Here is a 112,645-nt window from a genome sequence, read left to right as displayed (position 1 = left end):
GGTTCCGCGGCCGGTGCTGGGACCGGGTCCGCGGCCCGTGCCGCCTCCGGTTCCGCGGCCGGTGGCGCGTCCGCCGAGGTCGTCTCGTGAACCGGGCGGCCGTCGTCTGCGGCCTCGGCGGCGCGCTGCCCGAGACCGTGGTCTCCAACGCGGACCTGGCCCGGGAACTCGCCACCTCGGACGAGTGGATCACCTCCCGTACCGGCATTCGGAACCGTCGCGTCATCGCCCCCGGCCAGGCCACCTCCGATCTGGCGGTGGCGGCGGGCCGCAGGGCACTGGAGTCCGCCGGCGCCGCGCCGGACGACGTGGATCTCGTCGTCCTCGCCACCAGCACCCCCGACCATCCGTGCCCGGCCACCGCGCCGGCGGTCGCGCAGCGCCTCGGCATGACGGGCATCGCCGCCTTCGACGTGGCAGCGGTGTGCGCGGGCTTCGTCTACGCCCTGTCGGCCGCCGCCGCCATGCTCACCGCCGGAACCGCAGGCAAGGCACTGGTCATCGGGGCCGACACCTTCTCCACCATCCTCAACCCCGCCGACCGCACCACGCGGGCCATCTTCGGCGACGGGGCCGGCGCCGTGGTGCTGCGGCTCGGCGACACCGCGGAGCCGGGCGCCCTGCTCGGGTTCGACCTGGGCAGCGACGGGGCCGGCGCCGACCTCATCACCGTGCGGGCCGGTGGCTCACGCCAGCGGTCGACGGGCGGGGACGCGTCCCCGGAGGACCACTGGTTCTCGATGCAGGGCCGTCCCGTCTTCACCGAGGCCGTCCTCAGCATGAGCAAGTCGGCGCGACAGCTGATCGACCGGATCGGCTGGTCCGACCGCGGCCCCGACCGGGTGGTGGCCCATCAGGCCAACGTGCGCATCCTGCGGGCGGTCGGTGAACAGCTCGGCCTGGCGGACGAGCAGATCGTGGTCAATCTCGACCAGGTCGGCAACACGGTCGCGGCCTCCATTCCGCTGGCCCTGGCCGACGCGCAGATCCAGGGGGCCCTCGTCCCCGGCCAGCGGGTGCTGCTCACCGGTTTCGGGGGCGGCCTCACCTGGGGCTCAGCAGCCCTGACCTGGCCCGCCCTGCGCCTCGCCCCCACACCCGCGCCCGTCTGAGCGCTGTCCCAGACGCCCCGTACGAACGTCCGAGCGCTGCCCCCACGGACGTCCCAGCCCTGTCCCACACGGACACCCGACGAAAGGATCACCATGACCACCCCCACGATCACCGAGCAGATCAAGGACCGTCTCGCGGCCATACTCAGCGAGAAGTTCGGGCTGCCGGAGGAGGAGACGCGCTCCGGCGCGACCTTCGAGCAGCTCGACATCGACTCGCTCATCACCGTCGAACTGGCCCTCATCCTCCGCAAGGAGATCGACGTGGTGATCGAGGAAGGCGAGCTCAAGTCCTCCTTCACCCTCGACGACGCCGCCGCCCTCATCGAGAGCAAGGGCCCCAAGCTGTGACGGACACCCGCCGCGGCGCCGATGTCTCGGTCACCGGGATCGGCCTGGTCACTCCGGCCGGCATCGGCGTGGAGGAGAACTGGGCCCGCGTCGTCGCGGGCAGCTCCGCAGCGGCCACCGACCTGGCACTGCAGGGCCTGCCCACGGACTTCTCGTGCCGGGTGCCCGGGTTCGACGCCGACGCGCTGCTCGGGCGGCGGCACGCCTGGAAGCTGGACCGCTTTGTCCAGCTCGCCGTGGTCGCCGCCCGTCAGGCGGTCGCCGACGCCGGGCTCGACCCGGCCCGGTGGGACGGCACGCGGGTCGGGGTGGTGCTCGGCAACTCGCTCGGCGGGACCACGACGTTCGAGAAGCAACACGACACGTACTACAACGGCGCACCCGACGAGGTCTCGCCGCTGATGATCCCCATGGGCATGGTCAACATGGTGGCCGGGTACGTCGCCATGGACCAGCGCGTGCACGGGCCCAGCCTGGTGACGGCCACGGCCTGCGCCTCGGGGGCGTCGGCCGTCGGGACCGCCCGCCAGTGGCTCGCGAGCGGGCTGTGCGACATCGTCCTGGCCGGAGGAACCGAGTCCGCGATCAGCCCGGCCACCGTCACGGGGCTGGCCCGGATGGGCGCACTCTCGGCCCGCAAGGACGACCCGGCCACCGCTTCCCGGCCGTTCGCCGCCGACCGGGACGGCTTCGTCCCCGGCGAGGGCGCCGCGGTCCTCGTCCTGGAACGGGAACGGGACGCCGCCGCCCGCGGCCGGTCGGCGTACGCCCGTGTCATCGGGTTCGGCGCCTCCTCGGACGCCTACCACGCGACCGCCCCCGACCCCGAGGGCGCCGGGCTCGCCCGGGCCGTGCGGACCGCGCTCGCCGACGCCGGCGTGGGCGCCGACGAGGTCGATCACGTCAACGCGCACGGCACCTCGACTCCCATGAACGACCTGACGGAGGCGCGCGCGCTGCGCACGGTCCTCGGCTCCCGGGCCGCGGTCACCTCGACCAAGGGCGTCACCGGCCACACCCTGGCCGCCGCCGGGGCCATCGAGGCCGCCTACACGGCGCTCGCGCTGAGCCGTGGCACGGTGCCGCCCACCGCCAACGTCCGTGATCTGGACCCCGCGATCGACGTGGACGTGGTCACCGGCGAGGCCCGCAAGGCCCCGCTGCGGGTGGCCATGAGCACCTCGCTCGGCTTCGGCGGCCACAACGCCGCCCTCGTGCTCGCCACGGCATGACCCCGAGGCCGACGGCGAGCACCCCGAGGCCGACGGCGAGCACCCAGAGGCCGAGGGCGGGCACCCCGAGGCCGAGGGCGAGCACCAGGCGGCCGAGGGCGAGCACTCCGCACCACCGACCCACACAAGGAGCACACGTGAGGACGCGCCACCTGGGCCACGCCGGCCCGGTCGTCGGGGCCATCGGTCTCGGCTGCATGGGCATGAGCTGGGGCTACGCCGAGTCCCAGCGCGACGACGAACAAGCGATCGCCGTCATCCGGCAGGCGCTGGACGCCGGCGTCACCCATCTCGACACCGCGGACGCCTACGGAGAGGGCCACAACGAGCGCCTGGTCGGCCGTGCCCTGGCCGGCCGCAGGGATGACGCGGTCGTGGCCACGAAGGTGGGCATCGTCGTCGACGACCTGCGCACCCGCACCCTCAGCCGGAACGGCTCACCGGCCCACATCCGCGCCTCGGTCGAGGCGAGCCTGCGCCGCCTGGGCACCGACACCATCGACCTGTACTACCTGCACCGCGTGGACCCGGCAGTCCCCCTGGAGGCCTCCTGGAGCTGCATGGCCGAACTGGTGGCCGAGGGCAAGGTACGGCGGCTCGGTCTGTCGGAGGTGACACCGGAGCAGGCGGAGCGGGCCCACCGCATCCACCCGGTGTCGGCGGTGCAGTCCGAGCTGTCGCTGTGGACCCGAGACGCGCTCGCCCCGGACACCGACATGGTCCGCTGGTGCGCCGACCACGGTGCCGCCTTCGTGCCGTTCGCCCCGCTCGGGCGGGGCTTCCTGACCGGCGCGTTCGACCGGCCCGCCTTCGAGAGCGGCGACTTCCGCGCGACCAACCCGCGCTTCGCGGACGAGGCGTTCACCGCCAACCTGCGCATCGTGGAGGCCGTACGCACCGTGGCGCGGCGGCACGACGCCACGCCGGCCCAGGTCGCCATCGCCTGGACCCTGGCCCAGGGCGAGCACGTCGTCCCGATCCCCGGCACCAAGAACCCGCGCTACCTCGCGGAGAACATCGGGGCGGCCGCCCTGCGGCTGACCCCGAGCGACCTCGCGGAGCTGGACGCGGTGCCGTCGCCCGTCGGCAGCCGTTACTGAGCCCGTCCCCCCTCACCTGCGAAGGACAGCCCCATGCCACCGAACCCTCCGGAATCGGTCGCGGTCGTCGGGCTCGGTGCCGTCGGCACCGAACTGGCCCGACGCCTGACCGCCGCCGGACTGTCCACCGTCGGTGTCGACCACGACCCCGACGCCGCGGCGGCGGCCCGGCGGGCGGTCGGCGGCGCCCACTTCACCGTCAGCGGTGAGCTCTCCGCGATCGCCCCGGCGGACCTGGTCGTCGAGGCGGTTCCGGAGCCGGAACCCGGCAAGCAGCGGATTCTGCGGGACATCGCCCGGTACCGGCAGCCCGACGCCCCGGTCGTGACGACGGCGCTCACCACTCCCGCCGCCGAGCTCGCGGCCGCGGCGCGGGGCGACCTGCTGGCCCTGCGGTTCGTCCGCGCCGACCGGCTCGACGCCGTCGAACTGGCCCGGGCACCGCACACCGGCGACGCCGCCGCGCAGCGGGTGACCGACGTGCTGACGCGGGCGGGGACCACCCCGCTCGCCGTACCGGACCTGCCGGGATCACTCGCCCCCGCCCTGGTCTTCGGCCTGCTCAACCAGGCGGCCCGCACCCACGCCGAGGGCTACGCGGACCGGGACTCCCTCGAGACGGCACTCCGGCTCGGCTGCGGCTGGAGCGACGGGCCGCTGGCCGTCCTCGACGCCATCGGTGACCGCACCGCCCGGGACATCCTCGACGGCCTGTACAGCAGGCTCGGGCCCCGCTACGCGCCGGCGCCCTCGCACCCGCCGGCCCACGTGCGGGCTCCGGCCGCCACGGGCGGCCCCACCGGCTCCGCCGCCGGAAGCCCGGCGCCGGAGCGGGCCGACGACGTCACCACCGTGGCCGTGGTCGGCTCGGGCACCATGGCGACCGGCATCGCCGAGACCGTACTGCGCGCCGGATACCGCACCGTCCTGGTGGCCCGCACCCGGCAGAAGGCGGCCGCCGTGACGGAGCGGATCGCGTTCGCACTGCGCGGCGGCGGTCTGACGGACGACGAGGTGGCGGCGGCGCTCGGACGCTGGACCGCCACCGACGACCTCGCCCTGACCGCCGGGGCCGATCTGGTGATCGAGGCCGTCGTCGAGGACGCGGCGGTGAAGCAGGACCTGTTCCGTCGGCTGGGCCGGCTGTGCCGCGAGGACTGCGTGCTGGCCACCACCACGTCCAGCCTTCCGGTCGAGGACTGCGCCACGGCGTCCGGCCGCCCGCGGGACGTTCTGGGCCTGCACTTCTTCAACCCGCCGTCCACGATGCGCCTGGTGGAACTCATCCGGGCCGGCGGCACCGGTGACGCGGCCGTGGCGCGGGCCCGCGGTGTGGTGCACCGCCTGGGGAAGGTCGCGGTCGAGTGCGCCGACCGCACCGGGTTCCTCGTCAACGCGCTGCTCTTCCCGTACCTGAACGACGCGCTGCGCCTGCTGGAGCACCCGGAGATCGACGCCCGGCTCCTGGACACGGCGTCGAAGTCCGTCGGCGGCCAGCCGCTGGGTCCCACGCGTCTGCTCGACACCATCGGTGTCGATGTGGCCCTGGGCATCCAGCGCCGTCTGCACCAGGACGCGCAGGCACCGGAGCTGGCGCCCGTGGGGCTCTTCGAAGAGCTCGTCGCCCACGGCCACCTCGGCCGCAAGACCCCGGGGCGTGGCGTACGCGCCTATCTGACCGCCCGCGCCCGGCGCGCCGCGGCCTGAACTCCCGCTTCACCACGGCCGGTCGTCCGCCCCGCAAGCGAACGACCGCCCCATCCCGCACCCGAGGAAGGACCTCGCATGTCCCTGTTCACCTACCTGACCAGCCGTCGGCGCAGGGCCGCCCAGGTGGCCGTCGCGGCCGCCCTGTCGCTGGCCGCCGGCGGCCTCGCCACCGCCTACGCCACCGCCGCGCCGGACGCCGGACGGGACGCCTCCGCCCCGCGGGCCGCGGCCTCCCCGGGGCCGATCACCAGTGAGCCCCTCGCCGAGGGCGACACGGACCGCCCCTTCACCGTCAACGCCGACGGTCCGCGCAAGCTCGTCTACCGCAAGGCCACCATCCCGCCGGGCGCGAGCACCGGCTGGCACTACCACGAGGGCGAGGAGATCGCGGTCATCGTGTCCGGCACGCTGACCCGTATCAACGGCGAGGACTGCTCCGTCCGCATCCTGAAGCCCGGTGACGCGCTGGTCGAGCCGACGGGGCCCGACGAGGTCCACTTCGGAGTGAACAAGGGCAGCGAGCCCGTCGTGCTCTACATCACCGATGTCCTGCCGGAGGGCGCGGGCTACAGCAAGCCCGCCCCCGACCCGGGCTGCGAGACGGGCCGGTGACGGCCGCGTCGCGCGGGGCGGCGATACGGCCGGTCGCCTTCGCCACGGGGCTGACCTCCGCGGTGCTGGACGCCGTCCTCGCGCCGCTGCCCGTCCGCAGGTCGCCCCAGGATGGCGCCGCCGCGGCCGGCGCTCGCTCGCTCGTCGCCGCGGTGCTGCCCAGGACGGTGACGTTCCTCGCGTACGAGAGGCGGGAAGGGCGTGAGGGGCACCGGGGACACGAGGGACCCGGGGGAGGGACCGCGCATGGCTGACGTACGGTCCGCCCGGTCCGCCGTACGGTCGTCGGACGCCACGGCGGCAGGCCGGCGCCTCTCCGCGGTGTTCTTCGACGTGGACGAGACCCTGGTGCGCTTCAAGAGCATGTTCCGCTTTCTGGCCTACCACTTCCGGGCGCGCGGTCTGCCCGACGAGCGCTACCACGAGGTCGCCGCACAGCTGCGCGCCCGAGCGGCCGCCGGGACACCGCGCGCCGTGACCAACCGCGACTACTACCGCTCCTACGCGGGCCAGGCGGTGCGGGACGTCATGCGGCAGGGGCGGGACTGGTTCGACCAGGAGTGCGCCCGGGGCGGGGTGTGGCACGAGCCGGTGGTGGAGGCCCTGGCGAGGCACCGCCGGGCCGGCGCGCTCATCGTGCTGGTGTCGGGCTCGTTCCCGCCCTGCCTGGAACCCGTCCGCCGGCGCCTGGGCGCCCACGCGCTCCTGTGCAGCAGACCGCGGATCGCGGACGGCGTCTACACCGGAGAGCTGGAGACACCGGTGATCGGGGAGGAGAAGGCCGGTGCCGCGCTCGGGTTCCTCGCCGAGCACGGCATCGCCCCGCAGAACGCCGCGGCCTACGGCGACCACGCCTCCGACCTCCCGCTGCTGAGGGCGGTCGGGCACCCGGTGGCCGTGGGCGGCGACGCCCGGCTGCGCTCCTACGCCATGGAGGCCGGGGGCAGCGTGCTGCCGGGCATCGCGGACGGTGCGTGAGCGGCCGCCCGGCCCTCGGCGAGACACGCGCGACGCGGGTCCGGGCGCGAGGTCGGGCGTCACGGCGGCATACCCGGCCGTGGCGCTCGACCCCGCGGGCTCTGCGGCGGGCCCCGTCAGGACACGACCCCCGCCAAGGACAGGAACTGCTCGTCCGGTTCGTCCTGGAGCAGCACGTGGTGGAGGGTGTTGATGGTCGGTGAGGGCGAGATGCCGAGGCCGTCGCGCATCCGGTCCCGCAGCTGCTGGTACACCTCCAGGGCGGCGGCGCGCCGCCCCGACGCGTAGAGACCGCGCATGAGTTGGGCGTGCACCTGCTCGTTGTACGGGTGGTCGCCGACGAGTTCGCGGGCTTCCTGCACGGCTTCCTGGACGCGCCTCATCTGCAGGAAGACATCGACCAGCAGGATTCTGGCGCCCAACTGCCGTTCGGCGAGGCGCTGCGCGTAGGGGGTGAGGATCCGCCCGGTCGGCACGTTGGCGAGCGGCTGGCCGTGCCACAGCTGCAGCCCCTGGCGCAGCAGGGACTCGGCGGTCAGGGGGTCGCGCTGATCGAGGGCCGTGCGGGCGCGCCGGACGAGTTCCTCGAAGCGGGGCTTGTCCCACTCGCCGTCGGCCACCCGCAGCACGTAGGCGTTCCCGTCGGTCATGAGCCGCTCCGTGGCCACCTGCTTCACGGAGCCGCCCGTGGCCTTGGCCATGGTCCGGCGGATGAGGCCCACGTAGGTCTGCAGCGCCGTGGTCGCGGTCCGCGGGGGCGCGGCGCCCCATATCTCGTCGATGAGGGTCGGCACGCTCACCCGTTGGCCGGCCCGCAGTGTCATCAGGGCGAGGGCCTGCCGCTGCTTGGGGGCGGTGGGGGTGACGTTGTGTTCACCGACGAGCAGGGCCAGGTCGCCAAGCGTGCGGAACTGCATCGAGTCCTCCCAGGATTGATGTCAGTCGTGTGTGGGGTCCCGACGGTGGCATCGGAGTCGGATACCAACCGTCATAACGGTTTGTTTTACAGACGCGAATGGACCTCACTGATGGATCGTCGAGCGTGCGCTTCCCGAGTGCATGGCGTCGTTGACATGGCTTCCAAGCGGTCCCGCTCGGTGGCACGGGTCGTGCGACCGGGTTCGCAGGGCAGGCCGAGACGGGCGATCGTCGACGCGCGTGTCCCCCGGCGGCATGACGTCGGCACTCTCGGATCCTGCCCTCAAGTGACGACTTCAGACAACAGAATCAGGAACTTGTGTACGAAACTTTGAATGTCCCCGCGGCGGTGCAAAGTCCCGACACCCTGGAGCCGCCGGACCGGCGTCTGGTGGCGGCCCTGCAGGTCAACCCCCGGGCGGGCAGCGGGGAGACAGCGCGTGCGCTCGGCGAGCACGAGCGCACGGTGGCCCGCCGGATCCAGCGCTTGATCGCCACGGGTGTGATACATCCCACGGCGGAACTCGACGCCGCGCGCTGCGGTCTCGGCAGTGTCGTCCAGGTCCGCCTCCAAGTGGAACGGGGGGCCATGGACCGCACCGCGCGCGCTCTCGCGCGGCGCGCCGACGTGCGCCGGGTCGTCGCGGTCAGCGGCCGCAGCGACGTGCTGTGGTGCGAGATGGTGGTTCCGGAGGGCGGTGGGCTGCACGCCTTGATGCGGCACGGCGTCACCGCCGCGCCTCTCGTGGAGCGGTTCGACGTGGCCACGACCCTGCGTACCTTCACGACGGTCGCCCGGTGGCGCATCCCCGGGCTCACACCGGAGGAAGTGCGCCGCTTGCGGGCCGGTGCCGTGCGGCCCGCCGGTGATCCCGCGGCCTCCTGGGAACTCTCCGCATCCGACCGGCAGGTGGCCCGCGCTCTGGTACGCAACTCCCGGGTCAGCCTCACCGACCTGGCCAGGGAGCTCGGGTTCTCGGTGGCCACCGCGAGCCGGCGCGTCAGCTGGCTGCTGGAGCGCGGGCTCGTCAGGCCGCGCATCGAGATCGAGCCCGCGGTGGCGGGGTTTCCCGTGCAGGCCCAGATCTGTCTCAAGGTCAGCCCCGCGGGGCTCGACGCCGTGGGCGCCGCCCTGGCGGCCTGCCCGGAGGTCCGGTACTGCGCCGCCATCACCGGAACCCGCAACGTGATCCTCGAGGTCGCGGTCGAACGCGAGGCCGATCTGTACGAGTTCTTCGGCACCCGGCTCGGCGGCATTCCCCACATCAACGACTTCACGGCGGAGCTCATCACCCACGCCTACAAGCGCGGCACCGTCGTCAAGAGCGGTTCTCGCGCAGCAGCCGCTCCAGCTTGAGACGGGTGTCCGCGTCGCGCGGCAGATGCACGGTCAGGCGCAGGTCGTGCCGGGTGGCGGGGTGCAGCACCAGGTGCTCGAAGGTCACCTCGCCGAGGACCGGATGCACCACGGCCTTCGTGCCGCCGGTCCCGGAGCGGACGTCGTGCCGGTCCCACAGCCGGGCGAACTCGGGGCTCGCCCGGTAGAGCCGGCGCTGCAGGACGGCGAACCGCGCGTCGTCCGGATACGCCGCGGCCGCGGCCCGGAAGTCGGCGACGAGCTGGGGCGCCAGCGTGCTCCAGTTGACGAAGAACGAGCGGTACTTGGGGTCGGTGAAGAACAGCTCCAGGCAGTTCTCGCCGGTGCGCGGCACTCCGAACACCGCCTGCGCCGCGGAGTTGGCGTGCACGTAGTTCCACCAGCGGTCCAGGACGTAGGCCGGGTAGTCGGACCAGGCGTCGAGGAGGCGCTCCAGTTCGGGCGGGGACACGGTGTCGTCGTCGTCCGGGACGAGCGGCGGGTTGAGCCCGGCCAGTCGGTAGAAGTAGCCGCGCTCGGCCGGGTCGAGGCGCAGCACGCGGCTGATCGACTCGACCACGGAGTCCGACACCTTGATGACGCGGCCCTGTTCCAGCCAGGTGTACCAGGACACGCCGATGCCGGCGAGGGCGGCGACTTCCTCTCGGCGCAGACCCGGTGTGCGCCGCTGCCCGCGGCCCGGCAGACCGACGTCCTCGGGCTGGACCCTGGCCCGGCGGGACCGCAGAAAGCTCCGCAGCTCCTCGCGCCGGGGATGTGACGGCTGATTCCGGGGCGGCTTGACGGGCGTGGTCCGGGTGGTGGTCATAACACCACCATAAATTGACTCTACTCATGTCCCGGCAATACCGGTCAGGATGCTGGGGTGAGCACGTCAGCTGCCCGCATTTGAGCCCCGGTCACCGGGAGTGGAGCCGGGCGCTGCCGGCCCTCCCGGTTTTCGGACCCTCCGTGACGGTGCGGTGGGTGGCTGCCGCGCGCGGGAGGACGGGTGGCGTGCGCGCACATCGAGTCCCGTACCAATGGAATGGCTGGGAAACATCATGCAGACCACTTCTGACGCCTCTCGTTTCACGGGCAAGGTCGCCCTGATCACCGGTGGGGCCACCGGCATGGGGCTCGCGACGGCCCGGCTCCTTCTCCAGGAGGGCGCGAAGGTCGTCATCACCGGGCGCAGCGAGGACCGTCTCAAGCGGGCCGCCGAGGACCTCGACGCCGGGGACCGCCTGCTCGCGGTCCCCGCGGATGTGTCCCGCCCCGCCGACCTCGAGCGCCTGACGGCCGGGATCCGCGAGCGCTTCGACCACCTCGACGTGGTGTTCGCCAACGCCGGCATCGGTGTCTTCAAGCGCCTGGAGGAGTTCACCGAGGAGGACTTCGACGACGTGGTGGGCGCCAACTTCAAGGGCGTCTTCTTCACGGTCCGCCACGCCCTGCCGCTCCTGCGGGACGGCGGATCGATCGTGATCAACGCGTCCTGGACGCACCACAAGGGGCTCGCCATCGGTTCGCTGTACGCCGCGGCCAAGGCCGCGGCGGCCAACCTGGCCAAGACCCTGGCGAGCGACCTGGCCGACCGCCGGATCCGCGTCAACGCCGTCAGCCCCGGCTACATCGGCACCGACATGTTCCACGAGTCGGTGCCCTCCGCCGAGGCCCAGGAGGCCAGCCGCCGGCAGGTGGTGCTGGGGCGGATCGGCACCCCGGAGGAGGTCGCGTCGGTCGTCGCCTTCCTCGCCTCGGACGCCGCGTCCTACGTCAACGGCGTCGACCTTCTCGTCGACGGCGGGGTCGCCAACTCGATCCCGGCCTGATCCGCGCGGGCTTCCCGCGAACTGCCGGAAAAACATCGCCGCATTCCGTTGAGAGGGACACCGTATGCGCCGGGAGATTGACACCTTCGTCCACGTGGACGCCCCTGTTTCGGTGGTCTGGGAAGTGGTCACCGACTTCGCCAGTTACCGCGACTGGAATCCTTTCATCATCGACGCTTCCGGAAAGGCGGAAGTGGGCCAGGAACTGCGTCTGCGAATGCAGCGCCCGAAGAAGTCGCACGAAGAGGTGCACCACCCGACGGTCACGATCGTGGAAAAGGAGCGGCAGCTCCAGTGGTCGGGCATCATTCGGCACGCGAACATATTCAGGGCCCGCCATGAATTCATTCTCGAGGACCGCGGAAAGGACGGGGTCCTGCTGCGTCAGCGGGAGGACTTCGGCGGTCTGACCATGCCGTTCGCGGGCGGCATGGTGTGGCGGATCGAGGAGGGCTTCATGGTCATGAACGCCGCCCTCAAGGTACGCGCCGAGTCGATGGCCTGACGATGCCGTCCGCGACAACCCATCTGCCGTCGTGCTCTGGGCATTCAGCGCGCACCGGCACAACGTGACGAAGGAGCGCACGAGTTGGTCTCCCGTACAGGCGGGCGCGCCCGCGGGGCGAGCCCCACCATCACCGCGGTCGCGGTGCTCTTGACCCTGCTGATCCTGCCGACCTCGGTCACCGGATCGGGCGTGGCGCTGCCGCACATCGGGCGGGACACGAACGCGTCCCTCGACGCCCTCCAGTGGGTGGTGCACGCCTACAACCTCACCTTCGCGAGCTTCATGCTCGCCTGCGGTTCGCTGGCCGATCTGCTCGGCCGGCGCCGGGTGTTCGCGTCGGGCGCCGCGATGTTCACCGTGGCCTCGCTGGTCAGCGCGGTCGTCAGCGACATCTATCTGCTCGACCTGGCGCGAGGGGTCGCGGGTGTGGGCGCGGCGGCGCTCCTGACCAGCGGCAGCTCCATCCTGGCCACCACCTTCGAAGGCCCCGCGCGCACCCGGGTGTTCGCGGCCGTCGGCATCACCACCGGCGGCGGCCTGGCCCTCGGGGCGATGATCGCGGGCACCCTGGCGGACACCCTCGGCTGGCGGTCCTTCTACGGGGCTCACGCGGTGCTGATGGCGCTGGTCCTGATCGCCGTTCCGTTCATGGGCGAGTCCCGCAGCGAGTCCGCCTCGAAGGTCGACTGGCCGGGCACCGTCACCTTCGTCGGCAGCCTCTTCCTGCTGATGCTCGGCGTGGTCGAGGGCCCGCAGTGGGGCTGGAGCAGCCCCGGCGTGCTCGGCATGCTGATCGGCGCGGTGCTCCTCATGGCGCTCTTCACCGCGGTGGAACGGCGGCAGGCGCAGCCCATGTTCGATCTCGCCCTGCTGCGCAACGGTCCCTTCATGGCACTGTGCCTGATCCCCGTCGTGGTCACCTTCTCCTTCGTCATCCTGCTGCCGCTGCTGCCGAACTACCTGGTGGTCGCCAACGGGGCCAGCAGCCAGGCCGCCGGTACGACGATGCTGCTGATGACCCTGCCCATCCTGGTGACGCCGCTGGTGGCGGGCCGGCTCATCAAGCTGGGCTGGTCGCCGCGGGCGGTGTTCGCCCTCAGCCTGGCCTGTCTCACGGTGGGCGTCGCCTGGCTCGCGGCGGTCCTGCACCCCGGCATCGGGCTGGGCGGGCTCGCCGGTCCGCTGATCCTCCTGGGCATCGGACTCGGCCTCAACTTCGGCCTGGTCGACGGCGCGGTCCTGAACGTCGTGAGCCCGGAGTCCACCGGCACCGCGGCGGGCTTCCTCAACACGCTGCGCCTCGGCAGCGAGGCCGTGGTCATCGCGGCGGCCGGTTCTGCCCTGGTCAATCTCACCCAGAGCTGGTTCCGGGACGGCCTCGACCGGTTCTCCGCCTTCCGCGGCGACCCGTCGGAGCTTGCCAATCAGGTCAACTCGGGTGATCTGGAGACGCCGTTGGCCACCCTGCCCGCCGATGTGCGGGAATCTTTCCGAGACTTCGTGACGGAGGGCTTCACCAGCGCCTGGCAGGCCGTGCTGTGGGCGAGCGCCGCGATCTGCTGCGCCCTGTCCATCGCCATCTACGTGATGCTGGCCGAGCCCAAGCGCACCTCCACGGTGGTCGGCGAATCCCCCGTCGCCGACGCCGCGGAAACCTCCGGCCGCGAAGAGGCCGCTGCCGAGTCCCGCAGGTGAATTGCGCAGCGGCACATGTGAAGGCGCCGCCCGGTCTCCCGGGCGGCGCCTTTGCCATGAACAAACCGTTACGATGGTTTTTATTGAACTGATTGCATGGCACACTGATGTGCATGCGTGAAAAGGGCGAACTCCTGCTGCAGGGCAAGGTTGTCGTGGTGACCGGGGCGAGCAGCGGTATAGGCGCGGCGGCCGCGAGGGCTTTCGCGCGAGAAGGTGCCTCGGTCCTGCTCGCCGCACGTCGCGAGGAACGGCTCGCCGAGATCTGCGACAAGCTTCGGGCGGCCGGTGCGGAAGCTTCCTATGTGGTGGCCGACGTGGCCGTCGCGGCGGACGTACGGCACATGACGCGGCAGGCCGTCGAGCGGTACGGACGCCTGGACGGGGCGTTCAACAACGCCGGCATCGGCGGAAATCCGCAGCCCCTGCACGAAACGGACGACGGTGTCTACGACCGCATCATGGACGTCAACGTGCGCGGTCTGTGGAACTGCCTGCGTGCGGAGATCGCCGCGATGCTCCCCACCGGCGGCGGCGCCATCGTCAACAACAGCAGCGTGGGCGGACTCGTCGCCATCCCCACCGCCGCCCCCTACATCGCCGCCAAGCACGCCGTGATCGGCTTCACCCGGGCCGCGGCCGACGAGTACGCGCGCCGGGGGATCCGGGTGAACGCGGTGGCGCCCGGCTCGACGCGCACCGAGATCACCGACGAGTGGTACGCGGCCAACCCGGGCCTGCAGGAGGAGATCCACAAGGTCACGCCCCAGGGCCGGACAGCCGACCCCGCGGAGATCGCCGAGGCGGCGGCGTGGCTGCTCAGCGACCGGGCCTCGTATGTGACCGGTGCCGTCATGCCCGTGGACGGCGGCTTCCTCAACCGATGAGGTCGTTCAGCGGCGGGCGCCGATCGGCTCCGTCCGGTTCGCGGGCAGGGCGGCGTAGAGCTCGGCGGCACGCTCGGGGGAGACCTTGAGCTTGGCGAGAGCCAGGGGGACGGCGATGGCGGGCAGCACCAGCTGGAACAGCTTGGCCACCTCCTGGGCCAGCTCGTACTCCCCCGGCAGCCCTTCGCACACGACGCGCACGCCGGTCCACGAACACACCAGCAGGCGTGCTGTCTCCTCCGGGTCGACATGCCGGTGGACCTCGCCTCGCTCGAGCGCCTCCTGCAGCAGCTCGGCCAGCAGGTTCGTCCAGTCGGGCCATCGGGTGCCGAACAGGCGCTGGGACTCCAGGTCCACCGACATCCGCAGTGCGGCCCTGAGCATCGGCTCGCGTGGCAGCCGGTGTGCGAGCAGCAGCAGTACGTCCACCAACTCCTGCAGCTTGAGCCGGTTCTCGGGGACGCCCTCGGTGGTCACCGCGGCGGCGAGGATGCTGCGGGCCAGCTCTTCTTTGGAAGGGAAGTGGAAATAGAAGGCGCCCCGGGTGACCTTGGCGCGCGCGATGATCTCGGAGATCGTCGTGTTCTCGTAGCCGCGCTCGTCGAAGACGGCGGCCGCCCCTTCGAGGATGGCCTTGCGCGTCCTCAGGGCTCTGTCCTGCTGCACCATGGCGGGTGCCCTTCCGTGTTGATCATTTCACGTGAAAGAAACCATTGTGTCGGTATCTTAAGGCCCGACGATCCTGTGCGACCCGCAGGAAGACCACCAACGGGGGTTTTCGATGTCCCAGACTTCGTCCCGGACCTCGCTGTCCGAGTCCATATCACCTGCCGCCGCTGCCACCGCAGTGCCCAGGGAATTCCTTCACCTCCGCCGTCCCGCCTCGGCTCTGGTCACCGGCTGGACCGCGTTCGGTGACGACCGGTACTTGGTCACCGCCCGGTGGCCGGCGCCCACCTCCGACGCTACCTTCGACCCGCTGACCCTGACCAACACCGTCCGGCAGGCCTGCCTTCTGGTGGCCCACGCGGAGCAGGGCGTCCCGGTCACCCATCAGACGCTCATGGAAGCCATGGACGTGCGGGTGACCCCCGGCTTCCGGGTCCCGGCCGACCGGCCGGAACGCCTCCTCGTCGATGTCCGGTCCCACCGGACCGGTACGCGGTCCCGGAAGACCGATGTCGAGGTGAGCGTGCGCGGTGAAGTCGTCGCCGAGGCGTCGCTCTCGTTCAGCTGGATCTCCCCGCCCGTCTACCGACGACTGCGCCAGGAGCACCTGGACCTCGACTGGGAGGGCATCGCGATCTCGCCGGCCGTGCCCGCCGCCGTCGCGGGGTGCGGTGACACCGCCCGGATCGCCCTGAGCGAGGGCGACGGCCCCGGACGCTGGCTGTTGCGCACCGACACCTCCCATCCTGTCCTGTACGACCACCCCGTCGACCACGTGCCCGGCCTGGTCCTGATCGAGGCCGCCTATCAGGCGGCGCATGCCCTGACCGGCGCGGAAGCCGCGTCCCTGCGTCGGATGACGAGCGTGTTCCACCGCTATGTGGAGTTCGGGATTCCGTGCCACCTGGAGGCCGAGCAGCGGGGCGCGGACATCCGGATCACTGGAGTCCAGGCGGAGGCGGAGGTCTTCACCGTCCACCTAGGGCCCGCCGACTGAGACCGGGGAGCGGCGTCAGCGCAGGTCCAGGCGCATCAGGACGCGGGGATGGCCGGACAGGACGGAGGTGGTGTCGGCGGCGTGGGTGAAGCCGGCGCGTTCGAAGTTCCCGCGGAGGCCGGGGTAGGCCATGGTCAGGTCGACGCGGGCGTCCCCGTTGTCGAGGGGGTAGGCCTCGACGGCGGGGGCGCCGTGGGCGCGGGCGAAGTCGACGGCGCCGGCGATGAGGGCGTGGGAGATGCCCTGCTTGCGGTGGCCGGGGCGGACGCGGATGCACCACAGGGACCAGACCGGCAGGTCGTCGATGTGCGGGATCTTGCGGTTGCGGGCGAAGGAGGTCTCCGCGCGCGGGGCGATGGCGGCCCAGCCGACCGGTTCGTCGCCGTCGTAGGCGAGGACCCCGGGAGGGGGGTCGGCGCGGCACAGCTCGGCGACGTACTCGCCGCGGGCCGGGCCGCGCAGCTCGTTGTTGAGCTTGGAGGGGACGCGGTAGCTCAGGCACCAGCAGACGTTCGCCGCCGGTGTCTTCGGGCCGAGCACCGCGCGGACGTCCTCGAAGACCGTCGCCGGGCGTACGTCGATGGGCATGGCACCACGATGTCACGGGGGCGGGAGGAGTGCCGCCGGTGGAGCGGGAGAGGCCGGAGCGCCGTCTCCCACGCCGGGAAGCGCGCGCATGGGGTACAACACGCGCCCGGGGCCACGGCGGTGACCGGCCGGCCGCCGTGGCCCTCGTGGCCGCCGTGGCCGCCGTGGTTCAGCCCAGCAGTCGTACCGGAGCACCGTCCAGCCAGGCCCGGATGTCCTCGACCGCCTGACCGTAGTAGCGGGCGTAGTTGGCCTGGGAGACGTAGCCGAGGTGCGGGGTGGCCAGCAGGCGGGGTGCGGTGCGCATCGGGTGGGCGGCGGGCAGCGGCTCCACGTCGAAGACGTCGACGCCCGCCCCGGCGATCCGGCCCTCGTGCAGTGCGGCGAGCAGCGCGTCCTGGTCGACGATGGCCGCGCGGGAGGTGTTGACCAGGTAGGCGGTCGGCTTGAGGAGGGCGAGTTCGGCGGCGCCGAGCAGGCCGCGGGTGCGGTCGGAGAGGGCCAGGTGGACGGAGACGTAGTCGCTCTCCGTCAGCAGGTCATCCTTGCTCGCGGCCAGGCGGACGCCGACCTCGTCCGTCCGTTCCTTCGTGAGGTTCCGGCTCCAGGCGACGACGTCCATGCCGAAGGCGAGGCCGACCCGGGCGACCCGGCTGCCGATCTTGCCGAGGCCCAGCAGGCCCAGGGTGCGGCCGTGCAGGTCGGCGCCGACGGAGGACTGCCAGGGGCCGCCCTCGCGCAGGGCGGCGGACTCCTGGACGAGGCCGCGGGCCAGGCCGAGGATCAGGGCCCAGGTCAGTTCGACCGGCGGCGTCGACGAGCTCTCGGTGCCGCAGACGGTGATGCCGTGGGCGTGGGCGGCGGCGTAGTCGATCACCGAGTTGCGCATGCCGCTGGCGACGATCAGTTTCAGCCGGGGCAGCCGGTCCAGCAGCGAGGCGGGGAAGGGGACGCGCTCGCGCAGGGTGACCACGAGGTCGAAATCGGTGAGGGCGGCGGCGAGTTCGTCCTCGGTGGCGAAGTGCTCGGTGAAGGGGACGACCTCCACCCGGTCGGTCACGGGGGACCAGTCGGCGGCGGTGGTCGCGGCGTTCTGGAAGTCGTCTAGGACGGCGCAGCGGAATCGCATGGCAGCAGTTTCCCCGGTCGGCCTCCGGACACTGTGCGGGCCCCCGGCGGGCTGCCGGATACGACGCGGGCCCCCAGCGGGCTGCCGGATACGACGCGGGCCCCCAGCGGGCTGCCGGATACGACGCTGGCCCCCAGCGGAGTGCCGGATGCGGCGCGGGCCCCTGCCGACCGCCCGACACGACGCGGCCCCCTGCCGACCGCCGACGCGACGCGGGCCCCGGTCGTTCACCTCTGACGACCGGGGCCCACTGGCGTCCCGGATCCGGCCGCGGCGGCGACACTCCCCCGAGTAACGCGTTCAACGCGCGCACCGTCAGGCCGGCTCCGATGAAGTCATCCCATCAGGCAGCACCAACGGATCGCTAACATGTGGCCAACGGTTCTCCGGAGCGCCGTCGGCTGGTTGGCGTGAAGCCGCCCTCCGGCGATCCGGGCGACGCCGGGAGACGGCAGGCAACGGCAGGGAACGGCAGCGGATGACTGCCGGGAGCCGACCATGAGCGGGTGGCGGGAAACCGCTGTGACGAGGGCGGAAATGCGCCAGGGTGTGATGCGGTTCGGACTGCTGGGCCCGCCCGTGCTCTACCAGCCGTGCGCGGCGTCCGGCCAGGGCCCCGTGGTGCGCGCCATCCGCAGCCCCAAGGCGCGCGCCCTGCTCGCCGCACTGCTGCTGGAGGCCGGCCGGGTCGTGTCGGTCGACGCCCTCAAGGACGCCCTGTGGGGCGGCGAACCGCCCGCCTCCGCGCACGCCTCCCTGCACAACCACGTCACCCGGCTGCGCCGCCTCCTCGACGACCCCGACCGGCTGCGCGCCGTCCCGCCCGGCTATCTGCTGCGGGTGGAACCCGACGAACTGGACGTCCACGTCTTCGAACGCCATGCCGCCGCCGCGCGCGCCGCACACGCCGCACAGGACTGGCCGCGGGTGGTGCGCGAGGCCACGGCCGCGCTCGCGCTGTGGCGCGGCACGCCGCTCAGCGGACTCCCGGCCGAACTGGGCGGCTACGCCTTCGTCCAGCGTCTGGGCGAGGCCCGGCTGCTGATGCTGGAGTGGCGCTACGATGCCGAACTCGCCGTCGGCGGAACCCGGCTCGGCGAGCTGGTGCCGGAGCTGGCGGAGCTGGCCGCCGAGCATCCGCTCCGCGAGGCCTATCACCGCCAGCTGATGCTCGCCCTGCACCGCACCGGCCGGCGCGCCGAGGCCCTGGCCGTCCACCGCGATCTGCGCGCCCGGCTGCGGGAGGAGCTGGGCGTGGAGCCGGGAGCGGCGGTAGGGGAAGCGCATGTGGAGGTGCTGCGCGGGGTCGCGCGGGAGGAGCAGCCGGAGGAGCCGGTGGCCGCGTCGGAGACTCCGGCCGCCGCCCCGGCCCCGCCCCGTCCCGCCCAACTTCCTCCGCCTCCACCGCATTTCACCGGCCGTGTCGCCGCCCGCGACGCGCTGCGCCGGGCCCTGCTGGAGCCCGGTGCGGTCGCCGTCGTCAGCGGGATGGCCGGGGTGGGCAAGAGCGCGCTCGCGCTGCATGTCGCCCACGCTCTGGCGGAACGTTTCGCCGACGGCCAGCTCTACGTCAACCTGCACGGCGCCACCCCGGGCATGACCCCCCTCACCTCCGCCCAGGCCCTCGCCGCCCTGCTGCGCGACCTCGGCACCGAGCCGCGCCGCATCCCCGAACACCCGGACGCCGCCGCCGCGCTGCTGCGCTCCCTGCTCGCCCCCACTCGCACCCTGCTGGTCCTCGACGACGCCGCCACCGCCGCGCAGGTACGACCGCTGCTGCCGGCCGGGCCCGGCTGCGCGGTCATCGTCACCAGCCGCTCCCCGCTGACCGCCCTCGACGGCGCCCGCCGCTTCCCGCTCGCCCCGCTGACCGGCGAGGACAGCGCCGCGCTGCTGCGCGCGGTCTCCGGCCGGGACGGGCTCGACGCCGCCCATCCGCTCGTCGAGCTCACCGGCCGACTGCCGCTGGCGCTGCGCGTCGTCGCCGCCCGGCTCGCCGCGCGCAGTGCCCTCACCCCGGATGTCCTGGCCGGTCAACTCGCGGCGACGGAAGGCCGGCTGCACCATCTGGAGTACGACGACCTGAGCGTGCGCCGCTCCCTCGCGGTCGCCCATGACGCGCTCGCCGCCTCCGACCGCGAGGCCGACCGTGACGCGGCCCTCGCCCTGCGCCGCATCGGCGCGCTCGACCTCCCCGCCTACGGCGCCCCTCTCCTCGCCCGCCTCACCGACACGGACGAGCGCCGCGCGGAGGCGGCACTGGACCGGCTGGTGGATGTGGCACTGCTGGAGGAGACGGCGTACGGGCGGTATGCGCCGCATGACTTGGTGCGGGATTTCGCGCGGGAGCTTGCGGAAGGTGATGCCGAGCCGCGGGTGGGCGGGAGCGCGGAGGCGGTCGCCGACGGGGCAGGCGTAGGGTCCGCACAGCCGCGGGCCATCGTGCCGCCAAGGCGGGTGGGCGCGGGCGGCACCTCGTCAGCGCCGGGCAGCGCGACCGACCCGGACACCGTGACGCCGGGCGCCCTCCACGCCCCCCGCACCGAAACCCCGGCCGTGACCGAAAGCGCCCCCCACGCCTCGGCAACCCCGGCCGCCATCGAAACCGCCCTCCACTGGTACGCCGCGACAGCCGAGCGCGCCCTCACCGCCATCGTCGAACCCGGCCTCGACCAGGACGATCGCCGCCGCCCCACCGCGGCCCAGCCCCCCGAGCACGCGGCACAGGTGGCCGCCACCCCGCCCTTCGCGTCCGCCGAAGCGGCCTTCGCCTGGGGCGACATGGAGCTGCCGAACATCGTGACCCTCGTGGAGCGGCACGCGGGCGACCCCGCCCACGACCACCGCACCGCCGCCTACGTCTCCACCCTCATCCGCCTCCTCTTCCCCTACGTCCACCGCAGCGGCCGCGTCGCCGAGATGGAGGTGCTGGGCAGCGCCGCCCTCGACGCCGCCCGCCGCCTCGGCGATCCCGCCGCGGAGGCCTACGCCCTCGGCGACCTCGCCGGACTGCACTTCCTGACCGGACGCCAGGGCGACGCCCTCGCCCTCAACGACCGGGCACTGGAGATCTGGCGGCGGCTCGGGGTGGTCTCCTGGATCCGGCGCTGTCTGAACAACCGCGGGCTGCTGCTCGAAGGGCTGGGCCGGTACGCCGAGTCCGAGGCCGCGCTGCGCCAGAGCCTCACCTACTCCCGGCAGCTGAACGACCCGCACGGCGAGGCCGTCACCTACAGCCACCTCGGCAACCTCTACGAGCACACCGACCCCCGCGCCGCCATCGAACAGCACCGCCGCTCCCTCGCCATCGGCGTGGAGATCGGCGCGGTCATCGTGCAGCACTCCGCGCACTGCAACATCGGCTACGCCCATCTCACCCTCGGCGAACCGGCCGCCGCGGCCGGACACTTCGAGGAGAGCCTGCGCATCCTCGGCGGCCACGGCGACTGGCACGGCGAGTCCCAGACCCGCCTCGGCCTGGTCCGCGCCCTGCGGCTGCTCGGCGACGCCGACCGCGCGGCCCGCGAGTGCGCCGAACTGCTGCGCCGCGCGGACGCCCGCGCCGACCACTACACCGGCGCGCTCGCCCGCCACCAGCACGGGCTGCTGCTGCGCGCCCAGGGTCTGCACCAGCGGGCGTACGAGGAATGGCGCACCGCCCTCGCCGCCCTGGACGGCACGGACGAGAGCGCGGTCACGGCGGAGCTGCGGGAGCTGCTGGACAGCGCCGGCGCCCGCTGCTGATCCCGGGGTGTCTCACTTGGCGTCGGCATAGCACTCCACCACCGCCGTGGTGAACGGGAACCGCACCGGCGTCTCCCCGAACGTGAGCCGCCCCGCCAGCTCCGCCGCCTCCCGGATCGCCGTGACGACCGTCTCCGCCTCCTCCGCCGGACAGTGCACGATCACCTCGTCGTGCTGGAAGAAGACCAGCTCGGCCGCCAGGTCCGCGCAGGCCCGGCGCAAGGCCGCGAGCAGCAGCAGCGCCCAGTCGGCGGCGCTGCCCTGGACCACGAAGTTCCGGGCGAAGCGGCCCCGGGCGCGGGCGTTCGTCGAGGCGTATCCCGGCACCCACGGCCGGTCGTCGCCGTCCTCGTCCGGCACCGGGATGCCGGCCTCCTCCGCCGAGTCCTCGCCCGCCGGGACGGCCGGCGGGCAGGTCCGGCCGAGCCAGGTGCGCACCAGCCGCCCCTCTTCACCGGCGCGGGCGGCCTCGTCGACGTAGGCCACCGCCTGGGGGAAGCGGCGGCGCAGCGCGGCGAGGTTCTTCAGGCCGTCCCCGGAGGTCTGGCCGTAGACCGCGCCGAGCACCGCGAGCTTGGCCTGGGCGCGGTCGCCGGAGAAGGCGCGGTCGGAGACCGACTGGTAGAGGTCGGTCTCGCGGCCCGCGACCTCCATCAGCCCCGGGTCGCGGGAGATCGCGGCGAGCACGCGCGGCTCCATCTGGTCGGCGTCGGCGACGACCAGCCGCCAGCCGGGGTCGGCGACCACGGCCCGCCGGATCACCTTGGGGATCTGAAGGCCGCCCCCGCCGTTGGTCACCCAGCGCCCGGTGACCGTGCCGCCGGCCTGGAACTCCGGCCGGAACCGCCCGTCGCGCACCCAGTCGTGGAGCCAGGACCAGCCGTGGGCGACCCAGATCCGGTACAGCCTCTTGTACTCGAGCAGCGGCTTCACGGCCGGGTGGTCGACGGACTCGATCTCCCAGCGGCGGGTGGAGCGGACCTTGATCCCGGCCTGCGCGAACGCCTTGACGACATCGGCGGGCAGATCGGGCCGCACCCGCCGCCCGAACGCGGCGGACACCTCGTCCGCCAGCTCGGCCAGCCGCCGGGGCTCGCCGCCGCCCGCGTACCGCTCGCCGAGCAGGTCGTGCAGCACCGCGCGGTGCACCTCCGCGCTCCACGGCAGCCCCGCGTGGTTCATCTCGGCGGCCACCAGCATGCCCGCCGACTCGGCGGCCGTCAGCAGCCGCATCCGGTCCGGGTGGGCGGCGCGGTCGTGCCGCCGCTGCTGCTCGGCGTAGACGGCGAGCAGGTCGGCGAGGGGGAGCGGGCGGCCCTCCGGCTCGAAGAGCGGGGACTGCGCGCCCGGTTCGGCCGGCCGCTGCGGCGGATCCGGCGGGACCGGTCCGCCGCGCAGCCGGGCCAGGGCGGCGGCGGCCGAACGCGGCTCGCCGTACCGCCCCTCGTGGCCGAGGAGGAGGGTCTCGGCGGCCTCGACGTCGTAGCACCGCTCCACTCGCACCCCCGTGGCGAGCAGTCGCGGATACACCTCCGCCGTGGACCGCCATACCCAGCGCGTCACCTCCGGCCGCCCCCGCACGGCCGACGCCGGGTCCTCCTCCCGCCGCACCGGACCGGCGGGCAGCCCGTCCGGGCCGAGGGGGGAGAGCTCCACGCCACCGCCCTCGGCCGGTGCGAGCGCCCACCGGTCGGTCATGCAAGCGAGTGTGGCAGGAGGGTCTGACAACGGCCCCGCGTCAGCCCTCCGCGGCTCCCTCGCCCGCGCCCTTCCGCGTGTCCAGGAACTTGGCGAGCAGCTCGGTGACGTACTGCTCCGCCTTCTCCTTGGTGATGCCGAGGCCGGACAGCACGCCCTCGCCGTTCTCGAACTCCAGCAGGGCGAGCAGCAGGTGCTCGGTGCCGATGTAGTTGTGGCCGAGGCGCAGCGCCTCGCGGAAGGTCAGCTCCAGCGCCTTCTTGGCGTCGGGGCCGTAGGGGACCAGCTCGGGGACCTCGTCGGAGGCGGGTGGCAGCGCGGCGGTCGCGGCCTGGCGCACCTCGTCCAGCGTGACGCCCTGCGCGGTGATCGCGTGGGCGGCCAGCCCCTCCGGCTCGGCGAGCAGCCCGAGGATCAGGTGCTCGGGGCGGCCCTCGGCGTTGCGGGCGGCGATGGCCTCGTTGTGGGCGGCCATGACGACGTTCCGCGCGCGCGGGGTGTAGCGGCTGAACCCCTGGCTGGGGCCCAGGTCCGCGGACTCCTTGGGCACGAACCGCTTCTGCGCCGCCTGCCGGGTGACGCCCATGCTCTTGCCGATGTCCGTCCAGGACGCGCCGGAGCGGCGCGCCTGGTCCACGAAGTGGCCGATCAGGTGGTCCGCCACGTCGCCCAGGTGCTCCGCGGCGATCACCGCGTCCTGGAGCTGCTCGAGGGGCTGGTCGTGGACCTTCTTGATGGCCGCGATGAGGTCGTCGAGACGTACGGATGACGTGATGTTGGGGTTCGTCGTCATGTGTCAACCGTAGGTTGCGCTCGGGTGGGGTGTCAACCACTGGTTGACACCCTGATGGCGAGCCCCGCGAACACCGTCCCGCTGAAGATGTTCAGCCCCCGCGCCACCCGCCGGCTGCGCCGCAGCAGCGCCGAGAGCTTCCCGGACAGCAGCCCGATGGAGCCGTCGACGGCGAAGCCCATGACCACGATCGTCAGCCCGAGCAGCATGAACTGCCCGGCCACGTGCCCCAGTTCGGGATCCACGAACTGCGGCAGAAACGCCACATTGAAGAGGATCACCTTTGGATTGAGCAGATTCGTGATCGCCCCCTGCCAGAACGCCCGCCGCAGCCCCGCGCCCCCGCCGCTCCCCGGGCCTTCCTCCCCGAGCACGGACCGGTCCCGGAACGCCTTGACCGCGAGATACAGCAGATACGCCGCCCCCGCCCAGCGCAGCACGTGATACAGCGTCGGCAGCGTCTCGAACAGCGCCGACAGCCCGAGCGCCGCGGCCACCGCGTGCACGAGCATCGCGCACGCGACCCCGAAGGCGGCCGTCACCCCCGCCGCGGGACCACCCCTCCCGCCCACCGCCACGATGAACATCATGTCGGGACCCGGAGTGACACAGAGCGCGAAGGCGGCGACGAGGAACGCCGCGTACAGATGCATGTCCACCATGAGCGCCATGCTCGAAACGGCGCTCCCTCAGGGCGACCCAATTCCGGGGAGTGAGACGCGACGGCCTTCACGCCCGCGCGTGGCACCATCGCCAGGTGAGCACGCCCAGCACCCCCACCACCGTCGACCGCGCCTTCGAGGCCGCCCTCTACACCGCCGACGACACCGGTCTCGACACCGGCGCGTCCCTGCTCGCCGCCGATCCGGGCGCCGACGCGGAACTCGGTCGGCGGGGCCGGGAGTTCGTCGGGACGGCGTGGCGGCGCGGCTGGCAGCCCGCCGACGTCGTACGGATCGTGCGCCGGGAACTGGACGACGTACACGTACACCTCGTGGCGGCGCTGATCCGCGCGCAGGCCCCGGACGACCGCCCGCGCGGACGCCGCTGGGCCGCCCAGCTCGACGAGCTGCCCGCCGCGGCCCCGCCCCGCGCGGACCGCTTCTCGCACGCCACCGCGGTCCTGGAGCTGTACCGGCTCCTGCTGCGCCTGCCCACCCTCGAGCCCCTCGACGAGCACGAGCGCCGGCCGGTGCGGCGGCGGGACGCGCCCGCCGAGTCCCGCATGCTCGCCCGGATCCGCGCGCTGCTCGCCAAGGCGGAGGCGACCGGCTACCCGGAGGAGGCCGAGGCGCTGAGCGCCAAGGCGCAGGAGCTGATGGCCCGGCACAGCATCGACGAGGCGCTGCTCGCGGCCCGCTCCCCGGACGCCGCCGCCGACGCCCCCACCGCCTGCCGCATCGGCGTCGAGCCGCCGTACGAACAGGCCAAGGCCGTGCTGCTGGACGCGGTGGCCGCCGCGAACCACTGCCGCGCGGTGTGGAACGAACCGCTCGGCTTCTCCACCGTCGTCGGTTTCGACGCCGACCTCGAAGCCGTCGAACTGCTCTACACCTCGCTGCTCGTGCAGGCCACGACTGCGATGACCAAGGCGGAGGCGGCCCAGCGGAAAGGCGGCCGCAAGCGTACGAAAACGTTCCGGCAGTCCTTCCTCGCCGCCTACGCCCACCGCATCGGCACCCGCCTCGCGGCCGCCGCCGAGACCCAGGTGACCGACGACCTGCTCCCGGTCCTCGCCTCCCGCGAGGTCGCGGTCACCGACCGCATGGAGCGCATGTTCCCCGAGACCACCACGACCCGGCTGCGCGGCGTCAGCGACGCCGCGGGCTGGCACGAGGGCGCCCGCGCGGCGGACCGGGCCCAGATGAGACACCGCCCGCGGCTGGGCTGAGCCCATCCCCGGATGCGTCCGACGCGGGTGGGCTGAGCCCACCCCCGATGCGCCCGGTATCGCCCGCTATCTCCCGTACCCTGGCCGAATGAGCTGGTTCCGGGCGCTGAAGCAGACCGCGCGCTCGGGGCTCGCCGTGGAACGCAAGCCGCTGGAACCGCTGCTCGCCCTGCGCGGCGCGGCCGGGCTGGCGATCACCATCGGGGTGAGCCTGTGGGCGTTGGGCCCGGAGGCGGCGGCCAGCTCGGCGTTCGGGGCGCTGCAGGCGGCGATCGCCACCTTCCAGCGCAGCTGGCGCCCGCGCCCGGAACTGGCGCTGGCCTCCGGCACGAGCCTCGCCGTCTCGACCTTCCTCGGCTACCTGACCATCTCGCACCTCGCCCTGTTCCTCGCCCTGCTCGGGCTGTGGACCTTCGCCTCCGGCCTGAGCTGGGCCGCGGGCCCCACGACCGGCCTGATCGCCTCGTCCAACGTGGCGATGATGCTGGTCACGGTCACCCTGCCGACCTCCGTGGCGCAGGCGGCCGTGCACGCGGCGACGATGATCGCGGGCGGTGTCGTACAGGCGGCGCTGATCGTCCTCTTCCCCGTCCGCCGCTGGGGCCCGCACCGCGACGCGCTGGCCGACGCCCTGGCCGCCGAGGCCGACTACGCCCGTCGGCTGCGCCACGACCCGGTCGCCCCGTTCGACCCGGCGCCCCTCATGGAGGCCCGCAACGCCGCCACCGTCACCCCGCGCCAGGCCCGCCGCCGCCCCGCCGAACTCCACGGCACGCGCGGCCTCGCCGAACGCATCCGCCCGGTCCTCGCCTCCCTGGCCGACCCGGCGCTCGGCGTCCCGGCGGAGGGCCGCGCCCGCGACCGCGTGCGCGAACTCCTCGCCGCCGCGGCCACCGTCCTGGACGCCGCCGCCCACGCCGTCCGCCACGGCACCCCCGTGACCCTCCCGGCCCCGGCCCTGGCCGCCCTGCGCACCCCGGACACCGGCTCGATCCTCACGGGCCCGTCCTCCCGCGCGGCCGCCCGCCTGGCCCGCCTCCTGGCCGACGTGGTCGAGACGGCGGAAGGGGAGCCCCGGCGCGGCTCCGAGCCGCCCGCGCCCCACCTGCGCCGCCCCACCCTCCTGCGCCTCGTCCCGGTCGTCCTCAGGGCGATGCGCGACGAGCTACGGGCGCACCCCGCCTCCCCGGTCACCCGCCACGCCCTCCGCGTCACCGCGGTCGCCGCCACCGGCTACCTGCTCGGCACCGCCCTCCCGCTGGGCCACGGCTACTGGGCGCCCCTCGCCTCGGTCATGATCATGCGGCCGGACTTCTCCCAGACGTACAGCCGCGCGGTCGCCCGGCTCGCCGGCACGGTCCTCGGCGTCGCGGTCGCCACCGCCGCCGTCCGGCTCGCCGACCCCGGCACCCGGCTGTCCGCCACCCTGGCCGTCCTCAGCGCCGCCCTGCTCTATCTGCTCATGCGCACCGGTCAGTTCGCCGCGCAGGCCTGCATCGCGGCGTATGTCGTCTTCCTGCTGGAGATGGGCGGCGAACAGTGGACGCAGACCGTGCCCGAACGCGTGGTGCTCACCCTCCTCGGCGGTCTGCTGGCGATGCTCGCGTACGCCGTCTACCCGGCCTGGGAGACCCCGCGGCTGCGCACCCGCCTCGCCGACTGGCTGGCGGCCCAGGGCGGTTACGCCGCCGCCGTGCTGCGCCACCACGCGGACCCCGCGTCCGCCTCCGCCGACGACATCCGGGACGCCCTGCTCGCCGCCCGCACCGCCCGTGCCGCCTGGCACACGGCGGTGGCCCGCGCGGAGCACGAACCCGTACGCCACCGCGGCCTGTCCCGGGGCGCGGCGGACGACGCCGAGGACGCGCTGACCCAGATGGGCCGGGTGGCGATGCTGCTGGAGGCCCATCTCCCGGACCGCGGGGCCCCGCCGCTGCCCCCGGCCGCCCGCCTCGCCGACGCCCTGCGCAAGGCCACCGCCCAGGGCGCGAAGGCGGTACGGGAACGCCGGGTCCCACGGTGGGACGCCGTACGGGACGCGCTCGCCGACCCGTCCTGGGCCGACACGGGCGACACGGTCGTACGTCCTGCCGCGAGGCTGCTGGTCACGTCGCTGACGGACCTGTCCGACGCGCTGGCCGGCACCCCGGCGGCACGGCGGCCACCGCCGGACGGGCCGTGAGGGTCCTAGGTCGTGTCCGCAAAGTCCCGTCGTCCGCCCGGGGGGCAGGCGGGACTTTGCGGACACGGCCTAAGACCCCAGCCCCGCCGTCGGCAGCCCGGACGGCATCTTCCCGCCCTCGGCCCGGGTGTACGTCTCGGCGCCGATCGAGCCCTTCCAGGTCACCTTGAGCGTGGTCGCCGTGACGGAGTCGACCGTTCCGGTGCCCCGCTTCTCGTCCCCCTCGCCGCACACCAGCCGGATCGCCGTCTCGGCGACCCGCCCGCTGCACACGGTCCCGTCGGTGGCGAACAGCCCGACGTCTCCGCCGTTGATCATGAGGGCCACGGCCTGCCCGTCGCTGGTGGCGAGCCAGCTGCCCGCCAGCTCGCCCGCGGAAGCCGGAGCCGAAGCGGAGGCCGAGGGGGACGGCGACGGGGACGCCGGTGCCGACGCGGTGGGCGTCGCCCGGTCCTCGGAGTCATCGGAGCCGCCGTCGTCGCTGCACGCGCCCAGCAGCAGCACACCGCCCAGCCCGGCGGCCACGGCCGCGAACCGTATCCGCTTGCGCGCCCCGCGCGCGTACGACGCCGAAGTCACTGCGTGCCCCCAGGGAAGAACCGGTAGGACGGTACGACCGCAGCAAGCTACCAGGCCGTAACCGCCCCGCCGCCTCCCCGGATCCCGGAGGACCTACCAGGAGGACTTGCGCACTCCCGGCAGATACCCGGCGTGCGCCTGCTCGCGCAGCGACACCCGGGACAGTCCGAACGCCCGGAAGTAGCCGCGCGGCCGCCCGTCCACCTGGTCCCGGTTGCGCACGCGCGTGGCGCTGGCGTCGCGCGGCTGCCGGCGCAGCTCGGCCTGCGCGGCGGCGCGTTCGGCGTCGGTGGAGGACGGCCGGCGGATGATCTCCTTCAGCTCGGCCCGCCGCGCGGCGTACCGGGCGACGATCTCCTGCCGCTTCTCGTTCTTCGCGATCTTGCTCTTCTTCGCCATCAGACCCGCACCCCCCGGGCACGGATCCGGGCCACGGCGGCCTCGATCCCGATCGTGTCGACGGTCTTGATCCCCTTGGCGCTCAGCTTCAGCCGGACATAGCGGCCCTCGCTCGGCAGCCAGTAGCGCTTGGACTGGATGTTGGGGTCGAAACGGCGGGAGGTCCGCCGGTGCGAGTGGGAGATGGCGTTGCCGAATCCGGGCTGGGCGCCGGTCAGCATGCAGTGGGCGGACATCGGGTGACGAACCTCTCCTCGGTCGGTGTCGTAATGGAATTCATTTTCAGTAACATAGCAGCATGGCACGCAACGAACTCCGCCCGGTCATCAAGCTCCGGTCCACCGCCGGCACCGGCTACACCTACGTGACCCGCAAGAACCGCCGCAACGACCCGGACCGTATGACCCTGCGCAAGTACGACCCGGTCGTCGGCCGGCACGTCGACTTCCGAGAGGAGCGCTGACCCATGCGCAAGGGAATCCACCCCGACTACGGCCCCGTGGTCTTCCGTGACCGTGCCGCGAACTACGCGTTCCTCACCCGGTCCACCATGACCAGCGACAAGACGATCGAGTGGGAGGACGGCAACACCTACCCGGTCGTGGACGTCGAGATCTCGAACGTCAGCCACCCCTTCTACACCGGCACCGCCCGCGTCCTGGACACCGCCGGCCGCGTCGAGCGCTTCGAGCGCCGGTACGGAAAGCGGAGCTGAGCGACGTGCCCGACCTCTCCGTCGTGATCGTCGGCGGGCTGCACTGCGACGCCCGCAAGGCGGCCGTCGACCGGCTGCTCGCCGACGTCCCCGGCAGCGTCGTCCTCCACCACGACCTGGCGACGGCCGCGGCCGGCACCGTCGTGCGCACCGTCCGGGACGCCGGCGGCATCCGGGACGCCGGTGAGGCGCCGCTGGTCAACGACTGCGCGTGCTGTGCGCTGCGCGAGGACCTGGTGCCCGAGCTGCGGCGGCTCGCCGACGCCGGGGACACCCCGCTCGCGATCGTCGAGCTGTGGGACTCCGTCGAGCCGAAGGCCATGGCCGAGGTCGTCACCGCCGGCGGCCTCACCGTCACCGGCGTGATCACCGCCGTCGACCCCGCGCTGCTGCTGCCGTACCTCGGCAACGGCGACGACCTCGCCGAGGCCGGGCTCGCCGCGGCCGCCACCGACCAGCGCACCGTCGCCGACACCTTCGCCCGCCAGCTGGAGTACGCCCCGGTCCTCGCCGTCGCCGAGTCCGAGGAGGCCGACGACGAGGACCGCGAGCTGCTGGCCCAGCTGCATCCGACGGCCCGCCAGGTCCCGATCGGCCACGGCGACCTGGCGGGCGCCGCGCTCGCCGGGTTCGACGTCGAGGCCGCGGCGGCCGCCCAGCACCCGGCCTGCGCCCTGCTGCCCACCGAGGCCGACGCGCACGGCGTGACCACCTTCGTCTGGCACCGGCGCCGCCCCTTCCACCCGGAGCGGCTCTACCAGGCGCTGGAGGACCTGACCTGCGCCGCCGCCCGCAGCCGGGGCCGGTTCTGGCTCGCCGACAGGCCGGACACCCTGCTGCACTGGGACGCGGCCGGCGGCGCGCTGTGCGTGGAGAGCGCGGGCCCCTGGCTCGCCTCGCTGCCCGACGCGGCCTGGGAGATGGTGCCGCCGGTGCGCCGCGCCGCAGCCGCGCTGGACTGGCACCCAGAGCACGGGGACTGCTGCCAGCACCTGGTCTTCACCTCGCCCGGCCTCGACCGCGAGAACCTCCGGCAGCTGCTGGAGTCCTGCCTGCTCACCGACGCCGAGTACGCCGCCGGGCGCGACGCCTGGAAGCGGCTGCCGCCCGCCTTCGACACCCTCCTGGAGGTCTGAACCCCCATGCCCCGCAAGTCCGACCGCAAGCCCGCCAAGAACCGGCCGAACCCGCTGGACCAGGCCGGCGTGACGTACATCGACTACAAGGACACCGATCTGCTGCGGAAGTTCATCTCCGACCGCGGCAAGATCCGCAGCCGCCGGGTCACCCGGGTCAGCTCCCAGCAGCAGCGGCAGCTGGCCCGCGCGATCAAGAACGCCCGGGAGATGGCCCTGCTGCCGTACGCGAGCCGCTGACGCCCGCCCACGCGACTGACGTCCCACCCGACGGGCCCCGCCTCACCTGAGGCGGGGCCCGTCGGCGTGTGCGGCAACGCCCGCCACACCCACGGAAGTTCAATGGAACACAAAGCCGACGGCGTGCGTCTGTTCCTAATGCCGGAACCACTTCGGTAAAGCGGGGGTCAAAGCTGTAATCGCGGGACCACCCCGCGTGCACGTGCATCTGCTCCTGCATCTGCACATGAAGAGGGTTATGATCCGGCACAGTTGACCACTGCATCTATGGCCACATCAGCCAGTGCACCACCGGGGAGCGACCTGTGGACCACGACGTGTACAACGGCATGGCCGCCACCGAGCTGCGCGGTGTGGCCTGGCAGAAGAGTCGGCACAGCAACTCGCAGGGTTCGTGCGTGGAGTTCGCCCGGCTGCCGGGGGGACGCGTGGCCGTACGGAACTCGAACTTCCCCGACGGGCCCGCGCTCGTGTACACGCGGGCGGAGATCGAAGCCATGCTCCTCGGCGTGAAGGACGGCGAGTTCGACCATCTGGTGGCCGGCTGACGCACCCACGCGCGGACATTCCGGCAGAAGTCCTCGCCATAACGCGCGTAGAACCGCGGCACCGAGAAGTGCCGCGGTTCGTCACTCGGCCGGCTGGAGCCGGAACAGCGCCCAGACGACCTTGCCGCTGAGCGTGCCGGCCAGCGGATGCCAGCCCCAGCCGTCGCAGAAGGAGTCGACGAGGAACAGCCCGCGGCCGGATTCCGCCGAGAAGTCGTCCGCCTCGCGCGCCACCGGGCTGTCGTTGCTCGGGTCGCGCACCGCGCACACCAGCCGCTCGGTCCAGCGCATCAGATGCAGCCGCACCGGCGGGTCCTGGTGCGGTACCCGCGGGGCGTTCGGCAGGGCGTGCCGCAGCGCGTTGGTGACCAGTTCCGACACGACCAGGCAGACGTCGTCGAACCGATCGCCCAGGTCCCACTGGTCGAGGGTTCTGCGGGTGAACTGCCGTGCGTCACGCACCGCTTCGTAGCGGGCGGGCAGAGCGCAGGAGGCGGCGCTGGAGACGGCCGCGGGATCCAGCGGCGGAAGGCCCTGCCGTAACGGCTCGAGCATGGTCGATCCATTCGTTGCCATGCGGGGCACTCCCGGAATTCGCGGTCGTAGCGATACAGCGGTGGCGCGCCACCATGGTTTCGGATGCGCTGGGCAGATGCAAGGGCAGATGCACGTGCACGAGACCGAATTGGTCCCTCCCGTACCGCTTCTTGGCCATTTTTTCCGCCATCTTCTCGTCGTATGCGTGCCGTCTGTGTGCCGTCTCGCTGTGCCCTCCTGCTCGCAATCTTTGGCTTCTTTCCGTCTGTGTAATCGGACGAGTACTGCTCGGAGTGTTTTAGTGGCAGACTGCGGGCCCTGAAGACGGTTGGGGAGGCTGGCGAACGTGAGCGCGGGAGAGCCCGGATCGGTGGTGCGGCGGATGCTGCTCGGCTCGCAACTCAGGCGACTGCGCGAGGCGCGGGGCATCACCCGCGAGGCGGCGGGTTACCACATCCGCGCCTCCGAGTCGAAGATCAGCCGGATGGAGCTGGGCCGGGTGAGCTTCAAGACGAGGGACGTCGAGGACCTGCTGACGCTGTACGGCATCACGGACGAGACCGAGCGCGGCTCGCTGGTCTCGCTCGCCCGCGAGGCCAATGTCGCCGGCTGGTGGCACAGCTACTCCGACGTCCTGCCGAGCTGGTTCCCCACCTATGTCGGCCTGGAGGGCGCCGCGTCTTTGATCCGGGCGTACGAGGTGCAGTTCGTGCACGGCCTGCTGCAGACCGAGGACTACGCCCGCGCGGTGGTGCGGCGCGGTATGAAGGGCGCGAGCGAGGCCGACGTCGAACGCCGGGTGGCGCTGCGTCTGGAGCGGCAGAAGCACCTCGTCGCGGAGAACGCCCCGGACTTCCACATCGTCCTCGACGAGGCCGCCCTGCGCCGCCCCTACGGCGACCGCGTGGTGATGCGCGGCCAGCTCCAGCACCTCATCGAGTTCTCCGAGCGGCCCAACGTCCGGCTGCAGATCATGCCGTTCAGCTTCGGCGGGCACTCCGGCGAGAGCGGCGCCTTCACCATCCTCAGCTTCCCCGAGTCCGACCTGTCCGACGTGGTCTACCTGGAGCAGCTGACCAGCGCCCTCTACCTGGACAAGCCCGAGGACGTCGCCCAGTACGAGACGGCCCTGAAGGAGCTGCAGCGGGACAGCCCCGGCCCGGCGGAGAGCCGCGACCTGCTCCGGGGACTTCTCCAACTCTCCTGAGATCCACATCAAGTCCGTTGAAACACAAGTACGATGACGGACGATCAGGCGCGTCTGTCTGTCTGCTCGCGCGGCAGGGATTGAGGGATCACATGTCGTCCTACTTCACCGACCTGGCTCAGCAGTACATCGACGGCGAGTGGCGTCCGGGCACGGGTTCCTGGGACATCATCGACTTCAATCCGTACGACGGCGAGAAGCTGGCCTCGATCACCATAGCCACCGTCGACGAGATAGATCAGGCCTACCGGGCCGCCGAGCGCGCCCAGCGGGACTGGGCCCGCGCGGGCGCCTTCACCCGCCGCGCGGTCCTGGAGAAGGTGCTGCGGCTGGTCGAGGAGCGCGAGGCGGAGATCGCCGAGGCGATCATCACCGAGCTGGGCGGCACCCGGGTGAAGGCCGCGTTCGAACTGCACCTGGCCAAGGAGTTCCTGCGCGAGGCGGTCAGCCTGGCGATGCGCCCCGAGGACAAGCTGATCCCGTCGCCCGACCCCGGCAAGGAGAACCGCCTCTACCGCGTCCCGGTCGGTGTAGTCGGCGTCATCAGCCCCTTCAACTTCCCCTTCCTGCTGTCGCTGAAGTCCGCCGCGCCCGCGCTGGCGCTCGGCAACGCCGTGGTCCTCAAGCCGCACCAGGACACCCCGGTCGTCGGCGGCACCCTGGTCGCCAGGCTCTTCGAGGACGCGGGCCTGCCGGCCGGTCTGCTGAACGTGGTCGTCACCGACATCGCCGAGATCGGCGACGCCTTCATCGAGCACCCGGTGCCCAAGGTCATCTCGTTCACCGGCTCCGACAAGATCGGCCGCCACGTCGCCACCGTCTGCGCCGGGCACTTCAAGCGGGCCGTCCTCGAACTCGGCGGCAACAGCGCGCTGGTGGTCCTCGACGACGCCGACCTCGACTACGCGGTCGACGCCGCCGTCTTCTCCCGCTACGTCCACCAGGGCCAGGTCTGCATGGCCGCCAACCGTGTCCTCGTGGACCGGTCGATCGCGGACGAGTTCACCGAGAAGTTCGTCGCCAAGGTCAGGTCCCTCAAGGTCGGCGACCCGCGCGACCCGGAGACCGTCATCGGCCCGGTCATCAACGCCTCCCAGGCCGAGTCCGTCTCCGGCGCGGTCGAGCAGGCCATCGCGGAGGGCGCCACCGCCCTGCTGCGTGGCACGGTCCGCGACAACCTGGTCGAGCCGTCCGTCCTGACCGACGTACCCGCCGGCTCCCCGCTGCTGCGCCAGGAGATCTTCGGCCCGGTCGCCCTCCTCGTCCCGTTCGACGGCGAGGAGGAGGCCGTGCGCCTGGTCAACGACACCCCGTACGGCCTCAGCGGCGCCGTCCACACCGGCGACGTCGAACGGGGCGTCCGCTTCGCCCAGCGCATCGACACCGGGATGTTCCACGTCAACGACGGCACCGTCCACGACGAGCCCCTCGTCCCCTTCGGCGGCGAGAAGCACTCCGGCGTCGGCAGACTGAACGGCGAGTCGACGCTGGACGCGTTCACCACCCTGAAGTGGATCTCGGTGCAGCACGGCCGGAGCGGGTTCCCGTTCTGAGATCGGCCCGGGGCAGGTCATAGTCTGGGCCGCATGTCAGCGATCCGACTCCTGGTGCTGGGCGCCGTCCGCCAGCACGGGCGGGCCCATGGCTACCAGGTGCGCGGCGACCTGGAGTACTGGGGCGCGCACGAGTGGTCCAACGCCAAGCCCGGGTCGATCTACCACGCCCTGAAACAGATGGCCAAGCAGGGCCTGCTGCACGCCCACGAGATCGCCCCGTCCACGGCCGGCGGCCCCCCGCGCACCGAGTACGAGATCACCGAGAGCGGCACCGAGGAGTACTTCCGCCTGCTGCGCGAGGCCCTCACCGAGTACGACCAGAAGACCGACGTGAAGTCCGCCGCCATCGGCTTCATGGTCGACCTGCCGCGCGCCGAGGCCGTCGCCCTCCTCAAGGAGCGCGTCCGCCGTATCGAGGAGTGGCGCGCCGCCGTCACCGAGCACTACGTCCCCGAGGACGGCCCCGAACAGCTCGGCCACATCGGCGAGATCATGAACCTCTGGCTCCACACGGCCGACGCCGAGGCCGCCTGGACCCTCGGCCTGATCGGCCGTATCGAGGGCGGCGCCTACACCTTCGCGGGCGAGGGCGAGCCCTTCGTCGGCGTCCTCACCTGAGGACTTGCACCTCACGTGACGTGAGGCCGCAGCGTGGAGGGCGTCACCAGAAGGGAGCGGAAGTGAGCTACTCCGTGGGACAGGTCGCCGACTTCGCCGGAGTGACGGTGCGCACCCTGCACCACTACGACGACATCGGCCTGCTCGTACCCGGCGAGCGCAGCCACGCGGGCCATCGGCGCTACAGCGATGCCGACCTCGACCGGCTGCAGCAGATCCTGTTCTACCGAGAGCTCGGCTTCCCGCTCGACGAGGTCGCCGTCCTGCTCGACGACCCGGCCGCGGACCCGCGCGAACACCTGCGCAGGCAGCACGAGCTGCTCACCGCCCGGATCGAGAAGCTGCGGAAGATGGCGGCGGCCGTGGAGCATGCCATGGAGGCACGCAAGATGGGAATCAACCTGACGCCCGAGGAGCGGTTCGAGGTATTCGGGGACAAGGACCCGGAACAGTACGCCGAGGAGGCGGAGGCCCGCTGGGGCGGCACCGAGGCCTGGGCCGAGTCCCAGCGCCGCGCCGCGAGCTACACCAAGGACGACTGGAAGCGCATGCAGGCCGAGGCGGCCGACTGGAGCGAGCGCTACGGCGCCCTGATGGCCGACGGCGAGCCGCCGACCGGCGAGCGCGCCATGGACATGGCCGAGGAGCACCGGCAGCACATCTGCGGCTGGTACTACGAGTGCGGCTACGAGATGCACCAGTGCCTGGGCGAGATGTACGTCTCGGACGAGCGCTTCAAGGCGTTCTACGACGCGATGCGCCCCGGTCTCGCCGAGCACCTGAGGGACGCGATCACCGCGAACGCGGCCCGGCACTCCTCGTGACGACCCGGCCCGGGAGCCCTGCTCCCGGGCCGGGACCCCGTAGCCTTCGGTGAGGACGACCCACAACCACGCCCCGTCCGGCGCACGGTGCGTCCTGGAACGGCCGGTGGAACCTGGGGCGGGCGCGTGGCGTTGATAGCTTTGTCCGGCCGAACTGGACGCCGCACTTCCCTTCACCCCTCAGGAGCCCGGAACCGTGACGACGCTCGCCCTCGGACCCAGCTGGCTGGATCCGAACTACCTGCTCGACACCTTCGGGATCTGGGGTCTCCTCCTCATCGTCTTCGCCGAGTCGGGCCTGCTCATCGGCTTCTTCCTGCCCGGTGACTCGCTCCTCTTCACCGCGGGCCTGCTGATCACCTCGAAGCAGCTGGACTTCCCCCTGTGGGCGGCCATCGTGCTGATCTGCGTCGCCGCGATCCTCGGCGACCAGGCGGGCTACATGTTCGGCAAGAAGGTCGGACCGGCGCTCTTCACCCGCCCCGACTCCCGCTTCTTCAAGCAGGAGAACGTCACGAAGGCCCACGAGTTCTTCGAGAAGTACGGCCCGAAGTCCCTGGTCCTCGCCCGTTTCGTGCCCATCGTCCGCACCTTCACGCCGATCATCGCCGGCGTCAGCGGCATGCGGTACCGCTCCTTCCTGATCTTCAACATCCTCGGCGGCATCCTCTGGGGCGCGGGCGTCACCCTGCTCGGCTCCTGGCTGGGCAACATCGACTTCGTCAAGAAGAACATCGAAGCGATCCTGATCCTGATCGTCTTCATCTCCGTCGTCCCGATCATCATCGAGTTCTGGCGCGCCCGCTCGCAGAACAAGAAGGCCGCGCGGCAGCAGCAGGCCGAGCCCCAGCCGTACGAGGCTCAGCAGCAGCCGGCGTACCCCGTGATGGACGACGCCACCACCCAGCTCCGCCGCGTCGAGCCGCCCCAGGACCCGCAGCAGTACGGCTACGACCAGCAGCAGTACGGCTATGACCAGGGCTACGACCAGGGCTACGGCCAGCCGTACCCCCAGCAGCAGCCGTACGGCGACCAGCAGTACCCCCAGCAGCAGCCGTACCCGTACAACCAGAACCAGGGCTACTGACCCGACCCGAAGGGGCGCGGGCTCGGACGGCGCTCAGAATCCCCGAGTCCGCTTGGCCGCCTTGCGGCCCCGTCCCGCCCCCCGCAGGAACATCCGCGACATCTCCGACCCCAGGTTCACCCCGATGGCGATGGCCATCGCCAGCGCCGCGGCCTTGGTCAGATACCCCAGCCCCCCGTCGACATCGTTCTGCGCGATCGCCAGCAGCCCGAAGTAGGTGGCCGAACCCGGCAGCAGGGGACCGATCGCCGCGGTGGTGTACGGCAACGCCGACGCGTACCGGTACCGCGCCATCAACTGCCCGAACAGACCGACCAGCCCCGCCGCCACCGCCGTGGACGCCACCGGCGACTGCTCACCGGCGTAGTGCATCGCGCCGTACACCACCCACGCCACGCCGCCGTTGAGCGTCACGGCGAGCACGGTGGATCGTTCCTGCTGGAGCAGCACGGCGAAGGTCAGCGACAGCAGCATCGACGCGCCGATCTGCACCACCGGCCGCTCGGTGCTGCCCAGCGCGGCGTCGGGATTGAGCTGTGCCCCCAGCTGGACGCCGAAGTACAGCACGACGAGCACCCCGACGACGATGCCGACGAAGAAGTACATGACCTCCAGCAGCCGCGCCGCCGCGGTGATGTAGAAGCCGGTCAGCCCGTCCTGCACGCCCGCCACCAGCGCCCGCCCGGGCAGCAGCGCGAACAGCCCACCGGTGATCACGGCGGCCGCCGCCACGTCCACGTGCGCGATGGTCAGCGCCACCCCGATCGCCGCCGGGGGCATCGCGGCGGCCGTGAACTGGTAGAACTCCGGCAGCCCCCGCCCCGCGCACAGCCACGCCAGCCGGTCCCCGAGCATCGCGCCGAGCGCCGCCGCGACGAACACGATCAGATCGCCGCCGACCAGCACGGAGGCCGCGCCCGCGAGCAGCCCGCTCGCCGAGGTCAGCACCCAGGTCGGGTACGGGTGCCGGTTGCGGCGGATCTCGGCGAGCCGCCGGTAGGCCTCCTCCAGGGAGATGTGGCTCTCCGGGTCGCTGAGGTCGTCCACCAGCTGGAAGACGGCCGCGAGCCGCGTGTAGTCCGTCCCGCGCCGCCGCACGGTCCGGGCGGCCGACACCGGATCGTCCACGAGCGACGGCTGGTACGAGATCGACAGCAGCGTGAAGGTGACGTTCGGCTCACAGCGGTCGAGGCCGTACGACCGGCACACCGCGAACATCGCCGCCTCGACGTCCTCCGCGCCCTCACCGCCCGCCAGCAGCAGCTCCCCGATACGCAGGGTGAGGTCGAGCACACGCGGAACGGCCGGGCCGCCCTCCTCCGTCTTCTGCACCGGCTCCAGCGCGGGCCGCTCGGTCACCGGCATGCGCAGCATCGTGCGCATCCGGTCCTGCCAGGGCACGTCCTTGGTCAGACTGACCGCCGGTATCCCGGTGGGCGGGGTGAAGGCGGGCGGCGCCTCCTGGGCGCTGTAGGCGCGCGGCGGGACGAACGCCGACCCCTCGGGCTCCGCGGTCGGCGGCTGCGGGACGTCCAGCCCCTCCGGGAGCGCGAACTCGGAGGTGGTCTCCGACTCGCTGTCTCCGACCTCGACGCCGGGGGGCGGCGTGAAGGCCATCCTCGCCTCATCCGACTGCGGCTTGCGGTCCTCCGCGTCCGTCACCTGCGTAGCGCTCCCTGTACGACACCTCCGGTGCCCTCAGTATGCGCACACATGACGAACGGGCCGCACGCGCGCGTACGGCCCGTTCGGCAGCCTCATGAGGCCGGCCCGGGGAGGTCAGTGACCGCCCTGCTCCTTGAACCGCTTGTAGGACCGCTCGATCTCGGCCTCGGCGTCCGTGCGGCCCACCCAGTTGGCGCCCTCGACCGACTTGCCGGGCTCCAGGTCCTTGTACACCTCGAAGAAGTGCTGGATCTCCAGGCGGTCGAACTCGGACACGTGGTGAATGTCGCGCAGGTGCTCCACACGCGGGTCCGTCGCCGGGACGCACAGCAGCTTGTCGTCGCCGCCGGCCTCGTCGGTCATACGGAACATGCCGATCGCGCGGCAGCGGATGAGGCAGCCCGGGAAGGTCGGCTCGTCCAGGATGACCAGCGCGTCCAGCGGGTCGCCGTCCTCGCCGAGGGTGTTCTCGACGAAGCCGTAGTCCGTCGGGTAGGCGGTCGACGTGAACAGGCGGCGGTCCAGGCGGATCCGACCGGTCTCGTGGTCCACCTCGTACTTGTTGCGCGAACCCTTCGGGATCTCGATCGTGACGTCGAACTCCACCGGTGGCTCCTCCATGATCAACACACAGTTCTGGTGGTTAAGTGTCCCTCACGCAGCTGTGTGATCGCGAAAGGGGCTGGTGGTCGTGCCCGAGCTGAGGCCTTGGCAGGCCGCGGGGCCGCGTCTGACACGAGGTCTGACGCGGGTCGCGGACGCCGTGCGCCCCCGTCTCGCCCGTGCCGCGGCGGCGACGGGGTCGCGGGCCGCGCGGCTGGCGCGGGCCGCGTCACCGCAGGTCGCACGGATCACGCGGGTGAAGACCTGGCAGTACACCGCGGGTGCCGCCACCGCCGGTCTGGCGCTGGCCGCCGGCGTGGTGACCGCCGCGGGACCCTGGGACTCCACGGGTCAGCGTACGGCCGAGCGGGACCGGGCGGCCGCCGCCGACCACCTGGGTGGCGCATCTCACGGCGGCGCCTCCGGCCGGGCCGGGGCGAGCGGCACCGACCCCGCGGGGCCCCGCCCCGCCCCCAGCGCGGCGTCCGTGCTGACCGGGCTCGGCGGCGCGAAGAGCGCCGGACAGCCGGCTCCCGGCGGCCGGGCCCTCGCCGACACCCTGGACCCGCTCCTCGCCGACGCCGCGCTCGGCGGCCACCGCTCCGCCGCCGTCGTCGACATCGCCACCGGCAAGCGGCTGTACGGCACGGGCGCCGACGAGGCGCTGACCCCCGCCTCCACCACCAAGATCGCCACCGCCGTCGCCGTACTGAACGCCCTCGGCGCCGACCACCGCCTGGACACCCGCGCGGTCTTCGAACCCGACACCAAGGAGCTGATCCTGGTCGGCGGCGGCGACCCCACCCTCACCGCCGACCGCGACGCCGAGGGCCGCGCCAGCCTGCGCACCCTCGCCGCGCGGACCGCCGCCGCGCTGGTCGAACAGGACGTCCGCGCGGTGACCCTGTCGTACGACACCACCCTGTACGCCGGCCCCGACCTTCACCCCATCGGAGTCAACGAGAACCTGGCCCGCGTCACCGCCCTGATGGCCGACGAGGCCCGCACCGACGACTCCACCAGCGGCCCGGCGCCGCGCCACGCCGACCCCGCGGCGGAGGCCGCCCGCGCCTTCGCGGACCTCCTGGAGGCCGAGGGCATCAAGACCACGCCGCCCGGCCCGTCCAAGGCCACCGGCCGCGCGGACACCCTCGCCACCGTCTCCTCGCCGCCGCTGTCCGTGCTGGTCGAGCAGATGCTGACCAACAGCGACAACGACATCGCCGAGGCCCTGGCCCGGCACACCGCCCTCGCCACCGGCGAGCCCGCCGACTTCGCCGGCGCCGGCCGCGCGATCGAGACCCAGCTGAAGAAGCTGGGAGTGCCGACGCGGGGCATCGCCATCAAGGACGGCAGCGGCCTCGACCGCGACGACAGGCTGACGGCCTCCCTGCTGACCGCGCTCCTCGCCAAGGCCGCCGACCCCGACCGCCCCGAACTGCGCCCCACCCTCACCGGCCTCCCCGTGGCCGGCTTCACCGGCACCCTGACCAGCCGCTACGGCGACGGCGCGGCCGGCCTCGTACGCGCCAAGACCGGCACCCTGACCGGCGTCAACGCTCTCGCGGGCACCGTCGTCGACGAGTCCGGCCGCGTCCTCGCCTTCGCCTTCCTCGCCTCGGACACCACCGACGCGACAGCGGCCCAGTCGGCCCTGGACCGCACGGCGACGGCACTGGCGGCCTGCGGCTGCGGCTGAGGCGCGGGGGCCCGCCACCGCCGCGGGCGGCTGTTCCCACCGCGTGAGCAGCCGCTCGTACCCGCCAACCCCCTCCACCCCCGCCTTCACACGCCCTGCCCCCGCAGGGACCCCTCACGTACGGTTGACACATGACGAGCATCGGTGGCACCGCACCCGGCATGGTCGACTGGAATCTCGCGGTGGCGACCGCGACCCGGCTCGTGCGGCCGGGCCCGGAGGTGAGCCGCGACGAGGCCCGTGCCGTCGTCGCGGAACTGCGCCGGCACGCCAAGGCCTCGGAGGAACACGTCCGGGGCTTCACTCGTATGGCCACCGAGCACATCCACGACACCCCCGTCCTGGTCGTCGACCGCCCCGGCTGGGTCCGCGCGAACGTCGCCGGTTTCCGGGAGATCCTCCGGCCGCTGCTGGAGAAGATGCAGGAGCGCCGCGGCGCCACCCCCGGCGGCGCGGTCCTCGGCGCCGTCGGCGGCAAGGTCACCGGCGTCGAGCTGGGCATGCTGCTGTCCTTCCTGGCCTCCCGCGTCCTCGGCCAGTACGAGACGTTCGCCCCCGCGAGCCGCGACCTCCCCACCGGTGCCGACGGCGGCGGCCGGCTGCTGCTCGTCGCCCCGAACATCGTCCACGTGGAGCGCGAACTCGACGTACCGCCCCACGACTTCCGGCTGTGGGTGTGCCTGCACGAGGAGACCCACCGGACGCAGTTCACCGCGGTGCCCTGGCTGCGGGACCACCTGGAGGGTGAAATCCAGTCGTTCTTGGGGGAGACCGACGTCGACCCCATGACCGTCCTCGAACGCATTCGCGAAGCCGCCCAGACACTCGCCGGCGGCCGCCCCGAGGCCGAGGAGGACGACGGCGGCCGGTCCCTGGTGGAACTGGTGCAGACGCCCGCCCAGCGGGAGATCCTGGGCCGCCTCACCGCCGTGATGTCCCTGCTGGAGGGCCACGCGGACTTCGTGATGGACGGCGTCGGCCCGGCGGTCGTCCCGGCCGTCGGGGAGATCCGCGAGAAGTTCCAGCAGCGCCGCGCCAAGGGCGCCTCCCGCCTCGATCTGGCCCTGCGCAAGCTGCTCGGCCTGGACGCCAAGCTGCGCCAGTACCGGGACGGCGAACGCTTCGTCCGGGCCGTCGTCGACGAGGTCGGCATGGACGGCTTCAACCGCGTGTGGACCTCCCCGAACACCCTCCCCACCAAGGCGGAGATCGCCAAACCGGCGGACTGGATCGCACGGGTGCACCGGAGGAGCGAAACATGACACGGGGGTGAGACGTGGTGAACCGAATCCGGCCGACGGCAGGCGAACGCCCCTCCAATCACCCGTCCGAGGGAGCGTGAGGCGTGCACAGGCGTGCAATGCTCGGGGAACGGCCCGGTTCTGTCACCATCTACACACTCTGAGTGACCGACTCGGGCTCACCCCCCGAAAAACTTCATGAAGGGAACCGGACATGGGTCCCCATCCTGCGGTCGCGGCGATACGCCTGGCGGTCCGCCGCGTCCTCCACGACATCCTCACCGACCACGGCTCCGCGCAGCGGACCGGGAACGAGCTGCCGCCCCCGCCACTCGTCCTCGTCGCCTGCTCCGGCGGCGCCGACTCCATGGCGCTCGCCTCCGCCCTCGCCTTCGAAGCGCCCAAACTCGGCATCCGCGCGGGCGGCGTCACCGTCGACCACGGCCTCCAGCCCGGCTCCGACCTGCGCGCCGCGGAGGTCTGCCTGCGCCTGCGCGAGCTCGGCCTCGACCCGGTCGAGTCCGCCGCCGTGACCGTCGGCCGCGACGGCGGCCCAGAGGCCGCCGCCCGGGACGCCCGGTACGCCGCGCTGGACGCCGCCGCCGAACGCCACGCCGCCGCCGCGGTCCTGCTCGGCCACACCCGCGACGACCAGGCCGAGACGGTGCTGCTCGGGCTCGCCCGCGGCTCCGGCATCCGCTCCCTGTCCGGAATGGCCGCGGTCTCGGGGGCCGGCGGCCGTTACCGGCGCCCCTTCCTCCAGCTCGACCGGCAGACCGCCCGCAAGGCCTGCATGGTCCAGTCGCTGCCCGTCTGGGACGACCCGCACAACGCAGACCCGGCCTACACCCGCTCCCGGCTGCGCCACGAGGGCCTGCCCGCCCTGGAGAAGGCCCTCGGCAAGGGCGTCGTCGAGGCCCTCGCCCGGACGGCCCAGCTCTCCCGCGACGACGCCGACGCCCTCGACGCCTGGGCCAGCCAGGCCGAGGCCACCGTCCGCGACGCCGCCGGCCTGCTGGAGTGCGCCAAGCTCTACGCCCTCCCGCCCGCCGTGCGCCGCCGGATCCTGCGCCGCGCGGCCATCGAGGCCGGTGCCCCGGCCGGCTCTCTCTTCGCCCGCCACATCGAGGAAGTCGACCGGCTGATCACCGGATGGCGCGGTCAGGGGGCCATCAACCTCCCCGGCAAAGTCGTCGCCCAGCGGCAGGGTGGCAGACTGGTGATTCGGCAAGGCTGAATCCCGTCCCCCCTTCCGGGGGTGGGCAGCCGGTGGGACGACCGAAAGTGATGCGGGTGGACGCGAAAGACATGGGTGCCGACCTCCAGCAGGTACTCATCACCAAGGAAGAGATCGACGCCAAGCTGGCCGAGCTGGCGGCGAAGATCGACGCGGAGTACGCGGGCAAGGACCTGCTGATCGTCGGCGTGCTGAAGGGCGCGGTGATGGTCATGGCCGACCTCGCGCGGGCCCTGTCCACCCCCGTCACCATGGACTGGATGGCCGTGTCCTCCTACGGCGCGGGCACCCAGTCCTCCGGCGTGGTGCGGATCCTCAAGGACCTCGACACCGACATCAAGGGCAAGCACGTCCTCATCGTCGAGGACATCATCGACTCCGGCCTGACCCTGTCCTGGCTGATCAACAACCTCGGCTCCCGCGAGCCCGCCTCCCTGAAGGTGTGCACGCTGCTGCGCAAGCCGGACGCCGCCAAGGTCGCCATCGACGTCGAGTGGGTCGGCTTCGACATCCCCAACGAGTTCGTCGTGGGCTACGGCCTGGACTACGCCGAGAAGTACCGCAACCTGCCGTTCGTCGGTACGCTCGCGCCCCACGTCTACGGCGGCTGAGCCACCAGAGCGCCTCTGCGGGGGCGATCGGGAACCCCGGCGGGTCTCGCGGCGTTGGAGCATGCAGACGGGATTGCCAGCCGTCCTGCGCGGCTTCGGGCGACAATGCTGGGGTACCGTCAGAAGAACTGTCTTATCAAACTCACTATGGCAGGAGGGACGGGGCGGCACCGCTCCGTATGGATGGACGTGAAGCGATACTTCCGTGGGCCGGTCATGTGGATCGTGCTGGCCGTCCTTGCCGTGGTCGTGTTGATGCAGGTCGTCGGCTCGTCCGGCGGCTACAAGACGGTGGACACGGGCCAGGTCGTCCAGGCGATCAATGACAACAGGGTCGAGTCGGCCAAACTGACCACCGGCGACGAGCAGATCATCAAGGTCCAGCTCAAGGACGGCGAAAAGGTCGAGGACAGCTCGAAGATCCAGGCGAGCTACATCGGCGACCAGGGCGTGACCATCGCCAACGCGCTGCAGAACAAGTACGAGGACAAGCAGATCCCGGACGGCTACACCGTCTCGCCGTCCAAGCAGAACCCGATCGTCGGGATCCTGCTCTCCCTGCTGCCCTTCGTCCTCATCGTGGTCGTCTTCCTGTTCCTGATGAACCAGATGCAGGGCGGCGGCTCCCGGGTGATGAACTTCGGGAAGTCGAAGGCCAAGCTCATCACCAAGGACACTCCGAAGACGACCTTCGCGGACGTCGCGGGCTCCGACGAGGCCGTCGAGGAGCTGCACGAGATCAAGGAGTTCCTCCAGGAGCCGGCGAAGTTCCAGGCTGTCGGTGCCAAGATCCCGAAGGGCGTGCTGCTCTACGGCCCGCCCGGCACCGGCAAGACCCTGCTCGCGCGTGCCGTCGCGGGCGAGGCCGGCGTGCCGTTCTACTCGATCTCCGGTTCCGACTTCGTCGAGATGTTCGTCGGTGTCGGTGCCTCCCGCGTCCGTGACCTGTTCGAACAGGCCAAGGCGAACGCCCCGGCGATCGTCTTCGTCGACGAGATCGACGCGGTCGGCCGCCACCGCGGCGCCGGCCTCGGCGGCGGTCACGACGAGCGCGAGCAGACCCTGAACCAGCTGCTCGTCGAGATGGACGGCTTCGACGTCAAGGGCGGCGTGATCCTGATCGCCGCGACGAACCGCCCGGACATCCTCGACCCGGCGCTGCTGCGCCCCGGCCGCTTCGACCGGCAGATCGCCGTCGACCGCCCGGACATGCAGGGCCGGCTGGAGATCCTCAAGGTCCACCAGAAGGGCAAGCCGGTCGCCCCGGACGTCGACCTGTCGGCCGTCGCCCGCCGTACGCCCGGCATGACCGGCGCCGACCTGGCGAACGTGCTGAACGAGGCCGCCCTGCTGACGGCCCGCAGCGACCAGAAGCTCATCGACAACAAGATGCTCGACGAGGCCATCGACCGCGTCGTGGCGGGCCCGCAGAAGCGGACCCGGATCATGTCGGACAAGGAGAAGAAGATCACCGCGTACCACGAGGGCGGTCACGCCCTGGTCGCGGCGGCCTCGCCGAACTCCGACCCGGTCCACAAGATCACGATCCTGTCCCGCGGCCGCGCCCTCGGCTACACGATGGTCCTGCCCGACGAGGACAAGTACTCCACGACGCGCAACGAGATGCTGGACCAGCTGGCCTACATGCTGGGCGGCCGCGCGGCCGAGGAGCTGGTCTTCCACGACCCGACCACCGGTGCCGCCAACGACATCGAGAAGGCCACCAACCTGGCCCGCGCGATGGTCACGCAGTACGGCATGACGGAGCGGCTGGGCGCGATCAAGTTCGGCGGTGACAACACCGAGCCGTTCCTCGGCCGTGAGATGGCGCACCAGCGGGACTACTCGGAAGAGGTCGCGGCGCTGGTCGACGAAGAGGTCAAGAAGCTCATCGAGACCGCGCACAACGAGGCCTGGGAGATCCTGGTCGAGAACCGCGACGTGCTGGACAACCTGGTCCTGGCGCTCCTGGAGAAGGAGACCCTGGGCAAGGAGGAGATCGCCGAGATCTTCGCCCCGGTCGTCAAGCGCCCGCCGCGGCCCGCGTGGACCGGCTCCTCGCGGCGTACGCCGTCCACCCGGCCGCCGGTGCTCTCCCCGAAGGAGCTGGCGCTGACCAACGGCGCCAACGGCGCGTCGGCGGCGCTCACCGCCAAGTCGACGGCCACGGAGTCCACGCCGGACCCGGTCCAGGAGGACCGCACCGACAGCTGACCCCGTCCGGTGGCCGCCCCGGCGGCCCCACCAGGCCCGGAATGGATGCCGCGCCCCCCTGGTTCTAGCCTGGGGGGCGCGGCATTTCGCCATTTCCGGCCGCCGGGAATGCACGACACACAGGAACGAGGCACCACATGACCGACCCCGTGACGCTGGACGTCGAGGGCACGATCGGCGAGTTCGACGAGAAGCGCGCCGAGAACGCCGTACGCGAACTCCTGATCGCGGTCGGCGAGGACCCGGACCGTGAGGGTCTGAGGGAGACGCCGGCGCGGGTGGCGCGGGCGTACAAGGAGATATTCGCCGGGCTGTGGCAGAAGCCCGAGGATGTGCTGACGACCACCTTCGACCTCGGGCACGACGAGATGGTGCTGGTGAAGGACATCGAGGTGTACTCGACCTGTGAGCACCACCTGGTGCCGTTCCGGGGCGTCGCGCACGTCGGTTACATCCCGTCCACCAGCGGCAAGATCACCGGGCTCTCCAAGCTGGCCCGGCTGGTGGACGTCTACGCCCGCCGTCCGCAGGTGCAGGAACGACTCACCACGCAGATCGCGGACTCCCTGATGGAGATCCTGGAGCCGCGCGGGGTGATCGTGGTCGTGGAGTGCGAGCACATGTGCATGTCGATGCGGGGTATCCGCAAGCCCGGTGCGAAGACCATCACCTCGGCGGTCCGCGGCCAGCTGCGGGACGCGGCCACGCGGAACGAGGCGATGAGCCTGATCATGGCGCACTGAGCCCACTGAGCGCGCTGTCGGGTTGCGGACCGGGGTCAGGCGGCGGGTGCCGTCCCCGGGCCGCCCGGTTCGTCGTCCTCCGGGAGCTTGCAGACCCGCTCCAGGAACAGGGCCGCCGCTATGACGGCGATGCCCGCCAGCACCGAGAAGCCGGCGTAGATGGCCTGGTCGCGGCGGGCCGGGATGTCCAGGGACTCCAGCAGGACGACGCCCGTGCCGCCGTACATCCCGGCGACGAGGGCGGCCACCAGGGCGCTGGCCTGGCCGAAGACCACCGCGCGGGCCGCCATCAGCGGGTCGACGCCCTTGGCGCCGGGGCTGCGCTCGCGCTGGGCCTTGAGCCGGGAGCGCAGGGAGAGCGCCGTGGCCAGCAGCACGGCGGCGATCAGCGCCAGGACGATGGGCGCGGCCAGCGGGACGCTCGGCAGGGTGCCCACCGAGCTCCAGAGGCGGGCGCCCGCCCAGGACAGCACTCCGGCGACGACGAACACGCCGGCCAGCACCCTGATGCGCAGCTCTCTCACGGTGTCCCTTCGGCTTCCCGGGTGTCCGGCTCGCGGATCGTCCCGACGGTGGTCGTCTCGACCTTAACGACTACTCGGGCAGCCGGAGTTCCAGGTCGGCGCGGGGCGCGACCCCTTCCCGGGTGACCGTGCCCAGGAGATCGGCGACGGCGCCCCGGCCGGGCAGCTGCGCGTCGGGGTCCACGTCGTGCCAGGGGGCGAGCACGAAGGCGCGCTCGTGGGCGCGCGGGTGGGGGAGGGTGAGCTGCGGGTCGTCGGAGACGACGTCGGCGTACGCCACGATGTCCACGTCGAGGGTGCGGGCGCCCCAGCGCTCGTCCCGCACCCGGTGGAAGGCCTCCTCGACCGCGTGCGCCCGCTCCAGCAGGGAGGACGGCGGCAGGGTGGTCTTCAGCACCACGACCGCGTTGAAGTACGACGGCTGGCTGCCGGGCTCGACGCCCCACGGCTCCGTCTCGTACACCGGCGAGACCGCCTTGATCCGCACACCCGGGGTGTCCTCCAGGGCGTCGATGGCCCCCTGGAGGGTCTCCAGGCGGTTGCCGAGGTTGGAGCCGAGGGAGAGCACGGCCCGTTTGGGGTTGTGCAGGGTGGTGTCGGCGGCGTCGACCTTCTCGACGACGGAGGCGGGCACCGGCTGTACGGTCGGGTCGGTGGGACCCTGCGTGAAGGACGCGGTCATACTCGGCTCCGGGTGATGGTGACGGTCACGTCGTCGAAGGGGACCGTGATCGGCGCGTCCGGTTTGTGGACGCGGACCTCGACCTCCTGGACCCCCTCGTGCTTCAGACAGGCCTGGGCGATGCGCTCGGCAAGCGTCTCGATGAGGTTGACCGGCTCGCCCTCGACGACGGCCACGACCTCCTCCGCCACGATGCCGTAGTGCACGGTCTTCGCCAGGTCGTCGTCGGCCGCGGCCGGGCGGGTGTCCAGGCCCAGGACGAGGTCCACGATGAAGGTCTGGCCCTCCTCGCGCTCCTTGGGGAACACTCCGTGGTGCCCGCGGGCCTTCAGGCCGCGCAGCGCGACACGATCCACGCGAATCACTCCTGCAATCGTCGGTTGCGACCGGTCCGTGCCGCGTGCGGACGGCACACCGGCCTCGGACGAATCTACCTGCGGGCACTGACAGCTCCGGGCCACGGGGGCGTGGGTCCGGGCCGGGTACAGGAGGGTTCATCGTGCGTTTCCCCTGGAGAACCCGGCGGCTCACGGGTCGGTAGCCGCCCCTACCCGGGGGCCCGTGATTCCAACCACTTCTTCGTCCCTTCGGGCCCTGTCGCACCCCCTTCCGAGCCTTCTGGGGGACCGCCTACCCACTCAGGCGGTGCTGTCGTCGCCCTCGTCCTCGTCGCTTTCGGTGAGAACGGGTGAAGCGTGGTGCGACCAGAGCTTCCAGCCCTCGGGTGTGCGCCGGAACACATTGGTGGCGACCACGAGCTGGCCCACGAGCGGGCCCAGCTCGTCGCCCTCCGCGGGGGCGGGGCCGCCGCTGAGGATGTTCTCGGTGCAGGTCACCAGGGCGGTGTCGCCGGTGACGGAGACATGCACATCGGTGAGGAAGAACTGGATGTAGTCGGTGTTCGCCATGATCAGCGCGTACGACCGCAGGACCTCGCCGCGGCCGGTCAGCACCGGCCAGCCGGGGTGCACGCAGGAGATCACGCCGGTGTCCGCCGGGTCGTGGTACGTCTCGTCGACGCCCAGGTCGGCCGGGGTGAGCCAGAGCCGGGAGACCGTCTCGAAGTCGCCGCGCTCCAGCGCTTCGTAGAAGGCGGTGTTGGCGAGCTCGACCTGCTCGACATCGGTGTGGGGGGCGCTCACCGGGCTCCTTCAGAGGTGTGTGCGCCGGTGGCACCGGTGTTTACGGGGCGTGCGTCGGGGGTGCATGCGCCTGGCGTGTGCGGGGTGCCGAGCGCCTGGCGGTCGACCGCCTGGCGGTCGTGGGCCGCGCCGGGCGCGCTGTCCGCCGTACGCGCCCCTTCCACGGCGCGTGCGACGCGCACCGCGTCCGCCGTCGCGCGCACCTCGTGCACGCGGACCGCCCACGCGCCGGCCTGCGCCGCGAGCGCCGAGACGGCGGCCGTCGCGGCGTCGCGCTCCCGCGCGGGCGGCGGGGCGCTCTCCGGACCGGCGAGCACCCGGCCGAGGAACCGCTTGCGGGAGGCCGCGACGAGCAGCGGGTGACCGAGATCGTGCAGCCGGTCGAGGTGGGCGAGCAGGGCCAGATCGTGCTCGGCGTCCTTGGAGAAGCCGAGGCCGGGGTCGACGACGATGCGGTCGGGGGCGATGCCGCCCGCCAGAACGGCCTCCACGCGCGCGTGCAGCTCGTCGACCACCTCGGTGACGACGTCGTCGTAGACGCCCCGGACGTTGCCGCCCTCCAGGAAGCCGCGCCAGTGCATGACGACGAAGGGGGCGCCGGCGTCCGCCACGACGGGGATCATCGCCGGGTCGGCGAGGCCGCCGCTGACGTCGTTGACGAGGGCGGCGCCGGCCGAGAGGGCCTGCTCGGCGACCGAGGCGCGCATGGTGTCGACGGAGACGACGACGCCCTCGGAGGCGAGCCCGCGGACCACGGGGATGACGCGCCGCAGCTCCTCGGCCTCGTCGACCCGGGTGGCGCCCGGACGGGTGGACTCGCCGCCGACGTCGACGAGGTCGGCGCCCTCGGCGACCATCTCCAGGCCGTGCTTGACCGCGGCGGTCGTGTCGAACCAGCGGCCGCCGTCGGAGAAGGAATCGGGCGTGACGTTCACGACGCCCATGACCGCGCAGCGGTCCCATTCCGGAAGGCCCGCGATGTGTCCGCGTCCGCTCTGGTTGCTCATACGTTCAGCGTAGGCCCCCGGGCACTCGCGGCCCTCCAGGCGGCGTGCGGCCCGGGCGGAAACCCCTCGGGGCTGGAGGAGGGGGTGGGGTTTCCGCCCGGGCCTGTCCTGGGGCGGAACGGAATCCGCCACGGGCCGGGGCCCGCGCCTCACGCCGCGCGGACGTCCCGTTCCGGCAGGGCGCGCACCTCCCGTTCGCGCGGGGCATGGGCGCACGGGCGGGGTGCGGGCCTGCGGCGGCGCAGCGGACGTGGCAGCAGCTGCGCCGGGTCCAGGAAGCCCTCGGCCTGCATCGCGGCGAAGCCGATGCGCGGCAGATCGGCGGAGGCGCGGTAGACCACGAAGCGCGGCTCCCAGCGCGGCCGGAACTTGGCGTTGAACTTGTACAGGGACTCGATCTGGAACCAGCGGGACAGGAACACCAACAGGCCCCGCCAGGCGCGCAGCACCGGCCCCGCGCCGATCTTCTCGCCGCGCGCCAGCGCGGAGCGGAACATCGCGAAATTGAGGGACACGCGCGCGATGCCGAGTTTCGGCGCGGCCTGGAGGGCGGCGACGATGAGCAGTTCGTTCATGCCGGGGTCCGCCGAGCGGTCGCGCCGCATCAGGTCCAGGGACACTCCGTCGGAGCCCCAGGGCACGAAGTGCAGGATCGCCTTCAGATCGCCATACGGCCCGGGTTCGGCCTCGGCCTTGTGCGCCGTGGCGATCAGACAGTCGCCGTCGGATGAGTCGCCGATGCGGCCCAGCGCCATGGAGAAGCCGCGCTCGGTGTCGGTGCCGCGCCAGTCGTCGGCGGCGCGGCGGATCCGCTCCAGCTCGGCCTCGCCGAGGTCACGGACACGTCGTACCCGGGTCTGGTAACCGGCGCGCTCGATGCGCTTGACCATCTGACGCACATTGCGCATCGCGCGGCCGGTGAGGGAGAAATCCGCGACGTCCACCACCGCCTCGTCGCCCAGTTCGAGGGCGTCCAGGCCGGTCTCGCGGGTCCACACCTCGCCGCCGGTCTCGGAGCAGCCCATGACGGCGGGCGTCCAGGAGTGGGCCTTGGCCTCGTCCATGAAGCGTTCGATGGCGCCGGGCCAGGCCTCGACGTCGCCGATCGGGTCGCCGCTGGCGAGCATCACGCCGGAGACCACGCGGTAGGTGACCGCCGCCTTGCCGCTGGGGGAGAAGACGACGGCCTTGTCGCGGCGCAGCGCGAAGTGGCCGAGCGAGTCGCGCCCGCCGTGCTTGGCCAGCAGGGCACGCAGCCGCGCCTCGTCCTCCTGGGTCAGCCGCGCGGCGGGGTGTTCGGGGCGGAAGGCCAGGTAGATCGTGGTGACGGCGGTGATCAGGCCCAGGGCGCCGAGGGAGAAGGCGACCGTCCACGAGGTGGTGCCGCGGTAGCCGACCGGCCCCTCGAAGCCGAAGAGGCCGTACAGGACATGGGTGATGCGGTCCGCCAGGCTCGGGTCGCCGACCATACGGCCGGGATGGGCGCTGACGATGACCAGGCCGAGGACCAGCGAACCGGCGCCCATGAGCACGAAGTTGGCCAGGGCGCGCCACCGGCTGCGCGGGTCGGGCAGGGCCGCGAACTGGTCGCGGTGCCGCAGCAGGACCATGAGCAGGGCGAGCGAGATGAGCACGCCCAGCAGGGAGTGCCGGTAGGCGAACTGGGCGACCGCGCCGGCCGGCAGCAGTGCGACGGCGGCCCGCCAGGCGCGGCGCTTGCGGCGCCTCAGACCGTGCGCGAGCAGCAGCAACAGCACGCCGGCGCTGAGCGACAGCGCCGCGGCGAACGGGCCCAGCGCGCCGGGCAGCACCTCGGCGAGGGCGTGCATCCTGCTGTACCGGAAGCGCGGGAAGACCCCCGCGGCGATGTCCAGGAGTCCCACGAGGGCGCAGGCCCTGGCGACGAGGACGGGTACGGCCTCCGGTCGCGGGCCGCGCAGCAGCCGGCGCGCCCGGTTCGGCCGGCCCGGAACCCCGCCCGACATTTCCCCATCTTCCCTGACAGACATCGCATCCCGTGGTTCTGCGAGAGAGCTTGAATCCGGTGCCGATTCGGGCATCCGGCGACATTGCGCCCTCTAGGACGGTGTCTCGGGGAGGGAGGTTCACTCCGTTCTCCCAAGCGGGGTCAAAGGTCGGGGAAAGTCAGGGAAAGCACTAGGGGACGGGTAACACCCCATGGGACTCACGAGCGACATGACGCTGGCGGTGGCCGTCGGGTCGGCCGTCGCGCTGTTCGCCGCAACGGTGTGGACGTGGCCGCGGCTGGCCCGGCGCGGCCTGCGGGCCGTCGGCGGCCGGATCGCTCTGCTGCTGGCCACACAGGTGGCGCTGTTCGCGTCCGTGGGGCTCGCCGCCAACCAGGCGTTCGGCTTCTACGCGAGCTGGGCCGACCTGTTCGGGCGGGAGGACGACCTGGGCGTGGTCGTGGACCACGCGGCGGGCGGCGGCCTGGAGGTCCTGGAGAACCGGCGCGTGGCGGGCGCGCCGGGAGTCCGGCCGGAGAGCGGCGGCCGGGTGCAGAAGGTGGCCGTGGCCGGCCGTACGACCGATATCGCGACGCACGCGTACGTGTACCTGCCGCCGGAGTACTTCCAGCCGCGCTATCGCACCCGCACGTTCCCGGCGGCCGTCGTTCTCACCGGCTATCCGGGCACGGCCGAGGCGCTGGTGGACAAGCTGCATTTCCCGCGCACGGCACGGGAACTGGCCGCTGAGGGCCGTATGGAACCGATGATCCTGGTGATGCTCCGGCCGACCGTGGCGCCGCCCCGGGACACCGAGTGCGTGGATGTCCCCGGCGGCCCACAGGCGGAGTCGTTCTTCGCCAAGGACCTGCCCGAGGCCGTGACGGCCCACTACAGGGTGGACGGAAAACCCGGCCGCTGGGGCGTCGTCGGGGACTCCACGGGCGGTTACTGCGCGCTGAAACTCGCGATGCACCATCCGGACGTGTTCGGCGCGGGTGTCGGTCTGTCCGCGTACTACAAGGCGCCGGTCGACGCCACGACGGGCGATCTCTACCAGGGGGACGAGGAGGTGCGGAATCGCGCCGATCTGTGGTGGTGTCTGGACCATCTGCCCGCGCCGGACACCTCGCTGCTCGTCACCAGCAGCAAGTCCGGGGAGTCGAACTACAAGGACACGCTGAAGTTCATCGAGCGGGTGAAAGCGGCGCCTCCGACGCGGATCTCGTCGATCATCCTGGAAAGCGGCGGGCACAACTTCAACACCTGGCGGCGGGAGATCCCGGCGGCGCTGGAGTGGATGAGCGGGCGGCTGGCCGGGGCATGAAAACGATCTTGCTGAATTCGGCGGCGGATTCTTTCCTTCCGTTCTGTGTTCCTGATGCGGTGTGAACCCTTCGTCGTGGCTTTCTTTTTACGGCCCGGGGCACCACGATTCGCCTACGCGCGGTAAGTTTCTGGCCATGCCACGTGGACGTCACCGCCATTCTCCGCCTCTGCACAGGCTGCTTCCGCCGTCGGCGATCGCCGGCGTCTCCCTCGTCTGCGCTGTCGGCCCCTGGGTGTTCACGGAACCGATGGTGCTGCGCGGCCTGGCCGCCGCCGCCGCGGTGACGGCGGTGGTCGGCGCGGTCGTCATGCGGCGCTGGGACATCCAGGCGGGCAAGCGCGTCGCCGACCTCACGCGCGCGCGTGCGAGCGACGAGTGGCGCTTCGAGGAGCGGGTCGCCGAACTGGAGGCGGACCTCGACGAGTCGCGGGAGCTGCGCCAGAAGCTGGAGCAGCGGCTGCGTGCCAAGCGCGCCGAACTGGCCGGTCTGCGCAACGAGCACGCGGCGCTGCTGCGCCGGTACGCCACCGCCGAGACCGAGCGCGCGAGCGCCCTTGAGGGCCGGCGGCTGCTGGAGCTGGAGGCCGCCTCGCCCGCGCGGGCGCTGCCGCCGGTGCCGGTGCCGGTGCGGGAGCTGGAGCCACAGCAGCCGGAGCAGGTGCGGGAGGAGGCCGAGTCCGCGTCCGAGGAGGCGTCGGCCGTTCCCGCGCTCTTCTCGCCGGAGGGCTCCCGGCTGTTCCTGCGCGCCGGTGCGGCACTGGCCCGGCTGGACGCGGATGCGGCCCCTGGGGCCGCCGGGACGCCGGACGCGGGGGCGGAGGCCGCCGCGAGGTCCGAGGCGGGGTCCGGCGGGTCGCCTGAGGCCGACGTTGAATCCCCGGCGGGGTCGGGCGTAGCGCCTGAGGCCAACGTGGAGTCCCCGGCGGGGGCCGGCGTAGCGCCCGAGGCCGACGTTGAGTCCCCCGCGGGGTCTGGCGTGGTGCCCGAGGCCGACGTGGAGTCCGACGCGGGGTTCGGCGGGGTGCCTGCCGACGCCGCGTCTGGTGCGACGCGGGAGTCGGTGGTTGAGGCCGGGGCGGCTGCCGAGGGAGGCGTCGAGGCCGGTGTGACCGTTGACGCCGAGGCGTCCCCCGAAGCCGCTGCCAGGGCCGGCGTGACCCCCGAGACGGCCGCCGAGCCCGGGGCGGCTGCCAAGGGCGGTTCGGTTGCCGAAGCCGCCACCCAGTCCCGCGCGGCGTCCGCGTCCGGCGCTTCCGTGCCGCAGCAGTTCGCCGCGTCCGACGGCTCTGTGCCGCGGCGGCCCGCCGCGCCAGGAGTTCACGTGCCGCAGCAGTCCGCCGCGTCCGACGCCTCCGTTCCGCGGCAGTCCGCCGAACCCGGTGCCGGGCGTGCCGCCGACGCGGAGGCCGCGTGGGAGGACGAGGCGGAGGGGAAGTCCGAGGCGGCCGCCGGGCAGGAGCACGCGGCCGCCGCCTCCCTGGACCGACCCGGCGCCGCACAGCAGCCCGCCGGGCACTTCACCGTGCCGACCGCGGTGGCCGTCGTACCGCCCGCCCCCGCGCGGCGCCCCGCCGTCGAGGGCGGATTCGACTTCTTCGGTACGAAGACGAAGGGCGCCGCCGCCGCTCTGGAGGCGGTGCAGAACGAGGACCTCGCCGACGTCGTCGGCCAGGAGGCGCTGGACCTGCACAAGGCCGAGACCGAGGGCGAGTTCAAGCCCGCGGACGCCGCCGCCGAGCGGGCCGTCGGCCAGGTCATCGACCTCACGGCCCACGACGAGACCGAGCAGATCGACCTGCAGGGGCTGCGCACCGCGGCCTCCTGAAGCCGCCGCCGCGCGGCCGCTACGCCATCCAGCGGTCCGGCCGCGCGTCCCTCCGCCCCGTCCGCGAGCGCTCCGCCTGCGCCCGCAGCAGCCGCCCGGCGTCCTCGGCGTCCCTCAGACGCGCCGTGACGGTCTTGCCGGCTCCCGTGTCCACGTGGACGTCCGCGAGGCCCCACAGGCGCTTCCAGGGCCCCTGGGTGAGCCGGACGCTCTGCACCTTCGCGTGCGGCACGAGCGCGAGGCTGCGCCGCAGCAGTCCCTGCCGGGCGGCGAACACGGCGTCGGTGGCGGTGAAGCCGTAGCCCCGCCACCACAACGGCACACACCGGCCCGCGCGCCGCGGCGCCCCGGACAGCGCCTGCCGCGGCGGCACGGTCACCCCGGGCAGCACGCGCGCGACGACCGACTCGGCGACCTCGCGCGGGGCGACCGGCAGCAGTACGGAGTTCGACGACCCGGCCACGTCCAGCTCCACGCGCACCCAGCCGCGCCGTCGCCACAGCAGCGGCTCCACGATCCGCACGGTCTGCACCCGCCCCGGCGGCACCGTCTCGTGCACCCGGTCGAGCAGCCCGCGGTCGATCCGCAGCCCGTCCGGGGACTCGGCCACCGTCCAGTCGTACTCCGCGACGAACCGTCCCACGCTGCTCGCGCCCGCCGCGCCGAGCAGCGGCAGACCGGTCGCGAGCACCGTCCACAGGCTGTGGGTGGCGAACCACAGCACCGGTGGCACGACGAGCGCGGCGGCCAGCGAGCCCCACGTCGCGCCCGTCAGTACGAGGGAGAGCGCGAGGACCCCAGGGGGCACGCGCAGCAGCTGGCGCGCCGGTGCCTCGCCCACCTCGTGCGCCGTCTCGGGCGCGAAACCGGCCGCCCGCGCGAGCAGCTCCGCGCGCAGCGCGCGGGCCTCGTCCTCGCCCAGGAAGGCGAGTTCGTCCTTCTTGTCGGTCCCTATGACGTCGAGTTTGAGCTTCGCGACGCCCGCCACGCGCGCGAGGAGCGGCTGGGTGACGTCGATGGCCTGGATGCGCTCCAGCCGGATGTGCGCGGTGCGCCGGAACAACAGTCCGGTGCGGATGCGCAGTTCGCTCTCGGTCACCGCGAAGTGGGTGAACCACCAGCTGAGGAAGCCGTAGAGGGCGGCGGCCGGTATCAGCACGGCCAGCGCGATGAGCAGGGTGGTCGTCGTCAGCCGGGTCAGCTGGCGCTGCACCTGGTCCGGGTCGTGCAGCGCCCAGCCGATCAGCACGGCGACCGGTGCCCACGCGCGCCTGAGCGGCGTCACGGGGTGCAGCCGCCGCTCGGTCACGGTGTCCTCGCGGCGTACGTGGTCACTGGCGCCCTCGGTGCCCGGCGCGTTCACAGCCCCGCCGATCGGGCCTCGCCCAGCTCGGTGAGCCGGTCGCGCAGCCGCTCCGCCTCGGCCGGCTCCAGGCCCGGGATGGTCGCGTCGGTCGCGGCGGCCGCGGTGTGCAGCTGCACGCTGGCCAGCCCGAAGTGCCGCTCCAGAGGGCCGGAGGTGACCTCCACCAGCTGCATGCGCCCGTACGGCACGACCGTCTCCTCGTGCCACAGCACGCCCCGGATGATCAGCAGGTCGTCGGAGCGCTCGGCGTACCGCCAGGAGCGCCAGTTGCGCTCGACGAGATCCCAGCCCCACGCCATCAGGGCCAGCGGCAGCAGCGCGAACGCCGCCCACGCGGGGCCCACCAGCAGCCCGAGCAGCAATCCCAGGCCCAGTGCCAGCGCCCCCAGCCACACCACCAGCAACAGCTGTCGCATCCGCAACAGGCCCGGCGGCAGTCCGGTCCAGACCGGCCCGGCCCCCGCCTCCTCCGTGCCCCGCGGGCTCCCCGTTTCCATGAGGCCAGCGTACGTAGGAGAGACTGGGTCCATGACTCCTACGACGGAGACCATGGTCGGCATCGGCGGCGCCGCGGAGAGCACCGACATGGTGCTCAACATCGGGCCTCAGCACCCGTCCACGCACGGCGTGCTGCGGCTGCGGCTGCTCCTGGACGGCGAGCGCATCACGCGCGCGGAGCCGGTGATCGGCTATATGCACCGCGGCGCGGAGAAGCTGTTCGAGGCGCGCGACTACCGCCAGATCATCATGCTCGCCAACCGCCACGACTGGCTGTCGGCGTTCTCCAACGAGCTGGGCGTGGTCCTGGCCGTGGAACGGATGCTCGGCATGGAGGTGCCCCCGCGCGCGGTGTGGACGCGCACGCTCCTCGCCGAGCTGAACCGGGTGCTCAACCACCTGATGTTCCTCGGCTCGTATCCCCTGGAGCTCGGCGGCATCACCCCGATCTTCTACGCCTTCCGGGAGCGCGAGGAGCTCCAGCACCTCATGGAGGAGGTCTCCGGCGGGCGCATGCACTACATGTTCAACCGCGTCGGCGGCCTCAAGGAGGACCTGCCGGCCGGCTGGACCGCACGCGCGCGTGCCACCGTCGCCGACGTGCGCTCCCGCATGGACGTCTTCGACAACCTGGTCCTCGGCAACGAGATCTTCCGGGGGCGCACGCGGGGCGTGGGCACGCTCACGCCGGAGACCGTGCACGCCTACGGCGTGAGCGGTCCCATCGCGCGCGCCTCGGGCGTCGACTTCGACCTGCGCCGTGACGAGCCGTACCTGGCCTACGGCGAGCTCCAGGACACCCTGAAGGTCGTCACCCGGCAGGAGGGCGACTGCCTCGCCCGCTTCGAGTGCCTGCTGGAGCAGACGCACGTCGCCCTCGACCTCGCCGACGCCTGCCTCGACCGGCTCGCCGAGCTGCCGCCCGGGCCGATCAACCAGCGCCTGCCCAAGGTGCTGAAGGCGCCCGAGGGGCACACCTACGCGTGGACCGAGAACCCGCTCGGCATCAACGGCTACTACCTCGTGAGCAAGGGCGAGAAGACGCCGTACCGGCTGAAGCTGCGCTCGGCCTCGTACAACAACATCCAGGCGCTCACCGAGCTGCTGCCGGGCACGCTGGTGGCGGACATGGTGGCGATCCTGGGGTCGATGTTCTTCGTGGTCGGGGACATCGACAAGTAGCGGTCAGCGGTCGGTGGACGACGTCTGGAGCAGTGGGTCCGGAATTCCAACCGGCTGGACCAGCCAGCCGAAGTCGCCGAGCCCGCCCGGCGCGGTGAGCTCGGCGGCCTCGCCGGCGCTCGCGAGGGCGCGCAGATATCCCGCGGGGTCTGTGGAGGCGAGTGCGAGCGGGGGGCGTGCGCCTGCGACCCCCAAGGCGCGCAAGGCGTCGCGTTGTGTCAGTACGCGCCCCCCGGGGAGCGCGCACGCGTCCAGCGCGACGTGTGCCGTGATGTCGCACGACCCGTCCGGCACGGGCGCCGTCTCGCGCCCCTCCCGGAAGCCGGTGAGCGTCCCGAACGGGGGGCGCGTGTCCGCCGTGTGCGCGTAGTCCACGGCCACCGCGAGCCCCCGCTCCACACAGGAGACGGCCGACGCCCACGCGGTGTCCCGGGGCAGCCCGATCTCCGCCCGCAGCCCCTCCTCGCCCGGCAGCGGCCACCACCGGGCCAGCCACGCCGCCTCCGCGCCGGCGACCGGCTCGCCGAGCCGCTCCGTCCCGTCCGCCCGCACCAGCACCCGCCGCGACACGCCCGCGGCGTCGGTCTCCGCGATCTCGACGGGCACGTTGTCGAGCCACTCGTTGGCGAACAGCAGCCCGGTGAGGGCCTTCGGCGGTTCGGCGCGCCACTCGATACGGTGATCGACCTCGGCCGGTCGGCCGACGATCTCGACGGCGTACGCGCGCGTGCGGGCCGCCACCTCGGCGGGCAGCGCGGCGAGCACACCGGTGACGAGTTCACCGCGGCCCGCCGCCATGTCCACGAAGTCCAGCGGGTCGGGGCGACCCAGTGCCTCGTCGACCCGGCACAGCAGCCCGGCCACGGCCCGCGCGAACAGCGGCGACGCGTGCACAGACGTACGGAAGTGCCCGGCAGGGCCCTCAGGCCTGCGGTAGAAACCGCCCGGCCCGTACAGCGCGTCCTCGGCCGCCGGCCGCCACCCCTGCCATCCGGTGCCCATCTCATCCGTCACACCGCAAGGCTAGGCGCACAGCCGAACGGCTCCTCCACCTTGCGGAGTACGTGTGTCCGGTACGGATCGGACCTCCGGTTGACCCCCACACGCATCGCACTTCCCTACGCTGGGTTACGTGCAGCGCCTCTATGACTTTCTCCGCAGGCACCCGGCATGGGTCGACGGCTTCTGGGCCCTGATCCTGCTCGGTCTCTCCCTGGTGAGCGGACTGGCCGATCAGGAGTACACCGGCACCGACCAGCCGCTGCTCATCCTGCCGGTCGTGTTGCTGCTGTGCCTCGTGGTCGCGCTGCGCCGCCGGATGCCGGAGAAGATGCTGCTGCTGGCGGCCGGGGTGGGCGTGGCCCAGCTGGTGCTGGACGTGGCGACGACGCCCGCGAACTTCGCCATGCTGGTGATCGTCTACACGGTGGCCGCGGTCGGGGCGCGCTGGGCCTCCCGGCTCGCGCTGATCGGCGGGCTGTGCGCGGCGCCCCTCGCCCAGATCCGCTGGCCCGCCACCGAGAGCAGTGTGCTGGGCGATGTCGCGGTCGCCGTCTTCCAGACCGTGCCGTTCGCCCTGGCCTGGGTGCTCGGCGACTCGATCCGCACCCGCCGCGCCTACTTCGCGCAGCTGGAGGAGCGCGCCGCCCGCCTGGAGAGGGAGCGCGAGGCGCAGGCCAAGGTCGCGGTGGCCGCCGAACGCGCCCGGATCGCGCGGGAGCTGCACGACGTCGTCGCGCACAACGTGTCGGTGATGGTGGTGCAGGCCGACGGCGCCGCCTACGTCCTCGACGCCGCCCCCGACCAGGCGAAGAAGGCCCTGGAGACCATCTCCTCCACCGGCCGCCAGGCGCTCGCGGAGATGCGCCGGCTGCTCGGCGTGCTGCGCACCGGCGAGCACCAGGAGAGCGGGGAGTACGTCCCGCAGCCCGACGTCCAGCAAATCGAGGAGCTGGTCGAGCAGTGCCGGGGCTCCGGACTGCCCGTGGACTTCAAGATCGAGGGCACCCCACGCCCGCTGCCCAGCGGCGTCGAGCTGACCGCCTACCGCATCGTGCAGGAGGCGCTGACCAACACCCGCAAGCACGGCGGCCCGAACGCGGGCGCCAGCGTGCGGCTGGTGTACTTCGACGACGGCCTCGGCCTGCTCGTCGAGGACGACGGCAAGGGCGCCCCGCACGAGCTGTACGAGGAGGGCGGCGCCGACGGACAGGGCCACGGCCTGATCGGCATGCGCGAGCGGGTCGGGATGGTCGGCGGCACCCTGGACGCGGGCCCCCGCCCCGGCGGAGGATTCCGCATCAGTGCCCTGCTGCCGCTCAAACCGGCGCATTGACGCATTCGCACGCCCCCTGTTGACACCTGTCACGCCCCCCGGCGGACAGCACTCACCCCGACCATGGACACGGAAGAGGCCCCGATGACGATCCGCGTGATGCTCGTCGACGACCAGGTGCTGCTGCGCACCGGGTTCCGGATGGTGCTCGCCGCCCAGCCGGACATGGAGGTCGTCGCCGAGGCGGGCGACGGCGTCGAGGCCCTCCAGGTGGTGCGCTCGACCGCCGTCGACGTGGTGCTGATGGACGTACGGATGCCCAAGCTGGACGGTGTGGAGGCCACCCGCCGGATCTGCGCGGAGCCGAACCCGCCGAAGGTGCTGATCCTGACCACCTTCGACCTCGACGAGTACGCGTTCTCCGGGCTGAAGGCGGGCGCCTCCGGGTTCATGCTCAAGGACGTGCCGCCCGGTGAGCTGCTCGCCGCGATCCGCGCGGTGCACAGCGGCGACGCCGTGGTGGCCCCGTCGACCACCCGGCGGCTCCTCGACCGGTTCGCGCCGATGCTGCCCAGCACCGGCAAGGAGCCGCAGCACAAGGAGCTGGAGCGGCTCACCGACCGGGAGCGAGAGGTCATGGTGCTGGTCGCGCAGGGCCTGTCCAACGGTGAGATCGCCGCCCGGCTGGTGCTGTCCGAGGCGACCGTGAAGACCCACGTGGGCCGCATCCTGACCAAGCTCGGGCTGCGGGACCGGGTGCAGGTCGTCGTCCTGGCGTACGAGACGGGTCTGGTGCGGGCGGGCGGACACGGCTGATGGTGCCGATCGCGGAAACGGTCGACGGCGCCGACCGGCGGACACGGCTGATCGCTCCGACCGGCTGACGGCCTCCCGGGCCGTCGGTAGGGTCCTGCGCATGCTCCTGTGGATCAACGGCCCCTTCGGGGGCGGCAAGACACAGACCGCACACGAGATACAGCGCCGCCTGCCCGGCAGCGTCATCTGCGACCCCGAGCACGCCGGCTTCGGCCTGCGCCGCATGCTGCCCCCCGAACTGCGCGGGAACTTCCAGGACCTGGCGTCCTGGCGGCAGGGCGTCGTCGAGGTCCTCGACCTCGCCCTGACCCGGCACGACGGCGTGGTCATCGTGCCCATGACCGTCACCGACTCCGGCTACTTCGCCGAGACCGTCGGACGGCTGCGCGAACTGGACCATGACGTACGGCACTTCACCCTGCTCGCGGAACGCGAGACCGTCCTCGCGCGGCTGCGCGAGCGGGGCTTCGGGCACCTGCTCCGGTTCATCGCCGGGAAGAACGCCGGGCTGCGCCGCGAGAGCTGGGCCGTCCAGCAGCTCGACCACTGTCTGGAGCGGCTGCGCGAACCGGAGTTCGCCGAGCATCTGTGGACGGACCACTCGACCGTGCCGAAGACGGCCGACCGGATCGCCGTCCTGGCCGGGCTGACCCTCCGCCCCAACCACGAGGGGCACGTCCGGACCCGGCTGCGGCAGGCGCGGGTGGGGATCCGGCACATCCGCTTCGACTGAACCGGGCGGCGGCCCCGGGCGGCGGGTCGGCGCTCGACCGACCGGGGCGGCGGCCCGCGCGGTCAGCGCAGGACGCCCTCGATGAAGTCGCTGCCCAGCCGGGCCACCGCCGAGAGATCCAGCTGGTGCTGCGCATAGCGGCCACGGCGGCGCGTGCTGATCAGCCCGGCCTTCTTCAGCACGCTCAGATGCCGGGATATCTCGGGCGCCGACATGCCGTGCGCGTCGGCCAGCTCGCCGGTGGTGTGCGGGGCGCGGGCGAGATGGCGGCACAGCCGCATCCGCACCGGATGCGCGAGCGCCTCCAGCCGGCGGGTGAGCTGTTCCACGGAAGGCGCCTGCGGCGCGGAGCCGCTGACCGGATAGGTGATGGCCGGCTGCCAGCCGTACCGGTGCAGGACCATCACGTGCGGCCAGCCCAGGCTCGTCGGGACCAGCACCAGGCCGCCGTCGCTCGTGGCGGTGCGGCCCTCGATCAGCTTGTCGACCGTGATGAGCCTGGCCTCCTCGTCCAGCGACACCGCCGAGGAGACCGCCGTCAGGGCGGCGCCGAGGCCCTTGCGGCGCAGCAGCTCCGTCTTGTGCCGCGCGTCGGCGGCCAGCTGCGGCTGGACCCGGGCCCAGACGTCCGCGAAGAAGGCCTCCTCGCAGTCCTGCATCAGCTGCCGGAACCAGGCGCGCACGGCCGGCGGGTCCTGGAGCAGCCGCCGGGTGAACCGCTCCTGGACACAGCCCCGCGCGGCGGCCATCTCCAGCGCGCGCCGGCGCACCGCCTCGTCCTCCAGCGGGCCGGCGCTCTGCGTGTCGTAGCTGATCTGGCAGGTGAACTCGAGCGCCGCGTGGACGAACTGCTCGTCCGTCAGCTTGTCCAGCAGGTCCAGTTCCTCGGTGAGGGTGGCGCCCGGCAGCGTGGGGGAGCCGGGGATGCCGGCGAACGGGGCGAAGACGTCGGAGAAGGTGGTGCGCCACAGGAAGTCCGCCTCGCACAGGCGGTCCGCGAGACCGGGGTCCAACTGCGAGGAGACCGCCGTCGCCCAGCCCTGGAGCCCGGGGTGGTGCCCGGGCTCGCTGAGCGCGTGCAGGGCCATGCCGAGCTCGGCCAGCGGCGACGGCACGAAGGAGATCCGCTCCCGCGGCAGCCCGGTGATGTCGATGCTCACGCTCATGACCCCATGGTGCACCCGGCCACCGACAGCGCCCTCGTCGTTTGACGGGTGCCGTCAACTGGCGGGACGGGCCGACGCGTCCGGTCGCACGCTGGAGGAACCGGGGCAGCCGCGGAGCCTTCCGGAATCCCCTGTGTCCCCGACGTTCCCGAAGAGGCGATCCGCCATGAGCATCACCCAGCAGTACCTCCTCGACGCCTACCGCGCCCACCGCCTCGGCGAGCCCGCCCCGCCGCAGCCCGGCGCCCACGACTGGCAGGTCGTGCGCGAATGGCGCGACCGCCGGGAGTTCCAGGCCGTCCTGTCCGGCCGCCCCGCGCGGGGACGCGTCCGGCGGACCCTGGGCCGCCGGCTGCGGCTGCGGCTGCGGTTCTAGCCGCCCGCGCGGGCCGCCTCCTCGGCCAGCCGGACCGCGAAGTCCGCGACCGCGGACCGTACGTCGTCCGCGCTCCACTCGAGGCCGGCGGCGCGGACGCAGACCTCTGTGCAGGCCAGACCCGGGCCCTTGCGGTCCCAGCCGTAGGGGAAGAGGACCGTCCCGGTCTCCTCGGCCGTGCGGACCGCGGCCTCGGTGACCACATCGGCGTCGTACGGCAGCCACACCTGGAACTCGTGGGTGTGCGGCACCTCCGGGTGCACGCGCGCCCACGGCAGACCGGCCGCCGCGAAGCCCTCCCGGAGCGCGGCGGCCACCACGCGCGCGTGGCGCACGTACTCCGGCAGCCGGAGCAGCTCACGCTCCAGCCCGGCGAGCGCCGACAGCGCCGTGGGGAACTGCTGGAACAGCGTGCCGCCATAGCGGTGCCGCCAGGTCTTCGCCTCCTCCACAAGCGTCCTCGGGCCCGCCAGCGCGGCGCCGCCGAAGCCGTTGAGCGACTTGTAGAACGACACGTACACGCTGTCCGCGAGGCCCGCTATCTCCTCCAGGGGGCGGCCGAAGTGGACCGTCGACTCCCACAGGCGCGCGCCGTCGAAGTGCACCACCGCCTCGCGCTCGCGCGCCGCCTCCACGACCTCGGTCAGCTCCTCCCAGGACGGCAGCAGGAAACCGGCGTCCCTGAGGGGCAGCTCCAGCATCAGGGTGCCGAACGGCTCCTCCAGGGTGCGCACCTCGTCGGCGGTCGGCAGCCGCGGCTCGCTCGTCACGTGGACCGGGCGCAACCCGCTGACCTGGCTGAACGCATGGCGTTCATGCACCTCCGGGTGGGCGAGCGGGTGCAGGGCGACGACCGGGTTCCCGGTGCGGCCCGCCCAGCATCGCAGGGCCACCTGCTGGGCCATCGTGCCGGTCGGGAAGAAGGCGGCGGCCTCGGTGCCGAGCAGCCCGGCCACCTTCTCCTCCAGGGCCTCGACGACGCCGTTGCCGTACATGTCCGCCGGCTCGTCCAGGTCGTACAGCTCGGACGCCGTGTCCAGCACCGCCAGGCGCTCGCGGAGCGTGAGCATGAAGCTGGGGCGCGCGAGAATGCGCTGCGCGCTCCGAGACGCGCTGATGCGCCGCTCTCGGCGCTGCTTGCGCTGTTCGTCCTCGGACAAGGGTTCCGGTGCGTTCTCGTGCTCGGACAAGGGGTCCGGTGCGTACTCGTCCTCGGACAACGGTTCCGGTGCGTTCTGTTCGGCCGAATCACTCATGCCGGTGATCATCGCGTGCGGTCTCCGCGTGGGCACTCGCTTTTCCCACAGCCCCGTCGGGGAACCTCGGACAGAAACCCACAGCCTGTGGACAACCGAACGCCCCTCGAACCGATCGCGTTAACATGACGAGAAATCGTCCGGTACCCCGAGCGGACTGGAACGGGAAGGCCGCCGTCGCGTGAGTACAAGCCAACAGCCAGATCCCAGGGACCGCCCCGCGCGGCTCACCGTCGGCGTCGTCGGCGCCGGCCGCGTGGGCCCGGCGCTCGCCGCGTCCCTCCAGCTCGCCGGGCACCGCCCGGTGGCCGTCTCCGCGGTCTCCGACGCCTCCAAGCGCCGCGCCGCGCTGCTGCTGCCCGACGTGCCGGTGGTCCCGCCCGCCGAGGTGCTGGAGCGCTCCGACCTGGTGCTGCTCACCGTCCCCGACGACACCCTGCCGGGACTCGTGTCCGGCCTCGCCGAGACCGGCGCCGTACGGCCCGGCCAGCTGCTCGTGCACACCTCCGGACGGTACGGCGCGAAGGTCCTGGACCCCGCCCTGCGCGCGGGCGCCCTGCCGCTGGCCCTGCACCCGGCGATGACCTTCACCGGCACCCCCGTGGACGTCCAGCGGCTCGCCGGCTGCTCCTTCGGGGTCACCGCCCCCGAGGAGCTGCGCCTGGCGGCGGAGGCCCTCGTCATCGAGATGGGCGGCGAGCCCGAGTGGATCGCCGAGCAGAACCGGCCGCTCTACCACGCGGCCCTCGCGCTCGGCGCCAACCACCTGGTCACCCTGGTCGCCCAGTCCCTGGAGCTGCTGCGCGCGGCCGGCGTCCAGGCCCCCGACCGGATGCTCGGCCCGCTGCTCGGTGCCGCCCTGGACAACGCCCTGCGCTCCGGCGACGCCGCCCTGACCGGCCCCGTCGCGCGCGGGGACGCGGGCACCGTCGCGGCGCACATCGCCGAACTGCGCGCCCACGCCCCGCAGACCGTCGCCGGCTATCTGGCGATGGCCCGCGCGACCGCCGACCGGGCGCTCGCTCACGGCCTGCTGAAGCCGGAACTCGCCGAAGACCTGCTGGGCGTGCTCGCCGACGGCGCGGCGCTGCCCGAGAACGGGGGAGACCAATGAGCCGCGACTTCGAACTCGTCCCCACCCTGGACGACCTCGGCTACGTCCTGGACCACTTCTCGGTGCCCGGCCGCACCGCCGTCGTGATGACCATGGGGGCGCTGCACGAGGGGCACGCCACGCTGATCCGCACCGCGCGGGAGCACGTCGGCCGCGACGGCTACGTCGTCGTCACCGTCTTCGTGAACCCGCTCCAGTTCGGCGCGGGCGAGGACCTGGACCGCTATCCGCGCACCCTGGAAGCCGACCTGAAGACCGCCGAGCAGGCGGGCGCGGACATCGTGTTCGCGCCGTCCGTCGACGAGATGTACCCGGACGGCAAGCCCGAGATCACCCTCCGCGCGGGAGCCATGGGGGAGCGCCTGGAGGGCGCCTCGCGTCCCGGCCACTTCGACGGCATGCTCACCGTCGTCGCCAAGCTGCTCCACCTCACCCGCCCCGACGTCGCGTTCTTCGGCCAGAAGGACGCCCAGCAGCTGGCCCTGATCCGGCGGATGGTGCGGGACCTGAACTTTCCCGTCGAGATCGTCGGCGTGCCGACCGTCCGCGAGGAGGACGGCCTGGCCCTGTCCAGCCGCAACCGCTACCTGTCCCCCCAGGAGCGGCGCACCGCCCTCGCGCTGTCCCGCGCGCTGTTCGCGGCGCAGGACCGGCACGTGGCGCTGGAGGCACTGCGCGCGCGGGCGCGTGAAGTGCCCTCCACGCGGGCGCGGGCTGAGGCGCTGAGCGCCATAGGGGAGTCCCGCGCGGCGGCCGACGCGCACGCCGTCGCCAAGGCCGTCCCCGGCGGCCCGGCGGAGGTCCGCGGGGCGGCCCGGCTGGTCCTCGACGAGGCCGCCCGCCTCGACCCGCCGCTGGTCCTCGACTACCTCGCCCTGGTCGACCCCGCCGACTTCACGGAGGTCGCGGACGACTTCACCGGCGAGGCCGTCCTCGCCGTCGCGGCCAGGGTCGGCGCGACCCGGCTGATCGACAACGTCACCCTCACCTTCGGAGCCGCCTCGTGACCAGCACAGGCATACGACTGCACGCGCCCGCTCCGGGCTGGTCCATCGACGCGGACGTGGTGGTCGTCGGCTCCGGCGTGGCCGGCCTGACCGCGGCCCTGCGCTGCGAGGCCGCCGGCCTGAACACGGTCGTCGTCACCAAGGCCCGCCTCGACGACGGCTCCACCCGCTGGGCCCAGGGCGGCATCGCCGCGGCCCTCGGGGAGGGCGACAGCCCCGAGCAGCACCTCGACGACACCCTGGTGGCGGGCGCGGGCCTGTGCGACGAGGAGGCCGTGCGGATCCTCGTCACCGAGGGCCCCGACGCCGTACGCCGGCTCATCCAGACCGGCGCCCAGTTCGACGAGTCCGACGAAGGCGGCCTCGCGCTCACCCGCGAGGGCGGCCACCACCGCCGCCGGATCGCCCACGCGGGCGGCGACGCGACCGGCGCGGAGATCTCCCGCGCGCTGGTCGAGGCGGTGCGCGCGCGGGGCGTGCGCGCCATCGAGAACGCCCTCGTCCTCGACCTCCTCACGGACGGCGACGGCCGTACGGCGGGCGTGACCCTGCACGTCATGGGCGAGGGTCAGCACGACGGCGTGGGCGCCGTGCACGCCCCCGCGGTGGTCCTCGCCACCGGCGGCATGGGCCAGGTCTTCTCCGCCACCACCAACCCCTCGGTCTCCACCGGCGACGGCGTGGCCCTCGCGCTCCGCGCGGGTGCCGAGGTCAGCGACCTGGAGTTCGTCCAGTTCCACCCGACCGTGCTGTTCCTCGGCCCCGACGCGGAGGGCCAGCAGCCCCTGGTCTCCGAGGCGGTCCGCGGCGAGGGCGCCCACCTGGTCGACGCCGACGGCGTGCGCTTCATGGCCGGCCAGCACGAACTCGCCGAACTCGCCCCCCGGGACATCGTCGCCAAGGGGATCATGCGGCGGATGCAGGAGCAGGACGCCGAGCACATGTTCCTCGACGCCCGGCACTTCGGCGCCGAGATGTGGGAGCAGCGCTTCCCCACGATCCTCGCCGCCTGCCGCGCCAACGGCATCGACCCGGTCCACGAGCCCATCCCGATCGCCCCGGCCGCCCACTACGCCTCCGGCGGCGTGCGCACCGACTCCCACGGCCGGACCACCGTCCCCGGTCTGTACGCGTGCGGCGAGGTCGCCTGCACCGGCGTGCACGGCGCGAACCGGCTCGCCTCGAACAGCCTCCTCGAAGGCCTGGTCTACGCCGAGCGCATCGCCGCCGACATCGCCGCGACCCACGCGGAAAGCGGCCTCCACGCGCGCGTGCCCGAACCGGTGCCCTACCCGGAGGTGCCCGCCCACCCGCTGCAGGTCCCCGAGGCCCGCTTCGCGATCCAGCGGATCATGACCGAGGGCGCGGGCGTGCTGCGCTCCGCCGACTCCCTCGCCAAGGCCGCCGACCGGCTCCAGCAGCTGCACACCGAGGCCCGCGACGCGCTCACCGAGAACGGCAAGACCGCCGAGCCCGGCGTCGACACCTGGGAGGCCACCAACCTGCTGTGCGTCGCCCGCGTGCTGGTCGCCGCCGCCCGGCTGCGCGAGGAGACCCGCGGCTGCCACTGGCGCGAGGACCACGCCGACCGTGACGACACCGCGTGGCGCCGCCACATCGTCGTACGGCTGAACCCCGACCGCACCCTCGCCGTGCACACCACGGACACCGCAGACTTTCCCCCGACCCGGCCGAACCCCCCGGCGCACCGTCCCCAGGAGCAGTGAGAGCAGTGAGCACCCCCGATCTTCCCCTCGCCAGCGACGGCGGCTGCGGCGACGGCTGCGCCTGCGGCGCGGACACCGACGAGGCGTACCTGGAGTGCGGCCTCGACCCCGCGCTCGCCCAGCTCCTGGCCGACGCCGGACTCGACCCCGTGGAGGTCGAGGACATCGCCAACGTCGCCATCCAGGAGGACCTGGCGGGCGGCGTGGACGTGACGACGGTCGCGACCATCCCCGAGGACGCGGTGGCCACCGCCGACTTCGTCGCCCGCGAGGCGGGCGTCGTGGCGGGCCTCCGGGTCGCCGAGGCGGTCATGTCGATCGTCTGCGAGGACGAGTTCGAGGTGGAGCGCCACGTCGAGGACGGCGACCGCGTGGAGGCGGGCCAGAAGCTGCTCTCCATCACCACCCGGACCCGCGACCTGCTCACCGCCGAGCGCAGCGCCCTCAACCTGCTGTGCCGCCTCTCCGGCATCGCCACCGCAACGCGCGCGTGGGCGGACGTTCTGGAGGGTACGAAGGCACGCGTGCGTGACACCCGTAAGACGACCCCCGGCCTGCGCTCGCTGGAGAAGTACGCGGTCCGCTGCGGCGGCGGCGTGAACCACCGCATGTCGCTGTCCGACGCGGCCCTCGTCAAGGACAACCACGTGGTCGCCGCGGGCGGCGTCGCCGAGGCCTTCCAGGCCGTCCGGGAACGCTTCCCCGACATCCCCATCGAGGTCGAGGTCGACACCCTGCACCAGCTGCGCGAGGTCGTCGACGCGGGCGCCGACCTGATCCTGCTGGACAACTTCACGCCGATCGAGTGCGAGGAGGCGGTGGCCATCGTGAACGGCCGCGCCGCGCTGGAGGCCTCCGGCCGGCTCACCCTGGCGAACGCCAGGGCGTACGCGGACACGGGCGTCGACTACCTCGCCGTGGGAGCCCTGACCCACTCCTCGCCGATCCTCGACATCGGCCTGGACCTGCGAGCGGCGGAGTAGGAGACGGGGACCGGCCATGCTGCTGACGATCGACGTGGGCAACACGCACACCGTGCTCGGCCTGTTCGACGGTGAGGACATCGTCGAACACTGGCGCATCTCCACCGACGCCCGCCGCACCGCGGACGAGATGGCGGTGCTGCTCCAGGGCCTGATGGGCATGCACCCGCTCCTCGGGGAGGAACTGGGCGACGGCATCGACGGCATCGCGATCTGCGCGACCGTGCCGTCCGTCCTGCACGAGCTGCGCGAGGTGACCCGCCGCTACTACGGCGACGTACCGGCCGTCCTCGTCGAACCGGGCGTCAAGACGGGCGTGCCGATCCTCACCGACAACCCCAAGGAGGTCGGCGCGGACCGCATCATCAACGCGGTCGCCGCGGTCGAGCTCTACGGCGGCCCCGCGATCGTCGTCGACTTCGGTACGGCGACGACGTTCGACGCGGTGTCCGCGCGCGGGGAGTACGTCGGCGGAGTCATCGCCCCCGGCATCGAGATCTCGGTCGAGGCACTGGGCGTCAAGGGCGCGCAGCTGCGGAAGATCGAGGTGGCGCGGCCGCGGAGCGTGATCGGCAAGAACACCGTCGAGGCGATGCAGGCGGGCATCGTGTACGGGTTCGCCGGGCAGGTGGACGGGGTGGTCAACCGGATGGCCCGGGAGCTGGCGGACGACCCGGACGATGTGACGGTCATCGCCACGGGTGGGCTGGCGCCGATGGTGCTGGGTGAGTCGTCCGTGATCGACGAGCACGAGCCGTGGCTGACGTTGATCGGGCTGCGGATGGTGTACGAGCGGAACGTGTCGCGTATGTAGCCGCGCGGGGCGTCGCGGCCGGCCGGGGGTGGGCGCGGCTTGAGCGATACGGGTGGCTCCCACGCGCCACACCGGATCTTGGGTGCGAAGTTTGTCTGATTAGCGCGTATCGTCGCCGCATGCCCACGCCCTACGGATCCCGCGGCGGCATGGCGTTCGGTGTGGAGGAGCTGCGTGTGCTCCGCCGTGCTCTCGCCCTCGCCCTTCACCCCGGCCAGGCCTCGGCCGAGGACGTCCAGGACTGCCTTCACCTCGCCGACTCGCTCGACGAGGCGATGCGCGAGGGCGCCCGCCTGCGGGCCTTCCTGGTGGCCGACCTCGTCCGCTACCGCGCCGCCCTCCCCGGCACCGCGGCCGGCTACCTCACACTCCTGGAGGAGGCCCTGAGCGCCGGCCACCGCCCCACCCCCGACGACCTCGCCGCGCTGCGCGCCCTGCGCGGCAACCCCGCCGCCGCTGCCCTCCTCGACCGCTGTCAGGCCCTCGCCGAGCAGGACGTCCGGGCTCGCCTGGCCCGCCGTGCCGCCCAGGTGCCCCGGCCCAACCCCCTGCTCCCGGCGTCCCGCACCCGCTTGCTCGCCCTGCCCGGCGGCCGCTGCGCCGACGAGGCCCCCGCGCGGGAGCCCGAGAAGAAGCCCGCGGAGAAACCCGCCGAGAAGCCGGCCCAGCCGACCCCCGCTCCGGGCACGCCCCGGCAGCCCAGCCGCCGTCCCATCCCCACCCCCGGCGAGGTCTTCCCCCGCCGCAAGCCGCCCCAGCCCTCGGCGAACCCGCCGCGGCAGCTGGTCGCCGGCTGACGGGACGCGGCACCCCGCCCCGGGCGCCCCCGCGCGCGCGACTACCCTGGAGTCATGGACTACGTCTCCGCGCTCCTGCCCCCGGCCGTCATGGCCGTGTTCTTCATCAGCGTGATCCGGGTGATCGTGAAGTCCCAGGGCGGGGCCAACAAGGCCAAGGAGGACGCGGCCGTCGACGCCGCGCTCGCGCGCGCGGAGAGCGCCCGCCCGTCCTCCTCGAGCACGTCTTCGTCCACCGACGCCTGAGCGGCCGTCCCGGCGCCGCGCGCCCTGCCTTCCCACGCCCGCACCCGCGGGCGTCCTTTTTGCTCCCGTTTGCAGAGAAAGGGCCCGTCCGGCACGCCATTGCCGAGATCTCCCACTATTGTTCAAGCTGTGCCTCGCCCATTGGGAGAACTCGAAGACGCGGTCATGACGCGGGTGTGGAAGTGGAACCGCCCGGTGACCGTTCGAGAAGTCCTGGAAGACCTTCAGCGAGAACGGTCCATCGCCTACACCACGGTGATGACCGTTTTGGACAATCTCCATCAGAAGGGCTGGGTCCGCCGCGAGGCGGAAGGCCGGGCCTATCGCTATGAGGCGGTCTCCACCCGCGCCGCCTACGCCGCCGCCCTGATGAACGACGCCTGGTCGCAGAGCGACAACCCCGCCGCCGCACTCGTCGCCTTCTTCGGCATGATGAGCGAGGAACAGCGCCAGGCCCTGCGGGATGCCATGCGCGTCGTCCAGGGCCCGGAAACACCCGAACCCGAACCGGAACGGCAACCACAAGCCGAAGCCCGGACGGAACCGGAAGCCGGAGCAGAACCCCAAGCGGAGAACCCCGGCTCGGCATCGGAGCGCGACGGGCGATAGCGTCCGCACATGTCAGCAGAGAGGCCCACCGCCGAGAACCCGGCGGAGAACCGAGCGGAGAACCCCGAAGTCACCGCTAAAGCCATCACCGTCCGACGGGCCCGGACCAGCGATGTCCCCGCCGTGCGCCGACTCCTTGACGCGTACGTCCGCCACGGCATCCTGCTCGACAAAGCGACGGTCACGCTTTACGAGGACATCCAGGAGTTCTGGGTCGCGGAACGTGACGACAACGCCGAGGTCGTCGGCTGTGGCGCACTGCACGTGATGTGGGAAGACCTCGCGGAAGTGCGCACTCTCGCGGTGAAGCCCGGCCTCAAGGGCGCCGGCGTCGGTCACCAGTTGCTGGAGAAGTTGCTCCAGACCGCGCGCTGGCTCGGCGTTCGCCGGGTTTTCTGCCTCACCTTCGAAGTGGACTTCTTCGGCCGGCACGGCTTCGTGGAGATCGGCGAGACGCCGGTCGACACCGATGTCTACGCGGAGCTGCTGCGTTCCTATGACGAGGGCGTCGCGGAGTTCCTGGGTCTCGAACGAGTGAAACCGAACACCTTGGGCAACAGCCGGATGCTTCTGCATCTGTGATCGTCGTTATTCCGTCGCGGCGACCCTGCCCGGGTTCCCTATGTCCGAAACGCGCACCTTTCCGGGCCAGGGCCGGGCTGTGAGCCTCTCCCAGGGGTTTGTGTTTTTCCAGCAAAAGCGGTTTGCTTTCCGACGTACTGCAGTACTGCATATAACAGGGGGCGGCGAAACGGCGGACGCCGCGGACCCCAGGTCCTCACGTTATCGATGAAAGGAAATCCGGTGGCACAGAAGGTTCAGGTCCTTCTTGTCGACGACCTCGACGGCGGCGAGGCGGACGAGACGGTGACGTTCGCGCTGGACGGTAAGACGTACGAGATCGATCTCACGACCGCCAATGCGGACAAGCTTCGCAGCCTTCTCGAGCCCTATGTGAAGGGTGGTCGTCGTACCGGAGGCCGCGCTTCGGGCGGGCGTGGAAAGGCGCGGGCCGCTTCCGGCGGCAGCCAGGACACGGCCGCGATCCGCGCCTGGGCGAAGGAGAACGGTTACGAGGTCAACGACCGCGGCCGTGTTCCGGCGTCCATTCGCGAGGCCTACGAGAAGGCCAACGGCTGAGCGCACGCGCGTCGCAGCCGGATGCGGTGGCACTGCGTCGCCATCGTGTCCACGACACGTACGAGATCGGGGGCGCCCCCACCGCCCCCCAGGGCCGACAGCGTCGGCAGCGAGGCCTCGACCTCGCGCCCCGGCTCGGGGGGCCGCACCCACACGGCGGCCCCCTGCACACAGCTGGCGGCAACCGGGGGTCCATCCCCGGCCCACGGTGCGGCAACCGGCGGACCGCCCTCCGTCCACGGCGCGGGAACCGGCTGACCGTCCCCCGCCCACGGCGCGGTCGCCCCGGGCCCCGCGGTCATCCCGGACCCACTGAGCGGCCACCGCGCGCCCACGCCCCGCGGCGGCTCCGGAGCCTCCATGACCTCGCCCTCACCGAGGGCCGTCAGGTCGAGGTCCAGCGAGCCCCACTCCAGCCAGTCGAGCAGCCCGGGCAGCTCCCGCGCGCTGCCCGGGGCCACCAGCAGCCGCATCCGGTCGCCCTGGACGGCCACCGGAGAGCCCGGCGCCAGGTGCCGCAGGGCCGGGAGCCCCGCGGCGACCGGCACGTCCAGCACGTCGAAACGCGGGCCGACCAGCAGCCGTACCGGCGCACCGGGCACCGCGCCGGGCACTGTGGGCCAGCCCAGGTCGTTCTCGTACCAGCCCCGGAGCGGGTCGCTCGCGTCGAGCGGACGGCGGGGGAGCGGGACGGCGACGGAGGGAGCGTGGGCCGATGCGGGCATCGGGTGCGGGGCGGCGCCAACCATGCCAAGTGCAACCTCCGAAAAGCCGTCCGGGTTACGCTGGGTGCCCTTGTGAATGCGCAGAGTGTCAAAAAAGGGGGCGCGTGGGGGTGCGCGGAGGCGCAAGGTTGTTCGCCCGTAGCGGAGGGAAACGGTGCGCGCGGCATGGACTGTCAGTCCCGGCGGGTAAGACATCCCTAGTGGGAGGGGGCGACACGCAGGAATGGGCGTCTCACGTTCGCCATCGGCGTAGTGATGGTGAGGGTAACTGCCTGGCCTGCGGGAACATCGTCTCGCACCATCGGGTTGGAGCAGATGTCGGCGTTCGGGGTCAGGAGGCCAAGGACGGTGTCGGCAGTTGGAATGAGCGGTCCCCGCTTGCGGGACTAAGCTGCGGAAGGACAGGGAGGGGAAGTTCCCCTTACTGCCTGACCGCTCTGAGGAGCGATTAACGATGTTCGAGAGGTTCACCGACCGCGCGCGGCGGGTTGTCGTCCTGGCTCAGGAAGAAGCCCGGATGCTCAACCACAACTACATCGGCACCGAGCACATCCTCCTGGGCCTGATCCACGAGGGTGAGGGTGTCGCCGCCAAGGCCCTTGAGAGCCTCGGGATTTCGCTCGAGGCGGTCCGCCAGCAGGTGGAGGAGATCATCGGCCAGGGGCAGCAGGCGCCGTCGGGCCACATTCCCTTCACCCCCCGTGCCAAGAAGGTCCTGGAGCTGTCGCTCCGCGAGGCCCTTCAGCTGGGCCACAACTACATCGGCACGGAGCACATCCTGCTCGGCCTGATCCGCGAGGGCGAGGGCGTCGCCGCCCAGGTCCTGGTCAAGCTGGGCGCAGATCTGAACCGCGTGCGGCAGCAGGTGATCCAGCTGCTCTCCGGTTACCAGGGCAAGGAGACCGCCGCCGCCGGCGGGCCTGCCGAGGGCACCCCCTCGACGTCCCTGGTCCTCGACCAGTTCGGCCGGAACCTCACCCAGGCCGCTCGTGAGTCCAAGCTCGACCCGGTCATCGGGCGCGAGAAGGAGATCGAGCGGGTCATGCAGGTGCTGTCCCGCCGTACGAAGAACAACCCGGTCCTGATCGGTGAGCCCGGCGTCGGCAAGACCGCCGTCGTGGAGGGCCTCGCCCAGGCCATCGTCAAGGGCGAGGTGCCCGAGACCCTCAAGGACAAGCACCTCTACACCCTGGACCTCGGCGCCCTGGTCGCCGGCTCCCGCTACCGCGGTGACTTCGAGGAGCGCCTGAAGAAGGTGCTCAAGGAGATCCGCACCCGCGGCGACATCATCCTGTTCATCGACGAGCTGCACACGCTGGTCGGTGCGGGTGCCGCCGAGGGCGCCATCGACGCGGCTTCCATCCTGAAGCCGATGCTGGCCCGCGGTGAGCTGCAGACCATCGGTGCGACCACGCTGGACGAGTACCGCAAGCACCTGGAGAAGGACGCGGCCCTGGAGCGCCGCTTCCAGCCGATCCAGGTCGCGGAGCCGTCCCTGCCGCACACGATCGAGATCCTCAAGGGCCTGCGCGACCGGTACGAGGCGCACCACCGCGTCTCCATCACCGACGAGGCGCTGGTCCAGGCCGCCACCCTGGCCGACCGGTACATCTCGGACCGCTTCCTGCCGGACAAGGCGATCGACCTGATCGACGAGGCCGGTTCCCGGATGCGCATCCGCCGGATGACCGCTCCGCCGGACCTGCGCGAGTTCGACGAGAAGATCGCCGGCGTCCGCCGCGACAAGGAGTCCGCGATCGACTCGCAGGACTTCGAGAAGGCCGCCTCCCTGCGCGACAAGGAGAAGCAGCTCCTGGCCGCCAAGGCGAAGCGGGAGAAGGAGTGGAAGGCCGGCGACATGGACGTCGTCGCCGAGGTCGACGGCGAGCTGATCGCCGAGGTCCTCGCCACGGCGACGGGCATCCCGGTGTTCAAGCTCACCGAGGAGGAGTCGTCCCGCCTGCTCCGCATGGAGGACGAGCTCCACAAGCGGGTCATCGGCCAGGACGACGCCGTCAAGGCACTGTCGAAGGCGATCCGCCGTACGCGTGCCGGTCTGAAGGACCCGAAGCGTCCGGGTGGCTCGTTCATCTTCGCCGGTCCGTCGGGTGTCGGTAAGACGGAGCTGTCCAAGGCGCTCGCCGAGTTCCTCTTCGGTGACGAGGACGCGCTGATCTCCCTCGACATGTCGGAGTTCAGCGAGAAGCACACGGTGTCGCGTCTCTTCGGTTCGCCCCCCGGCTACGTGGGCTACGAAGAGGGCGGCCAGCTGACCGAGAAGGTCCGCCGCAAGCCGTTCTCCGTCGTCCTCTTCGACGAGGTCGAGAAGGCCCACCCGGACATCTTCAACTCGCTGCTGCAGATCCTGGAGGACGGTCGCCTGACCGACTCCCAGGGCCGGGTCGTGGACTTCAAGAACACGGTCATCATCATGACGACCAACCTCGGCACCCGGGACATCTCCAAGGGCTTCAACCTGGGCTTCGCGGCCTCGGGTGACACGAAGACCAACTACGAGCGCATGAAGAACAAGGTGTCGGACGAGCTCAAGCAGCACTTCCGCCCCGAGTTCCTGAACCGCGTCGACGACGTGGTCGTCTTCCCGCAGCTGACGCAGAACGACATCCTCCGGATCGTCGACCTGATGATCGGCAAGGTGGACGAGCGCCTGAAGGACCGGGACATGGGCATCGAGCTCTCCCAGTCCGCCAAGGAGCTGCTGTCCAAGAAGGGCTACGACCCGGTGCTGGGTGCGCGTCCGCTGCGCCGCACCATCCAGCGCGAGATCGAGGACTCGCTGTCGGAGAAGATCCTCTTCGGCGAGCTGCGCCCCGGTCACATCGTGGTCGTGGACACCGAGGGCGAGGGCGAGTCCCAGACCTTCACCTTCCGCGGTGAGGAGAAGTCGGCTCTGCCGGACGTCCCGCCGATCGAGCAGGCGGCCGGCGGTGCCGGGCCGAACCTGAGCAAGGAGTAGGCCTCACGGCCGAGCTTCACGGCAGATGAGAGGGCCGGTGCCTGAACGGGCACCGGCCCTTTCGCATGCCTGGGATGCGGGCTACGACAGCTGGCCGTCGTAGTCCGGCAGCTTGTACGTCTTCTCGGCGTGGCCGCCCGAGAGGTCGGTGGCGCTGTTGCCGATGTTGGCGATGATCGTGTAGCCCTTCGACTCGATGTCGACGCGCTGGGCCGTCTTGTAGTCGGCGACGTTCTTGAAGAGGTCGAGGAAGCCGCGGACGTACAGCCCCGAGACCTCGTAGCCGGCCTGCTCCAGGTTGTACTCGGTGGGCGCGTAGATGATGCCCGGGCGGGCGGTCACGAAGAAGAGGGCGACACCGTGCTCCTGGGCGTACTCGGCGACCTCCAGGACCGGCTTGTTGGCCGGCTGCGGGTAGCTGAAGCCGAAGTCGGTCTCCAGGGTGGTGTTGTCGATGTCGAAGACGATCGCCTGCTTCTCGCCGGGCTTGTGCTGGGCGATCCGCTGCTTGAGGTAGGGCAGCGCCTGGTCCATCACGGCCTGACAGTCCTTCTGCCAGGTGGCGTAGTCGACGTCCGCGGCGGTGGCGGTGGCGGTCGCGGTGGCGACCGTGGTGGTGCCGGTGGCGGTCGCGGCCTCGGCGGGGGCGGCGAGGGCCACGAGGGCGGCCGCGGTGACGGCGAGGGTGGCCGTGCGGCGCATCCCGGATCTCGTCATGGTGTGGGGGTTCCTCTCACGTCGGTGCACGCGTGTCGTGTGCATGTTCGTTGGGGAGGGTGACGCGAGGTGAACCGTAGGGTTACTGAACGGTAGGTGGCTAGATCTCTGCATCAGACCAAGCTGCGGATCCTCCGAATGGCGGGGGGTACGGGCAGCGGGGCCAGGGCGTCCTCGGGTGTCTCCGCGACGTCCGGCGCCAGGACGACCGTGACCGCCCGCAGGCCGGGGAAGAGGGCCGGGACGTCCGAGAGGTCTTCGGTGCCGGTGAAGTTGTTCAGCCGCAGGCCGGTGACGCCGGGCAGCGGCGGGCCGTGCCATCCGACGGCCCCCCAGGTGATGCGCAGCTCCTCCAGGGCGGGGAGACGGGCGATCTCCTCGTAGTCGTCGGTGGTCAGCTCACGGTGGAGGGCGCCCAGGCTCAGCCGGCGCAGTGAACGGAAGCGGTGCAGTCCGCGCAGCCCGGTCATGTCCAGCGCGGACTTGGTCAAGCGCAGATAACGCAGCGGCAGCTCGGACGGCAGGGCGTCGGTGAGGGAGTCGCCCACGAGCTTGATTCCCAGGTCCAGCTCCTGCAGGGTCCGGGAGCCGGCGAGCGGGGCCAGCGCCCCCGGCCGTTCCAGGCCGGGCAGCAGGTGCAGGGACAACCAGCTCAGGGGCAGGCCCACCAACGGGGTGATGTCACGGACGGACTTGCAGCGGTTGATGTCCAGGTAGGTGAGCTCGCGCAGGGCGGACAGGCACTCCAGGTCCCGCAGCTCGTGGTTGTCCCGGATCACCAGCTTCATCGTCCGGTGGGGCGGTAGGGAGGCGGCGATCTCTGCCGCACCGATGGAACCGGCCAGCTGGATCAGGTGCCGCCCGCCCAGCTCCCGCAGGAACCGCAGATGTTCCGCGGAGTGGGCGGCGAAGAACAGCACATGCTCGGCCAGATGTGCGATCACCTCCTCGCCGTACGACCGCGTCGGGAAGCGGTGCCACGTCCAGCTGAGCTGTGCCTGTACGTCCAGCGACGCGTGCTCACGGAACCGGGCCAGCATCGGAAGTGCCGCCTCCGTGCCGATCAGCGATGCCGTGACGACGACCGCCAGTGCCTCTTCGTCGCTCAGGCCCTCCGGACCCGGCAGCAGCTCCAGGACGAGCGGTCCGGCCTCCGCCAGGGCGCGGGCCTCCTGGGTGGTGCGGGGCGGGATCAGCGTGGCGGCCCGCCGCTCGGCCTCGGCGCGCACGTCCGGGTCGAGTTGCGTGGCGTGTTCCAGGCAGGCCAGCGCCAGCAGCCGTACGCGGGTGCTCGCGGAACCCTCCAGCCGGTCCGCGGCCGCGGTCAGGTCGCGCAGCAGGTCGGCGCGTTCGCGGGGCCGGGCGTGGGCGACGGCCATGCGGATCACGTCCGCCCACTGCTCGTCCGCCGCGCCCCGCACCAGCAGCCCGAAGTCCCCGTCCTCCACGGCGGCCCGGGCGCCGAGGTAGTCCTGGAAGGTGCGGTGCACGAACTCCACGGTCCCCACCGCGGGTTCGCGGAGCAGACCGCTGCGCAGCAGCAGATGGCCGAGGATCTTCTCGGCGTCGCCCTGGGCGGCCGCGGCGGGGAGGGCGGGCAGCACGTCGGCGACGATCCGTACGGCGCGATCGCGGTCCAGCTCGGACTGGTTGTTGCGGATGAGCCAGTAGGCGAGGCGTTGGAGGAGCTGGATCTGGGGGAGTTCGGTGAGGTGGACGCCGTCACCGGGGGTGATCATGTCCCGCTCCTCGTCCCGGCGGGCGAGCAGCATCGACAGCGCGGCGTCGTACAGCTCCTTCCGGCCGTGCGGGAGATAGCCGCGCCGGTCGCGGTGCAGGGCGCAGATCAGGCCGCACATCAGCGGGTTGGTGGCGAGGCGGCCGAGGTCGGGCTTGGTACGGAGGGCGTCGAGCAGGGTGCGTTCGTAGCCGTCTAGGACGTCCGGATCGGGGGCGCCGGCCCGCGCGGCCCGGTGCCAGCGGGAGACGAACGCGGCCACGTCGTCGCGGCTCATCGGGGTGAGCGCGAGTTCCGTGAACCCGTCGGCGGCGAGCCAGTCCGCGCGGACGGCGGAGGGGCGCGAGGTGACCAGCCACTGGTTGCCTGGATAGACGTCCAGCAGGTCGCTCAGCCAGCGCCGGGTCCGCTCGCGCTCCCGCTCGGGGATCTCGTCGATGCCGTCGACGAGGAGCAGCCCGCGACCGTCGCCGAGCACCCGGTCGGCCCAGCCGTCGGGCTGGGTGGCGTGGAAGGGGACGCGTACGGCGGCGAGGAAGGCGTCCGGCGCGGGGAGGCCGTCGGGGCGGCGGACCAGGGTGCGCAGGGGCAGTACGAACGGGATCCGGCCCCAGGGCGCGCCGGCGCCCCGCCCCGCGTCGTCGCGCTCGCCCCGGGCCGCGGTGACCGCGAGCCACTGCACCAGCGTGGTCTTGCCGGAACCGGCGACTCCGCGCAGCAGCACCCGGTCGTGCCCGTCGAGCGCCCGGTCGGCGGGCAGGGCGGTGGCGGCGGAGACGACGGGACCGCCGTCCGGGCCGCCGGAGCGACCGTCCCCGTCGTCGGGATGCAGGGCCGTGAGGCTCAGGTAGGCGGCGTCCAGGGGCCAGCGGTCGGGGGAGTCGACCAGGTCGATGCCGTAGATCGTGAGGTGGGCGTGGCGGGTGGCGACGTAGGAGAGATAGCGCTGCTCGAAGGCCTGGTCGCCGGCGGCGGGCGGCGGGGTGCGGGCGATCAGCTCGTCGATCCGGGTCAGCAGCTCGCGCTGGCGGCGGGTCTGCTCGACCAGGGTGCGGGCTACGAAGGTGGATCGTTGGCTGAAGAAATGCAGGATGTGCAGACAGGCGGTGACGAGCAGCCGGTCGAGGAAGAGGCCCGCGTCGCGGGAGAGGTGGCGGGCCGGGTCGCCGGCGGCGCGGCGCAGCCGGTCGGCCAGGGCCTCGGGGCCCAGTTCCACGGCCTGGACGTCGGTCATGGTGAGGTCGCCGAGGGCATAGAGGGTGTCGGCGAGGGCGTGTACGACGGCCTGCTCCTCGTCGGCGGGCAGCGGGCGCTCCCCGGCCGCCAGGGCCTGCCGGACCAGTTCGGCGGCCAGCCGCTGGACGTCCGTCCGGCCGAGCCGCCGCTTCTCGCCGCGGAACGACACATGGCCCGAGATCCGCACCGGCCGGTCCACCAGCCCGGCGCCCGGTCCCTCGCTCACGAACAGCCTTCGTATGAGCGGCGTCACAATGCCGGACGCCAGCCTGACCCCGATGGCCGTCGGTTCCACGCCGGTCTCCCCCGAAATCCGTCGACACCCCGTCTGACCAGGAGCGTAGCGCCCGTCACATTCGGAGGGTCATCGATCTCGTCGCTCCGTGACATGCCGCACAGGCGATTTGTCCGGTACTAGCCGGAATAGTGGAAACGCCGATTCGGGCAAAAAGGACGCTCCTCCCGGAACCCCTTGGCTGGAATCGACGTCTGGGGTACTTCGTCCCGAATGAGGGCTCTGTCAAGAGTCAGGAAGTTTCGGGGGTAATTACTAGCTCGGGTCGTAGATCACGGTTTTTGGCCTTTGTGGAGGGCCGGGTTACCAAGGGATGGCCATCCGGAGCCGCCATCTGTGCGCCGGGTGGTTCTCTCTGCCCCCGACCTTCCGAGGTACCGCATGTCCCGCGTCACGTCCCGTTCTTCCCGTACGGCCCAGCTCCGCACCCGCGCGGCCGTACTGGCCGCCTGCCTGGGTGCCTCGGCCGTGCTGGGGGCCGGGGTCGCGGCCGCCGCGCCCTCCGCCGCCCCGGCCGCCACGAAGACCTCGGCCGTCGCCAAGAAGGCCGGCTCCTGGGTCGCCCCGGTGAAGGGCTACACCAAGACCGCCAGCTTCGCGCAGAACGGCGCCCGCTGGCAGTCCACCCACAGTGGCCAGGACTTCGCGGTGCCGACCGGCACCAAGGTCGTCGCCGCCCACGGTGGCACCGTCGTCAAGGCCGGCGGCAACGGCGCCGGTGACGGTCCCGCGTACGGCAACGCCGTCGTCATCAAGCACGGCAACGGCACGTACTCCCAGTACGCCCACCTGTCCAAGGTCAACGTTCGGGCCGGCCAGATCGTCAAGACCGGCCAGCAGATCGCCCTGTCCGGCAACACCGGCAACTCCAGCGGTCCGCACCTGCACTTCGAGATCCGCACGACCCCGAACTACGGCACGGCCATCGACCCGGTCGCCTTCCTGCGCGCCAAGGGTCTGGCCCTCTGAGACCACCTCACCGGCTGATCTCCGCCGACGGCCCCGGGCGCACCACAGCGCCCGGGGCCGTTGTCAGTGCCGCGTGCCACCATCGGCGTATGGACACCATGCGGCCGCTGAGGCTCGCCAAGGACGCCATGGACCGCGACTGGTCCGACCCCGGACTGGACCTCGCCGCGGTGGCCGGCCATGCCGGATACTCCCGGTTCCATTTCGTCCGGGCGTTCAAGGCGGCATACGGCGAGACGCCCGGCCAGTATCTGACGCACCGCCGCATCGAGCGGGCCGAGGAACTGCTGCGCGCCGCCGACCTGTCGGTCACCGAGATCTGCCACCTGGTCGGCTTCAGCAGCCTCGGCACCTTCTCCACCCGCTTCAAGGCCCGCACCGGACTCACCCCGAGCGAGTACCGCGCGCGGTACGTCGGTGCGGGCGCCTCCCTCATACCCGGGTGCTACGCGCTGCTGTGGGCGGGCGGCTTCCCCCAGCGCGCCGTCGCGGAGGACCGCAATTCCGAAGAAGCGCCCTGAGGTTCGCCCTGCCTACGGTGACGAGCAGAGACCGACACCGGACAGGAGAGCAGAGCCATGATCACCGGCCTGGGCATCACCACCGTATGGACCTTCGACCAGCAGCGCACGAAGGCCTTCTTCACCGAGAAGCTCGGCTTCGAGGTGCGCAGCGAGGTCCCGATGGGCGACATGCGATGGGTCACCGTCGGCGCCAAGGAGCAGCCGGACGTCGAGCTGGCCCTGATGAGCCTGGACGGCCCCGGCCTCGACGCCGAGTCGTCCGAGGCGCTGAAGAAGCTGGTCGGCAAGGGCGTCATCGGCGCCGGGGCGTTCCGCACCGACGACTGCCGTGGCGATTACGAGACGTTCCGGGCCCGCGGGGTCGAGTTCATCCAGGAGCCCCAGGAGCGGCCGTACGGCATCGAGGCGATCTTCCGTGACGACAACGGCAACTGGTACTCGCTGACCGAGCGCAACGAGGAGCTGGACTTCTCGAAGGACTTCGGCTGAGCGCGGCCCTAGGGGCTGGGCGAGGGGGCTACCCCTCCGACAGCGGCAGCATCGGATAGCTGCCCGTGTTCGTCGGCGCGTGCTCCGGCAGCCACAGCACGGCGACCGCGCCCTCGGCCGGGATGTGCGGGGGCGCGCCGGGGGGCCGTACGTTGCGGAACGTCAGCCGGGCGCCCAGCACCCGCGCCTGACCTGCGGCGATGGTCAGGCCCAGCCCGTGGCCGTGCCCGGCGCGGTCCTTGCTGCCGGTGCGGAAGCGGCTCGGGCCCTCGGCGAGCAGATCCTCGGGGAAGCCCGGCCCGTGGTCGCGGACCCGGATCACCCGGCCCTCGACCGTGACCTCGACGGGCGGCCTGCCGTGCCGGGCGGCGTTGGCGAGCAGATTGAACAGCACCCGCTCCAGGCGCCGTGGATCGGTGGTGACCTCCGACTCGTGCACCACGTGCACCTCGATGTCCGGGTCCTTCGCCGCCACCCGCCGGGCCACGAACTCGCCCAGCATGATGTCCTGCAGCTCGGCCCGCTCGGACGCCCCGTCCAGCCGGGCCACCTCCAGGACGTCCTCGACCAGGGTGCGCATGGCCTTCGCCCGGTCCAGCACCAGCTCCGTGGGGCGGCCCGGCGGCAGCAGCTCGGCGGCCGTGAGCAGTCCGGTCACCGGGGTGCGCAGCTCGTGCGCGATGTCGGCGGTGACCCGGCGCTCGGCCTCCAGCCGTTGCTGGAGCGCGTCGGCCATCGCGTCCACGGCCCGTGCGAGGTCGTCGGTCTCGTCGCGTACGACCCCGCCGATCGCCTCCCGCACCCGGACGTCCGGCTCGCCCTTGGCGACCCGGTTCGCGGCGGCGGCCGCCTTGCGGAGCCGGCCCGACAGCTGTCCGCCGATCAGCACGCCGAGCGCGCTGCCGCCGAGGACCACCGCGATCGAGCCGATGACCAGGGCCTGGTCGAGGTCGTTGAGGATGTCGGTGCTGCGCTCGGTGAGCCCGGTGTGCAGGGACAGCACATGCCCGTCGGCGAGCGGTACGGCGGCCCATATATCCGGCGCGCCGCCCGGTGGGTCGGACACGTACGTCGCCCGGCGGCCCGCCTCGACCTTCGCCCGCAGCTCGGCGGGCAGGTTCGGGTCGTCGATCTTGACGTTGGCGAAGTTGGCCCGGTTGGACAGGTCGAAGGTGTGCTCGGCGATCTGCACGTCCGCGAGATCGCGCTGGGCGATCTGGATGCGCTCGTCCGCCAGGTCGCGCGCGTTGTCCAGCATCGAGACCCGGGCCGCGTTGTGCACGACCAGGCTGAGCGTGATCGCGACCAGTGCGCCGACCAGCGCGATCGCCGCACTGAGCTTCCAGCGCAGCCCGGTGCGCAGCTCACTGGGCAGCCCGGGACCGAGCCGCTGGCCGAGCCGCGCGCGGATGCCTGCGGCGGGGCCTGCGGCACGGTGCGCGCGATCGCCTGCACCGGAGTGCGTGCCGGCGTGCGCGCTGCGGGCGCCGGGCCCGGGGGTGAGGCGCGGGTGGTCGCCCACACTGGAGCCCGCACCGGAGCCCGTGCCGGAGCCCGTGCCGGCGTCCACGCCGGAGCGCGCACCGGAGCCCGTGCCGGCATGCGCGCTGCTGTCCGCGCCGGGGCCTGTGCCGCCGCGCGCGCCGGTCCCGGCTCCGGTCCCCGCGCCGGTCCCCGCGCCGGTCCCCGCTTCCGAGCCCGCGCCGGTCCCGGCTCCGGAACCCGCGCCGATCCCCGCTTCCGAGCCCGCGCCGGTCCCGGCTCCGGAACCCGCGCCGGTCCCCGCTCCCGAGCCCGCGCCGATCCCGGCTCCGGAACCCGCGCCGGTCCCCGCTCCCGAACCCGCGCCGGTCCCCGCTGCCGAGCCCGCGCCGATCCCGGCTCCGGAACCCGCGCCGGTCCCCGCTCCGGTCCCCGCGCCGATCCCCGCTCCGGAACCCGCTCCCGCTCCGGAGCCCGCGCCGCGGTCCGCGTGGTTGTCCGCGCGTCGGGCGGTCAAGCGTCTGATCCCCCGCATGACGTCGACAGCCCCCGCTCAGGCCTTCAGCTTGTAGCCGAAGCCGCGGACCGTCTCGATCCGGTCCTGGCCGATCTTCTGGCGCAGCCGCTGCACATGGACGTCGACGACCCGGGTGTCCCCGCCCCAGCCGTAGTCCCAGACCCGCTCCAGCAGCTTGTCGCGGGAGAGCACGGTGCCCGGCGCGGCGGAGAACTCCAGCAGCAGCCGCATCTCGGTCGGCGTCAGCGCCACCGGCTGCCCGGCCCGGCGCACCTCCATGCCCTCGGTGTCGATCTCCAGGTCGCCGAAGGTCAGCACTCCGCCGGACGCCGCGGCAGCGGACTCGTCGGCCCGGTCGCCACCGCTCGCGTGGCCGAAGCGGCGCAGCACCGCGCGGATCCGGGCGACCAGCACGGCACCGTCGAACGGCTTGGTGACGTAGTCGTCCGCGCCCGCCTCCAGGCCCAGCACGACATCGATGGCGTCCGCCCGCGCGGACAGCATGATCACCGGTACGGTCGACTCGTCGCGGATACGGCGGCACAGGCTCACCCCGTCGAGGCCCGGCACCATGACGTCCAGCAGGGCGATGTCGGGGCGGTCGGCGCGGAACGCCTCCAGTCCCGACAGCCCGTCGGGCATGGCGGTGACCGCGAAGCCGTCCCGCTCCAGGGCGAGCTGGGTGGCCTCGCGGATGACGTCGTCGTCCTCGACGAACAGGACGTGGGTCTGGTCTGCCATCCGGTTGCTCCGTCGATACTGGTCAGTGGCTCGGTGCGTCAGTTGCTCTCGGGTGCCGGGGAGAGGTCGCCCCCGACGGTGCTGCCGTACTCGTTGTGCGCGCGGTACTCCTCGGCGAAGCGGCTCCCGGCCCAGCGGTAGGTGATCACCACCTCGCCGGAGGGATTCGAGACGGGGTCGCCCTTCTCGTACACCTGCCGGGTCACGACCAGGTCGCCGCGGTCGATCTCCGCGTACACCGGGGACTCCTCGGCCCCGAAGACATTCTCGTACCGGCCGTCCACGCGGTGATACACATACGATCCGACGCCCACCGCGTCACCACAGGTCAGCACATTGACGACGAGATCGTCCGCGGATCCGCCGGTCAGGTCGCCGTACGACACGTCGACCGGGTACTCGTCGGGGACGCACGGCCTCAGCTCGCGCTTGACCGAGGCGGAGACCCGCGGGTCGCTGCGCACCAGCCGGACCGCGTCCATCCGGTTCGGCGTGGCGGACGGGGAGGGCTGGACCGACGGCGCGGTCCCGGCGCCCGCCGCCGAGCCGACGTACGCCGGCCCCTCGTCCCGCGCGCCCGTGCCGCCGGTGGCACAGGCGGCCAGACACAGGGCGAGGGCGGCGAGTAAGACCACAGCCTTGCCCGCCGCCCGGACACCTTGATCGCCAGGACTTGTGTTGGTCGATTCCGCGCCGGTCAGGCCGCGCACCGCTCCCGCTCCTCACGCTCCAGCGCGCGTGCGTCCAGATCGCGGGCCTCCAGCTCCTCGCGGAGCCGGGCGAGCGCCCGGTGCAGCGTGCTCTTGACCGTTCCGGCCGACATGCCGAGGGCCGCGGCCGTCTCCTCCGTGGACATCTGCTCCCAGTGTCGCAGGACGACCACGCTCCGCTGCTTCGGGGCGAGCACTTTCATCACGTCCATCAGCAGGGCACGGTCCGCGTGCTGCTCGGTGGAGTCGTCCACGGAGGCGTCCGGCAGCTGCTCGGTCGGCACCTCCTCCAGCTTCCGGGCCCGCCACCACTCGGTCCGCGTGTTGATCATGACCCGGCGCAGATAGGCGTCCGCCAGCCGCTTGTCCGCGATGCCGTCCCAGCGGCCGTACGTCCGCGCCAGCGCCGTCTGGAGCAGGTCCTGCGCGTCGACCGGGTCCGGGACCAGGCGCCGGGCGCTGCGCAGCAGCGCGTCCTGCCGGGTGCGGACGTACTCCTCGAACTCGAGCACCTCGCCCTGCGCCATGATCAACCGCCTCCGAATCCCCGTTGTCCTGCTCAGTCCCGTCCCTGTCGGGTACGGCAATGAAGCTACGGAGGCGTTGTCACGGGGCTGTCCGAAGCAGCCTGCGACTGTCAATCGGCTGTCCGTCGGTTGTGTAACGAAAGTAGGAACGGGGTAAAGGGGACGGGCGTTTGAGGGCGTTGTGTGGTGATTTGACCCGTCGCCGACGCGGTGCGCCGTGTTGCTTGTGTTGCGGCGGTCAGCTCAGCGGCAGTCGGTACATCCCGCCCGGCAGCGGCTCGACCAGGCCGTCGGCGACCAGGCCGTCGAGTGCCCGGGCGCGCTGCACCGGCTCGTGCCACACCCGGTCCAGGGCGGCCTGCGGGACGGGCGCGTGCGCCTCGCGCAGGACGGCGAGCAGCTTGCCGCGGACCTGGCGGTCGGTCCCTGCGTACGTCTGACCGCGGCGCGGCGGGCCGTCGTGCTCCGGCTTGCCCGCGAGCCGCCAGGCGCACTGCGCGGCGATCGGGCAGCGGTGGCAGGTCTCGTTCTTGGCGGTGCACACCAGCGCGCCCAGTTCCATGGACGCGGCGGCCCAGCGGGCGGCGGTCCGCTCGTCCTCGGGCAGCAGCGCGCGGGCCAGCCGGCGTTCGGCGGCGGTGGTGGCGTTCGGCGGGTACTGCACACCGGTGACCGCGCGGGCGAGGACCCGGCGCACATTGGTGTCGAGCACGGCGTGCCGCTGCCCGTAGGCGAAGGAGGCGACCGCGGCGGCCGTGTACTCGCCGATGCCGGGCAGGGCGAGGAGCTGCGCGTGGTCGGTCGGTACGTCGCCGCCGTGCCGTTCCGTTATGGCGACCGCGGCGCCGTGCAGGCGCAGGGCGCGGCGCGGGTAGCCGAGCCGGCCCCAGGCGCGGACCGCCTCGCCGGGGGCCTCCTTGGCGAGGTCGGCGGGGCGTGGCCAGCGCGCCAGCCACTGCTCGTAGACGGGCAGGACGCGGTTGACCGGGGTCTGCTGGAGCATGAACTCGCTGACCATCACGCCCCACGGCCCGGCCTCCGGGCGCCGCCAGGGCAGGTCACGCGCGTGCTCGTCGAACCAGGTGATGACGGGGGCGTGCAGGCCCTCGCCGGGGGCGGCGTCGGCGGCACTGCCGTGGGCGCCGTGCGGGATGTCGGGGGTGATGCTGTGCGGGGGCTTCGTGGGCGCAGTCATGGCCTTCCGATCCTGCCATGCCGGAGGCGGGGTGTCGGGGTTATGGCGGGTGGGGCGGGTCGGGGCGGCCTGGGGCGGCCTGGGCGGTCTGGGGCGGCCTGGGCGGTCTGGGGCGGTGCGAGGCCTGGCGGCGGGTGAGCTGTGGCCAGAGGTGCAAGGCGCGCGATTGCGAACGCGGCGGATCCGGGGGCCCGTCCTGAGGCGGCTGCGGAACGGCTGATTCCGGAATGATGATCCGGAAAAGTTGTGACCCGGGGCGGCGGGTGGGGCAAGCGAACGCGCCGATCTCTCGTACAGTTTGCGCCGTGGGATCTCTGCGCAATCCGGTCGGGCCGCTTCCCTCCTCCATCTACTGGCGACGGAGGGTGGTCCTGCTGTCCGTGGTCGCCCTGTTGGCGCTGCTGATCACCTGGATCGTCACCTCGGGCGACGGTGGCGGCAGCAACAACGCCGGCGGTTCCAACGACAAGAACCCCCTGCCCACGATCACCGCCGGACCGTCCGGTTCCGGACCCGCGATCACCGAACACCCGGGCGGGCGCGACGAGTCGGGCAGCGGCGACTCCAGCGGATCGGGTGACTCGGGCGGCTCCGGCGACGGCTCGGGTGACGGCTCCGGCGACGGGTCGGGCGACGGGGCCGGTGCCGGCTCGGGCGCCGGTGACTCCGGTGGCGCCGACGGCACGGACGGTACGGCGGGCGGGTCCGGCTCCGGCGCCGTGGCCGTCGACGTCGGCGCGGGCGACGCGCTGCCCTCGGGCTCCTCGCTCCCCAACTGCACGCCCGGCGCGGTCAAGTTGAGCGTCCGCAGCGTCCGCAACTCCTACTCGCCGGACCAGACGCCCGCGTTCCGGATCACCGCGAGGAACACCTCCGGCAGCGACTGCAAGCTCGATCTCGGCCCGCGCGGCGCGGTCCTGACGATCACTCAGGCCGACGGTGACGACGCGTACTGGTCGTCCGCCGACTGCCCCAAGGGCGCCGCCCGCCTGCTCTACCGGGTCCCGGCCGGCAGCGGCGTCACCTACACCGTCGAGTGGGACCGCAAGCCGAGCGCCCCGGAGTGCGCCACGCCTCCGGCGGGGTCGGCCAAGCCGGGCACGTATCTGCTGGAGGCCAAGGCCGCGGGGTTTGCGAAGGTGCAGACGTCGTTCGTGCTGGACGCGGACTGAAGGAGACGATGAAGAGGGCCGCACCCGTCCGGGTGCGGCCCTCTTGGTGTCCGTGGGGTCCGTCGCTCAGACGTACCGCTCCAGAATCGAGCTCTCCGCCAGCCGCGACAGCCCCTCCCGCACGCTGCGCGCCCGGGCCTCGCCCACGCCGTCCACGGTCTGGAGATCGTCCACGCTCGCGGCGAGCAGCTTCTGCAGCCCGCCGAAGTGCTCCACCAGCCGGTCGATGATCGCGCCGGGCAGCCGCGGCACCTTGGCCAGCAGCCGGAAACCGCGCGGCGACACCGCGGAGTCCAGGGTCTCGGGCGAGCCGGTGTACCCCAACGCGCGGGCCACCGTGGGCAGTTCCAGCAGCTCGGCGTGGGTGAGCGCGTCCAGCTCGGACAGCGCCTCGTCGACCGTACGGGAGCGCTTGGCGGTCGGCTCGGGCACATAGTCCCGTACGACCAGCTCCCGCTCCGGCTCCACGCCGGCGATCAACTCGTCCAGCTGGAGGGCGAGAAGGCGGCCGTCGGTGCCCAGCTCCACCACATACTCGGCGATCTCGGTCGCGATCCGGCGCACCATCTCCAGGCGCTGGGCGACGGCGGAGACGTCCCGGACCGTCACGAGGTCCTCGATCTCCAGCGCCGAGAGCGTGCCCGCGACCTCGTCGAGACGGAGCTTGTAGCGCTCCAGAGTCGCGAGGGCCTGGTTGGCGCGGGACAGGATCGCCGCCGAGTCCTCCAGAACGCGGCGCTGCCCGTCGACGTAGAGGGCGATCAAGCGCATCGACTGGGAGACGGAGACCACCGGGAAGCCGACCTGCTTGGACACCCGGTCCGCCGTGCGGTGGCGTGTGCCCGTCTCCTCCGTGGGGATGGTCGGGTCCGGCACCAGCTGGACGCCCGCCCGCAGGATCTTCGACAGGTCCGACGACAGCACGATGCCGCCGTCCAGCTTGCACAGCTCGCGCAGCCGGGTCGCGGTGAACTCGACGTCGAGGACGAACCCGCCCGTGCACATCGCCTCGACGGTCTTGTCGGAGCCGAGCACGATCAGGCCGCCGGTGTTGCCGCGCAGCACGCGCTCGAGGCCGTCGCGCAGGGCCGTGCCGGGAGCCACGGCGCTCAGTGAGGCGCGCATCAGGCCATCGGCACCGGAACTCCCACCGGACTTTCCGGGAGCTGCTGCCCGGTCGTTGGCTGCCACTGCACTCCTCCGGTCGCAGGTTCTGGGGCGCTCCCGCAACGCGCACTCGGTTCGTACGGACGGGCGAGACCAGGGCAAAGTCTACCGGCGGTCCTCCGTCGTCCGGGGGGCCTCTCGGGGACGGGAGCGGGGGAGGGCCCTCAGGGCGTCCCCTATGTCGGCGACTTCCAGGACCTTCATACCGGGAGGGATCTTGCCCGGGTCGCCCGGGACGAGGGCGTGGGTGAAGCCCAGACGGTGTGCCTCGGCGAGCCGGCGCTGGACCCCCGTGACCCGTCTGACCTCGCCCGCGAGGCCCACCTCGCCGATCGCGACGAGGTTCTTCGGCAGCGGGGTGTCGCTCGCGGCCGAGGCGAGGGCGAGGGCGATCGCGAGGTCGGCGGCCGGCTCGGAGAGCTTCACGCCGCCGACCGTCGCGGAGTAGATGTCCCGCTTGCCCAGGGCGCTGATCCGGCCCCGCTGCTCCAGGACGGCCAGCATCATCGAGACCCGGGAGGTCTCCAGGCCGGAGGTGGTGCGGCGGGGGGAGGGGATCTGGGAGTCGACGGTGAGCGCCTGGACCTCGGCGACCAGGGGGCGGCGGCCCTCCAGGGTGACGGTCAGGCAGGTGCCGGGGACCGGTTCGTCACGACGTGTCAGGAAAAGTCCGCTCGGGTCGGCGAGGCCTGTGATGCCCTCGTCGTGCAGTTCGAAGCAGCCGACCTCGTCCGTGGCGCCGTAGCGGTTCTTGACGCCTCGCACCAGGCGCAGGCGGGCGTGCCGGTCGCCCTCGAAGTGCAGGACGACGTCCACCAGGTGCTCCAGCAGGCGGGGGCCGGCGATGGCGCCGTCCTTGGTGACATGGCCCACCAGGAGCGTGGACATGCCGCGCTCCTTGGAGGCCCGGATCAGGGCTCCGGCCACCTCGCGGACCTGGGCCATGCCGCCCGGGGCGCCGTCGATCTCCGGGGAGGCCACCGTCTGCACCGAGTCGAGGATCAGCAGCGAGGGCTTCACCGCGTCCAAATGGCCGAGGACGGCGGACAGATCGGTCTCGGCGGCGAGATACAGATGCTCGTCGAGGGCGTTGATCCGGTCGGCACGCAGCCGGACCTGGCTCGCCGACTCCTCGCCCGTGACGTACAGCGTCCGGTGGTCCTCGCTCGCCGACTTGGCCGCCACGTCCAGCAGCAGCGTCGACTTGCCGACGCCGGGCTCGCCCGCGAGCAGCACCACCGCGCCGGGGACCAGCCCGCCGCCGAGCACCCGGTCCAGCTCGGGTACGCCGGTGGGGCGGGCGGTGGCCTGGCGGCCGTCGACCTCGCCGATCGGCAGCGCGGAGGTGGTGACACGGCCCGGCGTCGTGGTCCGCACCGCGGGCGCGCCGTACTCCTCGACCGTCCCCCATGCCTGGCACTCGGGGCAGCGGCCGAGCCACTTCGCCGTCTGCCAGCCGCACTCCGTGCAGCGGTAGGACGGGCGGTCCTTGGTGGTCTTCGTACGGGCAGCCATGGACGAAACCGTAACCGGCCGCACTGACAACGCGGCCGCCGCCGGGCTGCGCCGACCGGGCCGCGCCCCGGTGCGAGCACCGGTGTGTTCTGCCTCACCCACCTCGAACCGGCCGCCGCGCACCCGGAATCAGCCGCGGAACGAGGGGTTCCTGTCCCCTTATGAGGGATCGTTTCACCCGTACGGATTAAAAGTGCTCAAGGGGGCAGAAGGGTCCTTCCCCGGCCGCCTACGGTCGGCCGGGTGATGAGCAGCAGCCCGGAGACCTCGACCCGCAGCACCGGCGCCCACCGAGTGCACCGCGAGGCGCGCGACCGCGCTGCGGCGCGCACACTCGCGCACCGTCCACCCGCCCGCTACGAGCCCTACCTCGACGGACTGTTCACCTACTGCCTCTCCGTGCTCTGCGACCACGACGCCGCCACCGCCGCCCTCGGCGAGGTGCTGTCCGTCGCCGAGCGGCGCGGCCAGCGCGCCCCCGAAACGGCCGGGGACCGCCGCGCCTGGCTGTACGCGCTGGCCCGCTGGGCCTGTCTGCGCAAGCTGGCCGAGGCCAAGCAGAAACGTCAGGCCACCCACGCGGCGGGCCGCCACAGTCCCGCCCGCCAGCGCTCCGCGCCATCCGCCCCGCCGGTCTCGGAGGAGGTCCAGGAGCAGCGCCGGCGCGAACTGGCCCTGCTCGCCTGGCCCGAGGCGGCCGGCACCACCCCGGAGCAGCGCGAGGCGCTGGAGCTCGCCGTACGTCATCACCTGGCCGCCCACGAGGTCGCCGCCGTGCTCGGCATGGACTCCGCCGCCGCCCGCGAGCTGCTGGCCGCCGCCGCCTGCGAGGTGGAACGCACCCGCGCGGCCCTCGCCGTCGTGGAGTCCGGCAGCTGTCCGGGCGTCGCCCGCCTCACCGACGACCGCCGGCTCGTCCTCAGCGCGGCCCTGCGCCGCGAGCTGGTCCGGCACGTCGACGACTGTCCGCGCTGCCGTCGCGGTGCCGAACGCGCGGTCCCCGGCCGCTGGCCCGGCGCCACGGTCACCCCCGCCGCCCTGCCCGTCCTGGAGGCGCCCCGCGCGGCCCTGCACAGGGCCATGGCGCACCACCCGCGCGCGCGGGGAGCCGCCTCGCCCCGCTTCGACCGGCGCGGCTTCCCCATGGACCCCAAGGACCGCGCCGCCCGCCGGGACCGCCTCCGGGCGCGTGCGGTCACCACGACCGTCGTCGCCACCGTCGTCGCCGCCCCCGTGATCGCCCTGTGGACCGCCTACCGGGGCACTTCCGTCACCGGCGAGGGCGAGGCCGGCCGCGGGGCCACCGCCAGCCGCGACGACGGCGTCGGCGGCCTCGGCAGCGAGGCGGCGGGCGGCGGCTACGAGAACGCCGGCAACGCCAGCACCCACCCCGGCGGACGCCTCTCCAAGGACACGGCACCCGATGTCTCCGTCGAGGTCGTCAGCGTCACCGGGGCCGGGAAGAAGGGCGCCGGCCAGCTGGAGGTCACCGCCGGCCACAGTGGCGACACCACGCTCGTCACCCTCACCGCCGTCGGCCACTCCCCGGTGCGCTGGTCGGCGTCCACCGGCGCCTCCTGGCTCTACTTCAGCCAGTCCTCGGGCACCCTGCGGCCCGGTGAGTCGATCACGATCAAGGTGTACGTCGACCATCTGCGCGAGCCGTCCGGGTACTGGACCGCGCGGGTGGCGATCTCACCCGCCGGCGCGGTCGTCTCCATCGCGGGCTACGGCACCGCGCCCACCCCGTCCGACCCCGGCCCGGCCCCCATGCCGAGCACGCCCGCCGACCCGCCGCCGTCGCACGACCCCGCTCCGACGCCGACGACCTCCGCGCCGACCGAGCCCCCGTCCAGCAGCCCGCCCCCGTCGCCCGACCCGGAACCCACGCCCAGCGCGCCCTCCCCGTCCGAGCCCGCGGGCTCGACGCCGCCGCCCGGCGACAGCGGCGACCCGAGCCCGGTCACGTCCTGATACGCCCCGCGTCAGCCCGCCGACCGACCGCGCGGGCGTCGGCAGGCGGGCCGATGGTGGGCGCGTCGGCAGGCGGACCGACCGCGCAGGCGCGAGGAGACCGGCCGACCGCGCGGGCGTCAGTAGACCGCCCGACCATGCGGGCGTCAGCGGACCAGCCGGCCGCGCGGGCGTCAGCCCACCGGGTCCGCGGGATGCGGCGCGACCAGCGGCAGCTGCGAGGCCAGCCGCTGCTCGCACAACTCGACCAGACGGTCGTAGCCCGCCTTGCCCATCAGCTCGGTCAGCTCCGCCCGGTAGGAGACGTACACCGGCTCGCCCGCGCCGTGCGCCGAGGTCGCCGACGTGCACCACCAGTGCAGGTCGTGGCCGCCCGGACCCCAGCCCCGGCGGTCGTACTCACCGATCGACACCTGGAGCACCCGGGTGTCGTCGGGCCGGTCGATCCACTCGTAGGTCCGGCGGACCGGCAGCTGCCAGCAGACGTCCGGCTTGGTCTCCAGCGGCTCGCGGCCCTCCTTGAGTGCGAGGATGTGCAGCGAGCAGCCCGCGCCGCCCGCGAAGCCGGGCCGGTTCTGGAAGATGCACGAGCCCTGGTACGGGCGGGTCTGCCGGGAGCCCTCGTCGTCCTCGGAGATCCAGCCCGTCTCCATGCCCACGTCGTGGTGCTGCCAGATCTCCGGCGTGAGCCTCGCCACATGCTCGGCGACCCGCTTCTCGTCGTCCTCGTCGGAGAAGTGCGCGCCCAGCGTGCAGCAACCGTCGTCCGCGCGGCCCGCCTGGATGCCCTGGCAGCCGCTTCCGAAGATGCAGTTCCAGCGAGAGGTCAGCCATGTCAGATCGCACCGGAAGACCTGCTCGTCGTCTGCCGGATCAGGAAACTCCACCCACGCGCGCGCGAAGTCGAGGCCCTTCTCGTCGGCCGTCGGGTCCTGCTTCGGCCTCTTCGGGGCGTCCTTCGCTGCTGTCGCCGACGAAGAACCCAGGACCTTTTTGTCCTTCTTGGACTTCTTGGCCGTCTTTTCGTCCTTCGCCTTTTTCGTCTTTGGCACGGAACCAGGGTAAGTCGACCGGAGCGGCTGCCGGGACCGGATCCTCAGCGGCTCCGGGGGAGGCCGCCGCTCCGGCGGGCAGTAGCGTTCCGTACATGAGACTCGGTGTCCTCGACGTGGGATCGAACACGGTGCATCTGCTGGTGGTGGATGCGCACCCAGGCGCGCGCCCGCTGCCCGCGCACTCGCACAAGGCTGAGCTCCGCCTCGCCCAGCTCCTCGACGAACACGGGGCCATCGGCCCCGAAGGGGTCGACAAGCTGATCGCCGTCGTGCACGACGCGCTCCAGGCCGCCGAGGACAAGGGCGTCGAGGAGCTGCTGCCGTTCGCGACCTCCGCCGTGCGCGAGGCAGGCAACGCCGACGAGGTCCTCGCGCGCGTGAAGGACGAGACCGGCGTCGAGCTCCAGGTCCTCACCGGGGCCGAGGAGGCCCGGCTGACCTTCCTCGCGGCCCGCCGCTGGTTCGGCTGGTCGGCCGGGAAGCTGCTGGTCCTGGACATCGGCGGCGGCTCCCTGGAGATCGCCTACGGCATCGACGAGGAGCCCGACGCGGCCGTCTCCCTGCCGCTCGGCGCCGGCCGGCTCACCTCCGCCTGGCTGCCCGGCGACCCGCCCGCCCCCGACGACGTCCGCGCGCTGCGCCGCCACGTGCGCGCCCAGATCGCCCGTACGGTCGGCGAATTCAGCCGCTTCGGCGCTCCCGACCACGTGGTCGCCACCTCCAAGACCTTCAAGCAGCTCGCCCGCATCGGCGGCGCCGCCCGCTCCACCGAGGGCCTCTACGTCCAGCGCGAGCTCAAGCGGGCCTCCCTGGAGTCCTGGGTCCCCCGCCTCGCCGCCATGACCGCCGAGGAGCGCGCCGAACTGCCCGGCGTCTCCGAGGGCCGCGCGGGCCAACTCCTCGCGGGTGCCCTGGTCGCCGAGGGCGCGATGGACCTCTTCGGCGTGGAGACGCTGGAGATCTGCCCGTGGGCGCTGCGGGAGGGCATCATCCTGCGACGGCTGGACCATATGCCGGGGGAGTGAGGCGGGGCCCGCGATGCCGGGGGAGTGAGGTGGGGGCCCGCGCGGACAGCCGGCGTGCGTGAAGTACGCCACCCCGCACCCGGCATCACGCACGCCCCAGGCATGCGCCCCGCGCCCCCACCCCCGGCGCACGCCCCCTCATCCGCGCGCCGGGCGCACACCCCGCTCTCCGTGCTCCCCGTAACCACCCATACGCCCGCATATCGCCGGAGCACCGGCCGCCCCCGCCGTAGCCCATCCCCGGTCACCAGCCCCCGCCGGCCCGCCCAACCACCCAAGAGCCGCCCCACGCGCGCGTGGCCGATTGCCGCGCCCGCGTGGGCGGCGCACAGCGGCTCACCCCCGGCGCCAAGCGGCGCACCGTACCCTGTCCTTCGTGGCAGAACCAGTGGTGCGCATCCCGGATGCGAAGGTCGCCCTGTCGACGGCCTCGGTCTATCCGGAGTCGACGGCGACGGCCTTCGAGATCGCCGCGCGCCTCGGGTACGACGGGGTCGAGGTCATGGTGTGGAACGACCCGGTCAGTCAGGACATCGAGGCACTGCGCCGGCTCAGCGACTACCACCACGTCCCGATCCTCGCCGTGCACGCCCCCTGCCTGCTCATCACCCAGCGCGTCTGGTCCACCGACCCCTGGGTCAAGCTGCAGCGCGCCCGCGCGGCCGCCGAGAAACTCGGCGCGAGCACCGTGGTCGTACACCCCCCGTTCCGCTGGCAGCGCCAGTACGCCCGTGACTTCGTCGCCGGAATCTGGCGGATGGCGAACGAGACGGATGTGCGGTTCGCCGTCGAGAACATGTACCCCTGGCGCTACCGCGACCGCGAGATGCTGGCGTACGCCCCCGACTGGGACGTGACCAAGGACGACTACCGGCACTTCACGATCGACCTCAGCCACACCGCCACCGCCCGCACCGACGCCCTCCAGATGATCGACCGCATGGGGGACCGTCTCGGCCATGTCCACCTCGCCGACGGCGGCGGCTCCAACAAGGACGAGCACCTGGTCCCCGGCCGCGGCACCCAGCCCTGCGCGGAGCTCCTGGAACGTCTTGCCCTGACCGGCTTCGACGGCCATGTCGTCATCGAGGTCAACACCCGCCGCGCCATGTCCGGCGCCGAGCGCGAGGCCGACCTCGCGGAGGCCCTGGCCTTCACCCGCCTCCATCTGGCCTCCGCGGTACAGGTGCCCCGACGATGACCGACGCGACCGCCCGCCGCCGGGGCCGCCCCCGCCGTACCGAGTCCGCCTCCGGCGACACCCGGGACCGCATCCTGGCCGCGGCCCGCGAAGAGTTCTCCGAGCGCGGCTACGAGAAGACGTCCGTACGGGGCATCGCCAAGGCGGCCGGCGTGGACTCGGCGCTGGTGCACCACTACTTCGGCACGAAGGAACAGGTCTTCCAGGCGGCGGTGGAGACCGTCTTCGCGCCCGCCCTCAGGGCGCCGGACGTGATCTTCGAGGGGCCCGCCGACGAGGTCGGCGAGCGGTTCGCGCGGTTCCTGTTCGGGATCTGGGAGAACCCGGTGACCCGGACGCCGCTGCTGGCCGTGCTGCGGTCCGCCGTCAACAACGAGGTGGCCGCCGCCGTCTTCCGCCGCCTGGTCGCCGGTCAGCTGCTGCGCCGGGTCGCCGCCCAGCTGGGCCTGCCCGATGCCGAGCTGCGCGCCGAGCTGGCGGCCGCGCAGCTGGTCGGGGTCGCCATGCTGCGCTACGTCATCAAGCTGGAGCCGCTGGCGTCGACCGACGTGGAAGTGATCATCAAGCGGGTCGCACCGGTGGTGCAGGGGCATCTGACCAACCCCTGATCCACTGAGTCCAGCCTTCGATTCCCTGAGACACCCGTCCCGCATTCCGGACACCCGCCCGGGCTGTCGTACCCCCGGCGTACGCTCGACTCATCCAGAACTCTCTGACTCATCCAGAACTGTCTGGCAGAGAACCTTGAAGGAGCGAGCGACGATGCCCGAGCTGAGGTCCCGCACAGTCACCCACGGCCGCAACATGGCGGGCGCCCGCGCCCTTATGCGCGCCTCCGGTGTACCCGGTGCGGACATCGGCCGGAAGCCGATCATCGCGGTCGCCAACAGCTTCACGGAGTTCGTGCCGGGCCACACCCACCTCCAGCCGGTCGGCCGGATCGTCAGCGAGGCGATCAAGGAGGCGGGCGGCATCCCGCGCGAGTTCAACACGATCGCCGTCGACGACGGCATCGCCATGGGCCACGGCGGCATGCTCTACAGCCTGCCCTCCCGCGACCTGATCGCGGACAGTGTGGAGTACATGGTCGAGGCGCACTGCGCCGACGCCCTGGTCTGCATCTCCAACTGCGACAAGATCACCCCGGGCATGCTGAACGCCGCCCTGCGGCTGAACATCCCCACGGTCTTCGTCTCCGGCGGCCCCATGGAGTCCGGCCGCGCCACGCTCGTCGACGGCACGGTCCGTACGCTCGACCTGGTCGACGCGATCTCCGACGCCGTGAACGACAAGATCTCGGACGAGGACATCCTCCGTATCGAGGAGAACGCCTGTCCGACCTGCGGCTCCTGTTCGGGCATGTTCACCGCCAACTCGATGAACTGCCTGACCGAGGCCATCGGCCTCTCCCTCCCCGGCAACGGCTCGGTCCTGGCCACCCACACCGCCCGCCGCGCGCTCTACGAGAACGCCGCCCGCACGGTCATGGACCTGACCCGCCGCTACTACGAGCAGGACGACGACTCGGTCCTGCCCCGCAACATCGCCACCTTCGCGGCCTTCGAGAACGCGATGGCCCTCGACATCGCGATGGGCGGCTCCACCAACACGATCCTGCACCTGCTGGCCGCCGCCCAGGAGGCCGGTGTGCCGTTCGGCCTGGAGGAGATCGACGCCGTCTCCCGCCGGGTCCCCTGCCTGGCGAAGGTCGCGCCCAACGTCGCCAAGGACCGCACGTACTACATGGAGGACGTGCACCGCGCGGGCGGCATCCCCGCCCTCCTCGGCGAACTGCACCGCGCGGGCCTGCTCAACGAGGACGTCCACGCGGTCCACAGCCCGTCCCTGGCGGACTGGCTGAAGACCTGGGACGTGCGCGGCGGCTCCCCGTCCCCCGAGGCCGTCGAACTGTGGCACGCCGCCCCCGGCTGCGTCCGCTCCGCCGAGGCCTTCTCCCAGTCGGAGCGCTGGGAGGCCCTGGACACCGACGCCGAGAACGGCTGCATCCGCTCCGCCGAGCACGCCTACTCCAAGGACGGCGGCCTCGCCGTTCTCAAGGGCAACCTGGCGGTCGACGGCTGCGTCGTGAAGACGGCCGGCGTCGACGAGTCGATCTGGACCTTCGAGGGCCCGGCCGTCGTCTGCGAGTCGCAGGAGGAGGCCGTCGAGAAGATCCTCAACAAGCAGGTCACCGACGGCGACGTGGTCGTCATCCGCTACGAGGGCCCCAAGGGCGGCCCCGGTATGCAGGAGATGCTCTACCCGACGTCCTTCCTCAAGGGGCGCGGCCTCGGCAAGACCTGCGCCCTGATCACCGACGGCCGGTTCTCCGGCGGCACCTCCGGCCTGTCCATCGGGCACGCGTCCCCCGAGGCGGCGTCCGGCGGCACCATCGCGCTCGTCGAGGACGGCGACCGCATCCGCATCGACATCCCGAACCGCTCGATCGAGCTGCTGGTCGACGAGGCCGAACTGGCCCGCCGCGAGCAGGCCCTGAACGGCGTCTACGCCCCGAAGAACCGCGACCGCAAGGTCTCGGCCGCTCTGCGCGCGTACGCCGCGATGGCCACCAGCGCCGACAAGGGCGCGGTCCGGGACGTCAGCAAGCTCGGCTGACCCCGTCGTACGACTGAGCGGCCGCCTCCGTGACCGGGGGCGGCCGCTCGCTGCGTCGCCGCTTGCTGCGTCGAGGTCTCACCAGGCGTCGAGTCTCACCAGGCACCGAGTCTCATCAGGCGCCGAGGCCTCACCGGGCGCCGTAGCCTCACCAGGCGCCCGGATCCCGCCCGTCCACCCCGAAGACCGTGCCGTCCGGTGCCGCGGCGTACACGCGCGTGCCCACCAGCACCGGCGCGGGCACCTCGCCCGCGACCTTGTCGGAGCCCGTGCCCAGCCGCGCGGGCGTCTGCCCGACCAGCTCCCCGCCCCGGGCGTCCACGGCGATCAGCCGCCCGTCGGCGGCGGTGAAGTACACCAGCCGGCCGTCGGCGACCGGCGCCGAGCCCCGGCTCACGGACGTCTCCAGATGCCACAGCCGCTTCCCGCGCGCCAGGTCGAAGGCCTCCAGGGAACCGCCCGCCCCCAGCACGTACACCACATCGCCGTACACGGCGGCCTGCGTGTCCTGCCGCGGCACGGGCAGCGCCACCCGGTCCGCCGCGCGGGACCCCGGGTCGTACCGGACGACGGCGTCCGTGTCGCCGTAGACGGAGTCGACGGCGGTGAAGTAGACGGAGCGCGTACCGGACCCGGAGCCGGGCTCCGCCTCCGCCTCCGCCGTGCCGACCGGCTTCACCGTGCCCTCCAGCACGGCCGTCCAGCGCACCTTCCCGCTCGCCGGATCCACCGCGCTGACGCGTGTGCCCGTGCCGTCGCCGGACGGGGTGGCGGTGTAGGCCAGCGGGTCTCCGGGAAAGGCCGCGAAGGACGGCATGGCGTGACCCGGTATCCGCGCGCTCCACCGGGTCTCGCCGGTCGCGCTGTCCACCCCGGTGACCGTTCCGTCGGCGCGGGTGAGCAGCAGCATGCCCCCGGCGTACCGCGTCGCGGACTGCCGCGGCAGGTCCCGGTGCCAGACCTCCGCTCCCGAGGCGGGGTCGAGAGCCGCGAGGTGCCGGCCGCCGTCCGTGTCGGGCTGCACCAGGCCGCCCGAGACGACGGGCGGCCCGCTCGTCGGGCCGGTGGCGACGGTGCGCGTCCACGCGCGCGTGCCGTCGGCCGGGTCGAGCGCGAAGACCTGCCCGGGCCGGGAGCACAGCAGTAGCCCCGCGCCGTACGCGCACTGCGGTACGGCCCCGCCCCGCGTCGTGGGCTTCGCCGCCCACGCGCTGAACCCGGCTGTCGCCGTACGCGGCGACGTGTCCTCGGGCGCCTCGCCGAGCGCTCGCACCGACACCAGCGCACCGCCCACGAGGACGGCGGCGGCGAGCGCGGCGAGAACAAGGCGGCGGCGCTTGGGCCGCGCGGCGACTTCGCCGCCCGGACCGGGTTCCCCGCCCGGACGGGGTTCCCTGCCCGGACCGGAATGCCCGCCCGGACCGGGATCCCCGCCGCGGCCGGTACGGCCCCGCAGCCGGAGTCTCCCGGCCGCCGCCCCGGCGTCCGGCGGGGCCGCGGGTGCCGGGAGGTGCTGCCGGGGCTCCTCCTCGCCCACCCGCTGCGCCGGTATGAACGCCTGCGTGTCGTACGAGGCCGCGACCGACCGCAGCTCTCGCATCAACTCGTCCGGCGTGGGCCGCTGTTCGGGCTCCTTCGCCAGACAGCGCAGCACCAGCGGAGCAAGCCCCTCCGGTACGCCGGTCAGATCGGGCTCGTCATGGACGACCTGGTAGGCGACGACATAGGGGCTGTCGGAGTCGAACGGCCCGCGCCCGGTCGCCGCGTGCACCATGACCGAGCCGAGCGCGAAGATGTCGGCGGCGGGCCCCACCTCGCGCGGACGCCGGAACTGCTCCGGTGCCATGAACGGCGGCGTCCCGATCAACTTGCCGGTCTCGGTGCGCAGTTCGCTGTCCTTCGGCCGGGAGATGCCGAAGTCGATGACCTTCGGCCCGTCCTCGGCGAGCAGCACGTTGCTCGGCTTGAGATCCCGGTGCACGACGCCCACCCGGTGGATGTCGCGCAGCGCCTCCGCCAGCCCCGCCATCAGCCGGCGCAGCTGGGCCGCGGGCATGGGTCCGTTCCGCTTCACTTCCTCGGACAGGGTGGGGCCGGGGATGAACAGCGTGGCCATCCAGGGCCGTTCGGCCTCCGGGTCGGCGTCGACGACCGGCGCGGTGAAGGCGCCGCTGACCCGCCGGGCCGCCGCCACCTCCTGCCGGAACCGCCCCCTGAACTCGGGGTCCCTGGCGAACTCCGCGTGCACGACCTTCACCGCGAGCTTCATCCCGGAGGGGCTGCGCGCCAGGTGTACGACGCCCATGCCGCCGGAGCCCAGACAGGACTCCAGGCGGTAGTGACCGGCGTACTCGGGAAGTTCCGCTTCCGCGCCCGCTCCGGTGTTGCGCTGTGGCGCCATGGACCACCCCCGTGCTCTTCGTCCGCGCGCGCGACGCACGGAGCCTAGTCGATGACTCGTACGGGACCGAGGCGGCTTGCTAGCCTCCGTGTGCGAGTTGCGTACATATGTTTCGAGACGCGATTCCAGGGAATCAACGCGACCCCATGGCCGTCCCGAGCCATGGGTCAACGGGGGAGGTTTTCCATGGCTGTGGACAACGTGGAAGAGGTCGACGGCGTCGCCGAGGCCATCGAGGCCGAGACGGCGGCCGAGGGCGTCACGACGATGGCCGTGCGCTACTACCCGGTCGCCCCGGGCGTCCGGCTCAACGTCCGAAGCGGCCCCGGCACCAACTACCCGCTCGTCCGTACGCTGGCCGAGGGCGCCCGCGTCCCGATCTTCTGCCAGCGTCCCGGCGAGACGATCACCGGCCCGTACGGCACCTCGAAGATCTGGGACAACATCAGCCAGGGCGAGTACGTCTCCGACGCCTACGTGAACACGGGCAGCGACGGCTACGTCGCCTCGCGCTGCCTCTGAGGCTCCGGCGTCCCCGGCGTCCGTCTTTGACAACGCGGACGCCCTGGGAGCCCGCCCCCCGGGCCGTCGGCCCACGGAAGCCATAATCGACGCGTGAGCGACGAAACCGGCACCCCGACGACGACCCCCGCGGGCTCCCAGCCCAGCGCGGCAGGCCCCCGCCCCGAGCCCCTCCGCTTCTTCGGCACGACCTGGCTGCACCACGACAACGGCTACGCCCTGCGCCGGGCCGCCGCCTCGGCCGGCTCGCTCGCCGCCGCCGTCGTCTCCTGCCTGGTGCTGCGCTTCGCGTACGAGGGCCTGGCGATCGCGAACACCGGCAACCTGGTCTCGCTCCTGGTCGTGGTGATGTTCGCGGTGTGCAGCGCGCTCGCGTTCCGGCACACCTGGGACAGCTTCGGCAAGCGCCCCGACCCCGAGCGCCAGGCCTCCCTGCGCGGCCTGCTGGCCATCGGCTTCGTCGGCTCCCTCCTCGCCTACTTCTTCCGCTCCCTCACCGAGGCGCCCGGCGAGAAACTGCACCGCCGGGAGTACGAGACGGCCCGCGAGCAGTACGAGCAACGCACCGCCCGCCGCACCGGCAACCCGTCGAAGAAGCGCCGCCGCGCCTGACCGGCCGCACCTGGCGGCCCGTCGAGGAAGCGCCGCCGCGCGTGACTGGTCGCACCGGCGGCCCGTCGAGGAAGCGCCGCCGCGCGTGACTGGTCGCACCGGCGGCCCGTCGAGGAAGCGCCGCCGCGCCTGACCGGCCGCACCGGCAACCCGTCGAGGAAGCACCGCCGCGCCTGACCCGCCCCCCCAAGGCGCCCCACCGGGCTTTCCCGAAACCGCCCGCCATCGCTCACCTCCCCGGCCACCATGGCCGTATGCCGACTCCGCCGTCCCACGCCGACAGGGCCCACTCCTTCAACGCCGCCGCGGCCCAGTACGCCGCGCACCGCCCCGCCTATCCGCCCGCCCTGTTCGACGCGATCGAGGAGATCGCCGGCCGTTCCTTCGCCGGCGCCCGGGTCGCGGACATCGGCGCGGGGACCGGCATAGCGACGGCCCTCCTGCACCGGCGCGGCGCCGAGGTCGTCGCCGTGGAGCCCGGTGACGGCATGGCGACCGAATTCCGCCGCGCCCACCCCGGCATCCCGCTCGTCCGCGGCGACGGCAACGCCCTCCCGCTCGCCGACTCCCGCGCCGACTTCGTCACCTACGCCCAGGCCTGGCACTGGACCGACCCCGCGCGCGCCCTGCCGGAGGCGGTCCGGGTGCTGCGGCCGGGCGGCGCGCTCGCGCTGTGGTGGAACCGGGACGCCCTGGACGTCCCCTGGATCGCCGAACAGACGGACCGCGTCCGGCGGCACTACGGCGATGACGTGGTCGTCGCCTGGGGGACCCGCGTCCCCCGCACCACCCTCCTCCCGGCGGCCAGGGCCGCAGCCGAGGCCGTCGCGGCCGCCGCCGTCACCACGGAGTGCGTCCGCAGGGTCGTCCGCTGGAGCCGCCGCGTGCCGGTCGACACCCATCTCGCCAACCTCGGCAGCCACTCGGTCTTCCTGGTCCTCGGCACGGACCGCAGCGCGGCCTTCCTCGCCGAGGAACGCGACCACCTCCTGCGCCGCTTCCCGGACGGCACCGTCGAGGAGGTCTACGACGTGGAACTCCTGGTCACCACCACCCCACGGCCCTGACCCCGCAGGCTCTCATCCCGCGTTGGGCCCCTCCCCGGCCCGCACCCCCGGCCCCCGCCCCGTCAGCCACCCCTCCAGCGCGGCCGCACAAGCGTGGTCCACATGCCGCAGCCCGCCCAGCTCCAGCCGCACCGGGCGATCCGGAGGCAGCGCCTCCAACTCGTCCAGCAGCTTCGGCAACCGCAGGAACGTCGCATGCCCCCGCAGCCGGACGACGATCCCCGCCGCTCCCTGGTCCTCGGTCTCCACGTGCACATGGCTGGCGTCCCACGCGCTCTTGGCCACAGCCAGCGCCAGCCCAGTCAGCACCCCCTCGAAGAGGTTCCCCACGACGATCGCCCCGGCGGTCACCCCGAGCACGACCACCTCCCCCCGATGTCCCCGCCACAGCGCTCCCAACTCCCGCACCGGCACCAACCTGCACCCCGCATGCACCAGCAGCCCCGCCAGCGCCGCCACCGGAATCACCCCCAGCGCCCCGGGCATCCCGCAGGTGAACACCACCAGCCACACGCCGTGCAGCACCCGCACCGCCCGGGTCCGCGCCCGGGCACCCCCAGCCGCGCTCCGGACGATCACCGCGGTCATCGGCAACGCCCCGAGCACCCCGCACACCGTGTTCCCCGCGCCCTGCGCGATCAGCTCCCGGTCGTAGTCGGTGCGCGGCCCGGTGCCCATCCGTTCCACCGCCGCCGCGCTGAACAACGACTCCACCGACGCGATCACCGCGAAGGCCAGAACGGTCCCGATCACCCCCACATCCGCCAGCCGCCCGAGATCCGCGAGCTCCGGCAGCCGTACCGCCTCCAGCAGCCCGCGCACCTCGACCCGCCGCACCTCCAGGTCGAACACCCCGGTCACCGCCGCCGCGAAGGCCACCGCGACCAGCGGCGCGGGCACCAGCCGGGCACCCCGCCGCCACCGCGGCCACAGCAGCAGTACGGCCATGGTGGCACCCCCCACTGACAACGCCACCGGATCCACCCGCCCCGGCAGCGACACCAGCCCCACGACCTTCCCCGCCCCGCTCGCCGGCGCCGCCGCGTCCCCCAACGCGTACACCTGCCCGGCGATCAGCACGAGTCCGATCCCGGCGAGCATCCCCTGCACCACGGCCACGGACACCGCCCGGAACCACCGCCCGAGCCGCGCGGCTCCCAGCCCGATCTGCACCAGCCCGGCCGCGCACACCAGCACCCCTAGCGCCTGCACCCCGTACGCCCGCACCGCCTCGTACACCAGCACCGTCATGCCCGCGGCCGGCCCGCTCACCTGGAAGGTGCTCCCGGGCAGCGCCCCCGCGACCAGCCCGCCGACGACGCCGGTGACCAGTCCCAGCTCCGCGGGTACTCCGGAGGCGATGGCCACGCCCACGCACAGCGGCAGGGCGGCCAGGAAGACGACGAGGGAAGCGAAGAAATCGGCTTGGCGTCTGCCACGGCGCATGACGGCGGCACCTCCGGCGACCTATGGCCCGACACGTGAAATCCATTGTCAGAGGGGGAAATTGGCAGCGCAGCGCCTGGGCACTCCCTTCCTCCACAAACGGAAGCGTGAAAACCGGACGCGCCGACTCCGATCACTCCGCCGCGCGCCTGCGCCCCGCCGCCACTTGACGCGCCCCAGCCCCGAGAGGAGTATTCATCACATGATGAATTACGTTTCCAAGCCTCCCGACGGCACGGCGCCACAGCCCCCCCACGGCGCCCGGGAACCCGCCGTCCGCGCCGACGGCCTCACCGTCGTCCGCGGCCCCCGCACCGTCCTGCGCGACCTCCGCTTCACCGTCCCCCGCGGCCAGATCACCGGACTCCTCGGCCCCTCCGGCTGCGGCAAATCGACCCTCATGCGCGCGATCGTCGGCACCCAGGCCAAGGTCACCGGCACCCTCGACGTCCTCGGCCGCCCCGCCGGCCACCCCGCCCTGCGCACCCGCATCGGCTACGTGACCCAGGCCCCCTCCGTCTACGACGACCTGACCGTCCGCCAGAACCTCGCCTACTTCGCGGCGATACTCGCCCCCGGCCGCGTCGCCGCCGAACGCCGCCACCACGAGGTCACCCGAGCCATCGCCGACGTCGACCTCACCAGCCACGCCGATGTCCTCGCCGGCCAGCTCTCCGGCGGCCAGCGCAGCCGCGTCTCCCTCGCCGTTGCCCTGCTCGGCGCCCCCGAACTCCTCGTCCTCGACGAACCCACCGTCGGCCTCGACCCCGTCCTGCGCCGCGACCTGTGGAACCTCTTCCACGACATCGCCGCCTCCCGCGGCGCCACCCTCCTCATCTCCTCCCACGTCATGGACGAGGCCGAGCGCTGCCACCGCCTCCTGCTCATGCGCGAGGGCGAGATCCTCGCCGACGACACCCCCGACGCCCTGCGCGCCCGCACCGGCGCCGACACCGTCGAAGCGGCCTCTGCACCTGGTCGACGAGGCCGCAGGCCGCGGGACCGCGAAGGAGACCACCCGATGAGCACCACCACCGCCCCGGCGCTCCGGCCCGCCCCCACCAGCGCCCTGAACGCCTCCCGCACCACCGCCACCGCCGCCCGCGTCCTGCGCCAGCTCGCCCACGACCCGCGCACGATCGCGCTGATGATCCTCATCCCCTGCGTGATGCTGTTCCTGCTGCGCTACGTCTTCGACGGCAGCCCGCGCACCTTCGACAACATCGGCGCCTCGCTCCTCGGGATCTTCCCGCTGATCACCATGTTCCTGGTGACCTCGATCGCCACCCTGCGCGAACGCACCTCGGGCACCCTCGAACGCCTCCTCGCCATGCCCCTCGGCAAAGGCGACCTCATCGCGGGCTACGCCCTCGCCTTCGGCACCCTGGCGATCATCCAGTCCGCCCTCGCCACGGCCCTCGCCCTCTGGGCCCTCGGCCTCGACGTCACCGGCTCCCCGTGGCTGCTCCTGCTGGTCGCCCTTCTCGACGCCCTGCTCGGCACCGCCCTCGGCCTCTTCGTCTCCGCCTTCGCGGCCTCCGAGTTCCAGGCCGTCCAGTTCATGCCCGCGGTGATCTTCCCCCAGCTCCTCCTCTGCGGCCTCTTCACCCCGAGGGACAACATGCACCCCGTCCTCGAAGCCATCTCCAACGTGCTGCCCATGTCCTACGCCGTCGACGGCATGAACGAGGTCCTCCGGCACACCGACATGACCGCCGACTTCGTCCGCGACGCCCTGATCGTCGCCGGCTGCGCCCTCCTCGTCCTCACCCTGGGCGCCGCGACGCTACGCCGCCGTACGACCTGAACGCCGTACGACCCGAACGGCGCCGTACGACCCGACAACCCCGCCTTCCGCCGCCCCGCCCGGCGTCCGCCCACCGGACACCCGACCCGTCGCCGCACCCCCGAGTGCGAGGATGAACCCGGACGACGCACACCCCGGAGGGCACCCCAGCCATGACCCAGAAAGTCGCAGTCCTCGGCACCGGCAAGATCGGCGAAGCCCTGCTCAGCGGAATGATCCGCGCCGGCTGGACCCCCGCCGACCTCCTGGTCACCGCCCGCCGCCCGGAGCGAGCCGAAGAACTCCGCACCCGCTACGGCGTCACCCCGGTCAGCAACGCCGAAGCCGCCAAGACCGCCGACACCCTGATCCTCACGGTCAAGCCGCAGGACATGGGCACCCTCCTCGACGAACTCGCCCCCCACGTCCCCGCCGACCGCCTGGTCATCAGCGGCGCCGCGGGCATCACCACCTCCTTCATCGAGGACCGCCTCACCGCCGGCACCCCGGTCGTCCGCGTCATGACGAACACCCCCGCTCTCGTCGACGAGGCCATGTCCGTCATCTCCGCCGGCAGCCACGCCACCGCCGACCACCTTGCCCACACCGAGGAGATCTTCGGCGCCGTCGGCAAGACGCTCCGCGTCCCCGAGTCCCAGCAGGACGCCTGCACCGCCCTCTCCGGCTCCGGCCCGGCCTACTTCTTCTATCTGGTCGAAGCCATGACCGACGCCGGCATCCTCCTCGGCCTGCCCCGCGACAAGGCCCACGACCTGATCGTCCAGTCCGCGATCGGCGCCGCCACGATGCTCCGCGACAGCGGCGAACACCCGGTCAAGCTCCGCGAGAACGTCACCTCCCCCGCCGGCACCACCATCAACGCCATCCGCGAGCTGGAGAACCACGGCGTACGAGCCGCCCTCATCGCCGCCCTCGAAGCCGCCCGCGACCGCAGCCGCGAACTCGCCTCCGGCAACAACAGCTGACCCGCCGGCCCACCCGCCCGCCGGGGGCGGTCACTTCGCCGCGGCCACGACCTCCTCGGTGAGGACCACCCGCGCGAACCCGCCCCCGTGCAGCGACACCGCCGACGCCCGCGCCACCTCGTCCGCACTCCGGTGCCAGCCGAACGGCCCGGCCAGATCGAAGGTGTACGTCGCGTCGTACGCCACCACCACGTCGTATCCCAGGTTCCCGCCCATCCGCGCGGTCGTCTCCACGCACATGTTGGTCTGGATCCCCGCCACCACGACCTGCGAGATCCCCTCCGCCCTCAGCCAGGCGTCCATATCCGGCGTTCCGTAGAAGGCCGAGTTCACGGTCTTCGTCACCAGCAGCTCGCTCCCGGCCCCCTTCCCGCGCCGCTCCTCCACATACTCCTTGAAGTCGTTGCCCGTATACCCCCGCCGCAGCGGCGACTCCGGCTTCACCGAGTCATGCCGCACGAAGACGACCGGCCGCCCCGTCAGCTGCCAGGTGTCGATGAGCGAAGCGATGTTCTCGTCGGCTCCCGGGTTGTTCCGGGCACCCCAGAACTCGGACTCCTCGAAGCCCTTCTGCACATCCACGACCACCAGCGCTGCGTTCTTCGCGATCTCCATGCCTCCCAGCATGGTGCCCACGAGCCACCCGCCCCAGAGGCGCAGAAGTCATCGATCGATGGTTTACTGCCACCCATGCATCGCGTGGCCCTCGTCGCCTTCCCCGGCATCCGCGCCTTCGACGTCTCCGTCATCACCGAGGTCTGGGGCACCGACCGCACCGACCGCGGCGCCCCCGCCTTCGACCTGCGCCGCGTCGCCACCGACACCACCCCCATCCCCATGCGCGGCGGTCTCTCCCTCCTTCCCGACCGCACCCTCGCCTGGCTGTCCCGGGCCGACCTGATCCTGATCCCCGGCCTCGACGACCACATCACGCCCGCACCCACCTCCGTCCTCGACGCCCTGTGCCGCGCCCACGCCCGCGGCACCACCCTCGCCGCCCTCTGCGGCGGCGCCTTCACCCTCGCCCAGGCCGGCCTCCTCGACGACCGCCGCGCCATCACGCACTGGAACCTCGTCGACGACCTCCGCGCCCGGCACCCTCGCGTCACCGTCGTCCCCGACGCGCTCTTCATCGAGGACGACAACATCTGGACCGCGGCCGGCACCGCCGCCGGCATCGACCTCTGCCTCCACCTCGTCCGCCGCGCCCACGGCGCCGAGGCCGCCGCCACCATCGCCCGCTCCATGGTCACGGCCCCCTTCCGCACCGGAACCCAGGCACAGTTCATCGAGCACCCCACCCCACGCGCGGACCGCGACGCCGACACCCTCGCCGCCGTACGCGAACACGCCCTGCGCCACCTGCACGAACCGCTCACGGTCGCCGATCTCGCCGCCCACGCGGGCATGTCACCGCGCACCTTCGCCCGCCACTTCACCGCGGAGACCGGCACCACACCCCTGCGCTGGCTCCTCGACCAGCGCATCGCCGCCGCCCAGAAACTCCTCGAACGCACCGACCTCCCCATGCCCGAGGTCGCCCGCCGCGCCGGCTTCGGCAGCGAGGTCACGATGCGCCAGCACTTCGCATCGCGCCTCGCCACCAGCCCACGCGCCTACCGCGCCGCGTTCACCACAGCGCCGACGCCGGCCCCCGCCGCCTCCGTACCGCCCGTATCAGAGGAAGCCGGCAGCAACCCGATCGCGCGATAAGCGGCATCCACGGTCGGCCGGGCCATCGCCCGAGCCCGCTCCGCACCATCCCGCAGCACCCCCTCCACATAGCCGGGATCCGCACACAACTCCTTGTGCCTCTCCTGTACGGGCCTCAGGAGCTCGACCACGGCCTCAGCGGTGTCCTTCTTCAAGGCGCCGTACGACTCATATACACCCGCCCAGCGCCTCCGGGTTCCCACCCGTACACGCGGCGAGGATCTCCAGCAGATTCGCCACCCCGGGCCGCCCCTCCCGGTCGTACACGACGTCCCGCCCGCTGTCCGTCACGGCCCGCATGACCTTCTTGCGCACCACGTCCGGCTCGTCGAGCAGATAGACGATCCCCGGCCCGACGTCGTCACTCTTGCCCATCTTCGACGTCGGGTCCTGAAGGTTCATCACCCGCGCTGCCACCCCCGGAGACGTGGCCCGAGGCACCACGAACGTGTGCCCGTACCGCTGGTTGAACCGCACCGCCAGATCCCGGGTCAGCTCGACATGCTGCGTCTGGTCGTCCCCGACCGGCACCTCGTCGGCCCCGTACGCCAGGATGTCCGCCGCCATCAGCACGGGATACGTGAGCAGCGACAGCCGCACACTCCCGCCCCGCTCCCGCTCACGCGCGGCCTTCTCCTTGTACTGGATCATCCGCCGCATCTCGCCGTCGGTCGCCACGCACTCCAGGAGATACGACAGCCGCGTGTGCTCGTCGACATGGCTCTGTACGAAGAGAGTGCACCGCTCGGGATCCAGGCCGGCCGCCAGCAGCAGCGTCGCCGCCTGCCGGCTGAGCCGCCGCACCCGCGCCGGATCGTGGTCCACGGTCAGCGCGTGCAGATCGACGACGCAGAACAGCGCGTCCGCCTGGTGCTGGTCCACCGCGACCCACCGCTGCATGGCCCCCAGGTAGTTCCCCAGCGTCAGATGCCCGGTCGGCTTGACCCCGCTGAAGACCCGCTTCATCTCTCCACCTCCTGCTCGGGGCCGCCGCCGTCACCGACGACCGCCCCTCCCGGAGGGAGATACGACTACGGCCGCCGAGGCGGCGGCCGTTGAGTGCATACGTGAGTACGGCCGCCGTCAGGCGGCCCACCACAGCTGGGTGCACGTACGCGTAGTCACGGCATCCACGATACGCCGCGAGGGTGTCTCCCGCCCCGGAGTTGACACACCCCACACGGATCCGTACTGTTCTCCGGGTTGTCCGACGTGAGCGCCGACTCCGGTCGGTCCCCGGACAGCCATTCCGCAAGTACCAAACCACTCTCGACGAGCAGTCGATCTGCTGTCGTGCCATTGGCATGCGTATTTGCGAAATGAGGAATCCGCGTTCGAAAGGACGCAGCCCCCGATTAGCTCGGGAGCGAGGAATCCGCTAAAGTCTCACTCGTCGGAACGGCCCAAAGGCCGCGAAGACAACCCCCCTCTGACTGGGAGTCAGGCCCGAAAGGATCTGATAGAGTCGGAACCGCCGGAAAGGGAAACGCGAGAGCGGGAACCTGGAAAGCACCGAGG

The 112,645-nt window shown here is 72.5% G+C and carries 106 protein-coding genes and 2 pseudogenes (1 of these 108 cut by a window edge); 68 read left to right on the top strand and 40 right to left on the bottom strand.

Features of this window, described 5'->3' with window-relative positions:
- From ACZ42A_RS26290 to ACZ42A_RS26250, 9 genes are all read left to right on the top strand, one after another.
- Positions 1-90, top strand: the 3' portion of a protein-coding gene (locus tag ACZ42A_RS26290) for an FAD-dependent monooxygenase (RefSeq protein ID WP_468529715.1). It extends 1,722 nt beyond the left edge of the window; only the last 90 of its 1,812 coding nucleotides appear in the window; its start codon lies beyond the left edge, outside the window; it ends in the stop codon at positions 88-90.
- Complete coding sequence (locus ACZ42A_RS26285; protein ID WP_468529714.1) at positions 87-1,112, top strand: beta-ketoacyl-ACP synthase III; 1,026 nt, start codon at positions 87-89, stop codon at positions 1,110-1,112. Before ACZ42A_RS26290 ends, ACZ42A_RS26285 begins: the two co-directional genes overlap by 4 nt.
- 93 nt (positions 1,113-1,205) lie before the next feature.
- Positions 1,206-1,463 carry an acyl carrier protein gene (locus ACZ42A_RS26280; RefSeq protein WP_468529713.1) on the top strand — a complete coding sequence of 86 codons (258 nt, stop codon included), beginning with the start codon at positions 1,206-1,208 and terminating at the stop codon, positions 1,461-1,463.
- Entirely contained in the window at positions 1,460-2,695 is a 1,236-nt protein-coding gene (locus ACZ42A_RS26275; RefSeq protein ID WP_468529712.1) for a beta-ketoacyl-[acyl-carrier-protein] synthase family protein, read from the top strand. The genes ACZ42A_RS26280 and ACZ42A_RS26275 overlap by 4 nt, the downstream gene beginning before the upstream one ends.
- A 137-nt stretch (positions 2,696-2,832) precedes the next feature.
- A complete protein-coding gene (locus ACZ42A_RS26270; protein WP_468529711.1) occupies positions 2,833-3,795 on the top strand; it encodes an aldo/keto reductase in 963 nt (320 codons plus the stop codon).
- Positions 3,796-3,828: 33 nt separating this feature from the next.
- Positions 3,829-5,502, top strand: coding sequence for a 3-hydroxyacyl-CoA dehydrogenase family protein (locus tag ACZ42A_RS26265; protein ID WP_468529710.1), 1,674 nt, complete (start codon positions 3,829-3,831; stop codon positions 5,500-5,502).
- 78 nt (positions 5,503-5,580) lie between these two features.
- A complete protein-coding gene (locus ACZ42A_RS26260; RefSeq protein ID WP_468529709.1) occupies positions 5,581-6,117 on the top strand; it encodes a cupin domain-containing protein in 537 nt (178 codons plus the stop codon).
- Positions 6,114-6,371: a hypothetical protein gene (locus ACZ42A_RS26255; RefSeq protein ID WP_468529708.1), complete on the top strand. Its 258-nt coding sequence runs from the start codon at positions 6,114-6,116 to the stop codon at positions 6,369-6,371. Before ACZ42A_RS26260 ends, ACZ42A_RS26255 begins: the two co-directional genes overlap by 4 nt.
- Positions 6,364-7,095, top strand: coding sequence for an HAD family hydrolase (locus ACZ42A_RS26250; RefSeq protein ID WP_468529707.1), 732 nt, complete (start codon positions 6,364-6,366; stop codon positions 7,093-7,095). Before ACZ42A_RS26255 ends, ACZ42A_RS26250 begins: the two co-directional genes overlap by 8 nt.
- A gap of 116 nt (positions 7,096-7,211) precedes the next feature.
- Here the strand turns inward: ACZ42A_RS26250 and ACZ42A_RS26245 are convergent, their stop codons facing one another.
- Positions 7,212-8,012, bottom strand: a complete 801-nt coding sequence (locus tag ACZ42A_RS26245; RefSeq protein WP_468529706.1) for an AfsR/SARP family transcriptional regulator — start codon at positions 8,010-8,012, stop codon at positions 7,212-7,214.
- A gap of 350 nt (positions 8,013-8,362) precedes the next feature.
- Here ACZ42A_RS26245 and ACZ42A_RS26240 point away from each other — a divergent pair, with 350 nt between their 5' ends.
- Positions 8,363-9,370, top strand: coding sequence for an Lrp/AsnC family transcriptional regulator (locus ACZ42A_RS26240; protein WP_468529705.1), 1,008 nt, complete (start codon positions 8,363-8,365; stop codon positions 9,368-9,370).
- On the opposite strand, the gene ACZ42A_RS26235 is transcribed toward ACZ42A_RS26240, so the two are convergent.
- Positions 9,333-10,199: a helix-turn-helix transcriptional regulator gene (locus tag ACZ42A_RS26235; RefSeq protein ID WP_468529704.1), complete on the bottom strand. Its 867-nt coding sequence runs from the start codon at positions 10,197-10,199 to the stop codon at positions 9,333-9,335. The two genes, ACZ42A_RS26240 and ACZ42A_RS26235, sit on opposite strands and share 38 nt — an antisense overlap.
- 235 nt (positions 10,200-10,434) lie before the next feature.
- Here ACZ42A_RS26235 and ACZ42A_RS26230 point away from each other — a divergent pair, with 235 nt between their 5' ends.
- The 4 genes from ACZ42A_RS26230 (at position 10,435) to ACZ42A_RS26215 (ending at position 14,295) form a co-directional block, all read left to right on the top strand.
- A complete protein-coding gene (locus ACZ42A_RS26230; protein ID WP_468529703.1) occupies positions 10,435-11,205 on the top strand; it encodes an SDR family NAD(P)-dependent oxidoreductase in 771 nt (256 codons plus the stop codon).
- Positions 11,206-11,269: 64 nt separating this feature from the next.
- Positions 11,270-11,710, top strand: coding sequence for an SRPBCC family protein (locus ACZ42A_RS26225; protein ID WP_468529702.1), 441 nt, complete (start codon positions 11,270-11,272; stop codon positions 11,708-11,710).
- Positions 11,711-11,794: 84 nt separating this feature from the next.
- Positions 11,795-13,408 carry an MFS transporter gene (locus ACZ42A_RS26220; RefSeq protein WP_468529701.1) on the top strand — a complete coding sequence of 538 codons (1,614 nt, stop codon included), beginning with the start codon at positions 11,795-11,797 and terminating at the stop codon, positions 13,406-13,408.
- Positions 13,409-13,521: 113 nt separating this feature from the next.
- Entirely contained in the window at positions 13,522-14,295 is a 774-nt protein-coding gene (locus ACZ42A_RS26215) for an SDR family NAD(P)-dependent oxidoreductase (protein ID WP_468529700.1), read from the top strand.
- A gap of 6 nt (positions 14,296-14,301) precedes the next feature.
- Here the strand turns inward: ACZ42A_RS26215 and ACZ42A_RS26210 are convergent, their stop codons facing one another.
- Entirely contained in the window at positions 14,302-14,964 is a 663-nt protein-coding gene (locus ACZ42A_RS26210) for a ScbR family autoregulator-binding transcription factor (RefSeq protein ID WP_468529699.1), read from the bottom strand.
- A 112-nt stretch (positions 14,965-15,076) separates the two neighbouring features.
- Between ACZ42A_RS26210 and ACZ42A_RS26205 the strand changes: the two genes are divergently transcribed.
- Positions 15,077-15,961, top strand: coding sequence for a ScbA/BarX family gamma-butyrolactone biosynthesis protein (locus ACZ42A_RS26205; RefSeq protein ID WP_468529698.1), 885 nt, complete (start codon positions 15,077-15,079; stop codon positions 15,959-15,961).
- A 15-nt stretch (positions 15,962-15,976) separates the two neighbouring features.
- Here the strand turns inward: ACZ42A_RS26205 and ACZ42A_RS26200 are convergent, their stop codons facing one another.
- Both ACZ42A_RS26200 and ACZ42A_RS26195 read right to left on the bottom strand, forming a co-directional pair.
- A complete protein-coding gene (locus ACZ42A_RS26200; protein ID WP_468529697.1) occupies positions 15,977-16,549 on the bottom strand; it encodes a GNAT family N-acetyltransferase in 573 nt (190 codons plus the stop codon).
- 169 nt (positions 16,550-16,718) lie between these two features.
- Entirely contained in the window at positions 16,719-17,678 is a 960-nt protein-coding gene (locus ACZ42A_RS26195; RefSeq protein ID WP_468529696.1) for a D-2-hydroxyacid dehydrogenase family protein, read from the bottom strand.
- 537 nt (positions 17,679-18,215) lie between these two features.
- Between ACZ42A_RS26195 and ACZ42A_RS26190 the strand changes: the two genes are divergently transcribed.
- On the top strand, positions 18,216-21,422 hold the full coding sequence (locus tag ACZ42A_RS26190; RefSeq protein ID WP_468529886.1) for an AfsR/SARP family transcriptional regulator: 3,207 nt from the start codon (positions 18,216-18,218) through the stop codon (positions 21,420-21,422).
- 12 nt (positions 21,423-21,434) lie between these two features.
- Here ACZ42A_RS26190 and ACZ42A_RS26185 read toward each other — a convergent pair whose 3' ends face one another.
- The 3 genes from ACZ42A_RS26185 to ACZ42A_RS26175 are packed head-to-tail and all read right to left on the bottom strand — an operon-like array spanning position 21,435 to position 24,575.
- Positions 21,435-23,120: a bifunctional 3'-5' exonuclease/DNA polymerase gene (locus ACZ42A_RS26185; protein WP_468529695.1), complete on the bottom strand. Its 1,686-nt coding sequence runs from the start codon at positions 23,118-23,120 to the stop codon at positions 21,435-21,437.
- Positions 23,121-23,160: 40 nt separating this feature from the next.
- The gene (locus ACZ42A_RS26180; protein ID WP_468529694.1) at positions 23,161-23,913 is read right to left on the bottom strand and encodes a Clp protease N-terminal domain-containing protein; all 753 of its coding nucleotides are present in this window, start codon (positions 23,911-23,913) and stop codon (positions 23,161-23,163) included.
- Positions 23,914-23,945: 32 nt separating this feature from the next.
- On the bottom strand, positions 23,946-24,575 hold the full coding sequence (locus ACZ42A_RS26175; RefSeq protein WP_468529693.1) for a LysE family translocator: 630 nt from the start codon (positions 24,573-24,575) through the stop codon (positions 23,946-23,948).
- Positions 24,576-24,670: 95 nt separating this feature from the next.
- On the opposite strand from ACZ42A_RS26175, the gene ACZ42A_RS26170 reads away from it, so the two are divergent.
- Together ACZ42A_RS26170 and ACZ42A_RS26165 are read left to right on the top strand one after the other, a co-directional pair.
- A complete protein-coding gene (locus tag ACZ42A_RS26170) occupies positions 24,671-25,804 on the top strand; it encodes a DUF2786 domain-containing protein (protein ID WP_468529692.1) in 1,134 nt (377 codons plus the stop codon).
- Between the two features lie 88 nt (positions 25,805-25,892).
- Positions 25,893-27,986 (top strand): FUSC family protein, encoded by a 2,094-nt coding sequence (locus ACZ42A_RS26165; RefSeq protein WP_468529691.1) that lies wholly within the window; start codon positions 25,893-25,895, stop codon positions 27,984-27,986.
- 69 nt (positions 27,987-28,055) lie between these two features.
- Here the strand turns inward: ACZ42A_RS26165 and ACZ42A_RS26160 are convergent, their stop codons facing one another.
- The 3 genes from ACZ42A_RS26160 to rpmB all read right to left on the bottom strand — a co-directional run bounded on the left by ACZ42A_RS26160 (position 28,056) and on the right by rpmB (position 29,200).
- Positions 28,056-28,565, bottom strand: a complete 510-nt coding sequence (locus ACZ42A_RS26160; protein WP_468529690.1) for a hypothetical protein — start codon at positions 28,563-28,565, stop codon at positions 28,056-28,058.
- 93 nt (positions 28,566-28,658) lie between these two features.
- On the bottom strand, positions 28,659-28,964 hold the full coding sequence (gene rpsN / locus ACZ42A_RS26155; RefSeq protein WP_365919267.1) for a 30S ribosomal protein S14: 306 nt from the start codon (positions 28,962-28,964) through the stop codon (positions 28,659-28,661).
- Entirely contained in the window at positions 28,964-29,200 is a 237-nt protein-coding gene (gene rpmB / locus ACZ42A_RS26150) for a 50S ribosomal protein L28 (protein ID WP_468529689.1), read from the bottom strand. Before rpmB ends, rpsN begins: the two co-directional genes overlap by 1 nt.
- Before the next feature lie 62 nt (positions 29,201-29,262).
- Here rpmB and rpmG point away from each other — a divergent pair, with 62 nt between their 5' ends.
- The 5 genes from rpmG to ACZ42A_RS26125 all read left to right on the top strand — a co-directional run bounded on the left by rpmG (position 29,263) and on the right by ACZ42A_RS26125 (position 31,603).
- Positions 29,263-29,427 (top strand): 50S ribosomal protein L33, encoded by a 165-nt coding sequence (rpmG, locus tag ACZ42A_RS26145; protein WP_003999141.1) that lies wholly within the window; start codon positions 29,263-29,265, stop codon positions 29,425-29,427.
- A gap of 3 nt (positions 29,428-29,430) precedes the next feature.
- A complete protein-coding gene (locus tag ACZ42A_RS26140; protein WP_166001050.1) occupies positions 29,431-29,679 on the top strand; it encodes a type B 50S ribosomal protein L31 in 249 nt (82 codons plus the stop codon).
- Between the two features lie 5 nt (positions 29,680-29,684).
- Positions 29,685-30,815, top strand: coding sequence for a CobW family GTP-binding protein (locus ACZ42A_RS26135; protein ID WP_468529688.1), 1,131 nt, complete (start codon positions 29,685-29,687; stop codon positions 30,813-30,815).
- Positions 30,816-30,821: 6 nt separating this feature from the next.
- Complete coding sequence (gene rpsR, locus ACZ42A_RS26130; protein WP_468529687.1) at positions 30,822-31,055, top strand: 30S ribosomal protein S18; 234 nt, start codon at positions 30,822-30,824, stop codon at positions 31,053-31,055.
- A gap of 329 nt (positions 31,056-31,384) precedes the next feature.
- Positions 31,385-31,603, top strand: coding sequence for a DUF397 domain-containing protein (locus ACZ42A_RS26125; RefSeq protein WP_073943372.1), 219 nt, complete (start codon positions 31,385-31,387; stop codon positions 31,601-31,603).
- An 81-nt stretch (positions 31,604-31,684) separates the two neighbouring features.
- On the opposite strand, the gene ACZ42A_RS26120 is transcribed toward ACZ42A_RS26125, so the two are convergent.
- Complete coding sequence (locus ACZ42A_RS26120; RefSeq protein ID WP_468529686.1) at positions 31,685-32,158, bottom strand: ATP-binding protein; 474 nt, start codon at positions 32,156-32,158, stop codon at positions 31,685-31,687.
- A 364-nt stretch (positions 32,159-32,522) separates the two neighbouring features.
- On the opposite strand from ACZ42A_RS26120, the gene ACZ42A_RS26115 reads away from it, so the two are divergent.
- The 5 genes from ACZ42A_RS26115 to ACZ42A_RS26095 all read left to right on the top strand — a co-directional run bounded on the left by ACZ42A_RS26115 (position 32,523) and on the right by ACZ42A_RS26095 (position 37,432).
- Positions 32,523-33,347: a helix-turn-helix domain-containing protein gene (locus ACZ42A_RS26115; protein ID WP_468529885.1), complete on the top strand. Its 825-nt coding sequence runs from the start codon at positions 32,523-32,525 to the stop codon at positions 33,345-33,347.
- Positions 33,348-33,439: 92 nt separating this feature from the next.
- A complete protein-coding gene (locus ACZ42A_RS26110) occupies positions 33,440-34,900 on the top strand; it encodes an aldehyde dehydrogenase family protein (protein ID WP_468529685.1) in 1,461 nt (486 codons plus the stop codon).
- 33 nt (positions 34,901-34,933) lie between these two features.
- Positions 34,934-35,521, top strand: coding sequence for a PadR family transcriptional regulator (locus tag ACZ42A_RS26105; protein WP_468529684.1), 588 nt, complete (start codon positions 34,934-34,936; stop codon positions 35,519-35,521).
- A gap of 62 nt (positions 35,522-35,583) precedes the next feature.
- Positions 35,584-36,345 carry a MerR family transcriptional regulator gene (locus ACZ42A_RS26100; protein WP_468529683.1) on the top strand — a complete coding sequence of 254 codons (762 nt, stop codon included), beginning with the start codon at positions 35,584-35,586 and terminating at the stop codon, positions 36,343-36,345.
- Between the two features lie 196 nt (positions 36,346-36,541).
- Positions 36,542-37,432 (top strand): DedA family protein, encoded by an 891-nt coding sequence (locus ACZ42A_RS26095; RefSeq protein WP_468529682.1) that lies wholly within the window; start codon positions 36,542-36,544, stop codon positions 37,430-37,432.
- Positions 37,433-37,465: 33 nt separating this feature from the next.
- Here ACZ42A_RS26095 and ACZ42A_RS26090 read toward each other — a convergent pair whose 3' ends face one another.
- Positions 37,466-39,094 (bottom strand): threonine/serine exporter family protein, encoded by a 1,629-nt coding sequence (locus ACZ42A_RS26090; protein WP_468529681.1) that lies wholly within the window; start codon positions 39,092-39,094, stop codon positions 37,466-37,468.
- A gap of 117 nt (positions 39,095-39,211) precedes the next feature.
- Positions 39,212-39,703 carry an inorganic diphosphatase gene (locus ACZ42A_RS26085; protein WP_029381130.1) on the bottom strand — a complete coding sequence of 164 codons (492 nt, stop codon included), beginning with the start codon at positions 39,701-39,703 and terminating at the stop codon, positions 39,212-39,214.
- A 79-nt stretch (positions 39,704-39,782) separates the two neighbouring features.
- Between ACZ42A_RS26085 and dacB the strand changes: the two genes are divergently transcribed.
- The 6 genes from dacB to folE all read left to right on the top strand — a co-directional run bounded on the left by dacB (position 39,783) and on the right by folE (position 47,445).
- Entirely contained in the window at positions 39,783-41,399 is a 1,617-nt protein-coding gene (dacB, locus tag ACZ42A_RS26080) for a D-alanyl-D-alanine carboxypeptidase/D-alanyl-D-alanine endopeptidase (RefSeq protein WP_468529680.1), read from the top strand.
- A gap of 131 nt (positions 41,400-41,530) precedes the next feature.
- Positions 41,531-42,661, top strand: coding sequence for a zinc-dependent metalloprotease (locus ACZ42A_RS26075; RefSeq protein WP_468529679.1), 1,131 nt, complete (start codon positions 41,531-41,533; stop codon positions 42,659-42,661).
- A 193-nt stretch (positions 42,662-42,854) separates the two neighbouring features.
- Complete coding sequence (tilS, locus tag ACZ42A_RS26070) at positions 42,855-43,877, top strand: tRNA lysidine(34) synthetase TilS (protein WP_468529678.1); 1,023 nt, start codon at positions 42,855-42,857, stop codon at positions 43,875-43,877.
- Between the two features lie 50 nt (positions 43,878-43,927).
- Positions 43,928-44,488, top strand: a complete 561-nt coding sequence (gene hpt, locus ACZ42A_RS26065) for a hypoxanthine phosphoribosyltransferase (RefSeq protein ID WP_031165039.1) — start codon at positions 43,928-43,930, stop codon at positions 44,486-44,488.
- Positions 44,489-44,671: 183 nt separating this feature from the next.
- Entirely contained in the window at positions 44,672-46,702 is a 2,031-nt protein-coding gene (ftsH, locus tag ACZ42A_RS26060) for an ATP-dependent zinc metalloprotease FtsH (protein WP_468529884.1), read from the top strand.
- Positions 46,703-46,839: 137 nt separating this feature from the next.
- Complete coding sequence (gene folE / locus ACZ42A_RS26055; RefSeq protein ID WP_468529677.1) at positions 46,840-47,445, top strand: GTP cyclohydrolase I FolE; 606 nt, start codon at positions 46,840-46,842, stop codon at positions 47,443-47,445.
- A 35-nt stretch (positions 47,446-47,480) separates the two neighbouring features.
- On the opposite strand, the gene ACZ42A_RS26050 is transcribed toward folE, so the two are convergent.
- The 6 genes from ACZ42A_RS26050 to ACZ42A_RS26025 all read right to left on the bottom strand — a co-directional run bounded on the left by ACZ42A_RS26050 (position 47,481) and on the right by ACZ42A_RS26025 (position 52,785).
- Positions 47,481-47,969 (bottom strand): DUF3180 domain-containing protein, encoded by a 489-nt coding sequence (locus ACZ42A_RS26050; RefSeq protein ID WP_468529676.1) that lies wholly within the window; start codon positions 47,967-47,969, stop codon positions 47,481-47,483.
- A 70-nt stretch (positions 47,970-48,039) separates the two neighbouring features.
- Complete coding sequence (gene folK, locus ACZ42A_RS26045; RefSeq protein WP_468529675.1) at positions 48,040-48,651, bottom strand: 2-amino-4-hydroxy-6-hydroxymethyldihydropteridine diphosphokinase; 612 nt, start codon at positions 48,649-48,651, stop codon at positions 48,040-48,042.
- Complete coding sequence (gene folB / locus ACZ42A_RS26040) at positions 48,648-49,007, bottom strand: dihydroneopterin aldolase (RefSeq protein ID WP_166001081.1); 360 nt, start codon at positions 49,005-49,007, stop codon at positions 48,648-48,650. Before folB ends, folK begins: the two co-directional genes overlap by 4 nt.
- 282 nt (positions 49,008-49,289) lie before the next feature.
- The gene (locus ACZ42A_RS26035) at positions 49,290-49,793 is read right to left on the bottom strand and encodes a nuclear transport factor 2 family protein (RefSeq protein ID WP_468529674.1); all 504 of its coding nucleotides are present in this window, start codon (positions 49,791-49,793) and stop codon (positions 49,290-49,292) included.
- Positions 49,790-50,800, bottom strand: coding sequence for a dihydropteroate synthase (gene folP / locus ACZ42A_RS26030; RefSeq protein WP_468529673.1), 1,011 nt, complete (start codon positions 50,798-50,800; stop codon positions 49,790-49,792). The genes ACZ42A_RS26035 and folP overlap by 4 nt, the downstream gene beginning before the upstream one ends.
- A gap of 149 nt (positions 50,801-50,949) precedes the next feature.
- The gene (locus ACZ42A_RS26025; RefSeq protein WP_468529672.1) at positions 50,950-52,785 is read right to left on the bottom strand and encodes a phosphatidylglycerol lysyltransferase domain-containing protein; all 1,836 of its coding nucleotides are present in this window, start codon (positions 52,783-52,785) and stop codon (positions 50,950-50,952) included.
- 193 nt (positions 52,786-52,978) lie between these two features.
- Between ACZ42A_RS26025 and ACZ42A_RS26020 the strand changes: the two genes are divergently transcribed.
- Positions 52,979-54,094 (top strand): alpha/beta hydrolase, encoded by a 1,116-nt coding sequence (locus ACZ42A_RS26020; protein ID WP_468529671.1) that lies wholly within the window; start codon positions 52,979-52,981, stop codon positions 54,092-54,094.
- 136 nt (positions 54,095-54,230) lie between these two features.
- Positions 54,231-55,922 (top strand): hypothetical protein, encoded by a 1,692-nt coding sequence (locus tag ACZ42A_RS26015; RefSeq protein WP_468529670.1) that lies wholly within the window; start codon positions 54,231-54,233, stop codon positions 55,920-55,922.
- Positions 55,923-55,941: 19 nt separating this feature from the next.
- Here ACZ42A_RS26015 and ACZ42A_RS26010 read toward each other — a convergent pair whose 3' ends face one another.
- Positions 55,942-57,285, bottom strand: a complete 1,344-nt coding sequence (locus tag ACZ42A_RS26010) for a PH domain-containing protein (protein ID WP_468529669.1) — start codon at positions 57,283-57,285, stop codon at positions 55,942-55,944.
- Positions 57,282-57,785 carry a PH domain-containing protein gene (locus tag ACZ42A_RS26005; protein WP_468529668.1) on the bottom strand — a complete coding sequence of 168 codons (504 nt, stop codon included), beginning with the start codon at positions 57,783-57,785 and terminating at the stop codon, positions 57,282-57,284. The genes ACZ42A_RS26010 and ACZ42A_RS26005 overlap by 4 nt, the downstream gene beginning before the upstream one ends.
- Positions 57,786-57,816: 31 nt before the next feature.
- Between ACZ42A_RS26005 and ACZ42A_RS26000 the strand changes: the two genes are divergently transcribed.
- Positions 57,817-58,968, top strand: coding sequence for an NADH-quinone oxidoreductase subunit D (locus ACZ42A_RS26000; protein ID WP_468529667.1), 1,152 nt, complete (start codon positions 57,817-57,819; stop codon positions 58,966-58,968).
- Between the two features lie 3 nt (positions 58,969-58,971).
- Here the strand turns inward: ACZ42A_RS26000 and ACZ42A_RS25995 are convergent, their stop codons facing one another.
- Complete coding sequence (locus ACZ42A_RS25995) at positions 58,972-59,970, bottom strand: SAM-dependent methyltransferase (protein WP_468529883.1); 999 nt, start codon at positions 59,968-59,970, stop codon at positions 58,972-58,974.
- A gap of 130 nt (positions 59,971-60,100) precedes the next feature.
- Between ACZ42A_RS25995 and ACZ42A_RS25990 the strand changes: the two genes are divergently transcribed.
- The 3 genes from ACZ42A_RS25990 to ACZ42A_RS25980 all read left to right on the top strand — a co-directional run bounded on the left by ACZ42A_RS25990 (position 60,101) and on the right by ACZ42A_RS25980 (position 62,792).
- Complete coding sequence (locus ACZ42A_RS25990) at positions 60,101-61,303, top strand: sensor histidine kinase (protein ID WP_468529666.1); 1,203 nt, start codon at positions 60,101-60,103, stop codon at positions 61,301-61,303.
- A gap of 84 nt (positions 61,304-61,387) precedes the next feature.
- Entirely contained in the window at positions 61,388-62,059 is a 672-nt protein-coding gene (locus tag ACZ42A_RS25985; RefSeq protein ID WP_468529882.1) for a response regulator transcription factor, read from the top strand.
- Positions 62,060-62,159: 100 nt separating this feature from the next.
- Complete coding sequence (locus tag ACZ42A_RS25980; protein WP_468529665.1) at positions 62,160-62,792, top strand: AAA family ATPase; 633 nt, start codon at positions 62,160-62,162, stop codon at positions 62,790-62,792.
- Positions 62,793-62,854: 62 nt separating this feature from the next.
- Here ACZ42A_RS25980 and ACZ42A_RS25975 read toward each other — a convergent pair whose 3' ends face one another.
- Positions 62,855-63,958, bottom strand: coding sequence for a DUF5937 family protein (locus ACZ42A_RS25975; protein ID WP_468529664.1), 1,104 nt, complete (start codon positions 63,956-63,958; stop codon positions 62,855-62,857).
- A gap of 166 nt (positions 63,959-64,124) precedes the next feature.
- Here ACZ42A_RS25975 and ACZ42A_RS25970 point away from each other — a divergent pair, with 166 nt between their 5' ends.
- Positions 64,125-64,334: a hypothetical protein gene (locus ACZ42A_RS25970; protein ID WP_468529663.1), complete on the top strand. Its 210-nt coding sequence runs from the start codon at positions 64,125-64,127 to the stop codon at positions 64,332-64,334.
- On the opposite strand, the gene ACZ42A_RS25965 is transcribed toward ACZ42A_RS25970, so the two are convergent.
- On the bottom strand, positions 64,331-65,590 hold the full coding sequence (locus ACZ42A_RS25965) for a threonine aldolase family protein (RefSeq protein ID WP_468529662.1): 1,260 nt from the start codon (positions 65,588-65,590) through the stop codon (positions 64,331-64,333). The two genes, ACZ42A_RS25970 and ACZ42A_RS25965, sit on opposite strands and share 4 nt — an antisense overlap.
- A gap of 181 nt (positions 65,591-65,771) precedes the next feature.
- Between ACZ42A_RS25965 and ACZ42A_RS25960 the strand changes: the two genes are divergently transcribed.
- From ACZ42A_RS25960 to ACZ42A_RS25915, 10 genes are all read left to right on the top strand, one after another.
- Complete coding sequence (locus tag ACZ42A_RS25960; RefSeq protein WP_468529661.1) at positions 65,772-66,704, top strand: Rossmann-like and DUF2520 domain-containing protein; 933 nt, start codon at positions 65,772-65,774, stop codon at positions 66,702-66,704.
- Positions 66,705-66,790: 86 nt separating this feature from the next.
- Positions 66,791-67,711 (top strand): pantoate--beta-alanine ligase, encoded by a 921-nt coding sequence (gene panC, locus ACZ42A_RS25955; protein WP_468529881.1) that lies wholly within the window; start codon positions 66,791-66,793, stop codon positions 67,709-67,711.
- On the top strand, positions 67,708-69,438 hold the full coding sequence (locus ACZ42A_RS25950; RefSeq protein ID WP_468529660.1) for an L-aspartate oxidase: 1,731 nt from the start codon (positions 67,708-67,710) through the stop codon (positions 69,436-69,438). Before panC ends, ACZ42A_RS25950 begins: the two co-directional genes overlap by 4 nt.
- A 5-nt stretch (positions 69,439-69,443) precedes the next feature.
- Complete coding sequence (gene nadC, locus ACZ42A_RS25945; protein WP_468529659.1) at positions 69,444-70,421, top strand: carboxylating nicotinate-nucleotide diphosphorylase; 978 nt, start codon at positions 69,444-69,446, stop codon at positions 70,419-70,421.
- 16 nt (positions 70,422-70,437) lie between these two features.
- Positions 70,438-71,235, top strand: a complete 798-nt coding sequence (locus tag ACZ42A_RS25940) for a type III pantothenate kinase (RefSeq protein WP_468529658.1) — start codon at positions 70,438-70,440, stop codon at positions 71,233-71,235.
- A 149-nt stretch (positions 71,236-71,384) separates the two neighbouring features.
- Positions 71,385-72,032 carry a hypothetical protein gene (locus tag ACZ42A_RS25935; RefSeq protein ID WP_468529880.1) on the top strand — a complete coding sequence of 216 codons (648 nt, stop codon included), beginning with the start codon at positions 71,385-71,387 and terminating at the stop codon, positions 72,030-72,032.
- 54 nt (positions 72,033-72,086) lie between these two features.
- Positions 72,087-72,278, top strand: a complete 192-nt coding sequence (locus tag ACZ42A_RS25930) for a hypothetical protein (RefSeq protein ID WP_468529657.1) — start codon at positions 72,087-72,089, stop codon at positions 72,276-72,278.
- 165 nt (positions 72,279-72,443) lie between these two features.
- On the top strand, positions 72,444-72,887 hold the full coding sequence (locus ACZ42A_RS25925; protein ID WP_468529656.1) for a BlaI/MecI/CopY family transcriptional regulator: 444 nt from the start codon (positions 72,444-72,446) through the stop codon (positions 72,885-72,887).
- 9 nt (positions 72,888-72,896) lie between these two features.
- Entirely contained in the window at positions 72,897-73,469 is a 573-nt protein-coding gene (locus tag ACZ42A_RS25920) for an amino-acid N-acetyltransferase (protein ID WP_468529655.1), read from the top strand.
- 222 nt (positions 73,470-73,691) lie between these two features.
- Complete coding sequence (locus tag ACZ42A_RS25915; RefSeq protein ID WP_468529654.1) at positions 73,692-74,027, top strand: histone-like nucleoid-structuring protein Lsr2; 336 nt, start codon at positions 73,692-73,694, stop codon at positions 74,025-74,027.
- Here ACZ42A_RS25915 and ACZ42A_RS25910 read toward each other — a convergent pair.
- Positions 74,006-74,776: an SCO3374 family protein gene (locus ACZ42A_RS25910; RefSeq protein ID WP_468529653.1), complete on the bottom strand. Its 771-nt coding sequence runs from the start codon at positions 74,774-74,776 to the stop codon at positions 74,006-74,008. The genes ACZ42A_RS25915 and ACZ42A_RS25910 overlap by 22 nt on opposite strands.
- Before the next feature lie 430 nt (positions 74,777-75,206).
- Here ACZ42A_RS25910 and ACZ42A_RS25905 point away from each other — a divergent pair, with 430 nt between their 5' ends.
- Entirely contained in the window at positions 75,207-77,729 is a 2,523-nt protein-coding gene (locus ACZ42A_RS25905) for an ATP-dependent Clp protease ATP-binding subunit (protein ID WP_468529652.1), read from the top strand.
- Between the two features lie 81 nt (positions 77,730-77,810).
- Here ACZ42A_RS25905 and ACZ42A_RS25900 read toward each other — a convergent pair whose 3' ends face one another.
- Both ACZ42A_RS25900 and ACZ42A_RS25895 read right to left on the bottom strand, forming a co-directional pair.
- Positions 77,811-78,446 carry an HAD family acid phosphatase gene (locus tag ACZ42A_RS25900; protein ID WP_468529651.1) on the bottom strand — a complete coding sequence of 212 codons (636 nt, stop codon included), beginning with the start codon at positions 78,444-78,446 and terminating at the stop codon, positions 77,811-77,813.
- A 113-nt stretch (positions 78,447-78,559) separates the two neighbouring features.
- Positions 78,560-81,715: an NACHT domain-containing protein gene (locus ACZ42A_RS25895; RefSeq protein WP_468529650.1), complete on the bottom strand. Its 3,156-nt coding sequence runs from the start codon at positions 81,713-81,715 to the stop codon at positions 78,560-78,562.
- Between the two features lie 381 nt (positions 81,716-82,096).
- Between ACZ42A_RS25895 and ACZ42A_RS25890 the strand changes: the two genes are divergently transcribed.
- The 3 genes from ACZ42A_RS25890 (at position 82,097) to ACZ42A_RS25880 (ending at position 83,697) form a co-directional block, all read left to right on the top strand.
- Positions 82,097-82,684 carry a M23 family metallopeptidase gene (locus ACZ42A_RS25890; RefSeq protein ID WP_468529649.1) on the top strand — a complete coding sequence of 196 codons (588 nt, stop codon included), beginning with the start codon at positions 82,097-82,099 and terminating at the stop codon, positions 82,682-82,684.
- A gap of 89 nt (positions 82,685-82,773) precedes the next feature.
- Positions 82,774-83,205, top strand: a complete 432-nt coding sequence (locus tag ACZ42A_RS25885; RefSeq protein WP_468529648.1) for a helix-turn-helix transcriptional regulator — start codon at positions 82,774-82,776, stop codon at positions 83,203-83,205.
- A gap of 57 nt (positions 83,206-83,262) precedes the next feature.
- A complete protein-coding gene (locus ACZ42A_RS25880; protein WP_468529647.1) occupies positions 83,263-83,697 on the top strand; it encodes a VOC family protein in 435 nt (144 codons plus the stop codon).
- Between the two features lie 28 nt (positions 83,698-83,725).
- Here the strand turns inward: ACZ42A_RS25880 and cseC are convergent, their stop codons facing one another.
- The 5 genes from cseC to ACZ42A_RS25855 all read right to left on the bottom strand — a co-directional run bounded on the left by cseC (position 83,726) and on the right by ACZ42A_RS25855 (position 88,869).
- Positions 83,726-85,108: a two-component system sensor histidine kinase CseC gene (gene cseC, locus ACZ42A_RS25875; protein ID WP_468529879.1), complete on the bottom strand. Its 1,383-nt coding sequence runs from the start codon at positions 85,106-85,108 to the stop codon at positions 83,726-83,728.
- Positions 85,109-85,732: 624 nt separating this feature from the next.
- Complete coding sequence (gene cseB, locus ACZ42A_RS25870; protein WP_468529646.1) at positions 85,733-86,437, bottom strand: two-component system response regulator CseB; 705 nt, start codon at positions 86,435-86,437, stop codon at positions 85,733-85,735.
- A 38-nt stretch (positions 86,438-86,475) separates the two neighbouring features.
- Positions 86,476-87,147 carry a hypothetical protein gene (locus ACZ42A_RS25865; RefSeq protein WP_468529645.1) on the bottom strand — a complete coding sequence of 224 codons (672 nt, stop codon included), beginning with the start codon at positions 87,145-87,147 and terminating at the stop codon, positions 86,476-86,478.
- Positions 87,135-87,674, bottom strand: coding sequence for a SigE family RNA polymerase sigma factor (locus ACZ42A_RS25860; protein ID WP_043502979.1), 540 nt, complete (start codon positions 87,672-87,674; stop codon positions 87,135-87,137). The genes ACZ42A_RS25865 and ACZ42A_RS25860 overlap by 13 nt, the downstream gene beginning before the upstream one ends.
- Positions 87,675-87,912: 238 nt before the next feature.
- Positions 87,913-88,869, bottom strand: coding sequence for an HhH-GPD family protein (locus ACZ42A_RS25855; RefSeq protein WP_468529644.1), 957 nt, complete (start codon positions 88,867-88,869; stop codon positions 87,913-87,915).
- Between the two features lie 305 nt (positions 88,870-89,174).
- On the opposite strand from ACZ42A_RS25855, the gene ACZ42A_RS25850 reads away from it, so the two are divergent.
- Entirely contained in the window at positions 89,175-90,041 is an 867-nt protein-coding gene (locus tag ACZ42A_RS25850; protein WP_468529643.1) for a hypothetical protein, read from the top strand.
- A gap of 66 nt (positions 90,042-90,107) precedes the next feature.
- On the opposite strand, the gene disA is transcribed toward ACZ42A_RS25850, so the two are convergent.
- Both disA and radA read right to left on the bottom strand, forming a co-directional pair.
- A complete protein-coding gene (disA, locus tag ACZ42A_RS25845; RefSeq protein ID WP_468529642.1) occupies positions 90,108-91,232 on the bottom strand; it encodes a DNA integrity scanning diadenylate cyclase DisA in 1,125 nt (374 codons plus the stop codon).
- An 81-nt stretch (positions 91,233-91,313) separates the two neighbouring features.
- On the bottom strand, positions 91,314-92,723 hold the full coding sequence (gene radA, locus ACZ42A_RS25840) for a DNA repair protein RadA (protein ID WP_468529641.1): 1,410 nt from the start codon (positions 92,721-92,723) through the stop codon (positions 91,314-91,316).
- Between the two features lie 243 nt (positions 92,724-92,966).
- On the opposite strand from radA, the gene ACZ42A_RS25835 reads away from it, so the two are divergent.
- Positions 92,967-94,697, top strand: coding sequence for a BACON domain-containing protein (locus tag ACZ42A_RS25835; protein WP_468529640.1), 1,731 nt, complete (start codon positions 92,967-92,969; stop codon positions 94,695-94,697).
- Positions 94,698-94,870: 173 nt separating this feature from the next.
- Here ACZ42A_RS25835 and ACZ42A_RS25830 read toward each other — a convergent pair whose 3' ends face one another.
- Entirely contained in the window at positions 94,871-95,749 is an 879-nt protein-coding gene (locus ACZ42A_RS25830) for a DUF3109 family protein (RefSeq protein WP_468529639.1), read from the bottom strand.
- A gap of 95 nt (positions 95,750-95,844) precedes the next feature.
- Here ACZ42A_RS25830 and ACZ42A_RS25825 point away from each other — a divergent pair, with 95 nt between their 5' ends.
- The 4 genes from ACZ42A_RS25825 to ilvD all read left to right on the top strand — a co-directional run bounded on the left by ACZ42A_RS25825 (position 95,845) and on the right by ilvD (position 100,594).
- On the top strand, positions 95,845-96,777 hold the full coding sequence (locus ACZ42A_RS25825) for a Ppx/GppA family phosphatase (RefSeq protein ID WP_468529638.1): 933 nt from the start codon (positions 95,845-95,847) through the stop codon (positions 96,775-96,777).
- Between the two features lie 376 nt (positions 96,778-97,153).
- Entirely contained in the window at positions 97,154-97,978 is an 825-nt protein-coding gene (locus ACZ42A_RS25820) for a sugar phosphate isomerase/epimerase family protein (protein WP_468529637.1), read from the top strand.
- Positions 97,975-98,586, top strand: coding sequence for a TetR/AcrR family transcriptional regulator (locus ACZ42A_RS25815; RefSeq protein ID WP_468529636.1), 612 nt, complete (start codon positions 97,975-97,977; stop codon positions 98,584-98,586). Before ACZ42A_RS25820 ends, ACZ42A_RS25815 begins: the two co-directional genes overlap by 4 nt.
- Before the next feature lie 154 nt (positions 98,587-98,740).
- A complete protein-coding gene (gene ilvD, locus ACZ42A_RS25810) occupies positions 98,741-100,594 on the top strand; it encodes a dihydroxy-acid dehydratase (protein ID WP_468529635.1) in 1,854 nt (617 codons plus the stop codon).
- Between the two features lie 148 nt (positions 100,595-100,742).
- Here ilvD and ACZ42A_RS25805 read toward each other — a convergent pair whose 3' ends face one another.
- Positions 100,743-102,995 carry a protein kinase domain-containing protein gene (locus ACZ42A_RS25805; RefSeq protein WP_468529634.1) on the bottom strand — a complete coding sequence of 751 codons (2,253 nt, stop codon included), beginning with the start codon at positions 102,993-102,995 and terminating at the stop codon, positions 100,743-100,745.
- A gap of 186 nt (positions 102,996-103,181) precedes the next feature.
- Here ACZ42A_RS25805 and ACZ42A_RS25800 point away from each other — a divergent pair, with 186 nt between their 5' ends.
- The 3 genes from ACZ42A_RS25800 to ACZ42A_RS25790 all read left to right on the top strand — a co-directional run bounded on the left by ACZ42A_RS25800 (position 103,182) and on the right by ACZ42A_RS25790 (position 105,196).
- Positions 103,182-103,517 carry an SH3 domain-containing protein gene (locus tag ACZ42A_RS25800; RefSeq protein WP_468529633.1) on the top strand — a complete coding sequence of 112 codons (336 nt, stop codon included), beginning with the start codon at positions 103,182-103,184 and terminating at the stop codon, positions 103,515-103,517.
- A 93-nt stretch (positions 103,518-103,610) separates the two neighbouring features.
- Positions 103,611-104,129: an EamA/RhaT family transporter gene (locus ACZ42A_RS25795; protein WP_468529632.1), complete on the top strand. Its 519-nt coding sequence runs from the start codon at positions 103,611-103,613 to the stop codon at positions 104,127-104,129.
- Positions 104,130-104,383: 254 nt separating this feature from the next.
- On the top strand, positions 104,384-105,196 hold the full coding sequence (locus ACZ42A_RS25790) for a class I SAM-dependent methyltransferase (RefSeq protein ID WP_468529631.1): 813 nt from the start codon (positions 104,384-104,386) through the stop codon (positions 105,194-105,196).
- 12 nt (positions 105,197-105,208) lie between these two features.
- Here ACZ42A_RS25790 and ACZ42A_RS25785 read toward each other — a convergent pair whose 3' ends face one another.
- Positions 105,209-106,642 carry a SulP family inorganic anion transporter gene (locus tag ACZ42A_RS25785; RefSeq protein WP_468529630.1) on the bottom strand — a complete coding sequence of 478 codons (1,434 nt, stop codon included), beginning with the start codon at positions 106,640-106,642 and terminating at the stop codon, positions 105,209-105,211.
- 202 nt (positions 106,643-106,844) lie between these two features.
- Between ACZ42A_RS25785 and ACZ42A_RS25780 the strand changes: the two are divergent.
- From ACZ42A_RS25780 to proC, 3 genes and pseudogenes are all read left to right on the top strand, one after another.
- Positions 106,845-107,667 (top strand): annotated as a pseudogene (locus ACZ42A_RS25780) (ABC transporter ATP-binding protein).
- Entirely contained in the window at positions 107,664-108,449 is a 786-nt protein-coding gene (locus ACZ42A_RS25775; RefSeq protein ID WP_468529629.1) for an ABC transporter permease, read from the top strand. The pseudogene ACZ42A_RS25780 and the gene ACZ42A_RS25775 overlap by 4 nt, the downstream one beginning before the upstream one ends.
- A gap of 152 nt (positions 108,450-108,601) precedes the next feature.
- A complete protein-coding gene (proC, locus tag ACZ42A_RS25770) occupies positions 108,602-109,414 on the top strand; it encodes a pyrroline-5-carboxylate reductase (protein WP_468529628.1) in 813 nt (270 codons plus the stop codon).
- Positions 109,415-109,444: 30 nt separating this feature from the next.
- Here the strand turns inward: proC and ACZ42A_RS25765 are convergent, their stop codons facing one another.
- Positions 109,445-110,029, bottom strand: a complete 585-nt coding sequence (locus tag ACZ42A_RS25765) for a cysteine hydrolase family protein (RefSeq protein WP_468529627.1) — start codon at positions 110,027-110,029, stop codon at positions 109,445-109,447.
- A 75-nt stretch (positions 110,030-110,104) separates the two neighbouring features.
- On the opposite strand from ACZ42A_RS25765, the gene ACZ42A_RS25760 reads away from it, so the two are divergent.
- The gene (locus tag ACZ42A_RS25760; protein WP_468529626.1) at positions 110,105-111,127 is read left to right on the top strand and encodes a GlxA family transcriptional regulator; all 1,023 of its coding nucleotides are present in this window, start codon (positions 110,105-110,107) and stop codon (positions 111,125-111,127) included.
- Here ACZ42A_RS25760 and trpS read toward each other — a convergent pair.
- Positions 111,031-112,093 (bottom strand): annotated as a pseudogene (trpS, locus tag ACZ42A_RS25755) (tryptophan--tRNA ligase). The gene ACZ42A_RS25760 and the pseudogene trpS overlap by 97 nt on opposite strands.
- Positions 112,094-112,645 lie beyond the last annotated feature (552 nt).

It is taken from the genome of Streptomyces sp. NPDC030838 (assembly GCF_055572035.1).
Note: the sequence above shows the minus strand (reverse complement) of the source record. Positions and strands in the feature narration are given on the sequence as shown.

Bases quoted from the DNA above. Each gene is read 5' to 3' on its own strand.
- ACZ42A_RS26230 (WP_468529703.1), top strand. From the start codon at position 10,435: ATGCAGACCACTTCTGACGCCTCTCGTTTCACGGGCAAGGTCGCCCTG.
- ACZ42A_RS25885 (WP_468529648.1), top strand. From the start codon at position 82,774: ATGGACACCATGCGGCCGCTGAGGCTCGCCAAGGACGCCATGGACCGC.
- ACZ42A_RS26205 (WP_468529698.1), top strand. From the start codon at position 15,077: ATGTCCCAGACTTCGTCCCGGACCTCGCTGTCCGAGTCCATATCACCT.
- ACZ42A_RS26140 (WP_166001050.1), top strand. From the start codon at position 29,431: ATGCGCAAGGGAATCCACCCCGACTACGGCCCCGTGGTCTTCCGTGAC.
- ACZ42A_RS26025 (WP_468529672.1), bottom strand. From the start codon at position 52,785: ATGTCGGGCGGGGTTCCGGGCCGGCCGAACCGGGCGCGCCGGCTGCTG.
- ACZ42A_RS26000 (WP_468529667.1), top strand. From the start codon at position 57,817: ATGACTCCTACGACGGAGACCATGGTCGGCATCGGCGGCGCCGCGGAG.
- ACZ42A_RS26195 (WP_468529696.1), bottom strand. From the start codon at position 17,678: ATGCGATTCCGCTGCGCCGTCCTAGACGACTTCCAGAACGCCGCGACC.
- ACZ42A_RS25765 (WP_468529627.1), bottom strand. From the start codon at position 110,029: ATGGAGATCGCGAAGAACGCAGCGCTGGTGGTCGTGGATGTGCAGAAG.
- ACZ42A_RS25925 (WP_468529656.1), top strand. From the start codon at position 72,444: ATGACGCGGGTGTGGAAGTGGAACCGCCCGGTGACCGTTCGAGAAGTC.
- ACZ42A_RS25995 (WP_468529883.1), bottom strand. From the start codon at position 59,970: ATGGGCACCGGATGGCAGGGGTGGCGGCCGGCGGCCGAGGACGCGCTG.
- cseB (WP_468529646.1), bottom strand. From the start codon at position 86,437: ATGGCAGACCAGACCCACGTCCTGTTCGTCGAGGACGACGACGTCATC.
- ACZ42A_RS25980 (WP_468529665.1), top strand. From the start codon at position 62,160: ATGCTCCTGTGGATCAACGGCCCCTTCGGGGGCGGCAAGACACAGACC.
- radA (WP_468529641.1), bottom strand. From the start codon at position 92,723: ATGGCTGCCCGTACGAAGACCACCAAGGACCGCCCGTCCTACCGCTGC.
- ACZ42A_RS25760 (WP_468529626.1), top strand. From the start codon at position 110,105: ATGCATCGCGTGGCCCTCGTCGCCTTCCCCGGCATCCGCGCCTTCGAC.
- ACZ42A_RS26185 (WP_468529695.1), bottom strand. From the start codon at position 23,120: ATGACCGACCGGTGGGCGCTCGCACCGGCCGAGGGCGGTGGCGTGGAG.
- ACZ42A_RS26225 (WP_468529702.1), top strand. From the start codon at position 11,270: ATGCGCCGGGAGATTGACACCTTCGTCCACGTGGACGCCCCTGTTTCG.
- ACZ42A_RS25890 (WP_468529649.1), top strand. From the start codon at position 82,097: ATGTCCCGCGTCACGTCCCGTTCTTCCCGTACGGCCCAGCTCCGCACC.
- ACZ42A_RS25970 (WP_468529663.1), top strand. From the start codon at position 64,125: ATGAGCATCACCCAGCAGTACCTCCTCGACGCCTACCGCGCCCACCGC.
- ftsH (WP_468529884.1), top strand. From the start codon at position 44,672: ATGGACGTGAAGCGATACTTCCGTGGGCCGGTCATGTGGATCGTGCTG.
- ACZ42A_RS26005 (WP_468529668.1), bottom strand. From the start codon at position 57,785: ATGGAAACGGGGAGCCCGCGGGGCACGGAGGAGGCGGGGGCCGGGCCG.
- ACZ42A_RS25800 (WP_468529633.1), top strand. From the start codon at position 103,182: ATGGCTGTGGACAACGTGGAAGAGGTCGACGGCGTCGCCGAGGCCATC.
- ACZ42A_RS26020 (WP_468529671.1), top strand. From the start codon at position 52,979: ATGGGACTCACGAGCGACATGACGCTGGCGGTGGCCGTCGGGTCGGCC.
- rpsR (WP_468529687.1), top strand. From the start codon at position 30,822: ATGCCCCGCAAGTCCGACCGCAAGCCCGCCAAGAACCGGCCGAACCCG.
- ACZ42A_RS25940 (WP_468529658.1), top strand. From the start codon at position 70,438: ATGCTGCTGACGATCGACGTGGGCAACACGCACACCGTGCTCGGCCTG.
- ACZ42A_RS25965 (WP_468529662.1), bottom strand. From the start codon at position 65,590: ATGAGTGATTCGGCCGAACAGAACGCACCGGAACCGTTGTCCGAGGAC.
- rpsN (WP_365919267.1), bottom strand. From the start codon at position 28,964: ATGGCGAAGAAGAGCAAGATCGCGAAGAACGAGAAGCGGCAGGAGATC.
- ACZ42A_RS25900 (WP_468529651.1), bottom strand. From the start codon at position 78,446: ATGACGAGATCCGGGATGCGCCGCACGGCCACCCTCGCCGTCACCGCG.
- ACZ42A_RS25785 (WP_468529630.1), bottom strand. From the start codon at position 106,642: ATGCGCCGTGGCAGACGCCAAGCCGATTTCTTCGCTTCCCTCGTCGTC.
- ACZ42A_RS26015 (WP_468529670.1), top strand. From the start codon at position 54,231: ATGCCACGTGGACGTCACCGCCATTCTCCGCCTCTGCACAGGCTGCTT.
- ACZ42A_RS26235 (WP_468529704.1), bottom strand. From the start codon at position 10,199: ATGACCACCACCCGGACCACGCCCGTCAAGCCGCCCCGGAATCAGCCG.
- folP (WP_468529673.1), bottom strand. From the start codon at position 50,800: ATGAGCAACCAGAGCGGACGCGGACACATCGCGGGCCTTCCGGAATGG.
- ACZ42A_RS25910 (WP_468529653.1), bottom strand. From the start codon at position 74,776: ATGGTTGGCGCCGCCCCGCACCCGATGCCCGCATCGGCCCACGCTCCC.
- ACZ42A_RS26260 (WP_468529709.1), top strand. From the start codon at position 5,581: ATGTCCCTGTTCACCTACCTGACCAGCCGTCGGCGCAGGGCCGCCCAG.
- ACZ42A_RS26180 (WP_468529694.1), bottom strand. From the start codon at position 23,913: ATGACGACGAACCCCAACATCACGTCATCCGTACGTCTCGACGACCTC.
- ACZ42A_RS25775 (WP_468529629.1), top strand. From the start codon at position 107,664: ATGAGCACCACCACCGCCCCGGCGCTCCGGCCCGCCCCCACCAGCGCC.
- ACZ42A_RS26105 (WP_468529684.1), top strand. From the start codon at position 34,934: ATGTCAGCGATCCGACTCCTGGTGCTGGGCGCCGTCCGCCAGCACGGG.
- ACZ42A_RS25975 (WP_468529664.1), bottom strand. From the start codon at position 63,958: ATGAGCGTGAGCATCGACATCACCGGGCTGCCGCGGGAGCGGATCTCC.
- ACZ42A_RS26245 (WP_468529706.1), bottom strand. From the start codon at position 8,012: ATGCAGTTCCGCACGCTTGGCGACCTGGCCCTGCTCGTCGGTGAACAC.
- ACZ42A_RS25935 (WP_468529880.1), top strand. From the start codon at position 71,385: ATGGCGTTCGGTGTGGAGGAGCTGCGTGTGCTCCGCCGTGCTCTCGCC.
- ACZ42A_RS25815 (WP_468529636.1), top strand. From the start codon at position 97,975: ATGACCGACGCGACCGCCCGCCGCCGGGGCCGCCCCCGCCGTACCGAG.
- ACZ42A_RS25825 (WP_468529638.1), top strand. From the start codon at position 95,845: ATGAGACTCGGTGTCCTCGACGTGGGATCGAACACGGTGCATCTGCTG.
- folK (WP_468529675.1), bottom strand. From the start codon at position 48,651: ATGACCGCGTCCTTCACGCAGGGTCCCACCGACCCGACCGTACAGCCG.
- ACZ42A_RS25860 (WP_043502979.1), bottom strand. From the start codon at position 87,674: ATGGCGCAGGGCGAGGTGCTCGAGTTCGAGGAGTACGTCCGCACCCGG.
- ACZ42A_RS25790 (WP_468529631.1), top strand. From the start codon at position 104,384: ATGCCGACTCCGCCGTCCCACGCCGACAGGGCCCACTCCTTCAACGCC.
- folE (WP_468529677.1), top strand. From the start codon at position 46,840: ATGACCGACCCCGTGACGCTGGACGTCGAGGGCACGATCGGCGAGTTC.
- ACZ42A_RS26115 (WP_468529885.1), top strand. From the start codon at position 32,523: ATGCTGCTCGGCTCGCAACTCAGGCGACTGCGCGAGGCGCGGGGCATC.
- ACZ42A_RS26210 (WP_468529699.1), bottom strand. From the start codon at position 14,964: ATGGTGCAGCAGGACAGAGCCCTGAGGACGCGCAAGGCCATCCTCGAA.
- ACZ42A_RS26075 (WP_468529679.1), top strand. From the start codon at position 41,531: ATGACGAGCATCGGTGGCACCGCACCCGGCATGGTCGACTGGAATCTC.
- ACZ42A_RS26110 (WP_468529685.1), top strand. From the start codon at position 33,440: ATGTCGTCCTACTTCACCGACCTGGCTCAGCAGTACATCGACGGCGAG.
- ACZ42A_RS26280 (WP_468529713.1), top strand. From the start codon at position 1,206: ATGACCACCCCCACGATCACCGAGCAGATCAAGGACCGTCTCGCGGCC.
- ACZ42A_RS26120 (WP_468529686.1), bottom strand. From the start codon at position 32,158: ATGCTCGAGCCGTTACGGCAGGGCCTTCCGCCGCTGGATCCCGCGGCC.
- panC (WP_468529881.1), top strand. From the start codon at position 66,791: ATGACCATGGGGGCGCTGCACGAGGGGCACGCCACGCTGATCCGCACC.
- ACZ42A_RS26190 (WP_468529886.1), top strand. From the start codon at position 18,216: ATGCGCCAGGGTGTGATGCGGTTCGGACTGCTGGGCCCGCCCGTGCTC.
- ACZ42A_RS25905 (WP_468529652.1), top strand. From the start codon at position 75,207: ATGTTCGAGAGGTTCACCGACCGCGCGCGGCGGGTTGTCGTCCTGGCT.
- ACZ42A_RS25805 (WP_468529634.1), bottom strand. From the start codon at position 102,995: ATGGCGCCACAGCGCAACACCGGAGCGGGCGCGGAAGCGGAACTTCCC.
- ACZ42A_RS26265 (WP_468529710.1), top strand. From the start codon at position 3,829: ATGCCACCGAACCCTCCGGAATCGGTCGCGGTCGTCGGGCTCGGTGCC.
- ACZ42A_RS25930 (WP_468529657.1), top strand. From the start codon at position 72,087: ATGGACTACGTCTCCGCGCTCCTGCCCCCGGCCGTCATGGCCGTGTTC.
- ACZ42A_RS25880 (WP_468529647.1), top strand. From the start codon at position 83,263: ATGATCACCGGCCTGGGCATCACCACCGTATGGACCTTCGACCAGCAG.
- ACZ42A_RS26125 (WP_073943372.1), top strand. From the start codon at position 31,385: ATGGCCGCCACCGAGCTGCGCGGTGTGGCCTGGCAGAAGAGTCGGCAC.
- proC (WP_468529628.1), top strand. From the start codon at position 108,602: ATGACCCAGAAAGTCGCAGTCCTCGGCACCGGCAAGATCGGCGAAGCC.
- ACZ42A_RS25985 (WP_468529882.1), top strand. From the start codon at position 61,388: ATGACGATCCGCGTGATGCTCGTCGACGACCAGGTGCTGCTGCGCACC.
- ilvD (WP_468529635.1), top strand. From the start codon at position 98,741: ATGCCCGAGCTGAGGTCCCGCACAGTCACCCACGGCCGCAACATGGCG.
- hpt (WP_031165039.1), top strand. From the start codon at position 43,928: ATGCGGGTGGACGCGAAAGACATGGGTGCCGACCTCCAGCAGGTACTC.
- ACZ42A_RS26200 (WP_468529697.1), bottom strand. From the start codon at position 16,549: ATGCCCATCGACGTACGCCCGGCGACGGTCTTCGAGGACGTCCGCGCG.
- ACZ42A_RS26175 (WP_468529693.1), bottom strand. From the start codon at position 24,575: ATGGTGGACATGCATCTGTACGCGGCGTTCCTCGTCGCCGCCTTCGCG.
- ACZ42A_RS26250 (WP_468529707.1), top strand. From the start codon at position 6,364: ATGGCTGACGTACGGTCCGCCCGGTCCGCCGTACGGTCGTCGGACGCC.
- rpmB (WP_468529689.1), bottom strand. From the start codon at position 29,200: ATGTCCGCCCACTGCATGCTGACCGGCGCCCAGCCCGGATTCGGCAAC.
- tilS (WP_468529678.1), top strand. From the start codon at position 42,855: ATGGGTCCCCATCCTGCGGTCGCGGCGATACGCCTGGCGGTCCGCCGC.
- ACZ42A_RS25855 (WP_468529644.1), bottom strand. From the start codon at position 88,869: ATGACTGCGCCCACGAAGCCCCCGCACAGCATCACCCCCGACATCCCG.
- ACZ42A_RS25920 (WP_468529655.1), top strand. From the start codon at position 72,897: ATGTCAGCAGAGAGGCCCACCGCCGAGAACCCGGCGGAGAACCGAGCG.
- ACZ42A_RS26215 (WP_468529700.1), top strand. From the start codon at position 13,522: ATGCGTGAAAAGGGCGAACTCCTGCTGCAGGGCAAGGTTGTCGTGGTG.
- rpmG (WP_003999141.1), top strand. From the start codon at position 29,263: ATGGCACGCAACGAACTCCGCCCGGTCATCAAGCTCCGGTCCACCGCC.
- ACZ42A_RS26165 (WP_468529691.1), top strand. From the start codon at position 25,893: ATGAGCTGGTTCCGGGCGCTGAAGCAGACCGCGCGCTCGGGGCTCGCC.